Source organism: Methylobacterium sp. Leaf106, assembly GCF_001422895.1.
In the GTDB taxonomy this organism is placed as follows: Bacteria; Pseudomonadota; Alphaproteobacteria; order Rhizobiales; family Beijerinckiaceae; genus Methylobacterium; species Methylobacterium bullatum.
Window position 1 is genome coordinate 564,191 of record NZ_LMNB01000023.1, and the last position, 114,378, is coordinate 678,568.

A 114,378-nucleotide genomic window follows, 5' to 3' on the forward strand; every position below is an offset into this window, starting at 1 on the left:
ACGCTTCGAGACCGCAGACCGGGCGCACGAGGGAGATCGGCGCGGCGCTGGGAAAGCTCGGCGTGCCGCGGTTGCGGCCGATGCGCCATGCGGCGATGGCGATGCTAAGACAATTGACCAGGGTCAGCGCGGCACAGAGCGAGAGCGCGACGATCGCGCCGGTCTCGATGCTGCCGATCATGCCGTGCTCCTCCGGGCATCCGCCGCCTGACGGAACCAGCCCCTGCCCGAGGCCGTAACAGGCAGGCTGTTTCAGTCGTATGACAGCAATGCGGAGTCGATCGGCTCCTCGTCGCAGGGAAGAGGCCGGTGTGACCGAGACGTGGCAGATCGCCGACGCGACATGATTCCACCCATCGTCGTCCACCCCGCCTATCAGGCCGTCCTGCCGGACGGGCACCGGTTCCCGATGCGGAAATACGGTCGCCTTGCCGAAACGCTGGCGGAGCTCGGCCTCGCGCCTTCCGGTTTCGTCAGGCCGGAGCCCGCCGATGCGGCCCTCCTGAAGCGCGCGCACCGCTCGAATTACGTCGATGCGGTCCTGTCCTGTTCGGTATCGCGGGAGATCGAGCGCGAGATCGGCCTTCCGGTGGATGAGAGCGTCGTCGCCCGCTCCTGTGCCTCCGCCGGCGGCACCCTCGCGGCGGCGCGGCTCGCGCTGGTCCATGGCCTCGCCGGCAGCGCCGCCGGCGGCAGCCACCATGCGCGGCGGGAGACCGGCGCAGGCTTCTGCGTGTTCAACGACGTCGCGGTCGCCGCCCTGGCGCTCCAGGACGAGGGCACGATCCGCCGGGCGCTGGTGGTCGATTGCGACGTGCATCAGGGCGACGGCACCGCCGATTGCCTCGCCGGCTCGCCGGACCTGTTCACCTTCTCGATCCACGCCGAGAAGAACTATCCGACACGCAAGATCCCCGGCGACCTCGATGTGGGCCTCGTCGACGGCGTCGACGACGCGGCCTACGCCGCCGTCCTCGGCGCGTATCTGCCGGGCCTCCTCGACGGGCTCTCGCCGGACATCGTGTTCTACAATGCCGGGGTCGATCCGCACGTGGACGACAGGCTCGGTCGCTTGGCCCTCACCGATGCGGGCCTCGCCGCACGGGATCGCTTCGTCGTGGGAGAAGCGCGCCGGCGCCGCATTCCCCTCGTGGCGGTGATCGGCGGCGGCTATGCCACCGATATCGACGCCCTGGCCGCCCGCCACGCCCTCGTCTTCCAGGCCATGGCCGCCCTCGCGTGAACCCCCGGTTGCAATCGGTTGTCGATAAGGCGGCCGCCCTTGGCGAGTCTGCCTATCTTGAGCATTTGCCCTCTGCCATGCTGCCGGGGGTATCCATACGCGCGATCGGTATGGATTAAGCATCGGCGAATGAACATGCGCATCATCTATTGCTCGGTTGTATTAATTGCGTCCCTTGCGCTTGGCGGCTGCAATCAAGGATTTAGCGATGCAGATATTGTTGCTGCAAAGAAAAATATTAAAGAAGAATTTGAGAAAAATGCCGGCTTAACCGTATCTGATGTCACATTGATAAAAGAAAGCAGCAACAAACTGACGGGATTTATGAAGGCAAGGTATATGGGTCATGAAATTATGAAGTCATGCTCAGCCACCATGGCTGAAAAGGGCGGCACATATCTTTGGAAATGCGAATAGAAAGGTATTTATATTCCGTAGCGCGCTGCGCGACGTTTCTTCGCACTACTTCGCACTATTATGTGCGAGGTGCATAAAAGCTGGTGTCTGAATGGGTATGCCCTCGCGGATCAAGGCGTCCCGCACGCTTCCGGCGGGATCTCGCCTTCGGTCACGCAGCGTGCCACCTTTTCGAGACCGTCGAAGAGCCGCTCCAACTGCGCGCCCTCCATGGAATGGAAGCCCAGCGTCCGGGAGATCAGCAGCCCCAGCGTCGAGAAAACCAATGCCGCACCGATTCCCGGACAGGTCTCGATCTTTTCCAGGGCGGCGAGCCGCTCGCTGAGGAAGGCGTTGAATCCGGCGAAGGCCTCGGGATTCTCCGCCGAGGCCAGGAGGAAGGCCCGCGGGAACCCCTCTTCCTCCGCATAGACCTGCCTCGCATGGGCGATCAGCGCGAGGGGGAGGGCCGAGGGGCCCGGCACCTGCTCCGCTTCGAGCTTGGCAATGCCCTCCTTGACCTCCTTCAGCTTGCGCTCGGCCATGGCCGTGATGAGCGCTTCCTTCGAGGAGAAATGGTGGAGGACCCCGCCCTTGCTCAGGCCCGCCTCGGCCGCCACCGCGTCGATGGTCAGGGTGCGCGTGCCCGCGCGACGGATCAGGCTTTCGGCCGCATCGAGGATGACGCTCGGCCGATCCTCCCGCCGTGTGCGCGGCTTCGCCATGTTCACACCCTAAAAACCGTCTGGACGGTCGGTAAGATAACCGATAGACAGGCGCTTCGATAGAGCTTTTGCGGGATGGGGTCACAGTGTCTGGTCCGACCATGTCCATTCGACGGTACCGAGGCGCCCGGACGGTGGCCTGCCTCGGCTTCGCCGCCCTGGCCTGCTTCCCGGCGCAGGCGAAGGACGAAACTGCCCAACCCGGCCCGACTTCCTCGAAAAAGAACCTCGCCACCGTCCGCACGGCGAAGGCCGAGCGCAGCACCATCGCGGCCGATCTCGTCTTCACCGGCGACATCCAGGCCCAGTCGCAGGTGAACGTGGCCTTCCGCAACAACGGCAAAATCGCCGTGCGTCTGGTGGAAGTGGGCGATCACGTCACCGCCGACCAAGTTCTGGCCAAGCTCGATCCGCAGGAGCAGCGGGCCAACCTCAACAACGCGCAGGCCGCGCTGACCTCCGCCGAGGCGCTGCTGACCCAGGCCAAGGTCAATTTCAAGCGCCAGGAGATGCTGCTCTCCAGCGGATACACCACGCGGCCGAGCTATGACGACGCCGAGCAGCAGCTCCGCACGACCCAGGCCTCGGTGGAATCCGCCAAGGCGGCCCTGGGCACGGCGCAGGAGCAGTTCTCCTATACCGACCTGAAGGCGGGCGTGGACGGCATCGTGCTCAGCCGCAGCTTCGAGGTGGGCCAGGTGGTCCAGGCCGGACAGACCGTTCTCACCATGGCCGAGGACGGGCCGCGCGACGCGGTGTTCAACGTGTTCGAGGCGGTGCTGGCGACCCCGCCCGAGAGCAAGCAGGTGGAGATCACCCTCCAGGCGGACCCGAAGGTGCGGACCGTCGGCACGGTGCGGGAAATCTCGCCGAGCGTGGACGCCGCCTCCGGCACCGTGCGGGTCAAGGTCGGCTTGAAGGACACGCCCGCCGCCATGTCCCTCGGGGCCATCGTCATCGGCACCGGCAAGTTCAGGCCGCAGACGGCCATCGTCCTGCCCTGGTCCTCGCTCTACCGCTGGGAGAACGGCCCCGCCGTGTGGGTGCGCGATCCGGCCAGCGGCAAGGTCGCCCCGCGCAACGTGACCATCGACCGGTATTCGCCCAACACCATCGCCCTGTCCGGCGGTGTCGAGCCGGGCGAGGAGGTGGTCGTCGCCGGCATCCAGTTCCTCCGGCCGGGCCAGACCGTCGCCGTCGCCGAGGAGATCGCCCGATGATCCGCTCCGGCATCCGCCTCGCCCTGATCGGGGTGGCCCTGTCCGGCCTCGGCGCCTGCCATGGCGCGGAGGAAGAGGCCGGACCGCCGCCGGTGCGGCCCGTGCTCTATACGGAGGCCAAGCCCGTCGACACCATCGTGTTCGGGCCCTTCGCCGGGTTCGTGGCCCCCCGATATCAATCGGAGATCGGGTTCCAGATCGCGGGCCGTATGATCGCCCGCGACGTGACGATGGGGGACGTCGTCAAGAAGGGCCAGCGCATCGCCGCCCTCGACCCCATCGTCACCCGCTTCGCTCTCACCCGCGCCGAGGCGGAGCTCGCCGATGCCACGGCGCAGGCGGAGAATGCCAACGCCACGGAGCTGCGGCAGCGGCGGTTGATCGCCAACGGCAATGTCAGCCAGGCACGGCTCGACAGCGCCGTTGCGAGCCGCGACACCGCCCAAGCCCGTCTCGCCCAGGCCCAGGCCAACCTGCAGAAGGCCCGTGACCAGATGGGCTATACCGAGCTGCATGCGGATTTCGACGGCGTCGTCACCGTCCGCAGCGCGGAGGTGGGGCAGGTCCTCTCGGCCGGGCAGGCGGTGGCGACCCTGGCCCGGCCCGAGGAGCGCGAGGCGGTGGTCGACATCCCCGAGGATCTCGTGGGCGCCATGCCGAAGGACGCGGTCTTCACCGTGGCGCTCCAGAGCGCCCCCGACGTGACGGCGACGGGCAAAGTCCGCGAGATCTCGCCCTTCGCCGACCAGAAGACCCGCACCCGGCGCATTCGGATGACGCTGCTCAACCCGCCGGAGGCGTTCCGCCTCGGCTCCACCATCACGGTCGGGCTCTCGCGCCACATGAAAGCGCGGTTCCAGCTGCCGGCGACGGCGGTGTTCGAGGCCGATGGTCGAAGCGCGGTCTGGATCGTGAACGAGGCCGGGGATTCCGTGTCCCGCCGCGACGTCACCCTGGCGGAACGAAACGACCAGCGCGTGTCCGTCACCGAGGGACTGAAACCGGGGGACCGTGTCGTCCTCGCGGGCGCACGCAGTCTCGGCGAAGGCCAGCGCGTCCGCCTGTCCGACAAGCCGCAATAGCTGCCGCCCCGCGCCAGGTTTAGAGCCGCGCCGACCCGAACAGCCTCACGCGAGAGCCGCCCGTGAAGAACTTCAACCTGTCCGAATGGGCGCTCGAGCATCGCTCCTTCGTCTGGTTCCTGATGCTGATCTCGATGCTAGCGGGCTTCCTCGCCTACGAGAAGCTCGGCCGCGAGGAAGACCCGCCCTTCGCCATCAAGACCATGATCGTGCAGGCGCGCTGGCCCGGCGCCACGATCAGCGACACGCTGGATCAGGTCACCGAGCGGATCGAGAAGGAATTGCAGCAGATCGACGCCGTCGATTTCAGCCGCAGCTACACCACGCCCGGCCAGACCACGGTCTTCGTCCAGTTGCGCGAGACGACGCCGCCGAAGACGATTCCGGGCATCTTCTATCAGGTGCGCAAGCGCATCGGCGATATCGGCAGCACCTTCCCGCAGGGGATCCAGGGGCCGTTCTTCAACGATGAGTTCGGTGACGTCTTCGGCAACGTCTATGCGTTCACCGCCGACGGTGTCTCGATGCGCCAATTGCGCGACTACGTGGAGCGGGTGCGGGCCGACCTGAAGAAGGTCAACAATGCCGGTAAGATGCAGCTCCTCGGCGCGCAGGACGAGGTCATCTACCTCGACTTCTCCACCCGCAAGCTCGCCGGGCTCGGCGTCGACCAGGCCGCCGTCATCGCGACCCTGCAGGCACAGAACGCCATCGCCCCCTCCGGCGTGATCCAGGCCGGCCCCGAGCGCGTCTCCGTGCGGGTCGGCGGCCAGTTCGTTTCCGAGGACAGCCTCAGGACCATCAACCTGCGGGTGAACGACCGCTTCTTCCGCCTGTCCGATGTGGCCGAGATCTCGCGCGGCTTCACCGATCCGCCCACCGCCCTGTTCCGGTTCGACGGCCAGCCGGCGATCGGCCTCGCCATCGCCATGCAGCCCTCGGGCAACCTGCTGACCTTCGGTCACGACCTCAAGGCGCGGATGAAGAAGCTCGAAGGCGAGCTGCCTTATGGCGTCGGCATCCACCTCGTCTCCGACCAGCCGAAGATCGTCGAGGAGGCTGTGGGCGGCTTCACCAAGGCGCTGATCGAGGCCGTGGTCATCGTGCTGGGCGTCAGCTTCATCAGCCTCGGCTGGCGGGCGGGGCTCGTGGTCTCGTTCTCGATCCCCCTCGTCCTCGCCGTGGTCTTCGTGGTGATGCAGGTGATGGGCGTCACGCTGCAGCGCATCTCGCTGGGCGCCCTCATCATCTCGCTCGGCCTCCTCGTTGACGACGCCATGATCACCGTCGAGATGATGGTCGCACGGCTGGAGGTGGGCGACACCCTGAAGAAGGCGGCGACCTTCGCCTACACCTCCACCGCCTTCCCGATGCTCACCGGCACCCTCGTCACGGTGGCGGGCTTCCTGCCCATCGGCTTCAACGGCTCGGCGGCCGGCGAATACACCTACAGCCTGTTCGTGGTCATCGCGGCCTCTCTCCTGATTTCGTGGGTCGTGGCCGTGCTGTTCGCGCCGCTCATCGGCGTGAAGCTCCTGCCGAAGACCATCAAGAAGCACCACGACAAGCCGAGCTTCCTGCTCCGCACCTTCCGCGGGTTGCTGCTGCCGGCCATGCGGTTCCGCTGGATCACCGTGGCCTTCTGCGTCGGCCTCCTCGGCCTGTCGCTCTACGGCATCCAGTTCGTGCAGCAGCAGTTCTTCCCGGCCTCCGACCGTCCCGAGATCCTCGTGGACATGACCCTGCCGCAGAATGCCAGCATCGCCGAGACCAAGGCGCAGATGGACCGGTTCGAGGCGACGCTGAAGGGCGATCCCGAGATCCTGCGCTGGAGCTCCTATGTCGGGCAGGGCGCGGTGCGCTTCTATCTTCCGCTGGACCAGCAGCTCGGTAACGCGTTCTTCGGCCAGATCATCGTGGTGACCTCCTCGCTCGAGGCGCGGGACAAGATGATCCAGAAATTTGAGGCGCTGGCGGCCAAGGAATTCGTCGGCACCGACGTCTTCGTCCACTCCCTCGACCTCGGCCCCCCGGTGGGCCGGCCGATCCAGTACCGGCTGAGCGGACCCGATCTCCAGAAGGTGCGCGGCCTCGCGCTCCAGCTCAGCAACATCGTGGCCTCGAGCCCGAATGTCGGCCTGCCGAACCTCGATTGGAACGAGCCCGGCAAGGTGCTGAAGGTCGACATCATCCAGGACAAGGCGCGCCAGCTGGGCGTCACCTCAGAGGATATCGCCGGGCTCCTCAACGGCATCGTCGGCGGTCGCTCGATCACGCAGGTGCGTGATTCGATCTACCTCGTGGACGTGGTCGGCCGCGCCCAGGCGGCGGAACGTAACTCCGTCGAGACGCTGCAAAGCCTGCAGGTGCCGCTGTCGAACGGGAGCGTCGTGCCCCTGCTGGCCTTCGCCACGGTGAGCTACGAACTCGAACAGCCCATCGTCTGGCGCCGCGACCGCCTGCCCACCATCACGGTGCGGGCGGCGATCGTCGACGACACCCAGGCGCCCACCATCGTCAACGCCCTCGATCCGGCCATCAAGGCGTTCGAGAAGACCTTGCCGGACGGCTACACCCTCGCGGTCGGCGGTGCGGTGGAGGAGAGCGCCAAGGGCAGCGGACCCATCGCGGCGGTGGCGCCGGTGATGCTGCTCGCCATGGCGATGTTCCTGATGATCCAGCTCCAGAGCTTCCAGAAGCTGTTCCTGGTGGCGAGCGTGGCGCCCCTCGGCCTCATCGGCGTGGTGGCGATCCTGCTGCCCTTCGGCAAGCCGCTGGGCTTCGTCGCCATCCTCGGCGTGCTGGCGCTCATCGGGATCATCATCCGCAACTCGGTGATCCTGGTGATGCAGATCGACGAGTACGACCGCGAGGGCTACGCCCCATGGGACGCGGTGGTGGAGGCGACCTGCCACCGGATGCGGCCGATCCTGCTCACGGCCGGCGCGGCGAGCCTCGCCCTGATCCCCATCGCGCGGGAGGTCTTCTGGGGGCCGATGGCCTACGCCATGATCGGCGGCATCATCGCCGCCACCTTCCTGACCCTGTTCTTCCTGCCCGCGCTCTATGTCGGCTGGTACCGCATCAAGGCTCCGAAGGGGGACCGCCCCGCGGGCGGCGCATCGACGGCCCCGGCGGCGGGCCATCACGCCGAGGCCTGATCAGGGCGCTGCGGCGCAGAGTACGGGCTCCAATGCCCGCATGACGCGGCGATAATCGGTGATGTGCAGAGCGTCGCGCAAGGCGCCGGGCAGGGCGAACCCGGTGTCGCCGTCGCGCAGATCCGCGTAGGGGTCCACGTACCGGCAGGAGAGGCGCCGGCACAGAGCCTCGATCCGCGCGGAGTACGCGACGACCGCCGCCGGTTCGAGGCGCTTTTCCACCGAACGGGAGATGGGCGGAACGGCGGCGACCACGACACGGTCGCTGCCGGCCTGCAGCCGCGTCACGATCCGCTCAACCGCGTCGTCGAAGCCCTGGGCGGTCCTGTCGGACAACGGCTCCTTCTTCCGCTGCAGGTCGTTGGTTCCGATGAAGACCACCACCGCGCGGGCGCGGGTCTTCACCGACAGCTTGGCCACGAGATCGGCATAGACCGAAGCCGATGCGCCGCTGATGCCGCCATTGACGATCTCCGTGCCGCAGACCCGCTGGGCCGGGCTCTGCAACTCGGCCTGCGAATCGCCGGCGAGGAGGATGTAGCCGTTCGGTGCATCGTCGAGATGGGCCTGGATCGAAGGCAGCCGGTCCGTGGCGTAGAGCCGGGCGTTGAGACGCGAGGGCTTCTCGACCCATCCGACGGTGAAGCCCACACCGAGGACGGCCAGCCCGGCAATGCCCAGACGCAGGGCCTTCATCGGGTTGCTCCCGGCACGTCCGATGTCTTCGATACCTCCGATGTCTTCGCCGTGCCGGCCCTGTCGACGGTGGCGCCCGGCCGCGAATCCGTCGTGGCGTAATAGGGCTTGATGTCGAGGAGCGGCGTGCCGTCGAGGCAGTCGAGCCCCCGGACGCTCAGGGTCGCTCCGTCGATGCCGAGGAGTTCCACCACCGAGAGCGCGATGGGGTTCGGGCGCGCCGGCGAGCGCAGGGAGAACGTGCCCCGGCTGCCCTCCGCATGGCGCGGCCTCTGGCGCACGATGTCCCGGGCGGCCCGGTCCATCCAGTAAAGCACGATGAGGTGGCTCGCCCCCTCCACGTTCTGCAAGCCGGGGGCGAAGGTGGCATCGACCTCCAGCGTGCAGATGGCGTCGGTCTGAAGCCCGTTCTTGGGGCATTCCGCGCGAGTCGCCCACGGGGTCCGGACACGGCCGATGAAGTAGAGCCCGGCATCGTGGGAGGCGGGCAGCGTGACGGTCTCTTCGCCGGGCCGCCGGTCGATCGGGTCGCTCATCAGACGCATCGGATTTGGAGAGGCGGTGCCCGGAAGACCCCCGAGCCGTTCGAAGCGACCATGTCGGACAACTCGCCCGCGTGCGCAAGCCGGTCGACAGCGAGCCGCCATGCGGGCCGCATCGTTCCATCGGGCGCCGGTGCGGTATAGATTCTTGCATATGGCCGTCGGCGGCACCGCTGGCCTTCGGGCCGAAGCCTTCCCAAGGAGAGAGCGTGACCACCAGCGAATGGCGCCCGATGGAATCCGTGGGCGATGCCGAGACCGCCGTCGACCGCCTCGCCGCTCTCTACGCGGGTGCGATCCAGTCGCTCCAGACCGCCCTGACCCGCTATCTCGACGGAGGCGCCGCGCCCGACCATGCCGAGCGGCTTCAGTTCCGCTATCCCGAGTTGCGGATCACCTATCACCCGTCCGGGCCGATCCCGCGTTTTTCCCGCGCGACGGCGAAGTTCCAGTCTCCCGGCACCTACGCCACCACGGTGACGCAGCCGGCGCATTTCCGGCCGTACCTGCTGGAGCAGCTGACGCCCCTGATCCGGGATTACGGTGCGACCCTCGAAGTCGGATTGAGCGCGCAGGAGATTCCCTATCCCTATGTGCTGGAGCCGGGCGCCAACCTCTCGGGCAGCGGGATCACGCCGCGCGATCTGGCCACCTACTTCCCCGTCCCGCTGCTCTCGGTGGTGGGAGACGAGATCGCCGACGGCCTCTGGGTTGCGCCGGCCGAAGAGCCCAAGCCCCTGGCGCTGTTCGACGCGATCCGGGTCGATTACTCCCTGCGCCGTCTCGTCCATTACACCGGCTGCGACTGGCGCGACGTCCAGCCGTGGATCCTGCTCACGAACTACCATCGCTACGTCGACGGCTTCATCCGGCACGGCTTGGAGCAGCTGGCCAGCGGCAGGGACGGCTACGAGCGCATGATCCTGCCCGGCGGCATCACCGTCTCGCGGGAGGAGGCGGCGGGCATCGATCCGGCGGCCCTCGTCGCCGCCTCGCCCTGGCACAAGTTCCAGATGCCGGCCTATCACCTCGTCGCGCGCGGCCCCGACGGGTCGATGCAGGGCACGACGCTGGTCAACATCGGCGTCGGCCCCTCCAACGCCAAGACGATCACCGACCATCTGGCGGTCCTGCGTCCGCATTGCTGGCTCATGGTCGGCCATTGTGGCGGGTTGCGGCAGTCGCAGACCATCGGCGACTACGTCCTCGCCCATGGCTACCTGCGCCGGGATCGTATCCTCGACGAGCTGGTTCCGCCGGACGTGCCGGTGCCGGCCCTGGCCGAAGTCCAGCTCGCGCTGCAGGCCGCGGCCGCCAGCGTCACCGGCGAGACCAGCGACGACCTGAAGCGGCGCCTGCGCACGGGCACGGTGGTGACCTACGACGACCGCAACTGGGAGCTCCGCTTCAGCCAGGAGCGGTGGCGGATCAACCTCTCCCGCGCCATCGGCGTCGACATGGAGAGCGGCACCATCGCGGCACAAGGCTACCGCCTGCGGGTTCCCTACGGCACGCTCCTCTGCGTCTCCGACAAGCCGCTCCATGGCGAGATCAAGCTGCCGGGCGCGGCCAACGCCTTCTACGAGCGGGCAGTGGCCGAGCACCTGCTCATCGGCCTGTCCGCCCTCGATATCCTCCGCGCCGACCGGAACGGCCTGCATTCGCGCAAGCTGCGCAGCTTCGACGAACCGCCGTTCCGGTAGGCCGCTCTATGCCGCGTTCAGTATTCTGGAGAGACCGACGATGAAGTCCCGGCCCGGATTGGTCCCGAGCTCGAACCGCTCCTGGTAGACAGCGAACATCAGGTCCCGCCGCCTGCGCGAGCGGGCCAGATCGGCGGCTGCCAGTGCTTCGGGCAGGTCTGCCAGCGTCACCTCGGTGCAGTAGCAGGGTGAGCCGGTCTGTTGCCGCCAGGAATCCGCGAGTGTGCCTGCATCATAGGCGTCGAAGCCCGAGTCTTCGACGAGCGCCATCGTCACCTCCCGGTCCCGGTCGCGGTCGGCTGCCACGGGGGCGGCGATGCGCTCCGGGTGGCCGGCGGGACGGCCCATCTCCTTCAAGGTCACGGAGTAGATCGAGTTCCACGCCTTCGCGATGGGACGACCGAGGCGCTCGGCGACCCAGGCGCTGTCCGCCTGACCGTTCTCGATCGCCTCGATCCGCTCGTCGCGCGCGGGAATGTAGTTCGAGGTATCGATCACCACGGACTCGGCGGGCAGTCCGGCGAGCAACGGCGCGAGGGCGGTGATGCCGCAGAAGGGGATCGAGAGGATGACCACGTCGGCATCCGCGACCGCATCCTCCTTCGTCACCGCCTGCGCTCCGGTGGACAGCACGTCGGCATCGATGGTGCGCGGATCACGCGAATTCGCGACCTTTACGCGATGCCCAGCGGCGCTGAGTGTCTTGGCCAGGGTACCGCCGATGAACCCGCTGCCGAGTATACCAATCTTCATATCGAACTATCCTAGGTTTCGCGTTGTCAGCTCTCAATTGCCGGAATGCACCGAACGGTTCATGGCGATGATGTCGGCATGGCTGGGGTTGGGACCGAGCTTTCCCATGAGGCCGTAGACCCGGATCAAGGTCTTTTGCGCCTCTCCCTTCACTGCGGCGAGCAGGGCCTTGTGCATCGTCTCCGCGTCGTAGTCGCAGCAATAACTCGGGGTGGCGGGCTGCTGACGCCAGGATTCCGCCAGCGACCCCCCATCCACCGGATCGAAGCCGACCTGGTCCACGATGCCCATCACGGTCCGCTTCGCCGCATCGTCATCGCCCGCCACGGCGACGGCGATCCGATCGGGCGCTCCCGCGGGACGACCGAGTTCGGCGAGCGAGTCGGCGAGGATGTTGTTGAACGCCTTGATGATCGGACGGCCGATCTGTTCCGACACCCAGACGCTCTCCGTCTTCCCGGCGTCGAGTTCCGCGATCTGCGGATCGCGCAGGCCGGGATAGTAGTTGCCCGTGTCGACGATGGGGGTCGCCTCGGGCAGGCCGTCGAACAGGTCCTTCGGCAGCTGCGCCACGGCGGGGAACGGAATCGACAGGATCACGAGGTCCGCGCCCGCGATGGCACCGTGGGCATCGGCGGGAGTCGCGCCGATCTCCTCGGCGAAGGCGCGCACGCCGTCGGGGCCCTTCGAATTCGCGACGCGGACCTCGTGCCCTGCCGCGCTGAGCTTGCGGGCGAGCGTGCCGCCGATGTTGCCGGTGCCGATGACGCCGATCTTCATGTCTGGTTCCTTTGCAGTTGGATGGATGGCCCCTCAGGGGGCGGTGATCGGGCGCGCGAGTCCGTCGAGCGTGCGCCGAAGCGCTTCGAGGCCGTCAGGGGTCAGCTGGCACGCCGTCCGGATCTTGTCGGGGATGCCGCGAAGCGCGTCTTCCATGGCCCGGCCATGCGGGGTGAGATCGATCAGAACCCGGCGTTCGTCGGACGCGTCACGCGTCCGCGTCACCACGCCGGCGGCCTCCAGCCGCTTGAGCAGAGGCGTCAGGGTGCCCGTCTCCATGTCGAGGCGGACACATAACTCGCCCACGGACAGCGGCGAGCCGTTCATCAATTCGAGGGCGACGAGGTACTGCGAGAATGTCAGCCCAAGCGGCTCGAGGAACGGCTTGTGCAGCCGCACCATGCGGTTGGCGGCGGCGTTGAGCGCGAAGGAAAACTCCGTCGCGATCCTCTGTCGATCACGGGTCATTTGTGCAGCTTGCTATCATGTAGTGTGCTGCACAAATGGGTGAGGCATGGTCGCTTGTCAATGGCGGGCGAACGAACCTACCGCTCGCGCCGCCACAAACCGGCCCGCTCGGAACGGGCCTGCTCCTCCGCCGCCAGAAGGTCCGACGGGGCATCCTCCGACGCGCGGGCACCGCCGGCAGTGAGGATGAGGGAGGCCAGATCGTCGCCGTCGATCTGGCAGCGCAGGCCCGCAGGCTGAGCCTCGTCGACCGTGCCGTTGGCCGCCGGCTCGCAGACGACTTCGCGCCGGCGCAGATAGCGGGCGAGTTGGCGCGCCAGGGCGCCGCGCTCGCCATCGACGCCCAGCAGGCGCACCGTCCGGCCTCGGAACGAGAGAGTGCCGGTATCGATCACCTCCGGCACGCCGCGCAACGCCCCGGCCGCACTGGTCTCTTTGGCGGCGGGGGCCGGCTCGGCGCGGGCGGCCGAGGGGCGCTTGCGCCGTGACGCCATCTGCACGGTGGCGCGCTGGGTAAAATCCTTGAAGATCGCCGCCGGCAGGTCGCCGCCGCCGACCTTGTTCATGGAGGAATTGTCGTCGTTGCCGACCCAGACGCCGACGACGAGGTCCGGGGTCACGCCGACGAACCAGGCATCGCGGTAATCCTGCGTCGTCCCGGTCTTGCCGCCCACCGCGAGGTTGGTGATCCGCGCCGCGCGCCCGGTTCCGCTATCCACCACGGCCTGAAGCGAATCGAGCATCATCGCGCGGCTCTCGCCCGGCAGCGGCGTCGTCGGTTTGGCGTCGGGGCGCAGGTAGAGCGGGTCTGGGCCGGGGCCGCGAATGGCATGGACGCCGTAGGTGTCGAGGGGCTGGGCGCTCGCCAGCACGCCGGCATAGGCCCGTGTCATCTCCAGCAGGGAGACTTCGGCCGAGCCGAGGGCGAGGCTCGGGACGTTGGGAAGGTCGGAGGTGACGCCGAGCTTGCGCGCGGTCTCGATCACGGAGGCCATGCCGATCTCGTCGGCCAGTTGCGCGGCGATGGTGTTGATCGATTGCGCGAAGGCGGTGCGGAGGGGGACCGCGCCCCGGAAACGGCCGCTTGCATTCTGCGGCTCCCAATCGCCGATCTGGATCGGCCGGTCCACCAGCACCGTCTCCGGCGAGAGGCCCTTCTCATAGGCGGTGAGGTAGACGAACAGCTTGAACAGCGACCCGGCCTGGCGCTTGGCCTGGGTCGCCCGGTTGAACTGGCTGTCCTCGTAATCGCGCCCGCCCACCATGGCGAGGATCGCGCCCTCCTTGTTCAGGACGACCATGGCGCCCTGGCTCGCCTTCTTCTTGGCCCCTTCCGCATCGAGCCGCCGGGCGATGACGCCCTCCGCCAGGCTCTGCAAATCGAGGTTGAGGGTCGTGCGCAGCGTGACGTCGCCGGCCGTGTCGGAGAGGCGCTTGGCGTCCGCCGACACCATGTCGAGGAAGTAGTTGGTGCCCGGCGGCGTCTCCGGCGGGGTGCGCAGGGTGATCGTCTCGGCGCGTGCCTTGTCGGCCTCGGCGGCGGTGATCGCGCCGGTCTCGACCATGGTCTGCAGCACGATGTCGGCGCGCTCCTTGGCGCCGCCGAAGTTGCGCGTCGGCGCCAATTGCGACGGCGCCCGGACGAGGCCCGCCAGCATCGCCGCCTCGGGCAGCGTCAGCGCCTTCGCGCCCTTGCCGAAATAGCGCCGGGACGCGGCGTCGATCCCATAGGCGCCGGCCCCGAAATAGGCGGTGTTGAGATAGCCGAGAAGGATCTCCTCCTTCGACATCGTGCTCTCCACGCGCAGGGCCAGGAACGCCTCCTGGATCTTTCGGCGCAGCGTCTTCTCCTGGGTGAGGGAGGTGAGCCGCACATATTGCTGCGTGATGGTGGACGCGCCCTCGCGCACGCCGCCGCTCACGGTGTTGCGCCAGAGCGCCCGCACCAGCCCGCGCGGGTCGACCCCCCAATGCGAGTAGAACCGCCGGTCCTCGATGGAGACCACGGCCTGGGCGAGATGAGCGGGCATGTCCGCCGCCGTGAGCTTCTGGCCCTGGAAGGCGCCGCGCGTGGCGAAGACCCTTCCGTCATCCGCCTCCACCGTGAGGGCGCGCTGGCCGCCTTCCGGCACCACCCCGCCGAGCGGGGGCAGGGTCGCGAAACTGTAGAGGACGAGGCAAGCGACGAAGACCAGCGGCAGGGCGAGGGCCGCGAGACCGGCGGCGAGGTAGGGCCGTTGCCGCAGACGGCCGCGCCAGCCCGATTGTGGCGTCTGCGCCGCCGGAGCGATCCCTGCCGCAGGCGGAGTGCCCGTGTCGCTCGTCCGCGCGGAGGCGGCGCGCGCACTGAGCCTCGAACCGAGGGTGCCGAGCATCCGCCTCGCAGCGCGCCCCGTCGAAAGCGAGCCCCGCGCGAGGCCGCGTAAGGCCGTGGCGAGGAGGAAGCCGAGATGCCTGAACAGGACACGTGCCGCCTGCCCGGCTTCGCGGGCGGCGGTTCGGGCATCCGGCACGTCAGGGGCCTTCGGCCGTTCCGGTTCTTGATCTGTCATCGGCCGCCGGTCGTCATCCAGGAGTGCAGGTCCCGTCGGCTTACCGTCGGCGCTGATTTGGCGGTTCTAGACCGGAAAGAACCGTGGACGCCATGCCGGAAGCGGCATCGTCACGCCCTTTGGTCCCGTGCAGCCCGAGCGCCGAATCTCCTCCGAAGCTCTACTCTCTCGGCAAAGCCTCGGTCACCTGCATCCGCTGGGTCGGGGCCGAAACGCGCAGGCTGGCATCGAGGAGGGCCGAGGCCTGGCTCGGATCGCTGTTCGTCCCCGGGTTGACGTCCTGGGTGCCGACCAGGGCGGTGACGCCTTCATATTGGTCGAGCCGGCGGTCGATCATGTCGCCGAGGCGCTCGCGGACTTCCGCGACGGTGAGGCTGCGGCGGTGCTTGCCGGTCTTCGCGGTGAAGAGGCTGCGGTTGGCGCGGGCTGCGGCGCGGAAAGCCTGCTTGGCCACGAGGTCCGGGTTGTCGTCGCTCAGCGTCAGGAACTTGCCGGCGCTCGACGTCCCGAGGAAATGGGCGAGATAGAGTTCGGAGGTCTTCAGTTCGCGGCCGATGCGCTGCTCGATGCGGGCGCGGTCGCGCTTGATCAGTTCGCCGGCCATGAGGGCTGCCACATAGGGGTCCTGCCGAAGGCGCAGCACGCGGGTGCGGGTGGCTTCGTCCTGAATCGTGATGGCGCTGCCGCGGCCGGTGATGGCGTTGGCCTCGGTCTCATAGCCGTAGCGGGCGCCATAGGTCCGCACCAGTTCGAGCCAGGTGGCGGAGAGGAACTGGAACAGGCCCTCGGCCGAAGAGGTCGAGGCCTTCACGGTGGTCGAGAAGCTCGATTCCTTGTCGGCCAGCGCCATCATGTAGACCGGATCGACCCCGGTTTCGGACGACGCCTTCAGGATCGTCTCGACGATGTCGCGCGGGACATTCATGTCGCCGAACCGAAGCACGTCCCGGCCGTCGCTCTCGCGGCTCTGGGGAAGAGAGGCGAGGTCGTTCTCGATCAGGCTGGCCGTCGCAGGTTCCTGGTCGAGGAGGGGAACCCCATCCCAATCCGTGGGTTTGTCGATGGTGGTTGCCGCGAAATCGTTGGCGACGTAGGCGCGGATGTCGATGCGGTCATGGGCGGTCGCTGCCGGCGCCAGTGCGCTCTGTGGCAAACCTGAGCCGAGCAGCAGGCCGATTGCGATCTTCGCGACAGTGAGTTTGGCCGATACCGTGGTGCATGCCTTTTTCCTGCCGTGAAGGGAACCGGGCTTCAGCCAAGCCACCGTCTCGTCACGATCCAGGGTCTCGTCAGGCACGAGACAGCACGCGTCGTCGGCGCGGTGCGCCGGCTCCGGGAAAAGCCCCATCATTGTTCCTTGTTCGTGCCGCGGCGTTCTAGGACGCGGCTTCGATCAGTTCAGCGAGCGGACATCTCGCTGGGAGCTGTGACCACATTGGGACAGCTCCGTGATTCAAGCGTGGCACGCTTAAGGAACGGTTAAGGCTATGATTTAACGATATTTTAAGTAATCGTTCGGACGCGGTTCAGAGAGGCCGCGTCAAAAAGGCATTCTGGCCGGGGTTGGAACGAAGGCTCCGTAGCCCAGTTACGATGGTCCCAGAGGGCGATTTCGAAACATCGACGAGACGCGCCCCGATGGACCCATTGAAGGAAGCCTTTTTCCAATGAGCATGCAGACCGGTCGCCGCGTCGGCGTTGCCTTCGTCGGTATGGGTGGCGCTGTCGCCACCACCGCCATCGCCGGCATCGAGATGATCAAATCCGGATCGAACCGCCTCGACGGGTTGCCTCTCGCAGGCCTCTCGGTTGCCGGATTGGCCGATTACAAGGATCTCGTTTTCGGCGGCTGGGATCTCAACGACGACGATCTCGCCTCGGCCGCCACCGGCCACGGCGTGCTCACCAAGCAGGATATCGAGAACGGCGCCCAGGTACTCAAGGGCATCAAGCCCTGGCCGGCTGTCGGCAGCGCCAAGTTCTGCAAGAACATCGAGGGTGCCAACCGCATCGTCGCCGCCGATCACCGCGAGGCCGTCTCCGTCATCGCGAACGACCTTCGTCGTTTTCGCCTGGAGAGCAATCTCGACGAGGTCGTCGTGATCAACCTCGCCTCCACGGAACGTTGGCCCAACCTGGACGCGCCCGCACTGAACTCCCGCGACGCTTTCGAGAAGGGTCTCGATTCCAGCGACGAGGCGATCAGCCCGGCGATGCTCTACGCCTATGCGGCGATCCAGAGCGGCGTGCCCTATGCCAACTTCACCCCGAGCGTGGCCGCCGACATTCCGGCCCTGCTCGAACTCGCCCGCGAGAACGGCGTGCCGTTGGCGGGCAAGGACGGCAAGACCGGCCAGACCATGATGAAGACCGTCCTGGCGCCGGCCCTCAAGGCCCGCGCCCTGCACGTGGATGGTTGGTTCTCCACCAACATCCTCGGCAACCGCGACGGTCTCGCCCTGAACGACAAGGATTCGCTCCAGTCGAAGCTCAACACCAAGGGTACGGTGCTGGATTCGATCCTCGGCTATCCGGTCGAGGACCATCTGGTCCACATCCACTATTACCGTCCGCGTGGCGACGACAAGGAAGCCTGGGACAATATCGACGTCACCGGCTTTCTCGGTCAGCGGATGCAGATCAAGGTCAACTTCCTCTGCAAGGATTCCATCCTGGCCGCACCCCTTGTGATCGAGATCGCCCGCGTTCTCGACCTCGCCAAGAAGCGCGGCGAGAGCGGCCCCCAGGAGCAACTGTCCTCGTTCTTCAAGGCGCCGATGGTCGCCAACGGCCATGGGCCGGAGCACGATTTCGGCAAGCAGCAGCACATGCTGCTCGAGTGGCTCGGCGGCCAGCAATGACCTCGTCCGATACGGGGGGCGGCATGGCCGCCCCCTTCGCCTTGCGCGAGTTGTTCGTCGAACTCAACGACCTCAAGCGCGTGCATTCGGCCGGGCGCATCGGCTCCATCGCCGAGCGGCTGTTCGCGCAAGGCTGGTCGGCCCTGACCGGTGGCGCCGATCCCGAGACGGTCGCCATCGACATCACCGCCAAGGCGCTCGCGGCCTCCCGGCTCTGCGACCTCGACGCCGCTTTCCTCGCCTCCACCGGTCTCGGCGAGGCGGAGATCGGCGACGTTCTGACATCCGGACTCGACGCCGTCACCGCCACGGTCGACCCCGAGCTGAAACGGCGTATGGCCGTCGCGTTGCGCACGAACGGGGTGGTTCATGGCGGTCCTTTACCGGGTTTCGTGGCGGCACTGAGCCACCAGCCGAGGGCCGGCGTGACCTGTCCCGGCAAGCCTCGCATCCTGCTGGAGCCGCCCGAGAACCATGCCGAACATTGCCTGATGGTGGCGGTCTACGGGGTCGTGCTGAGCCCGTTCTACCGGGCCGACCCTACTTTGGTTTTCCTGGCGGCCATGAGCCACCACTTCCACAACGCGGCGATGCCCGATGCCGGTTTCACCGGCGAAATGCTGCTCGGCGACCACCTCGCTCCGATCATGGCGCGGACGACGCAATGGGCTCTCGACGAGTTGGACGCCCCCTTGCGCGAGACCGTTGAGCGGGCGCGCGCCGTCCTGCCCGACGATGCGACGGCCGAGGGTCGCGCCTTCCACGCGGCCGATTGCATCGACCGGGTTCTCCAGATTTCCCAGCACCTTAAGGCCGCGTCCCTCACCATGACGACCGTGCTCGACGACATGGAGCTGGTCCATGCCGGCCCGGTGAAGGGCTTCCACGACCGTGTCCTCAGGGACATGCGAATCCCGTGATGGTTTGCAGCGGCAGGATGGGCCGCGTGTCATGATTCCATTCGACCTCCTCTCCCCTCACACGGGGCACGCGCTCAAAGCCGACACGCCGCATTCCCTCCGCGATGTGGAGACGAATGCGCGCTGGCCCGTCGTGGACGGCATTCCCTACCTCCGGACCGGGCGCGACGACCTCGTCGAATCCACGCTCGCCTTGCTCGACAACGGTCAGGACGATCTCGCCCTGGAAGGTCTGCTTGCCGACCAGGACGATTGGTGGACCGGCCCGCCGGCCGATCCCCTGGACCTCCATGCCCTCGTCCGCGACCGCAGCAAGGCCAGTCTGCGGGACGCCGTGCGTCTTCTCGGCTGGGGTCGGGTCGGCGATTACTTCCTGCATCGCTGGAGCGACCCGACCTACCTCGCCGGGCTGACGCTCCTCGAGGCGCATTGGAACGACCCCCTCTGCGTCTTCGAATTCGCCTGCGGCATCGGCCATTATCTGCGCGAGATCCAGGCGCGCGGCGTCAAAGTAGCGGGCGCCGACGTCGTCTTCGCCAAGCTTTGGGTGGCGCGCCATTGGGTCGTCGGCAAGACGGCGCAGTTCGTTTGTTTCGATGCCGGCTCGCCGCATTGGCCGATCCCGGGTGCGCCGGTGGATCTCGTCGTCTGCAACGACGCGTTCTACTTCCTCGACGACAAGCCTGCCGTGCTCGAATGCCTCCGCCAGAATGCCGGCGACGATGGCTGGCTCGTTCTCAGCCACATCCACAATTCCGAGCGGCCGGGCTTCTCGGCCGGTCGGGCGGTCTCGGCGGACGAGATCGAGGAGCTGTTTCCGGACGCTCTCGTCTATGACGACGACGAACTCACCCGCGCCCTCGTCGAGAAGCGCGCGCCGTCGCCACGGCGCCCGGCCGACCTGCGACATGTGGAGGCGTTCTCCGTGGTCGCCGGCGCCGGAATGAGGCCAGCCCCGCGCGCCATCCTCGATGGTCTGACCTGGCCGACCGAGGGAACGTCGCTTCGCCTTAACCCGCTCTATGAGCCCGACCCGGCAGGCGGCTACACCGTCGCTTGGCCCTCCGAACGCTACGAGTCGGAATACGCGTCCCGGGTGACCTATCCGTTGCATTCGGACGGACCCGAGTTCCTCGATTGGGTCGGCGGCGAGCAATCGCCCCACGAGGACCGTGTCCGTCGCCGCGAGTTCGTCGACCTGCCGGAGCGCTGGTGATGGGCGATTCCATCGGTTGGGGCATCGTCGGCTACGGCTGGGTCGCGCGTGATTACATGGCGCCCGGCATCCGCGCGGCGGGGCATCGGCTCGTTGCCGTGTCTGATCCCGGAGAGGCATCGCGCGCTGCCGCGGAGGCGGAAGGCGCTCGCGCTCATGCCGACATCGCCGGTCTGCTCTCGGAGCCGGAGGTCGAGGCGGTCTACGTGGCGACCCCGAACCACCTCCACCGAGAGGCGGTGGAGGCCCTCGCCGCATCGGGCAAGGCGGTGCTCTGCGAAAAGCCGATGGCGGCCTCGCTCTCCGACGCCGAGGCGATGGTCGCCGCGGTTGGCAAAGGCGGCATCTTCTACGGCACCGCCTTCGACCAGCGCCATCACCCGGCGCACCGGGCCATGCGCGACGCGATCCGCCAGGGCCGCATCGGCGCCGTCACCACCATCCGCGTCGTCTATGCCTGTTGGCTCGACCGCGCCTGGACCTCCTTCGCCGGCCAGGACAATTGGCGCATCGACCCGCTGAAGGCAGGCGGCGGAGCGCTGATGGATCTGGCACCCCACGGCATCGACCTCGTTGATTTCCTCCTCGACGAGTCCATCGAGGACATCGCCGCTCTGACCCAGGCGAGGGCGCAGGATTACGCCGTCGACGACGGCGCGCTTCTCATCGGCCGTACCGGCTCCGGCATCCTCGCCAACCTTCACGTCGCCTACAATTGCCCTGATGCGCTGCCGCGCCGCCGCCTCGAAGTGATCGGCACCAAGGGGGCCCTCACCGCCATCGACACGATGGGGCAGGTGGCGGGCGGCACGCTCAGCCTCACCGACGGTGTCAGCGGGCAGGCGCAAGCCCTCTCCTTCGACGCAGAGGCCTCGCCCTTCCTCGAACAGGTCCGCGCCTTCGGCTGCGCCCTGCGCCGGCCCGCCGAGCGCGACGCCTACAGTGCCGAGCGCGACCTTCACACGATGCGGCTCCTGGCGCGGGCTTACGAAGGTTGCCGGACCGCTCGGGTCAATGGGGACTAGAATGCGGACCGCGACGCCTACTTGCTTCCCACCCCGGATCTCATCCTGAGGTGCTGCGAAGCAGCCTCGAAAGAGACTTCCAGCGATCGCTCTCGGTCCCGGAGGCCTCCTTCGAGGCCGCAGCGACGCTGCGGCACCTCAGGATGAGGTCGATGGGTGGGACTATCCTGAACTGAGGGACGACCGACATGAGCGAACACGATCAGGACGCCCGGGCGCGCGACCCGCGCATCAAGTCTCCCCGGCCCTACACCTATGGCAGCCCGCGGGTCATCGAGGGGCTGCCCGCGTCGCTGCCCGAGCCCGTGCGCGCCTATCTCGACATCCTGCCGAAGGGGCGCATCGTCGGCTTCCCCCTGGCCCCTCTCGACCGGACCGGCATCCCTGTCTGGTTCGTCTCGCTATTCCTCGACGATCCGTTCTTCGTCGGCGCCATGCCGAGCGGTATCGGCTACGGCGCCACCGACGACGAGGCGCTGATCGGCGCGGTCGCCGAAATCGCCGAGAACCTGATGCCATCGCTGGCGGTCATGCCGCGCAAGAAGGAGCGAGGCTCCTACCACGACCTGACCAAGGTCTTCGGCATTGGTTCAGTCGCCGATCCGCTCACCCTGTGTCTGCCCGCCGGCTCCTCGGTTGGCCGCGACACGGTGCTCGAATGGACACCGAGCGTCCGGGCGCGCACGGGCGAGACCGTTCTGATGCCCCTCGACATCGCGGCCACGGACTATTTCGAACTGTCGGAGGGCTACAAGCCCTTCACCAACCTCATCACCAACGGCCTCGGCGCCGGGCCGGATGTGGAGTTCGCCCTCGGCCACGGCCTGCTCGAACTGCTCCAGCGCGACGGTAACGGCCTCCTGTTCCGCGCCCTCGACCAGGGCGTGATGCTCGATCTCGACGGGATCGGCCCGGAAAACAGGGCTATGCTCGCTCGTCTCGACGATCTCGGCATCCGGGCGCTGCCGAAATTCGCCACCGACCAGTTCGGTCTCACCAACATCTACGTCGTCGGTCACGACCGGAACCCCGCCGACGCTCCGGTCCCCGTGGCCCTCTCCGCCTGCGGCGAGGCCTGTGATCCGGACCGCGAGCGGGCTCTGCGCAAGGCGCTCCTCGAATTTCAGGCGGCCCGCGTGCGCAAGGCCTTCGGCCACGGCCCACTTTCCTTCGCCGAACGGGTGACGCCGCTGGGCTACGTCAACGCCTTCATCCAGAAGGCTCTGCCGAGCCTCGATCTGGAGGAGAGCCGCGCCCTGAAAGCCATGCTCGAATGGATCGTCCTGCCGCCGGAGGGGCTGCGCGACGTTCTGAAGGACACGGTCTATTCCGAGCGCAGCACCAAGGCGTTCACGGACCTGCCGACGACGGAGGCCCCCGATGGCCATGCCCGTGGACGGATCGCCCGCGAGCGCCTCGAAGAGGCCGGGTTCGACGTTCTCTACGTGGATTGCTCTCCGCCAGGCGGCAGCGTCGGTGTGGTCAAGGCGATCGTACCGGGGCTGGAAGTCGAGACGATGAGCTATCACCGCATCGGCGAGCGCAACGCCGCCAAACTGATCGAGCGGGACCATCCGCTGATCACGTTCGGTGAGGCCAGCGAGACGAAGCTCCCCGTGCGTCTCACCCCCGAATCGCTCGATCGTCTCGGTGGCCAGCCGCTCTTCGACGTGGCCCTGGCAGACGAGATCGTCGGGCGGCATTACCCGCTTTACCGCGAGCCGGAATCGCATCACGCGCCGTTCCGCCTCGAACAGCAGGGGAGGGCGGCATGACCCTTCGTTTCGCCTACAACACCAACGGCACGGCCAACCATCGCCTGGACGACGCCATCGATCTCATCGCCGATGCCGGCTACCAGGGCGTGGCACTGACCCTCGACATCCACCATCTCGATCCGTTCGCCGAGAACTGGGCCCAGGAGGCCCAGCGCGTGTCGAGCCGGCTGCAACGGCTCGGCCTCGGCAGCGTCATCGAGACCGGTGCCCGCTTCCTCCTCGACCCAAGGGCAAAGCACGAGCCGACCCTCGTGAGCGCGGACGCTTCCGGGCGCGCCCGGCGCATCGGGTTCCTCAAGCGGGCGGTGGACATCGCCGTAATCCTGCATTCGGAGGCGGTGTCGTTTTGGGCCGGCGTTCCGAGATCCGGCATCGACCGGGACGAGGCCCGCCTCTGGCTCGGCGATGGCGTCGCCGAGATCGTGGCTTATGCCCGTGAGCAGGGCATCGTCGCCTGCCTCGAGCCGGAACCCGGCATGCTGGTGGAGACCCTGGACGATTTCGCCGCCTTGAACATCGAAGGCTTGAGGCTCGCCCTCGATACCGGCCATTGCCTCGTGACCGGCGAGCGCGATCCGGCGTTGGCCGTGGCGGAATTCGCCGACGTCATCGGCACCGTCGCCATCGAGGACATGGCGCGGGGCGAGCATATCCACCTGCCCTTCGGTGAGGGCGACATGGAGGTCGCCGGTGTGCTCGATGCCCTCGACGCCATCGGCTTCCAGCGCCTCGTCTGCGTCGAACTCTCCCGCGAGAGCCACCGCGCCGACGTCATGGTGCCGAGATCGCTGGATTATCTGCGGACCTGCCGCAACCACAAGGCAGAGGTGAACGCGTGAGGATCTGCTTCGTCAGCCGCCGCTACTTTCCGGCGATTTCCGGCATGAGCGTGTACGCGCAGAACCTGCTGCGCGAACTGGTTGATGCCGGCCACGACGTGACGATGATCAGCCAGTACCGGGGCGATGCATTCGGCACCCGCGTCTATGGCGGTGGCCCGCCGCCCTCAGTACCGGGTGTGCGCGTCATCGGCCTCGAACAGGTCGGCGAGCAGACGAACGGCGATTTCGAGCGCGACATCGAGACGATGGTGGAGACCGTCGTGGCCGAACACGCGCTTCAGCCCTTCGATCTTCTCCACGCCCAATACGGCTATCCAACCGGCTGGGCGACGCTGCTCGCCTCGAAGCGGATCGGCGTTCCCAACGTCGTCTCGATCCAGGGCGGTGACGGCCATTGGGTCGGGTCCTGCTGCGAGACCCATCGCGTCGCCATGTGCGAGGTGCTGGCCCATGCCAACGCCCTCCTCATCGGCGGCCGCTCCTTCGTGGAGGAGGTCTGCGACCGGCTGGGCTCCGACCCGGACCGCTTCACCATCGTGCCCGGCGCCGTCGACACGGCGCGCTTCACGCCCGGTGTCGCCGGGCATGCGGGGCCGGTGCGGCTGTTCTATCACGGCCGGGTCGACCGCCGGAAAGGTGTCCTCGACTTCATCGACGCGCTCGGCCTGCTGCGTTCGCGCGGGGTCCCGTTCGAGACGATCGTCTCCGGCATCGGGCCCGACGTGGATTCCTCGAAGGCCCGTGCCGCCGAGCTGAACTTTTCCGAGGCCGAGATCCGCTTCACCGGCTACGCGGATTACCACACCGTGCCCGACCTCTACCGGCAGGCGGACGTCTTCGTTTCGCCGACCTATGCCGAGGGCTTTTCCAACACCATCCTGGAGGCCATGGCTGCGGGGCTTGCCGTGGTCTCGACCCATGCGGTGGGCGTGTCCGACTGCTTGCGCGACGGTGAGAACGGATTGCTGGTCCAGCCCGGCGACGTGGAAGCCCTCGCCGATGCGCTCCAGCGCGTCATCGAGGACGAGCCTTTGCGCCGGCGTCTCGCCCGGGATGGGCTCGACGAGTGCCGCCGCGTCTATTCCTGGACGGCGGTCGGCCGCCAGATCATGGACGTCTATGCCGAGGTCGCAGGCGAGCGGCCCCGGACTGACTTCGTGGACACCCTTCCGCATGATCCCGCCTGCCGGTTCCGCGCCGAGCCCCACCTGCTCTGACCATGCCCGTCGCCCTCGCGCTCTCACCCCATCTCGACGATGCCGCCTTCTCATGCGGCGGAACCCTGGCGACCTTGGCCGAATCGGGCTGGAAGGTGGTGATGGCGACGATCTTCACCGCCACCGTCGCCGATCCGAAGGGTTTTGCCCTCGCCTGCCAGACCGACAAGGGACTGGGGCCGGAGATCGACTACATGGCCCTCCGGCGGGACGAGGACCGGCGCGCGGCCGAAGCGCTCGGGATCGCGCCGCCCCTGCACCTGCCGTTTCGGGAAGCGCCGCATCGCGGCTACGGCACCGCACCGGAGCTCTTCGCCGAACCTCGCGGCGACGACGACATCGTCGATACCCTCGGCGATGCGGTCTCGCGCCTCGTCGGCGACGTCTCTCCCGATCTCGTCTTCGCCCCGCAGGCCGTCGGCGGCCATGTCGATCACGTCCAGCTGGTCCGCGCCATGAGCCAAGCGCGATGGACCGTTCCGATTCTGTGGTGGCGTGATTTTCCCTATACCGTTCGCGACGCTGCACCGAAGGAGCCGTTCAAGCGAGATTTTCATGCGTTGCCGGAGCGCGCGTGTCGCTATTCGGCGATGGCCGAGGCGCGGAAGGGTGCCTCCTGCTCGGCCTATGCGACCCAGCTCGCGTTCCAGTTCGGTGGAGTGGAAGGGTTGATGGGTCGTCTGGCGGGCGAGGCGAGGACTGAGCGGTTCCGTCTCGCCGGGACATTGTCCGCCGATGTTGCCGCCCTGTTCGAGGACCATGCCGCCCGAGGCTGACGCGATCCGGCCAAGGAGCCTCGCCGATCCGGAGCAGCTCGCTGTCCGTCGCGCACGCCAAAATGCGGCGCATGTGGCGCCCTTGCACGCGCTGGCGCGACGGATCGCGGCGGAACGGTCCGCGGAGGTACCGGACCCCGATCCGCAGGATGGGGGGATCGGCGCACGGCTTCTCCTGCTGCTGGAGACACCGGGTCCGTGCATCGGCCGCACCGGTATCGTCTCGCGCGACAACCCCACCGGTACCGCCGCCAACCTGTTCCGCTTCATGGCGGAGGCCGGTATCGCACGGCGCGACAGCCTCATCTGGAACGCCGTTCCCTGGGTCATCCACGCGCCCGGCGCGCTCAATCGGGCACCGAGGAAAGCCGAGATCGCGTCCGCCGCCGTCTACCTCGCGCCGCTCATCGATCTGCTTCCGTCCCTCGCCGTCGTGGTGCTTGCCGGGCGCGTGGCTGGCCTGTCGCGCGAACCACTCTCACGGCTCCGGCCGGGGATACCGGTTCTCGCCATTCCACATCCGAGTCCGACCTTCGTTTGCACCTCCCCCCTGGTGGCTCAGCGGATCGTCGAGGGGCTGGCCCAAGCCGCGGCGACGCTACTCTCATACCGGACTTCACCAGCGGAAGGGCCGAGGTGACTGGCCATCCGGACGCAAAGACCCTAAATGCCGGGGCACGGGCCGCGGTCCGGCAAAAGCTCGGTCCCAATCCACGCCGCCGTCGAGGTTGGGCGGGAAGGCCGGCGGAGGCGGACGCCGACGACATGAACTTTGCGGGAGACCATCATCGGCGGGCCGACGTGAAGCCGGCCGACGCCGTGACGACGGCCGAAACGGAGGATTGCGCTCCGCCAGCGCCGAAGCGCTCCTACAGGAATCGCTACGCCTGGCTCGGCACCGCCGCCAGCATCGTCATCTTCGCGGTGTCACTCGGCGTGTTGTGGAAGCTGTCGCAGCAGGTCACCTGGGCCGAGCTGCATGCGGCACTGACGGCGGCCACCGGCGAACAGCTCGGCTTCGCCTTCCTGTTCGTCGGCGTGAGCTATCTGTTCCTTACCTGCTACGACGCCCTCGCCCTGCGACAGCTCAAGATCAAAGTCCCCTACAGGACGACGGCGCTCGCCTCGTTCACCAGCTACGCGGTTAGCTTTACCCTCGGCTTCCCGCTCCTGACGGCGGGAACGATCCGCTACTGGATCTACTCGAAGAAAGGTCTGAGCGCGGCGAAGATCGCGGCGCTCACCGTCATCGCCGGCTTCACATTCTGGCTCGGCATGGGGGTCGTCCTCGGTCTCAGCCTCGTGGTCGAGGCTGGGCAACTGGCGGCGCTCACCTTCACCAGCATCCGTCTGAACCAAGGCGTGGGCTTTGCGGCCCTACTCATGGTGTTCGGCTATCTCGGTTGGGTCTCGCTGAAGCGCCGCCATGTCAGGGTCAAGGGCTGGTCGCTCGAACTGCCTGGCGCCACGGTGTCGATGAGCCAGATGGTGGTGGGCATCGGTGACGTCTGCGCTGCGGCGGCGACGCTCTATGTCCTGCTCCCCGCTGGTTCTACCATCGGATTCACCACCTTCGTCGGCGTCTACGTCCTGGCGGCCATGCTCGGCATCGCCTCCAACGCACCGGGCGGGCTCGGGGTCTTCGAGGCGACGATCCTGCTCGCCCTATCGAGCCTGCCGCGAGATCAGGTCCTCGGCTCGCTGCTGCTGTTCCGGGTCTGCTACTACCTCGTTCCCTTCGTGGTCGCCCTGGCGATGCTCGGCGTCTATGAGATCGTCCGGCGCCTACGCGGGGCTTCGCCATCCGCGTCAAGCGGCTCCTGAGCGGTGTTTTCGGCCAGGGAACGGTGAGCGATGGCCCGTGGCGCGCGAAGATCGGCCTGGATCGGCGCAGGCATCGCTGCCACGATCACGGTTGTCGCCTCGAGCGTGAGAGGTGACCTTGCCGCCGTCGTCGCCGCGGGCGCGGTGGCAATCGTCATTGGTGGCCTCGTCGGCAGCCTGAGCCGGCCGAGGAGGGTGGCCCCGCCCGAGGCCGCCGCCCGCACGCGCCACTCCATCGCCGAGGCCCTTCTGGCCAACATCCCCGATCCGGTGATCCTGGTGGATCGGCGCAGCGTGGTCATTGAGGTCAACCCGGCCGCGCGCACGCTCCTACCGGCCCTCAAGCTCAAGCACCCGCTCTCCTTTGCCTTACGGGCACCCGACGTTCTCGACGGGATCGAGGAGGTGCTCCGCACCGGTGCCCCACTGAAGACCCTCTACACGACACGTGTGCCGACCGAGCGTGCGTTCGAGGTGCAGATCGGCGCATTGCCGATGCCGGACGGCCCGGGGGGCGGACAGCCCAACGTCGTCTTGTTCCTGCGCGATCTCACGGCGGCGCGTCGCCTCGAGGCGATGCGGGTCGATTTCGTCGCCAATGCCAGCCACGAGCTTCGCACGCCGCTCGCCTCCCTCCTCGGCTTCATCGAGACCCTGCAGGGGCCGGCCAAGGCCGATGCGCCGGCCAGGGAGAAGTTCCTCGGCATCATGAAGACCCAGGCGCAGCGCATGACGCGCCTCATCGACGACCTGCTCTCGCTCTCGCGCATCGAGCTGCGCGAGCACGTCCCGCCGACGCAGGTCGTCGATCTCGGTCAGATCGCGCGGCAGATGGTGGACATGCAGGGGCCGCTGGCCCGCGAGCGCGGCGTGAGCATCACCCTCGACGCGCCGGATGCCACCTATCCGGTGCTCGGCGAGCGCGACGAGCTCGCCCGCGTGGTCGAGAATCTCGTGGAGAATGCGGTGAAGTACGGGGGCGGCAACGTCGTCGTCGGTCTGGAACGGACCCTTCGCCCGGCGTCGGGAAAGCCGCAGATCGCGCTCAGCGTGCGGGACGACGGGCCGGGTATCGCGCCCGAACACATTCCCCGTCTGACGGAGCGGTTCTACCGGGTGGATGTGGCCTCGAGCCGGCAGAAGGGCGGGACGGGCCTCGGCCTCGCCATCGTCAAACACATCGTCAACCGCCACCGTGGCAAGCTCGTCATCGAGAGCGAGCCGGACCGGGGCACCACCGTCCGCGCGCTGCTACCGGAACGGCAGGCTGGCGACGAAACGTCTACGACCCTCTGACCGTGGCCCTGGCCGTTCAGTTCCGGCTGGTACCGAGGCGCCGGTACTGCGCCTCGATGATCGCCTTCAGCACTGGCAGGAAGGGGGAGGGGCTCAAGCGCTGGTCGACCGCATGGTCGAGCATGCTCAGGGCCGCCACCTGCTTCGCCGGACCGGGAAACGTCGCAAGATAGGTCTCGATGCAGGCATTGGCCTCGGCCTCACCCGCCGGGACGTCGGAGGTGATCAGCGCGCTCAAGGTTCGCATGCAGGTGTCGAGAGGCTGTATCATCGCCTTCCTATGACGCGGAAAAGCCTCGGACGCCATGCGCACGCGACGCGATGAGCCATGCGTCGCAGCCTTGACCTTCCCACGATGGGAAGCCCCACATAGGCTCGTATGGATACCGTGATCGCTTCCCCCAAGCAGCGCCCCGTCAGGGGACGTCGTCTCGACCTTCCAGTCGTCGGCATGAGCTGCGCGTCCTGCGTCGGTCGCGTCGAGCGCGCTCTTGCCGCTCTTCCCGGTGCATCTGACGTTGCCGTCAATCTCGCCACCGGGCGGGTCAGCCTGACACTGAACGACGACCCGGCAAGCGTCGTCGCCGCTATTCGCAGAGTTGGCTATGAGGTGCCCGAGACCGTCACGGAGCTGTCCGTCGACGGCTTGTCCTGCGCGTCCTGCGTCGGCCGCGTGGAGCGCGCGCTTCTCGCCCTCGACGGGATAAGCACAGCCAATGTGAACCTCGCCACCGGGCGCGCCACGCTGCGCCATGCGGAAGGGGCGGTCGACGTTGCGGATCTCGTAAAGGCTGTCGAGACCGCTGGCTACGAGGCCACTCCCGTTGGCGAGGTGAAGGGAGGAGTGCCCGCGGATCGGCACGAGCGCGAGGCTTCGGAGCTCCGGCGCGATGCCGTCATCTCCGCCGCCCTGTCGGCCCCGATTGTCGTCCTCGACATGGGGGGGCATCTCGTCCCCGGATTTGGTGAGGCGGTCCAGGCCCATCTCGGCACGGCGGCCGGCCTGTTTCAGGCCGTTCTCGCCACTCTCGTCCTCGCTTGGCCCGGACGGCGCTTCTTCCGGCAGGGTTTTCCGGCCCTGGTGAAGGGGCATCCGGACATGAACGCCCTCGTCGCCCTCGGCGCGGGGGCGGCGTATTCGTATTCCCTCGTCTCGACCCTCGCGCCGCAGGTTCTGCCGCCCGGAACGGCCCATCTCTATTTCGAGGCCGCCGTCCTCATCGTCACGCTGATTCTCCTCGGCCGCATGCTGGAGGCTCGGGCCAAAGGGCGTACCGGCGCGGCCATTGCGCGCCTCGTCGGACTCGCGCCGGCGACCGCACGCGTCATGCGGGAGGGTCGCGAAAGCGACATTCCCCTCGCGTCCCTTCGGCTCGGCGATATCGTCCGCATCCGCCCCGGCGAGCGCATCGCCGCCGACGGCGTGGTCGTTGCGGGGGAGAGCTTCGTCGACGAAAGCATGGTCACCGGCGAACCTTTGCCCGTGCGGAAGCGCGAGGGCGACCGCACGGTCGGCGGCACGCTGAACACCAATGGCGGCTTCGATCTGCGCGTGGACACGATCGGCGCGCGTACGGTGCTGGCGCAGATCGTGGGGATGGTCCAGGCGGCGCAGGGCGCCAAGCTGCCGATCCAGGCCCTGATCGATCGGGTCACCGGCTGGTTCGTGCCGGCCGTCATCGCCGCATCCCTGATGACTTTCGTCGGATGCCTCGCCTTCGGTCCGAGTCCCGCAATGGGCTTCGCCCTCGTCAACGCCATCGCCGTCCTCATCATCGCCTGCCCCTGCGCCATGGGGCTGGCGACGCCGACCTCGATCATGGTCGGCACGGGGCGCGCGGCGGAGCTCGGCGTGCTCTTCCGCAACGGCGCGGCGCTACAGGCCCTGCGCGACGCCAAGGTCGTTGCCTTCGACAAGACCGGAACCCTCACCGAGGGCAGGCCCACCCTCACCGACTTCGTCACCGCGGCCGGCTTCGAGCCGGACGCGGTGCTGAGGCTCGCGGCCTCGGTGGAAGCACGGTCCGAACATCCTATCGCGCGCAGCATCGTCGAGGCGGCCGGTGAACGGGGCGTTTCCCTGCTTCCCGTAGACCGTTTCGAGGCCGTGCCGGGCCACGGCGTCGAGGGCAGTGTCGGGGGGCAGACGATCATCGTCGGCGCACGGCGCCATCTGGACAGGTACGGCATCGCCGTGGCCGGCCTCGCCGAGGCGGCATCCCGATTGGAGGGTGAGGGAAAGAGCCCCCTTTACGTCGCCATCGACGGTCGCCTCGCCGCCCTCGTGGCCGTATCGGACCCGATCAAGGCGGGTGCGGCCGAGGCCGTCTCGGCCCTGAAGGCACAGGGTCTCGTCGTGGCCATGGTCACTGGGGATGCCAGGGGAGCGGCCTCCGGAGTCGCGGCCCGGCTGGGGATCCCCGAGATCGTCGCCGAAGTGCTTCCCGGCGGCAAGGTCGAGGCCGTGCGGGACTTGCGCGCCCGGTTCGGTCCCGTGGCCTTCGTCGGGGACGGTATCAACGATGCTCCGGCCCTCGCGGAGGCCGAAATCGGCCTCGCCATCGGGACGGGTACGGACATCGCCGTGGAGAGCGCGGACGTGGTGCTGATGTCGGGGGCACTGTCCGGCATCGTCTCTGCCATCGGCCTGTCGCGCGCGGTGATGCGGAACATCACGCAAAACCTGTTCTGGGCTTTCGCCTACAACGTCGCGCTGATTCCCGTGGCGGCGGGGCTGCTCCATGCGTTCGGCGGTCCGTCGCTCTCGCCGGTCCTCGCCGCGGGCGCCATGGCTCTGTCGAGCGTGTTCGTGCTCGCCAATGCCCTCCGCCTCCGTAATGCGGGACGCCGCGTGGGAGGCCTGGGATGAGCGGTGCCGTCACCATCGGCGTGGCGGCAAAGGCCACCGGCGTCTCGGCCAAGATGATCCGGTACTACGAGGAGATCGGCCTGTTGCCGCCAGCGGGCAGGACGACGTCCGGCTACCGGCTGTATGGCGAGGAGGATCTGCACGCCTTGCGTTTCGTGCGCCGCTCCCGCGATCTCGGCTTCTCCGTCGAGGACATCGCCGGCCTTCTCGCCCTCTGGCAGGATCGCAGCCGCGCCAGCGCCCAGGTGAAGGCTTTGGCACTGCATCACGTTGCGGACTTGCGCCGCCGCATCGCCGAGCTCGAGGCCATGGCCCGAACTCTGGCGTCGCTCGCGGACCATTGCAGCGGCGATGCCCGCCCCGATTGCCCGATCCTCGACGATCTCGCCGCCGCTCATGCGCCGGCTCCACGACGGCCCGTGCGGGCAAGGCCGCCCTCCCGCTAGCACCGGCCATCACGTTCTGCACATGATCCGTCATCCGCGCCCTTTGAAATCGATCTGAATGGCCTCGCCTTTGCTGGTATGCGCTATGGTCGACGGGCTCGGACCGAGACGAGCCAAGACGCGCAAGAGACGTGAACCATGCCCATCGTCGACCGGATCGCAGCCCTGGCGGATGAGATCACCGCATGGCGGCACGACCTCCACGCCCATCCGGAGCTGCAATACGACGTCCATCGCACGGCGGGCTTCGTCGCCGAAAAGCTTCGGGATTTCGGTTGCGACGAGGTCGCCACGGGGATCGGCCGGACGGGAGTCGTCGGGATCATTCGCGGGCGCTCGCACGGTTCGAACCGTGCCATCGGGCTGCGCGCGGACATGGACGCGCTGCCGATCCAGGAGGTGCGCGATCTCGCCTATCGCTCCACCGTGCCGGGGCGGATGCATGCCTGTGGCCATGACGGTCATACCGCGATGCTTCTCGGTGCCGCGAAGTACCTCGCCGAGACACGCGATTTCGACGGCACGGCGGTGATGATCTTCCAGCCAGCCGAAGAAGGCGGCGGTGGCGGCGAGGCGATGGTCCGCGATGGCATGATGGAACGGTTCGGCGTCGAGACCGTCTACGGGCTGCACAACATCCCAGGATTGGAACTCGGCCGTTTCGCAATCCGTCCCGGCCCGATCATGGCCTCCACAGACCGCTTCACCATCACGATCGAAGGGCGCGGCGGCCACGCGGCGCAGCCGCATCTCGCCATCGACAGCGTGCTGGTGGCGAGCCACATCGTCGTCGCGCTGCAATCGGTCGTGGCGCGCAGCGTGAACCCCCTCGAAAGCGGTGTCGTGTCGGTCTGTGCCCTCGAGGCCGGAGACGCCTTCAACGTCCTGCCCCAGCAGGTGACCATGCGGGGCACCATGCGCGCGCTCTCGAAGACGGTACGCGCCACCATGCTGGAGCGCATCGATGCCATCGTCACGAACACGGCCGCCGCCTACGGGGCCATCGCCCGTGTGGATTACAGCGGCGGATATCCGGTGACGGAGAACCACCCGGCCGAGGCGGAATTCATCGCAGACGTGGCGGCAGGGATGGTCGGAGACAGCCATGTGGAGCGGGATGTGGCGCCGATGATGGCGGCAGAGGATTTCTCCTACATGCTGGCCCACCGGCCCGGTGCCTACATCTTCATGGGGAACGGGGACAGCGCCGGGCTCCACCATCCGCATTACGATTTCAACGATGCCGCCATTCCCTACGGGGCTTCGCTGTGGGCGAGGGTGATCGAGACGGCTCTGCCGGCTCGCTGACCGTCAATCCGGGCGGGTCCCTGAATCCGCCATGTCCCCGAATCCGCCATGCCCTTCGCGAATCATGTCGCCGGGCAGGCCACGCCGCCGGGCAGGATGATCGGCTTTCCGTTCATCGCTCGGACGGGCCAAGTCACTTCCTTCTCGAACGAGAAGGAGGTGAGCGCCGGGAAGATGTCGAAGATGGGCCTATATTCGATCGTCATCTTGGCGATGACGTAGCGGGCCTTGTCGACCGCCTCCGACGGTGGCGGTGCTCCAAGGTCCGTGGAAGCCGCGTATTTCTGGGCATTCACCGCCGTGCTGGAGCAGACCTTGGCTTTGAACGAACCGTCTTTCTGCTGATAGACGCCCGCCGCCGTCAGGACGATCTTCGCGTCGGTGGCATCGTACGGCGCCATCATGTTGCGGCCCGTGTTGTAGACGCCGTCCACCTCCTGAGCGGTCAGGGTCTTGCGTGAGATCAGATCCGCCATCGAGCGAGCGGCGCGGTTGGCATGTTGCCCGGTCGTGTAGGCACGGGGCAGTTCGATCGTTCCCATGAACAGCAGGATCATCACTGGCGCGACGAGTGCGAATTCCACGGCGGAAACACCCGAGCGCTCGGTGACGAACCGACGGCAGAGAATGACGGCCCGCATCAATTCGCCTGACATTTTCCCTGCGCGTATGGCTCCGCACGAAAGACGACCATCGACCGAATCATCTGCTCGTTGTTCGGGAGGGGCGGCAAGGTCAGTTTGGATGTCGGGAAATAGCGCGGGATCGCAGCCATGGCACAGATCGTGACGATATCGTCGCCATTGGGGCACTGGAACTTGGTCCCGAAACCCGCCGAGATCGACTGGCTCGTGCTGTCGTAGGGAGAGCAGGTCACAGGCGCGTCGTCAGCATCCGCGGTGGTGACCTCGATCTTGATCTTCTCCGCGTTGCACGTGAACAGCGTGGCGTCCTTGCACATCTCCTGGATGAGGCGGGCCGCCGGGTCGCTGCCGTTGGACCCCTGTTGGAACGTACCGGTGAAGACGGCTCGCGCGGCCCGGTCCAGGGCGTTGTCGAAGGAGACCTGGGCGACCATGAACATGAAGCCTTCCAGCATCGCGCCGAGCAGCACGAAGAAGGGGATACCGACGAGCCCGAACTCGACGGCTGTCGCACCGCTTCGGTCACCTGGGAGTTCCCGCAGCGTGCGGACGATCAGGCGAGTGCGTCCCCGGACGTTCATCGGGAAATCCGCAACTCGCTCATCTGTGATCCGATCGCCTTGAAGGCATCGGTGAGTGTTGCCGAGTTCTGGACGTCGTAGAACTTGTCCGTGCTGGTGGCGCAGTTGCGCAGGATGTCGCTGGTTCCCTCGGTCACCTCGACGCGAACCGTGAAGATGGTGATGCCGGCATTCTTCATGTTGGAGCAGAGCGTCGACAGCCGGGCATTCATGGCGTTCGTGCGGGTGGTCGTATTCGTCGACGTGGTCCCGATCCGGTTCTGCCAGATGAAGCCGAGGCCGGAATAGATCGATGCGTTCGCGGACGATCCGACATAGGAGGTGTTCTGCCCGTCCGTCATCAGGACGACGAACTTCCGGGTGTTGTTGTCGTCATAGGGCACACCCTCAGCAAAGGGGGCGTTCGGAGACAGCAGGTGCCATCCCCAGACCAACCCCATGGCGATGTTCGTGTCGCCGACCACGGTCATCGCGTTGATCGCGTTCGTGAGCGTCGATTGCGATGTGGTCAGGCGCGTGATGGGCTGGAGTTCGCAGCCGGAATTGGGCCCGTAGAGATAGGGGATGTTGCTGCTGATCCGGCCTTTTTGTAAGATGGCGTTCTTTGAATATTTTGTGATCTGGCCCTGTCGCGTGCGGTAGTCGGTCACCGACGACGTGGTGACGTAATCGTTCATATAATCGTTGATGGCATTATTGTCCTTGTCGGACTCGTCGGGCGCGAAGAAGGGGACGAACAGAGTGTTGGGAGTGGCGATCGACGGTGGCGTGTCCTGAACGTCGTAGGGCGCGGGCCGGCTCTCGACGCACCCGCCCCACGCGACCTTCATCTGGCTGAACAGGGTAAGGCGGTTCGCCGGCGAGACGAAGATGTCCGAGTGATAGGAGGCCTTCGCATCCTTATCGAGCCACGACTGGGTCGCATTCGAAGGCCCGACATTGACGGTCATCGAGAACGGGACAATTCCGATCTTGAGGGCGCTGGGCTTGGTGGTGTCGGCCTCTTTGAACAGCGACGTGACGAGGTCGTTGGCGGCTGCTTTCAGGTTGGTGATCTTCGTGCCGCTCATCGATCCGGTATTGTCGAGTACGAGGGCGATCTCGAGATTACCGGATCCGCGCGTGCCGGCGGCTGTGACCGAGACGGGAAAGGCATCGTAGCCGGCGATCTTGGACACGCTGGTCGGGCTCTTGCCGACCACCTTCACGGTGATCGTATTGTCCACGCGCGTGGCGGTGACCGTCGTGCCTGCGTCCACCAGTTTGGGAACGGCGGCCCTGATCTGTTTGTCCGCCTTCGCCTGGAGCTCGGCATCCGTGGTGGAGAGCGGCAACTTCAGCAATGAGATGACGGTGGAATCCGCAGCATCCTGGAGGCCTTGCTGGGCCATGGAGTTCACGCTGTAATCGATCGCTAGCCCCGACAGCATCAACAGGGGAATCGAGAGCAGGGCGAACAGAATGGCGATGGCGCCGTCGGTCTCCTTGCGAAACCGACCGAGTAGATTCATCGCCGACTGTCTGATGCGGGTGGTCATGCACCGAGGCGTAGGATGAACCTTCTAACGGAACACTAAATCCCGCCGGCCCTCGGCAGTCGGCGGGAGACAATGTTGATGAATGTCAACAACCGGTAAACCAAACGGAAGACATTCGTCGTGTTCCCGCAGACCAGAACCAGCAAGGTATCGCTGCTGCCGGCAAGCGACGATCCCCTCAACCCTGGCGTGCCGTTCCGCCGAGGTGGAATACGCGATGCGGAACCAATTCGCCGCGCTCGACGTCGCCCACGGCCACGAGGATACCGCCGCAGGTGGCAAAAGCCTTGCCCTCCGTGGGGGCGTCCTGCCCCCGGAGGAGAACCGGCTGGCCCCGCATCAGACGAAGCGCCATGTCGCGCGAGACGGCCACCGAGACGACTGCGTCGAGCGCCGTTTCGACGGGCCTAAGATGAGCGGCGTTGCCGTCCGGACCGCCCTCTTCGAGAGTGGCCACGAGGCAGGATTCGGCTTCCGCGAAGGGGCCGACGCGGGTGCGGCGAAGCGCCGAGACGTGCCCGTAACATCCGAGCACGCGGCCGAGATCACGGGCGATGGCGCGCACATAGGTGCCCTTGCCGCATTCGGCCGAAATGACGGTGCGATCGGGTGTGTGTTCCACCACCGCGAGATGGTCGATCTGGACCGGGCGCGCGACCAGCTCCACCACTTCGCCGTCGCGGGCAAGATCGTAGGCGCGCTCGCCGGCGATCTTGATCGCCGAGTAGCGCGGCGGCACCTGCTCGATAGCGCCGATGAAGGCGGGGAGGGCTGCCTCCACGAGGGCGCGATCCGGACGCGTGTCGCTGGTAGCAACCGGACGGCCTTCCGCATCGTCGGTATCCGTCTCGATGCCCCAGGTCACGGTGAAGATGTAGGCCTTTCGCCCATCCATGACGAAGGGAACGGTCTTGGTCGCTTCTCCGAGGGCGATCGGGAGGATGCCGGAGGCCAGCGGATCGAGCGTGCCGGCATGACCCGCCTTTTTGGCGTTGAAGGCACGCTTCACCACGGCAACCGCATGGGTCGACGTCATGCCGACCCCCTTGTCGAGGATCACCCACCCGTTCACGTCGCGGCGCTTGGGCCGATCGGAGCCTTGACCCCGCTGCTGGCGGCGGCCTTTGGAGGGGCTTTCCTCGCCGGAACGGTGGGGCGGCGGGGAGGCGACGTCGGAATGCTCGATCGTCGGATCGTTGATCATGATGTCCTCGTCGGCGGCGAGATGGAAGCAACGGCCTCTGCAGCCGGAAAATCCTTAATCTACGCCAGGGTCAGTTCGTGATGGGGTGTAATGCAGGGGGCGGATCGCTGGGGCCGATCTGTATCGCCGCGGTGGTCAGTTCTGAGTGCCGCCGTCCTGATCGTCCGAATCCTGGGGTTGGGATTCGAGATCGCGCCGGACCTTCTCGCTCCTGAGAAGGGCGTCGATGCGGTCCGCCTCGTCGAACGTCTCGTCACGGAGGAAGCGGAGATCGGGGGCGAATTTTAGATTCACGCGCCTGGCGACTTCCTGGCGCAGCGCCTTCTTGTTGCGCTCCAGGGCCGCGATGACAGGTTTCTCGTCGAGCCCGCCGAGCGGCATGATGTAGGCCGTGGCGATCTTGAGATCCGGGGACATCCGCACTTCCGGCACGGTGATGACGTGCGAGCCGAGGACGGGATCCTGGATGTCACCGCGTTGAAGCACCTCGGCGATGGCGTGCCGGACGAGCTCGGCCACGCGCTGCTGTCGCTGCGAGGGACCGCTGGGGTTGGGTTTCTGAGCCATGATCGCTTGGTCTCGGATCCGGGATCGCCTGGAGGGGGCAGCCCACCTTGCGGGGGCGCATCGACGTGCCGGCCCTCTTCAAAACAAAACGGCGGCTGCAGCGCGCGCTGCAGCCGCCGGGTTCGTCTGGCCGCGTCGCTGCTAGAGCGTGCGGCGGATCTCCTCGACCCGGTAGCACTCGATCGTGTCGCCGGCGCGCATGTCCTGGAAGTTCTCGAAGGACATACCGCACTCGTAACCCGACCCGACTTCCTTGGCGTCGTCCTTGAGGCGCTTCAGCTGGGACAGTTTGCCCTCGTGGATCACCACGCTGTCGCGGATCAGGCGGACGTGAGCACCGCGCTGCACGACACCGTCGGTGACGCGGCAGCCGGCGATCTTGCCGACCTTCGACACGTCGAAGATCTGCAGGATCTGCGCCTCGCCGAGGCGCTCCTCGCGCAGGGTCGGCGGGAGCATGCCCGAGAGAGTCGCTTTGATGTCATCCACGAGGTCGTAGATGATGTTGTAGTAGCGGATCTCGACGCCCTTGTTCTCGGCCGATTCACGCGCTTCCTTGTGGGCTCGCACGTTGAAGCCGATGACGACGGCCTTGGAGGCCTCCGCCAGGGTGACGTCCGACTCGGTGATGCCGCCGACACCCGCGAGCAGGATGCGCGCCGACACCTCGTCGTTGCCGAGCTTCTCCAGTGCGCCGATGATGGCTTCCACCGAGCCCTGCACGTCGCCCTTGACGACGATGGCGAGTTCCTTGCGGCCCAGGCCTTCTTTGAGGTCGCGCATCATGTCGACGAGCGAGCGGTTCGCACCGCCGGTCCGTGCGGCGATGCGCTCGCGCTTCTGACGGGCGCGATACTCGGTGACTTCACGGGCACGGGCTTCGTTCGGCACCACGGCCACGCGGTCACCCGCGTCCGGAGTTCCATTGAAGCCGAGCACCTCCACCGGCACCGACGGGCCGGCATAGGGGATGCTCTCTCCCTTGTCGTCGATGAGGGCGCGGACGCGACCCCATTCGGCGCCGGCGACGACGATGTCGCCGGTGAAGAGCGTTCCGCGCTGCACGAGCACCGTCGCGACGGGACCACGACCGCGATCGAGCTTGGCCTCGATAACCGTACCTTCACCGTCGCGAGCCTCGTTGGCGCGGAGGTTCAGGATCTCGGCCTGGAGCTGCAGGCCTTCGAGAAGGTCCGGCAGACCGTCGCCGGTCTTGGCAGAGACTTCGAATTCCAGGGTCTCACCGCCCATCGATTCGACCTGGATGTCGTGCTGCAGCAACTCGGTGCGGACCCGCTGCGGGTTCGCCTCGGGCTTGTCGATCTTGTTGATCGCCACGATGAGCGGCACTCCGGCCGCCTTCGCATGGCTGATCGCCTCCACCGTCTGGGGCATGACGCCGTCGTCTGCCGCCACCACGAGCACGACGATGTCCGTCACCTTGGCACCACGGGCGCGCATGGAGGTGAAGGCCGCGTGGCCGGGGGTGTCGATGAAGGTGACCATGTCACCGGATGGCGAGGCCACTTGGTAAGCGCCGATATGCTGTGTGATGCCGCCGGCCTCACCGGACACCACCGCGGTCTTGCGGATGGCGTCGAGGAGCGAGGTCTTGCCGTGGTCGACGTGGCCCATGATGGTCACGACGGGCGGACGCGGATCGAGATCCTCCTCGAGATCGGGCTCGTCGTTGAACAGGCCTTCCTCGACGTCGGACTCGGCGACGCGGCGCACGGTGTGTCCGAGTTCCTCGGCAATGAGCTGAGCGGAATCCGAGTCGATCACGTCGGTGATCTTGTGGATCTCGCCCTGCTTCATGAGCAGGCGAATCACGTCCACGGCCCGCTCCGACATGCGGTTGGCGAGTTCCTGGATGGTGATCGTCTCGGGGATCGTCACCTCGCGGGAGAGCTTTTCCTTTTGCTCAACCTGCCGGTTGCCGCTCATGCGCTGCTGACGGCGGCGGAACGAGGCAACGGAACGCGTGCGCTCGTCCTCGCCCGACGTGGCGGTAGCGATCGTGAGACGCCCACGGTTGCGGTCGCCGCCCGGCTGCTTGGGGGTCTTGGGCGGCGTGATGATCTTGAGCGGCATGCCGGGACGGCGGATCACGCGCTTCTGCTCGCTCTCCTCCTCGGCAGCCTGTGGCCGACCCGGCGCGCGGGCGGTGGGAGCCGCCGCACCGGCCGGACGTGCGGCCGTGGAAGCGGTCGGAGCCGCCTCTGGCTCAGGCGCGGGCGCCGGCTTGGCCATGAAGTTCAGGTCGCGCGGCTTGCGCACGTCTGCCGTGATGGTCTTGCGCGGCTCGGCCGGTGTCGGGCGTGCCGTGAGGGGCTGACGCACGGCAGGGGCCGCCGGACGAGCCGGGGCCGCAGCCTGCGGAGCGGGAGCAGGTGCTGCCGGGGCAGGCTTCGGGGTGGAGGATATCGGAGCCGAGACGGGCGCCATCGGCACCGTCTTGGAGACGGGCTTCGGCGGCGTTGCCGGAACGGGCGCAGTTGCGGGGGCTGCCGCAGCGGCCTCCTTCGCAGCGGCCTCAGCGGCGCGAGCCGCCTCACGAGCAGCTTCTTCCTCAGCACGCAGGCGAGCCTGCTCCTCGGCGCGAAGGCGCTCCTCTTCCTGGCGGCGACGCTCTTCGGCCTCGCGCTGACGGATTTCCTCGGCTTCGCGAGCACGCTGAGCAGCGGCCTCTTCCTCGACCTTGCGGCGTGCTTCCTGCTCGCGGCGCTGGGCGTCGGCGAGAGCTGCGGCGCGCGCGTCACGCTCCTGCTCGCTCAACGTCCGCAGCACGACGCCACCCGCCGCCCGCTGGGCGGGGCGCGGAGCTGCAGGTGCGGGAGGCGCCACGCGTGACGCCGGGGCGACCGGTTGCGTTTCGCGAACGGGAGCGGCCGGTGCCGCCCCGATGACGCGCCGCTTCACGGTCTCGACCACGACCTGCTTGGAGCGGCCATGGGAGAAGCTCTGACGCACCGTTCCCTGCTCGATCGGGCGCTTCAAGGACAGCGGCTTCGAGGGGGGTCGTGCCTGCGTCTTGTCGCCCGGATTATTCGTATCGCTCATTCAGTCCAAACCCTGAGGGTTTCCATCGTCCCGTGAACCGGCAAACTGCTGTGCGCCGGGTAAATCCGTCTCGTCGTCGTCCTGCAGAGTCGGAGCGGTCTGCCCTGTTCGGGCGTAACCGGCCCCCTCGGCCGTCGTGGGCTTGCCCTCGAAAGAGCGTAGCCGACGCCAACGCGCAAGGCAGCCGGTGCTTCCGACTCCTGCGACAAGCGCCGCATGTATCACATGATCCCGACCCAAGGCCATGTCCAATTCTTCATTGGACAAATCATCGATGACCGGGACACGGGATATGGCATCGCCATGCCTCCGGTGCAATGCCGCAGCGATCTTCCGCCTGCCATCCGCACTGCCATCCGAGGCCTGTATCACGGCGGCTACGCCGGCCTTGTCGCCGATCGCGGATTCGACCTTGGCGAAGCCGGCCACGAGGCAACCTGCCTTGTTGGCGAGCGACAGGGATTGGCGCAGGTCCTCGCGCAGGATCGCGGCGACCCGGTCGCCCAGATCCGCCGGTGCCGCGGCATCCTTGGTCTTGAAGGCACGCTGGAACAGCCGCTTCTTCAAGGCCGCCTCCACGGTGACGCGATCGGCGGTGAGCCATGCACCGCGCCCCGGCAGCTTCGCTTTCAGATCGGTCATCACCTCGCCGTCCGGCGACAGAACGAACCGAATCATCCCATCGGGATTTTGCGAGACCCGGCTGACGAGGCATGTGCGCATTGCATTTCGCCGGCCGCGCCCGAGACCGGGATCGAGCAGCGTGCTCGGCTCAGGCTCGGCGGCATCGTCCGCAATATCTGCGTATTCGCCCGTCATACGGCGGTCGGATCCCTGTTGATCGTCGCATGGACCGCAACAATTCGCGGCCCTCTCGCCCAGCAGCCCACCGGCATCCTCGACGTGAGATGCCGGAATGTCGCTAAGGCACTCCCCGGTCGGCCCTGCGATGCCTAAGCCCCTCGTTAGAGGCCCGCATTAGGCGGATGCCTCAGGGGGGGAGCGCCTGGCTCGCCCGGAACGCCTTGCTCAGACCGCCTCGGGCTCTCCGTCGGTGGTCTCGGCCTCATCCGCCTCGACCGGCGCCTCGATCCATCCGGCCTTCACGCGGGCCGCCATGATCATGGCTTCCGCTTCAGCGCGGGAGATCTCGAACCCGTCGAGATAGCCAGCATGCTTGGTGGCCTCGGGGCCGCGTCCCTCGGTGTAGCCCACGAGATCGTCCGTGGCGCAGCCCGCGAGATCTTCGACCGACTTAACGTCGTTCTCGCCCAACGCCACCAGCATCGGTGTGGTCACGCCGTCGATCTCGCGCAGGTCGTCGGCGACGCCGAGTTCCTGGCGCTTGGCGTCGAACTCCGATTCGACGCGAGCGAGATGATCTTGGGCGCGGGCCTGGATCTCGGTACCGCTTTCCTCGTCGAGGCCCTGGATATTGGCGAGCTCGCCCGGCTCGACATAGGCGATTTCCTCCACGTTCCGGAAACCTTCCGCCGCGAGGAGCTGACCCACCGTCTCGTCGACGTCGAGGGCAGCCATGAAGACAGCGGTGCGTTCGGCGAATTCCTTCTGGCGCCGCTCGGATTCCTCGGCCTCGGTGAGGATGTCGATGTCCCAGCCGGTGAGCTGCGAGGCGAGGCGCACGTTCTGGCCGCGACGGCCGATGGCCAGCGAGAGCTGGTCGTCGGGCACCACCACCTCGATGCGGTCGGCCTCCTCGTCGAGCACCACCTTGACCACCTCTGCGGGCTGGAGCGCGTTGACGATGAAGGTCGCCTGGTCTTCCGACCACGGGATGATGTCGACCTTCTCGCCCTGCAACTCGCCGACCACCGCCTGGACGCGGGAGCCGCGCATGCCGACGCAGGCACCAACGGGGTCGATGGAGCCGTCCCGCGAGATCACGGCGATCTTGGCGCGCGAGCCCGGATCGCGGGCCACCGCCTTCACTTCGACGATGCCGTCGTAGATCTCCGGCACTTCCTGCCCGAAGAGCTTGGCCATGAATTGCGGGTGGGAGCGCGACAGGAAGATCTGTGGACCACGCACTTCGCGGCGCACGTCGAACAGATAGGAACGGATACGGTCGCCGGGGCGGAAGGTCTCGCGCGGGATCATCTCGTCGCGGCGCACGATGCCCTCGCCGCGTCCCAGATCGACGATGACGTTGCCGTACTCGACCCGCTTGACCAGGCCGTTGACGATCTCGCCTATGCGGTCCTTGTACTCGTCGAACTGGCGGTCGCGCTCGGCGTCGCGCACCTTCTGGACGATGACCTGCTTGGCCGACTGGGCTGCGACGCGGCCGAAATCGAAGGGCGGCAGGGTGTCGGAGATCACGTCTCCCACCAGCGCGCCGGGATTGTAACGGCGGGCCTGGTCGAGGGTGACCTCGCGGGCGTCGTTCTCGACCTCGTCCACCACCACGAGGTGGCGCGACAGGCGGAGCGCCCCGGTCTTGGGGTCGATCTCGGCATGGACGTCCGTCTCGGCGCCGTAGCGCGAGCGGGCGGCCTTGGCGATGGCCTCCTCCATGGCGTCGATGACGATGGAGCGGTCGATCACCTTCTCACGGGCGACCGCTTCGGCGATCTGCAGGAGTTCGAGCCTATTGGCGCTGACGACAGCCATCGGATTTCGTCCCTCTCTTCGTCGTGTGTTTTTTTCGGAAACCCCGGCGTGCCATCGGGCATCCGCCTGGGCTCCGGGCCGATGTTCTAGTGAAGCTTGCCGTCGTCCTTGACCCGCACCGCCTTGGTGCGGACCGGCTTGGCCTTGTTGGCCCGGCTCGCCTCGGTTTCGATCTTTTCGGGCTTGGGCTTGGCCGAAGCCTTGGGCTTCAGCGGCCGCTCGACCTTCTTCTTGAGAGGGGCGGGGGGCTCGATCTCGGCCTCGGCGCCCTCTTCGATCTCGGTGTCGTCCTCATCGTCCAGCATCGGCGGTGGCCCGCCGCCGCGTCGCAGCGATTCACGCACGAGATCGTCGGTGAGGACGAGGTAGGCGTCGCCGAGATCGCGAAGTGGCAGGTCGATGCGGCTCGGCAGACCCTCCTTCACGTCGGGAAGATCGATCGGCACCGTGAGGCCATCCGCGTTAGGAGCTCGGATGATCCCGCGAAAACGCTTCCGGCCGTCGAGGGGTATCGCCAGCTCGATCTTGGCTTCGTAGCCGGCCCAACGCTCGAAATCGACGGCTCGTACCAGCGGCCGGTCGATGCCGGGGGAAGAGATCTCCAGATAATAGGCCTTGCCCACCGGGTCGTCGAGATCGAGCAGAGGCGAGATCGCCCGGCTCACGGTCTCGCAATCGTCCACCGTCATGGTGCCGTCCGGCCGCTCGGCCATGATCTGCACGGTGCAGCCATTGGCGCTCGACACCCGCACCCGGACCACGCGATAGCCGAGGCCCTCGATCGAAGCCTCGATGACCTGCACGACCCGCGCGGCGACGCCGGTCTCGGTGATCAGACGTTTTTCGGAAGTGTCCGCCATGCTGCGCTGTACGTCCGGCCTTGCGTGAAGCGATCCGGTGGGAGAGGCGTTGCGGCAATAAAAAAGAGCGGACCCGGTGGGGCCCACTCCCGAACCGCAGCCTCAAGACTGCAACCAGAACTGATGTGCTATGAGTAGTCCCATCGTCGGATCGTTTCAAGCGATTTCGCGAACCGTTCCCCGGCGGAGCGCATCCCGGTCGCTCCGTCGCCGTCAACTCGTTCCAGGAAGCCTCGGCCATGACCGCCGGTTCGTCATTCGGCCCCGACCCGGATTGCCTTCACCCGGTTACGGGCCACAGCCGCATCACCTTCATCCGCAATCTCCCCCTGCCGCCGAATGTCGAAATCGGCGCCTACACTTACTATGACGACCCTGCCGGCCCGGAGGCCTTCCTCGACAACATCCTCTACCACTTCGCCTTCCTGGGCGACCGTTTGCGAATCGGTCGCTTCTGCGCGTTTGCGGCGGGCACGCGCTTCCTCATGAACGGGGGCAACCACCGACTCGACGCGCCCTCCACCTACCCGTTCCTCATCTTCGGCGGCGCTTGGGCCGGACGCTTCCCCGAAGAGATGGCCTTTCCCAACCGGGGCGACACGGTGATCGGCAACGATGTCTGGCTCGGCTACGACAGCACGATCCTACCGGGAATCCGCATCGGCGATGGCGCTGTGGTCGCCGCCAAATCCGTGGTCACCTGCGACGTACCTCCCTACGCCATCGTCGCCGGCAACCCGGCCACGCTCGTGCGGATGCGCGTACCGTCCGATATCGCCGCGCGACTTCAGGCCGTGGCGTGGTGGGACTGGGATGCCGAGCGGATCACCCGGTGCCTGTCGGCAATCAGTGGTGGGGATGTGGCGGCGTTGGAGGCCGAGGCGGCCGCAGACCTGACCGGCGGATGAGCCGCCATGGACGTCAGAACGGGTATTGTCCGGGAGACCAGTAGGGCTCCAACGGCGATCCGACGATGGTCTCCGCCTCCCAGCGGCGTAGAATCTCGAAGAGCGCGTCCCGGTCAGCTGCTCGCAAGGGTTCATCGAGCAGGCGAAGCCGGTCGTGCATCTGCTGTTCGAATGCGTTTTCCGGGATGTAACCGTTGAAATAGAACGGTCGCATCGAAGCCCAGATCTCTTGGGCTTTCTCGATCTCGTCGAGCGCGATGCAGGCGGCGAGGTGCCAGTCCTTGTTGAGAAAACAGGCGCAGTCCCGGTGAGTCCGTAAGAATTCCAGGCACTTGCGGCCGGTATCCAGGGGACGGAGGGCCGAGAAGGCCACCGCATCGATCTGAAACACGAAGTCCTCGTAGATGGTGGGATCGGACCAGAACCAACCATAGCCTCCAGGAAAGCGACCGGATCGCTGGATTTCATCGCCGCCTCGTCCCAGGTCCTGCCAGGACCGCGTTTCGTGCATGAAGAAGCGTACGAGGTGCCAACTCACCACGCAGACGGCAGGGTTCGAGATCCGATCGACGAAGATCATCCGTCCCACGGGCCCCACGGGCTTCAGCCAAACCCTGTTCCTGCCGGCAGGGAGCAGATCCGGGTTGGCTTGGAGCAGTGGCGCGTAGAGGCCCTTGATTTGCTGCTTCGTCGTCATCAGTTCGGCCTTACCTGGACAATGACGACGCCTTTGGCGTTCGGGAAATGCATCCGCGCAGTCCTGGCCAGAAGGAGTGCCCGCGTTGCGCTGAGTCCCTTTCTGCCCGTCTTATAGTCATAGACGCAAACCATCTGGCTTGGGGTATATTCATACAAGTCCAAGCGAACAGAATTTTTCTAACCATAATCAGCTCTCGTTCCCGTAGTTTTATCGATTGAATATTCGACGAGAACGTTGGGATATTTCCGCGATTTAAATGTCTCGTCGATATCGTGATGAATTACGGTGCCGAGCACCGGCTCGCTCAGATGGAAATTCAAGGCTGTCAACCGTTGCGTCGCCTCGTTCGTTGCGGCCCGCGCTTCGGCGGTGCGTGGATAATCAGCGCCCAAGCGTTGCCCAGGTAATATATTATAGTGTGCAATTAATAACGGAATATTCACTATTATAGTTATATAACGTTCATCTGTCTAGAATACTTTTCTCAGGACGGCCAATCTTGAAGATTTTTACTAGACGATCCAAGAAGGTTAATTCGCGAGTACTTCCGCACAATGTGTGTGCGCAGTTCCTCGACCGCATGTCTCATGCGATTTACGTCGTCGATGATGATTCGCCGGTTTTCAATGTTGTATACGTGAACAACAAATTCATGACGACAATGCGCGCCAGCTCTATAGAGGAAATTACAAACATTTCAGTGATGTCATATCATACATTTGAACAGGGGAATGGACTCACGATAAACGATGTGGCCGGCCCTTTCATAGAAAGTATCAAGCGAGATGGGCACGCTACAGCAACTATGAGATTTTTACGATTAGACAAAACGGAATTTATGGTCGACATTCACTGTGAGTCTATTAATATAGAGGGAAAAAATTTCACAGTAACGTTTGTAGAGGACGCAAAACATATCGAGATACAAAATGAAAAGAAGATGTATATGAATACATTGACAGAAGAATTTGAGCAATCAGTTGGAAAAGTTTCTGGATCAGTCAATTCGTTTTCGGATGACCTGCAAGTATCTGCGAAACTTATGACCAAGACAGCGATGGAAACAGCTGAATTATCATCCCTTATGCTATCGGCTGCCGAACATGCGGCTGCAAATGTCAGCATGGTGGCTGCCGCAGCCGAAGAGCTCGGCAGTTCCGTCCATGAAATCGCCCGCCAGGTTCAAGGCTCGGCGGGACTGGCTCAGGCGGCCGTGGGCGAAGCCAACCGCACCGTGGCCTTCGTCGGGGCGTTGCGCCAGACCTCGTCCCGGATCGGTGACATGGTCGGGATGATTTCCAGCATCGCCGGCCAGACCAATCTGCTTGCCCTCAATGCCACGATCGAGGCGGCGCGTGCCGGTGATGCAGGCCGCGGCTTCGCGGTCGTCGCCGCCGAAGTGAAGGAGCTGGCGAGACAGACGGCGGACGCGACGAAGGAGATCGCTGCGCAGATCGGCGAAATTCAAAGCGTGACAGATCAGGCCGTGTCGGCCATCGACTCCATCACCGACCGAATCCGCGAGATCAATGACGTGGCCGCCAGCATCGCTGCGGCCGTCGAGCAACAGGGAACCGCAACCCAGGAGATCGTGCGCAATGTGGCGCAAGCCTCGAGCGGCACCGCCGAAGTGACGGGCAACCTTGCTGGCGTCGCTCATGCCTCGAAGGATACCGGGGCCGCCGCTCAACAGGTGCTCCTTGTCTCGGATCAGTTATCCTCCCAGTCCGAACACCTCTCGGAGGAGATCCACCGCTTCCTGAGCACGTTGCGAGCCGCCTAATCAGCGAGACCCAATGCAGGCTTCCGCGCGAATCCAGGGTCATTGAGGTAAGCGAGGTCGACAATTTCGCGAAGGTGATCTGCGGCACCTTGTAAGTTCCTACCTCGCTGACGACCCGGCCAAGGCCAAAACCTTTTCGCTAGCCTGGCTATCGAGATCCTGCGGGTGAGCTTGACGCTTGCCCCCTCCAGTTCGCGATTTACGATGGGACCCGGGGGCAGCCATCATCAGGGGGCAACTAAGGGTGCCTCACGGAACGGCTCCGAGCCGGATATCGAGCGTTGGTTTGGCATGGTCAGACCACTTCTCCCCGATGATCTGTGGGATGACATCGCTCCGCTCGGCGATTTTCTCCCTGTAAGCTTGCCAACCCTGACAGCCCGATCATCCCGGTCCAAGCCGTTCATCGCGGTGACGTCAGCGAGCTACACCACGTCGAGGGACCCGACCGACGCGAAGAGCGATGTTATCCGGAAGGAGATGCTTGCCCGTTTACGGGATGAGCATGATCTTACGGTCGGAACCTCTACACGCTGGGGGGGCCTCGCCGCGCAGGGCCTATTCTGGAAAAAACGCCGCCCCGTGAACGGGACGGCGTCGATGGTAATGGCCGGTCGGTGGGTGCCGGTCCGAGGACCGGAAGTGGAGTGATCAGGCCGCAGCCCGCTCCTTCAGGAGCTTCCGGTTGATCAGCATCTCGGCGATCTGCACCGTGTTCAGGGCCGCGCCCTTACGCAGGTTGTCGGCGACGCACCAGAACGAGAGGCCGTTATCGACCGTGGAATCCGCGCGGATGCGCGAGACATAGGTCGCATCCTCGCCGGCCGCCTCGTGCGGAGTCATGTAGCCGCCGGGCTCACGCTTATCGACGACCAGGATGCCCGGCGCCGAGCGCAGGAGGGCGGTGGCCTCCTCGGGCGAGATCGGGTGCTCGAACTCGACGTTCACCGCTTCGGCATGGCCGATGAACACCGGCACGCGTACGCAGGTCGCCGTCAGCTTGATCTTGGGATCGAGCATCTTCTTGGTCTCGGCGACCATCTTCCACTCTTCCTTGGTGGAGCCGTCGTCGAGGAACACGTCGATCTGCGGAATGACGTTGAAGGCGATGCGCTTGGGGAACTTCTCCATGGTCATCTGACCGGCGGTGAAGACCGAACGGGTCTGCTGGAACAGCTCGTCCATGGCCTCCTTGCCGGCGCCGGAGACCGACTGATAGGTCGCCACCACCACGCGGGTGATCTTGGCCACGTCGTGCAGGGGCTTCAGCGCGACGACGAGCTGCGCCGTGGAGCAGTTCGGGTTGGCGATGATGTTCATCTTCGAGAAGCCGGTGATCGCCTCCGGATTCACTTCCGGCACGATCAGCGGCACGTCGGGATGGTAGCGGAAGGCCGACGAATTATCGATGACGACGCAACCGGTCTGGCCGATGCGCGGCGACCATTCCTTCGAGGTCTCGCCGCCGGCGGACATCAGGCAGATGTCGGTGTCGGAGAAATCGTAGGTGTCGAGCGCCTTCACCTTCAGGATCTTGTCACCGAAGGAAACTTCCTGCCCGGCGCTGCGGCGCGAGGCGATAGCCACGACCTCGTCGGCGGGGAATGCCCGCTCCGACAGAATGTCCAGCATCTCGCGTCCGACATTGCCCGTGGCACCGACGACGGCGACCTTGTAACCCATCTCTCCAACTCCGCTTCGTGATGCCCTGGCTCGCCGCCGTGGCCGGGCTCTTCGCCTCGGCTCCGCCGACAGGATTTCCGGGCACGTATCCGTGTACCGTTGCCAGTGGGGCTCGCAGAGGTTCCCGGTCTCGACCGGACCGACCGGCTGCGAAAACGCGCCGTACCGCAGACATGCCGGCACGCCCCGTCTCGTCCGGCCCGTCAAGGAGACCGGATATCCCGTAAGCGGCGGAGCAAGACGCTTCGTCTTCGTGGCTGTCAAGGGTTGCGCTGCACGCGAGACTTTCGCGCCGTCACAAACGGATCACGACGGCAGGCGCGCCGAGCCTTCGGCAAGGATTGATTCACCGCGAATTCCGAAACCTCGAACCGGACACCCGGCGGGAAACCCGATCTGCGCACCCTCGACGGCATGGTCGCCACCCGAGCGGCGCGAGCCGCGAGAAATGCCGCCGGTTTCAGGGTTACATGCATCGCATCGCTGTTCAGGACGAGATCCAGGAATTGCCGGCCAGGCGCGCCCGCCGCCCGCTGGTGCGGTTCGCCGTGCCCTGTCTCACGGTCCTGATCTGCTTAGCCGCCGTCGGACGATTCGTCGGCGGTGAGCCGACGCCCCGCGATCCGAAAGCGGGCCTGGCCGGGGCGGTGGACGCGAACCCTCCGGCATATGGTGCGTCCACCGCCTCGAACGTACGTCAGGCCCTTCCCATGGCCGCGTCGGCGCCGCGATACCGGCTCGACGACCCCGATGCCCTCGACCCGGCGAAGATCGAGCCCGCGCGCATCAACCCGGCGACGGGGCTCCGCGAGGACAGCCTCTCACAGGGCCGCTTCGACGCCAGCGAGGCGCCCTATCTCAGACTGACCATCGGCGAGGGCCCGAATCCTCCGGTCAGCCTGTTCGTCACCATCGCCCGGCGTGCCGCCGAGGGGCAGGGCCTCGCCGTGGTGCGAACCGGCGAGCGCGGCTCGATCGTGACCAAGTTCGGTCCGTTCGAGACCCTGGAAGCCACGTTGAGCGGTCCGGTGACGCGGGTCTGCACCGGCTTCTCCAATGCGGGGCAAAACGGGCCCGTGCCGGTCGCTCCGCGCATCGACGGTTGGCTCTGCGCGCCCTTGAGCCAGCCTCCCGAGCCGCGCGCCATCGTCTGCGCCCTGGACAAGATCGTTCTGAATGGCCAAGCTTTCCCGGACCTCGAAGCGGCGTATCGCGTGTTCGAGGCGAGGCGGGTGGACGGGTGCGCACCGCCGGTCGCAGCCGCACCCAATCGAGAGGCCGCCGGGGAAACCGGTTCGATCTCGAAGCGCCGAATTCGACATAATGAGGCGAAACTGCGGCGTACCGAACAAGCGCGGCCTTAAGCCGGGAACAACGGCGCCGCTGGCACGTCTACTCACCATGAATGGCCGAGTTTCTTAAGGAAATTAGGTCTACCCTCACACAGGTTCAACGAAGGTCCGTCATGCGCACTGCCACGATTGCCCTGATGGGCGCGCTCACCCTCACCGCCGTCGCTGCGAACACCGCCGCCGAGGCGCAGGGTCGCTACGCCCCCGGTATCCGCGTCAGCCAGCCGCTGCCGATCCGTATCCGTCCGCGCAGCTGGCTCGATGCCGGAAACGTCGTCGAGGCGAATAACGGTTCGATCAGCAACCCGGCGACCAACCCGCACTTCATCACGGCGAGCTACCTGAACTCGCCGCCCTACGGCCGCAACGATCGCTTCGGCGGTGCGATCCTGCCCGATCCGATCACCAACGGCCCGTTCGTCGGCGCCCGGTCGAGCGCGATCCACAATATCGACTTCTCCGGCGTCGATGCGATCGACCCGACCTCCTACGTCTCGCGCAACGGCAGCCCCTACTAAGGGCAGCTGTCGGACGATGGACCGAAAAAGGCGCCGACCCGGTTGGGTCGGCGCCTTTTTCATGTCCAGACGAGACCGCGGTTCGCGCTTCAGCGCACCCGCGACTTGAGAGCCGCCACGACTGCCTCTCCCATCCCGGCGGTCCCCAGCGGCGTCACGCCCTCTCCGGCGATATCCTTTGTGCGGGCACCCGCCGCGAGTGCATCGGTGATTGCGCCGTCGAGAAGGTCCGCCGCCTCGCCGAGGCCGAACGAGTAGCGGAGCGCCATGGCGAGCGAGCCGATCATGGCCAATGGGTTGGCGAGATCCTGGCCGGCGATGTCCGGGGCCGAGCCGTGAACGGGCTCGTAGAGCGCCTTGCGGCTGCCTTTCTCATCCACCGCGCCGAGGGAGGCAGAGGGCAGCATGCCGAGGGATCCCGTGAGCATGGCCGCCACGTCCGACAGCACGTCGCCGAACAGGTTGTCGGTGACGAGGACGTCGAACTGCTTGGGGCGGCGCACCAGCTGCATGGCGCAATTGTCGGCGAGCACATGCTCCAACTCGACATCGCTGTAATGCTCGGCATGGACCTTTGTGACGACCTCCTTCCACAGGACGCCGGACTTCATCACGTTGTGCTTCTCGGCCGAGGCCACGCGTCCCGAGCGCTTGCGCGCCAGATCGAAGGCCACATGGGCGATCCGCTCGATCTCGCCCGTGGTGTAGACCTGGGTATCCACGGCGCGCTTGGTGCCGTCGGGCAGGGTGGTGATCTCCTTCGGCTCGCCGAAATAGACGCCGCCCGTGAGCTCGCGCACGATCATGATGTCGAGGCCCTCCACCAGCTCGCGCTTGAGGGCCGAGGCGTCGGCGAGTGCGGGGTAGCAGATCGCCGGGCGCAGGTTGGCGAACAGGCCGAGATCTTTGCGGAGCCGCAGGAGCCCCGCCTCGGGGCGGATGTCGTAGGCGACACCGGACCATTTCGGGCCGCCCACCGCCCCGAGCAGGATCGCATCGGCCGCGTCCGCCCGTGCCAGGGCCGCATCTGTGAGCGGAACGCCGTGGGCGTCGATGGACGACCCGCCGACGAGGTCGGTCTCGGTCTCGAAACTTGCGAGGCCGGTCTCCGCCAGCGCCCCGATCACGGTCGTCACCTGGGCCATGACTTCCGGGCCGATGCCGTCGCCAGGGAGGAGGAGGAGCTTGTAGGCGGTCATGGGAGCACTCGCGGCCAGGGGTGATGCGTCGGGCGGCTGTAGCGAGGGGCTCGGGCGCTTGGCAAGTGTTCGCGGTAGGGACCGGCAGTGCCCGCGAGGTCGTCCGCGGCCTGAGCACCTTGCTCGGTCTCACGCCCGACGAAGCAATCGCTTCAGGTCTTTTGGGGCTCCATCTCTCGAGGGGATGGAGCTGTGGGCTGCCGGGATCATCAGAATGGGCACGGCTCGCACGACACTGCGATTTGCTCGGTCGCGGCCAGAATCGGCTGTTCGCGCCAGACGACGGGCGACGGGATCGCGAGATCCAACCGAAGCCTGTGGGCCAGCCGGGACGACGATCACCGCCCCGGCACCTGCTTGCATCCTCGACCGGGTGGCCGGCCGAAAGACATCGATGCGGCCTCTCACCCGTTCGGGTGGATCAGGCTGCTCTCACGGTGGTGAGGAAGCGTGCCACTTCGGCGTTGAGATGCTCGGATTGGCGAGATAGTTCGGAGGCCGAGGACAGCACCTGGGTCGCCGCCGCACCCGTATCCTCGGCCGCGCCGGCCACACCGGCGATGTTGCGGGTCACCTCGCCGGTGCCCGTCGCCGCCTGGGCGACGTTGCGAACGATCTCCTGCGTCGCCGCTCCCTGTTCCTCCACAGCGGCTGCAATGGCGGTGGCCACGACATCGATCTCGCGGATACGGTTCGTGATGCCGGCGATCGCCGCTACCGCTTGACCTGTCGCCTCTTGAATCTGCGCGATCTGGCTGGAAATCTCCTCGGTGGCTCGCGCTGTCTGGCTCGCCAGTTCCTTGACCTCGGTGGCGACCACCGCGAAGCCGCGTCCCGCCTCGCCTGCACGGGCCGCCTCGATGGTCGCGTTGAGGGCCAGCAAGTTGGTCTGCCCGGCGATGTTGGCGATCAAACCGACGACCTGGCCGACATGGGTCGCCGCTTGTGACAAAGTATGAACGAAGGCGGCGGTCTGGTCCGCTTCGGCGACCGCTCTCTGGGCCAGCGTGGCCGAACCGGTGACTTGACGGCCGATCTCCTGGACGGAAACGCCCAGTTCTTCGGCGGCGGCCGCCACCGTTCCGACATTCGTCGCTGCTTCCTCCGCGGCGGCTGCCACGGTGGTGGACTGGTTCGCGGTCTCCGCGGCAGTGGCGGTCATGGTCTGGGCGGTGGTCTGAAGCTCCGTGGACGACGATGACAGCATGCCGATGATGCCGCCCACCGCGCCTTCGAAGGTATCGGCGAGTTCGACCATCGTCCGGCGGCGCTCGGTCGCCGCGGCCTCGTCCGCGACGCGTCGGATCTCGGCCTGCTCGGCCGCCTTCTGCGCGACCATGGCCTTGATGCCTTCCACGGCCTTGCCGATCATGCCGATCTCGTCGCGGCGGCGGGTTTCGGCGATTTCGGCGTCGACCTCTCCCCGGGCCATGCGCTGCAGCACATCGGTCAGTCTGCGGAGCGGTCGTGTGATGCCGAAGATGACGACGAAGATCGCGGCGAGCACGCCCGTGGCCACGCCCGCGGTGGAAAGGATCATGGTGAAACGGCGGGTCGTCGTGGTCTGAACGGTCAGATCGTTGGAGCCCTTCTGGATCATCGCGTCGATGTCCTCCACCAACTGCCGACACGCGGTGAACAGCTTCTGCTGCACCGGATCGACTTTCGTATGGGCCACAGCCAGCGCCGCCTCGCCCATGTCCTTGTCGGCGAGTCCGCGCATTTCCTCGATGCTCCGGATGAACTCACCGAGGAGCGCCGCTACTATGTCGGTCTGAGCTTTGAACGTTGGTGCCGTTTCCCGAATGTTTTCGATCAACTGTGCCGCATTGGCGGGAAGCCCCTCAAAGGTGGCGCTGACACGCTTTCTGTCGCCAAGGTTGGGCTCCGCGAGGATGCGAAATGCAATATAGCTCATCTGAAAAACGGTACGATTGAGCCGGACGCCCGCAGTCGCTCCCTTTGCATTTTTGTCGAGATAGAAAGTATAAGAATCGTCGATGGCCGTCATCTGTGATGTTGCGTACCAAATGCAACCTCCGATGATTGTCGCCATCAATGAAATCACAAGCATAAGCTTATTAATTATTTTTAAGTTCGCCAACATGGCCGATGCTCTTCCGCTGTGCCCGACTTCGTACTTATCATCCGATAATTAAGTTTCTGTTTTTTTAATATAGAGCGCGAAGCGGCGCGGCGTTACAGCGATTGTCCACCACAGGTGGGACATGGACGGAACATCGGGGAGTCGAACGGACTTGCCCCATACCGGACCGAGGCGTTCACGGCATGTCGGAGCTGAGGCTTCAGGCCGCGTTCCCGGGGCTGCGGCACCGGGGACGGCTCAGTGCGGTCCTGCAAATCAGTCGGTGGTTCTCCGGCTCGACCGGATCGTGACGCTCAATGTCCCGAGCCGGCGAGCGCGGCACCCGGCTTCTGATGTGTGCCGACCTGGTCCAAGAGCATTGCCGTCGCTTCGTTCATTCCGGAGATCTCGACCGGAACGCCGTGATGGCGAAATTTCAGCACCACTCGGTCCAATGCGTTGATGCTGGTGATGTCCCAGAAATGCGATGCAGCAAGATCGATGATGACGGAATCCAGGTCGTCCTCGCGGAAATCGAAGGCGGAGTGAAAGGCCTCGGCCGTGGCGAAAAAGATCTGCCCGCTCACCCGGTAGGTCCGCACCCGGCTCCCCTCGTCCCGCACTGAAGACACGCGGAAGAACCGGGTCACCTTATGGGCGAAGAACAGGCCCGAGAGGATGACGCCGAAGAGGACGCCCTTGGCGAGGTCGTGGGTGGTGACGACGACGGCCACCGTGCCCAGCATGACAGCGCTCGAACTCTTCGGATGGGTCAGCAGCGTGCGGACGGAGTTCCACTGGAAGGTATTGATCGACACCATGATCATCACTGCCACCAGGGCCGCCATGGGAATTCGTGCCACGTAGGGGCCGAGCACGACGATGAGGAACAACAGGAACGCGCCGGCCCACAGCGTCGAGAGGCGGCCCCGACCACCGGACGAGACGTTGATGACCGATTGCCCGATCATGGCGCAGCCGGCCATGCCGCCGAACAGGCCGGAGGTGACGTTGGCGAGGCCCTGGCCGGCGCATTCGCGATTCTTGTCGGAGGTCGTGTCGGTCATCTCGTCGAGGATGGCCGCCGTCATCATGCTCTCCAGCAGCCCGACCATTGCCAGGGTGAGCGCATAGGGCAGGATGATCCGCAGGGTCTCCAGGGTGAACGGGACCTGGGGCAGGGCGAAGACGGGCAATTCGCTCGGCAGGGCGCCCATATCGCCCACGGTCCGGATATCGAACCCGAACCAGACCGAGATTCCGGTGAGGACGAGGATCGTGATCAGCGGGGAGGGGACTGCCTTCGTCAGGTAGGGCAGGCCGTAGATCATCGCGAGGCCGATGGCGGTCATCGCGTAGACGACCGGCCCTCGCCCGATGAGCTCCGGCATCTGCGCGAGGAAGATCAGGATCGCCAGGGCGTTGACGAAGCCGGTGACCACCGAGCGCGAGACAAAGCGCATCAGGTTGCCGAGGCGCATCAGGCTCGCCGCGAGCTGCAGGAGGCCGGTGAGGATGGTCGCGGCGAACAGGTAGCCGAGCCCGTGTTCCTTCACGAGGGTCACCATGACCAGGGACATGGCGCCGGTGGCCGCCGAGATCATGGCCGGGCGTCCGCCGGCGAAAGCCGAGATCACCGCGATGCAGAACGATGCGTAGAGACCGACCTTGGGGTCCACGCCCGCGATGATCGAGAAGGCGATGGCCTCGGGAATCAGCGCGAGGGCGACCACCGTTCCGGCCAGGAGTTCACGCGTGACGTCGGGAGCCCACTCGCTCCGGAGGTGCTGACGGTTCATGGATAAAGCTTTCGAGGGTCCCCGTGCGCGAAGCGTCGGCAGGGACAGGCATCTGGAGGCCCGGGCGCTTCAGCGCTCATCGGGCATGGACGGAACACGATCTGCTCAGCCTCCGCCTACGGCGGAGTCAGGCCAAGAAAATCGATGAACCGCTTGAGATGCATGGACGCTTGATAGCATGGACCCGCCGCGATGCAACATCGCGGCGGGTCGGGGCACGGCTTACATTTGCGCCGCTGCCGGTCCCGCACGACGCCCGGGGTATCACGCCGTCATTCCGAGCGCGGCTACGCAGACCCCGAATGACGACGGATGTCTTGGAGCCGGCCCAACCCCTCACACCAAGGAGATCCCGCGACCCGGAGTTTCGAGGCCCGCGGGCGTGGCGGGATTGTTTCTAGACCTTACGCGCCACCGTGAACCGCGCCGCTTCCCGCAGAGTCTGGGCCTTGTCGCCCCAGGCGGAGACAGCCTCCTCGCAGATGCCGACGAGGCGGTCGCATTCGGCGCGGGCTCCGTCGATGCCGAGCCGGTCGACGAGGGTCGCCTTGCCGGCATCCTTGTCCTTGCCGGTGGCCTTGCCCATGGCTTCCGGCGAGGCCTCGCGGTCGAGGATGTCGTCGGCGATCTGGAAGGCCTGGCCGAGGGCGAGCCCGTAGCGCCACAGGGCGGCGCGCTGGTCGGGTGTCGCTCCGCCCACGAGGGCTCCCGCATCCACCGAAAAGGCGAGAATGGCGCCGGTCTTCATCGCCTGGAGTTGGAGCGTGTCCTCGACGTCCAGGGAGACGGCGCCGAAGCGTCCTTCCGCGCCCAGATCGAGGATCTGCCCACCGACCATGCCGCCGAGGCCCGAGGCCTTGGCGAGGCCCAGTACGAGGTCCGCGCGGATCGACGGGTCCGGCTGCCATGCGGAATCGGCCAGGATTTCGAAGGCGAGGGTCTGGAGGGCATCGCCGACGAGGATGGCGGTGGCTTCGTCATAGGCCTTATGGACGGTGGGCTTGCCGCGCCGCATGTCGTCGTCGTCCATGGCCGGCATGTCGTCGTGGACGAGGGAGTAGCAATGGACGAGCTCGATGGCCGAACCGGCGGCCAGCGCCCCGGCCTCGGAGCCGCCCAGCATCCGGGCGGTCTCCACCGCCAGGAACGGGCGCAGACGCTTGCCGCCGCCGAGAACGGCGTGGCGCATGGCCTCCATCAGGCGAACGGGCCGCGTGATCTCGCCCGCCTGCGTCTCGGGACCGAGTCGTTCGGCCAGAAACGCCTCGACGGCGTCGGCCACGCTCGAAAGCTTGTGGGAAAACGCCTGGGAAGCGTCCGCCTTGACCGAAGCGTGGGATGCTTTTGGTGAGGTCATCGTAAGAAGGGCCTTGGTCAAGAATGGGCGCGTCGTTGTGCGGGAGGTACGGATTCAGGAACGGCGCGACGGCGCGGCGGAAGACAGCGATTCGCGATCACGCCATGCGCGCGATCTCGATTTCATCCGCCAAGGACGAAGGAAGCATTGGGTGAGGCGGTTCGTTGGCCTCGTCATGCTGCTCCCCGTCATGTTGCTGGCCCTGATTCTTGTTCTGGGGCTCGTCTATAGTGCGCTGACGCCGCCCTCAACCCTGATGCTGGCGCGATGGGTCAGCGGTAAGCCCGTCAGCCGGGAGGCCGTCCCCCTCGATGCGATCTCGCCGTTTCTCGTCCAGGCCGTCATCGCGTCCGAGGACCAGCGCTTCTGCCTTCACAACGGCGTCGATTGGGGCGCCCTGCGCGACGTAGTGGATGATGACGAGGGGCCGAGCCGCGGGGCTTCGACAATCTCCATGCAGGCCGTGAAGAACGTGTTTCTCTGGCCGGGCCGTTCCTTCATCCGGAAAGGCCTCGAAATTCCCCTCGCGGTCATGGCCGACGCCCTGTGGGGCAAGCGGCGGATGATGGAGGTCTATCTCAACATCGCCGAATGGGGGGACGGTGTGTACGGCGCCGAGGCGGCGGCGCAGCGCTGGTTCGGAAAGAGCGCGCGGAACCTCAACCGCAGCGAGGCGAGCCTGCTCGCCGCCGTTCTGCCGAACCCGATCCAACGCAATGCGGCTCTGCCGTCTCGCGGCGTGCGTGCGGTCGCCACCCGAATCCAGGGGCGGATGAATGGGGTCGGTGGATTGATGGGCTGCCTTCGCTGAATCCACACACGTGGAGGCTTGCCGCAACACGTGTCATAGAGCCGTCCATTCTCCGGCAGGCGGCCGGGGCCGGCCCGTGACGGGGCGGATGCGAGACACGACGAACATAACACCGATAGCGGACGCGACATGGCCGACAGCACAACCTTCGACCTCACCCTCGAGCGGATCGCCCTGATCCGTCGGATGGTGGTGGCCTGGAACCCGGCCGGGCAGGGCGCGCCCATCGTGCATCCCGACGCACCCTATGGCAGCACCGACCGTGACGGCGACATCTTCAACGTCACCGGCGACGATGATGGGGCGGACGAGGAACACCGGGCGCTCGGCGACGCGCTCGCGGTGTTCATCCACAATGCCGTGTTGAAACCGGGCCGCTACGCGTATCACAACACCCTGGCCAAGCTTTCGTCGGACGATGTCAGCGACGTGTTTCGCGACGAAGGGACGGGCGAGACGCCCGAGCACGTCACCTTCGATGTGACGGCCGAGCATCTGGCGCTGGTGAGGAAGCTGAACATCGTCTGGGACGACGGCCGCGACGTGCCGGCCTTCGACACGGCCGAGCCCTATGGAGCGGGGACCGAAATACCGCCGGTGCATCACGAGATGCAGCCGGCCCTGCAGATCTTCCTGCGCTACGGCGATCTCGGCCCCGGCCCCTTCGGTAAGGCGGGTAACCGCTGGGCTGCCGTCTGAGCACTGCGTAAACCCCTCCCCGCGACGGGGGAGGGGTGGATCCCGAGGCCTATGCCCCGAGCTTCTTCTTGCGCTGCGCCAGAGTGCGCAGGCGCAGCGCGTTGAGCTTGATGAAGCCCGCCGCGTCGCGATGGTCGTAGGCCACCGCGCCCTCCTCGAAGGTAACGAGATCCTGATCGTAGAGGGAGTTCGGGCTGGTGCGGCCGATGACGTGGATGCCGCCCTTGTAGAGCTTCAGCCGGACCTCGCCGGTGACCATTTCCTGGCTCTTGTCGATGAGAGCCTGAAGCATCTCGCGCTCAGGCGAGAACCAGAAGCCGTTATAGATCAGCTCCGCATATTGCGGCATGATCTGATCCTTGAGATGGGCCGCACCACGGTCGAGCGTGATCGACTCGATGGCGCGGTGGGCCGGCAGCAGGATCGTGCCGCCCGGCGTCTCGTACATGCCCCGGCTCTTCATGCCGACGAAGCGGTTCTCCACGAGATCGAGACGGCCAATGCCGTTGTCATGGCCGAGCTGGTTGAGCTTGGCCAGAAGAGTGGCAGGGGAGAGGCGCTCGCCGTCGATGGAGACCGCGTCACCCTTCTCGAAGCCGATCGTGACGATGGTCGGGGTGTCGGGGGCCTCTTCCGGCGAGAGGGTCCGCGAGTAGACGTAATCCGGCACCTCATCGGCCGGATCTTCCAGGACCTTACCCTCGGAGGAGGCGTGGAGAAGGTTCGCGTCCACTGAGAACGGACTCTCGCCGCGCTTGTCCTTGGAGATCGGGATCTGGTGCTGCTCGGCGAAGGCGATGAGCTGCTCACGGCTCTTGAGGTCCCATTCGCGCCAGGGGGCGATGACGGTCACATCGGGCTTCAAGGCATAATAGCCGAGCTCGAACCGGACCTGATCGTTGCCCTTGCCGGTGGCGCCGTGACAGACCGCATCGGCGCCGAGACGTTCGGCGATCTCGATCTGCTTCTTGGCGATGAGCGGGCGGGCGATGGAGGTGCCGAGGAGATAGACGCCCTCGTAGACCGCGTTGGCGCGGAACATCGGGAAGACGTAGTCGCGCACGAACTCCTCGCGCAGGTCTTCGATGAAGATGTTTTCCGGCTTGATGCCGAGCAGTTCGGCCTTCTTTCGCGCGGGCTCGAGTTCCTCGCCCTGGCCCAGATCGGCCGTGAACGTGATGACCTCGCAGCCATAGGTGGTCTGCAGCCATTTCAGGATGATCGAGGTGTCGAGGCCACCGGAATAGGCGAGCACGACCTTGTTGACGGGCTTCGGATTCGCGTCTGACATGGGGCTCGCTTCGGTTCTCGTGACGTGGGGGCGACTTATCAGCCGAGAGCCGCGTCGTGCAACCGGCATGCCGCAGGAGACGTTGCAGAGGTATCGGCCCCGCTTTCCACGGCCGCGGCAGCGGACCCTGTTGCCGCCCTGGCCGCGACAGCCGAAACTGCGTAATCGGACCCCACTCTTGATCCCACGCCGGAGATTCGACGAATGCCGAGACGGCCGACCCTCGAATTCTGGTACGAGTTCTCCTCCACCTACTCCTACCTGGCGGCCATGCGGATCGATGCGATGGCGCAAGCCGCCGGCGTCGACCTGCGATGGCGGCCGTTTCTCCTGGGGCCTATTTTCGCCAGCCAGGGCTGGAATTCCTCGCCGTTCAATCTCTTCCCCGCCAAGGGACGGCATATGTGGCGGGACGTGGAGCGCGAGGCGGCGCGGCAAGGCCTGCCGCCGCTGAAACGGCCCGACCCGTTCCCGCAGAACAGCCTGAGCGCCACGCGCGCAGCCACCTACGGCATGGATCACGACTGGCTCGTTCCCTTCTCGAAAGCCGTCTACGAAACCCAGTTCGCCGTCGGGCACTCCATCGCCGAACCCCAGGCCGTGGCCGGAATCCTCAACCGGCTCGGTCTCGACGGCACCGTGATCCTCAAGGCCGCGGCTCTGGAGGGCAACAAAGGGCGTCTGCGCGTCAACGGAGAGGAGGCGCGCTCGCGCGGCATCTTCGGCGCCCCGACCTTTTTGACCGGCGACGGCGAATTGTTCTGGGGCAACGACCGGCTTGAGCAGGCTCTCGCCTGGGCGACCGGGGACCGGCCGGGGGCGATGCGATAGGCGCCACTGATCCCTCACCGAAACGGCCGGGTTAATTCGAGGCCGCGAGGCGGCGTCATGAAAAGAGATCGGTCGCGAGCCTTGTCGGGCCGCGACCGCATTTCTCGCCTCGATAGAATCAGGACCGGTGAAGCTTCAGGCAGCCTCTTGTGAGGCGGTTCTGACTTTCTGCGTGGCCTCGTCGACCTCTTCGGTGGAGCGGGCGATTTCGCTGAGGCTACCGGTGATGAGGGTGACGCCGTTCGAGGCGGTCTGCATGCTGGCCGACATCTCACGGGTGACGGCGCTCTGCTCCTCCACCGCGGCCGAGATCGCGCTCGCGACCTCGTTCAGAGTCATGATCGTGTCCTGGATCGAGGTGATGGCCCCCACCGCGTCCTGCGTCGCCTGCTGGGTCGACGCGATCTGAGCGGTGATCTGTTCGGTGGCCTTGGAAGTCTGGGCGGCCAGTGCCTTCACCTCGGTGGCGACCACGGCGAAGCCCCGCCCCGCCTCACCGGCCCGTGCCGCCTCGATCGTGGCATTGAGAGCGAGAAGGTTGGTCTGTGCCGCGATGCCCTGGATCAGGGCGACGACCTCGCCGATTCGGGTCGCCGCACCGGACAGGCCGGCGATGATGGTGCTGGTTTCCTGAGCCTGCCTCACCGCCTGACCGGAAATCTCGGACGCGTGAGTGACCTGCATGCTGATCTCGGACACCGACGCAGCAAGCTCCTCGGCGCCGGACGCCACGGTCTGGATGTCGGCGGAGACCTGCGTCGAAGCCAGCGCGGCCTGACCGGCCTGCTGCGACGCACCGGAGGCGGATCCCGCGATGGCGTTGAGGTCGGTGGCGATCGAGATCTGGATGTCGGCGCGCCGCTTTCGCTCCAGAACCTGACGCGTCACGTCGATGCAGAATTTGACGACCTTCAGCGGGCGTCCTGCACGGTCGAGGATCGGGTTGTAGGTGCCCTGGATGAAGACCTCGTGTCCGCCCTTGGCGATCCGCCGGTACTCGTCGGCCTGATACTCGCCGCGCCCGAGCTCGTCCCAGAAGCTCTTGTATTCGGCGCCGGCGCGCAGAGCGGGATCGACGAACAGGCTGTGATGCTTCCCCTGAATCTCGGACAGGTCGTAGCCCATCACGTCGAGGAAGTTCCGGTTGGCGGTGAGGATGGTGCCGTCGAGGGCGAACTCGATCACCGCCTGAGAGCGGTGGAGGGCCTTGATCTGACCCTCGTCGTTGATCGACTGCATCACCCGTTCGGTGATGTCGGACGAGAACTTGACGATCTTGGTGGTCTTGCCGTCGCGTCCGAGGATGGGATTGTAGGTGGCCTGCAGCCAGATCTCGCGCCCGCCCTTGCCGATGCGCTTGAACTCGCCGGATTGGAAGGTGCCGGCGGCCAAGGCGGTCCAGAAGGCACGGTAATCCTGGCTCTCCCGGAACGCCGGTTCGACGAACAGGCTGTGGTGCTTGCCCTGGATCTCGGACAGTTCGTAGCCGATTGCAGCAAGAAAATTCCCGTTGGCCGTCAGTACCTTGCCATCGGTATCGAATTCGATGACCGCTTGAGAGCGATCCAGTGCGTCGATCTTGGACCGGAGATCGCTGTTCGTGAAGAAGTTCATCACCCTATTTGACGCGTAAGGGTTGGGGGTGGATCGCCGCGCTCGACCCTGCAATCTTTGATACGCTCGCGTTTCTATCTGCCAAGTTAACGAGATCCTCACTGGATCGCAAAAATCAGAAATCGCCCATCACGATAACGTTATAAAAAGTGAAAAAAATGTGTTTGTATTTCAAATTAGGTGAGTGCACTCACCATTGATTTTGGTTTTTCTCAAATATAAATATATATTCCTGTATAAATCTATGTCGGTTCTGCCTTTAGAATTATACAATGTCGACTGTTTCTCTGATTATTTTGATATTTGGTAAGACGAAGCGGAGGCCCTTTTAGGTGCCCGGTTCTGGGACATGGAACGATATCTCATTGACGGACGGACTGGCTGTGCCGGAACGATCCCCGTTGCGGGCACCGGCGGACTGGATACGGTCACGAACCGGGATTATGAGGCGCGACCTGCGGTGCCGAATGATTGGAAACCGCGCACATTCGAGGCTTGGTTCCCATGACCATCGACCGTCGAACTTTCCTAACCGGGGCCGTGAGCCTGGCCTCTCTCGTCTCCTCCTCCGGCGCGAGTGTGGCCCAGGGATACGGCCAGACCTTCAAGGTCGATAACGACGACGGCCGACCCATCGCGAACACGCGGCTCCCGGGCGAGATCGTCGGAGAAATCCCCGCGTTGAAGGGTGTCACATACGTGGGCGCCCGCGAGGCGGAAATCACGCTCTACGAGTTCTTCGACTATAATTGCCCGTATTGCCGGAAGGCGGCGGTCGACATGGTGTCGCTCGCCGCAAGCGATGCCGCTTTGCGGATCGGGCTCGTCAACAACCCGATTCTCTCGCCGCAATCGGCGCAGGCGGCGAAGGTCGCCTTGGCGATCCAGCGCAAGCTGGGCTCAGCCGCAGCCTGGACGCTCTACCAGAGGCTCCTCGCCAAGCCGGGCAAGATCGACGGCAGCGGCGCGCTTCAGGTTGCCGCCACCCTGGGTGTTTCCGCTTCCGAGATCGAGACGATCGCCGACAGCGACGAGGTGCGACTCGCCCTGAGGGCGCAGATGCGGATGGCCGCCGACCTCGGCCTCGTGGCGACTCCCTCCTACGTCCTCGGCAATACCGGCCTGCTCGGGCATCCGGGAGCGAAATCCCTCGCCCGGATGATCGGCGCCATGCGCCGTTGCGACCAGATCGCCTGTTGACGGTCCTCGTCGTAGGCCCCGACCGATGCCACCCGGTCCGCGCCTCACCTTCGCCATCGTTTGCGCGGATTGGGGATGATCGCATGACCGTGCGCCGCACAAGCTTATGCAGAGCCGTCTTCGTCTTGCGCCTCCCCAACACGCATGCTAGGCCCTCGCCGCGCCGGGAGGACGGGTTTCAGACCTGTATTTCGAGGCGGTTCCCATTCCTGACGGTTTCAGAGCCGACGCCGAGAACGGTGTCACGGGCCGGAACCTCGGGCCGGATTAAAAGAGAGAGTGGCGCGTGGCGCAGACCAGTTCCGAGGCGGGTTCCCCGGTTGCAGGCGTAGCAGGTCGCTATGCCTCCGCACTGTTCGAGCTGGCCCGCGACGAGCGCCAGATCGATGCGGTGGCCGCGAGCCTTCAGCAATTCGACGGCCTTTTGAACGAGAGCGCCGACCTGATGCGCCTCGTGCGCAGCCCGGTCTTCACCGGCGAGCAGCAGGAAGCCGCCATCGGCGCCATCCTCGACAAGGCCGGGATCACCGGGCTCGGCGCCAACTTCATTCGTCTCGCCGCCGCAAACCGGCGCCTGTTCGTGCTGCCGGACATGATCCGCTGCTTCAATCGGCTCGTGGCTGCTTCGAAGGGCATCGTGCGGGCCGAAGTCACGGTGGCCGAGCGCCCCTCCGACGCCGTCCTTGAAGAGATCAAGGCTTCCTTGCGCGATGTCGCCCGGTCTGAGATCGATCTCGACCTGCGGGTGGATCCGGCCCTGATCGGCGGAATCATCGTCAAGATCGGAAGCAGGATGGTGGATGCGTCCCTGCGGACCAAGCTCAACGGTATTCGACTCGCGATGCGGGAAGCCTGAGGTCGGCGCCCCGGCGCACGACCGCTCCCGTTTTCTCCACAGCAACTTCGTTCCGAATTTAAAGAGGCCAGACGATGGACATCCGCGCTGCCGAGATCTCCGCGATCCTGAAAGAGCAGATCAAGAATTTCGGCCAGGACGCCGAAGTCACCGAGGTAGGCCAAGTGCTCTCCGTAGGTGACGGCATCGCCCGCGCCTACGGCCTCGACAGCGTCCAGGCCGGCGAGATGGTCGAGTTCGAGTCGGGCGTGCGCGGCATGGCCCTCAACCTCGAGCAGGACAACGTCGGCATCGTGATCTTCGGGTCCGATCGCGACATCAAGGAAGGTCAGACCGTCAAGCGCACCGGCGCCATCGTGGACGTTCCGGTCGGCAAGGCACTCCTCGGCCGCGTCGTTGACGCGCTGGGCAACCCCATCGACGGCAAGGGCCCCATCGCCACCACCGAGCGTCGCCGCGTCGACGTGAAGGCGCCCGGCATCATCCCGCGCAAGTCGGTGCATGAGCCGATGGCCACCGGCCTCAAGGCCATCGACGCGCTGATCCCCGTCGGCCGCGGCCAGCGCGAGCTCATCATCGGCGATCGCCAGACCGGCAAGACCGCCATCGCCCTCGATACGATCCTCAACCAGAAGCCGGCCCATGCGGGCACCGACGAGAACGCCAAGCTCTACTGCGTCTACGTCGCCATCGGCCAGAAGCGCTCGACCGTCGCGCAGTTCGTGAAGTCGCTCGAAGACAACGGAGCGCTGGAATATTCCATCGTCATCGCCGCCACCGCTTCGGACGCTGCTCCGATGCAGTTCATCGCACCCTTCGCCGGCTGCGCCATGGGCGAGTATTTCCGCGACAACGCCATGCACGCCGTGATCGTGTACGACGATCTCTCCAAGCAGGCCGTGGCCTACCGCCAGATGTCGCTGCTGCTGCGCCGCCCACCGGGCCGCGAAGCTTATCCCGGCGACGTGTTCTATCTTCACTCGCGCCTGCTCGAGCGCGCCGCCAAGATGGGCGATGCCGCCGGCAACGGCTCACTGACCGCGCTTCCGGTCATCGAGACCCAGGCCAACGACGTCTCTGCCTACATCCCGACCAACGTGATCTCGATCACCGACGGCCAGATCTTCCTCGAGACCGACCTGTTCTACCAGGGCATCCGTCCTGCGGTGAACGTCGGCCTCTCGGTCTCCCGAGTGGGCTCTTCGGCCCAGACGAAGGCGATGAAGAAGGTCGCCGGCAAGATCAAGGGCGAGCTCGCCCAGTACCGCGAGATGGCTGCCTTCGCGCAGTTCGGCTCGGATCTCGACGCCTCGACCCAGAAGCTCCTGAACCGTGGCTCGCGCCTCACCGAGCTCCTGAAGCAGCCGCAATTCTCGCCGCTGAAGATGGAAGAGCAGGTTGCGGTGATTTATGCCGGCGTGAACGGCTATCTCGACGCTCTTCCCGTGTCGAAGGTCCGTCCCTTCGAGGACGCGCTGCTCTCGACCCTGCGCACCAAGCACGCCGACCTGCTCACCAAGATCCGTGACTCGAAGGATCTGTCCGACGACAGCGCGAAGACGCTGAAGGGCGTCGTCGAGAGCGTCGCCAAGTCGCTGGCCTAAAGCCAGTCGATGATCCCCTCCCTTAGCGGGGAGGGGACTGGGGTGGAGGTGTGCCGGACCGGCCGAGACCTCTTCGACACCACCCCCAACTCCGGCTCTTCCTCACGCGAGGGGAAGAGAGATGGCGTCGAACCGCACCGAACGGATCTGGAAGTCACCCCATGGCGAGTTTGAAGGATCTGCGTAACCGCATCGCTTCGGTGAAGGGCACGCAGAAGATTACCAAGGCGATGCAGATGGTCGCCGCGGCAAAGCTGCGGCGGGCGCAGAATGCCGCCGAGAACGCACGCCCTTATGCCGAGAAGATGTCCCAGGTGCTCGGCAACCTCGCCGCGAACCTCGTCGGTGGCGTCCAGGGTCCGAAGCTTCTGTCCGGCACGGGAGCCGACAAGGTTCACCTGCTGGTCGTCTGCACGGCTGACCGCGGCCTCTGCGGCGGCTTCAACTCGTCGATCGTGCGTTTGGCCCGCGAGCACATCCGCACGCTGACGGCCGAGGGCAAGACGGTGAAGATCGTCACGGTCGGCAAGAAAGGCTACGACCTCCTGCGTCGCCAGTACCGCGACCAGATCATCGAAAGCCGTGACCTGCGCGGCAACAAGCCGGTGGATTATGAGTTCGCCGCCGAGATCGCGCAGAGCATCATCTCGCGTTTCGACGACGGCGAGTTCGACGTGGCGACGCTGTTCTATTCGCGCTTTCGCTCCGTCATCGCCCAGGTGCCGACCGCCCAGAAGCTCATCCCGGCCGAGCTGCCCGCAGCCGGCGGTACCGCTCCGGATGCCGCTCTGGAGTTCGAGCCGAGCGAGGAAGCGATCCTCGACACGCTGCTGCCGCGCAACCTCACCGTCCAGGTGTTCCGCGCTCTCCTGGAGAACGCGGCCTCCGAGCAGGGCGCACGCACGGGCGCCATGGATTCCGCCACGCGCAACGCGGGCGAGATGATCAAGAAGCAGACGCAGATCTACAACCGTACGCGTCAGGCCATGATCACCAAGGAACTCATCGAAATCATCTCGGGTGCCGAAGCGCTCTAAGCGCTCCCCGTCGCCCTGACCGCAACATATTCGAAGGACCCGTAACATGGCGAACACCGCTCTCCCCGGCGCTGGCTCCAACAAGGTCGGCAAGATCACCCAGGTCATCGGCCCCGTGGTCGACGTTCACTTCGACGGCCACCTGCCGGAGATCCTCAACGCCCTCGAGACCAAGAACAACGGCAACCGCCTCGTTCTCGAAGTGGCCATGCAGCTCGGTGAGAGCACCGTGCGCTGCGTCGCCATGGACACGTCGGAAGGCCTCGTTCGTGGCCAGGAAGTCACCGACACCGGCGAAGCCATCAAGGTACCGGTCGGCTTCAACACCCTCGGCCGAATCATGAACGTCATCGGCGAGCCGATCGACGAGGCCGGCCCGATCCAGTCGGACACCCTGCGCGCCATCCACCAGCCCGCGCCGTCCTACGCAGAGCAGTCCACTGAGTCGCAGATCCTCGTCACCGGCATCAAGGTGGTCGATCTCCTCGCCCCTTACGCCAAGGGCGGCAAGATCGGCCTGTTCGGCGGCGCCGGCGTCGGCAAGACCGTGCTGATCATGGAGCTCATCAACAACATCGCCAAGGTGCACTCCGGCTACTCGGTATTCGCCGGCGTCGGTGAGCGCACCCGCGAGGGTAACGATCTCTACCACGAGATGATCGAGTCCAAGGTCAACATGGACCCGAAGGAGAACAACGGCTCGGCCGAAGGCTCCAAGTGTGCGCTCGTCTACGGCCAGATGAACGAGTCCCCCGGCGCCCGCTCTCGTGTCGCGCTGACCGGCCTCACCATCGCCGAGGATTTCCGCGACCAGGGCCAGGACGTGCTGTTCTTCGTGGACAACATCTTCCGCTTCACCCAGGCCGGCTCGGAAGTGTCGGCTCTCCTCGGCCGCATCCCCTCCGCCGTGGGTTACCAGCCGACGCTGGCCACCGACATGGGCGCCCTGCAGGAGCGCATCACCACCACCACCAAGGGCTCGATCACCTCCGTGCAGGCCATCTACGTGCCGGCCGACGATCTGACCGATCCGGCGCCCGCCGCGTCGTTCGCCCACTTGGACGCCACCACCGTGCTCTCGCGGTCCATCGCCGAGAAGGGCATCTACCCGGCCGTGGATCCGCTGGACTCGACCTCGCGCATGCTCAACCCCGCCGTTCTCGGTGAGGAGCATTACGACGTCGCCCGCCGCGTCCAGCAGACCCTGCAGCGCTACAAGGCCCTGCAGGACATCATCGCGATCCTGGGCATGGATGAGCTCTCGGAAGAGGACAAGCTCACCGTTGCCCGCGCCCGCAAGATCGAGCGCTTCTTCTCGCAGCCCTTCTCGGTGGCCGAGATCTTCACCGGCTCGCCCGGTATCCAGGTCCCCCTGGCCGACACGATCAAGGGCTTCAAGGGCCTGGTGAACGGCGATTACGACGACCTGCCGGAGGCGGCGTTCTACATGGTCGGCACGATTGAGGACGCCAAGGAAAAGGCGAAGAAGATCGCCGCCGCGGCCTGAGCGCATGAACGCCAAGATTGGCCTTCTCCTCGTCGGACTCGTGGTCGGCGCCCTGGCCGGGTATCTTACCCGGCCTCAGGCTGCCGAGATCAGGATCGGCGACTTCAGCCTCGAGGTTCAGGGCGACAAACCGGCAGGTACCAGCGGCGGCTCATTGACCACCGGCCAGATGCAGCACATCGGCATCTTCGCCGTGATCGGTGCGGCCCTTGGCCTCGGGGTTGGCTTCGTCGCCGGTCGGGCACGCGCCTGAAACACATTATGGCGCAGGGCTCAGGCCGCTGCGCCATCGGTTCTAAATGACAACCCGAATCGGGACTCGCGACGTCATGGCCACTTTCCAGTTCGATTTCGTCGGCCCCGAGCGGACGGTCTATTCCGGTCAAATCGAGGCCGTGCAGCTTCCCGGCGTCGAGGGCGAGATGACCGTGCTGCCGGGTCATGCTCCGGTTCTCACCGCCCTCAAGGTCGGCGTCATCGTCATCAACGAGGCGGGGCATGCCGGCAAGCGCGTGCTGGTGCGCGGCGGATTCGCCGATATCGGTCCGACGATGGTCACCGTGATCGCCGAGCGAGCCAACCCGTTCGAGGAAATCACGCCTGATTCCCTCGACAAGGATATCGCCGCCCTCGAATTACAGCGCGATGCCACCGAAGATTTCGCCAAGAAGGACGAGATCAGCGGTCAGATCGTCCAGCTTCAGGATGCCAAGGTCGCTCTCAACTTCTGATTTCTTCGCCGCGCTCAGGCTTTCGAGCGGGCGGTGGCGACGGCATGATCGAGGAGGAGGGTGCGCTCCTCCTTCCCGGAGGGACATCCCCGTTCGAGCCAGAAAGCATGGCTGGCTGCGAGTCCCTTCCCGATCAAACGGCCCGGTGGGACGCCCGCCGCAATGAGGTCGCCCCCGCTTAGGGGAAAGACGGGTACGGGTTGGGTGCCGTCGAGGAACCGCTCGAAGGCCAAGCGAGCCTCCACGCTCATCTCACTCATTCGCTGGTCGCCCATCACGGCGACGACAAGGGCCAAGCCGCCCAGGTCCTGCGTCGCGACGAGGCGCCATACATCTGCCGCCGCAATGACGGGTAGACGCTTTATCGCCCCCCTCGCCGCCGCATACGCCTGAAGGCAGGCCTGTTCCTCGTTCGATAGGCGCAGCGTTTGTCTCAGTCGCTCGGCATCGGTGCCGGAATCGACGGCCAGGGCGGCGAGCCGTGCGACAGCGCTCTGCGGCGCGCCCTGATTCGTACTCGCCGAAACGGCCCGTTCCAGGCGGTCGAGATGACCTTCGGTGCCGACAATGCGTGCTAGCAGCCCGGCTCCCCTCATTTCTGCGACGGCTTGGACGGCGCCCGGCGCTTCCAGGAGCTTCAGGAGTTCCGAACGAACCCGCTCGCGCGACAGGCCGTCGAGGGCCTCCGCCGCGTCGGCCGCTGCCCGTAACCCCTCCTCGTCGGGTGCTCCGATGCCGTAGCGGGCATGGAAGCGGAAGAAGCGCAGGATGCGCAGAGCGTCTTCGCGGATTCGGGTCGCCGCATCCCCGATGAAACGGACGCGGCCCGCGTGAAGATCCGCTTCGCCTCCCGTCGTGTCGTGCAAGGCGCCGTTCCCGCTCAGGGACAGGGCGTTGATCGTGAAGTCGCGGCGCTCGGCATCGCGGGCGAAATCGCGCCCGAACCTCACCACCGCATGCCGCCCGTCGGTCTCGACATCCTCTCGCAGGGTCGTCACCTCGAAGGCCCGGCCGTCGAACAGGATCGTCACCGTTCCATGCGCGATCCCGGTGGGGAGTGCCTTCAAGGAGGCGGCCGTTGCCCGCCGCATCACATCCTCGGGCAGTAGAGTGGTGGCGAGATCGATGTCGGACCCGACCCGCCCGAGCAGGGCATCGCGGACGACCCCTCCGACGATCCGGGTTTCCTCTCCTGGCGCCTTCAGCACGGAAAGCACGTGCGAGATGGCCTGATCCGCAAGAAGGGCGTTCAGCCCGTCCCGCTGAAGATCGCGGCTCGTCACTGGAAATGGCCGGGCACGACCTGGCCGTTCTCGATGCTCGGCGGGACATAGCCGCCGCGATGCTTCTCGCCGGTCAACCCCACGACGACGAGAGACAGGATCACCAGAACGAGCCCTCCCATGGTCAGGCGGAACACCGACCCTTCCCAATGGGTGCCATGACGCGGGTTGCGGCCCCTGATCGCGAGATAGAGGCCGAACAGCACGAAGGGCAGCAGGAAGATGAGGGCTTCTTCGAAAAGGCGACGGATCATGTGGCTTTCACGGGGTGGTGGAAGCCCGTCATGTCACGGAAACAGGCGTTCGTGGAGATTGTTCACGATCCCTGCCGTCACACCCCAGATCATGCGGTCCCCGAAAGGGATCGCGTAGTAGCGGCGCGGGCGATCCTGCCAGACCCCGACGCCGAGCCGGCGGCGAACCGGGTCCATCAGGCGAGCGAGTGGGACTTCGAAGACGTCCGCCACCTCGGCCGGATCGAGATCGAGCCGTGCCCCTCCCGCGCAGAGCCCCACCACCGGCACCACGAGGAAGCCCGTGGCCGACAGATAGGGGTCGAGATAGCCGAGGATCCGGATGTCGTCGGGGCGAAGGCCGATCTCCTCCCGGGCTTCGCGAAGGGCGGCATCGGCCGGGCTCCTGTCGGAGGGTTCGATCTTGCCGCCGGGAAAGGCGATCTGGCCGGAATGGTCCCGCAGGTGCGAGGCCCTGACGGTGAAGAGCACGGAGAGCTCCGCGTCCCTGACGATGACGGGGACCAGCACCGCCGCTGGCCGATGCGGTCTGCCCGGAGGGATCGCGATACCGATGGGATCGAGGTCGTGGTCTCCGCGTGGGTTCGATATCGGGTCACCGGCCTTGGGCGGAGTTGGCAAGAGGCCCCGCCCGGCCCTGTCGAGCAGGTCGGACAGCGCGTCGAAGCTCATGCGCCTTCGCTGCGCGCGACGGTGTGAAAGCTGCCGCCGCCGGCGATGCCGAACCACGAGACGCCATCGATCAGGCGTTCCTCTCCCAGCGCCAGGAGGTCGTAGGTCGTGGCGCGGGTGAGGAGCGCCCAGAGGTCGCGGCGGACATGGACATAGGGGCGCAAGCCTCCGTCGCCGCCTTCCTCGAAGCGAAGGGCATGGTTGGCGTCGACGGTGACGAGATCGTCGACATTGGTGCGGAACGCGATGCGCCGGGCCTCGCCTTCCCCCTCCGCCGCCATCTCCACGGCAGCGAAGGGCGCATCGTCCACGACGATGCCCACGCTCTCCACCGGCGTCACCAGGACGATGCGGCCATCGGGCTCCCGCCGCAGGATGGAGGAGAACAGCTTGACGAGGGCCGGGCGGCGGATCGGCGAGCCGTTGTGGAACCAGGTTCCGTCCGCGGCGATCCGCATGTCGATCTCGCCGCAATAGGGCGGATGCCAGCGCTCCACCGGCGGCAACCCGCGTTGGGGTATCCCGTCGAGCGCCAGGCTCAGCCTGGCGAGAGCCGGGTCCGGTGTCTGCTGTTCCGCCTGAGTCATGGTCTCAGGAGATACCGCGTTTCCGAGATTTTGAAACTGCCCTCGATTTGGGAATCGATGCCGAAGCGAGTGTTGGCACTCAAAGTTTCGCTGCGTTGCATCCTGCTCCAGGCCCAATGCGAGCACATGCGAATACGAACGAGTTCAATCAAACGCTTAGCGATTTGTGCAATGCAAAAATATTCGCTGCGAAAATAGCTAGACAGCATTTGCTCTTGTCTCGGAAGTTTGGCACTCAGAGCAGGCATCCCAGGGAGGGAATGCCTAAAACGCATCAAGCGCCTCGTCCCACGGCCAGCCAGCCGAGCTTCGTCATCACGATAACAACGCAAGGACGGTAGAATGACCGCATTGTTGCTTATCATCCTGGGCGGGCTGTGCGCCGTCGCCTACGGTATCGTCACGATCAACGACGTGATGAAACGCGACGCCGGCACCCAGCGGATGCAGGAGATCGCCGGGGCGATCGCGGAAGGGGCACAGGCCTATCTGCGCCGGCAATACGCCACCATCGGCATCGTCGGCGTGGTCCTGTTCGTGGCGCTCGCCTATTTCCTGGGGCTCAAGGTCGCCATCGGCTTCCTCATCGGCGCCGTACTCTCGGGAGCCGCCGGCTTCATCGGGATGAACGTGTCGGTTCGCGCCAATGTCCGCACGGCGCAGGCGGCCTCGACCTCCCTCGGAGCGGGGCTCGACGTCGCGTTCAAGTCCGGCGCCGTCACCGGCATGTTCGTGGCCGGTCTCGCGCTCCTCGGAGTCGCTCTGTACTACACCTTCCTCACCCGCGTTTCGGGCCTCGCGCCGGCCAGCCGCGAAGTCATCGATTCCCTGGTGGCGCTCGGCTTCGGCGCATCCTTGATCTCGATCTTCGCCCGCCTCGGCGGCGGCATCTTCACCAAGGGCGCGGATGTCGGCGGCGATCTCGTCGGCAAGGTCGAGGCCGGGATTCCGGAAGACGATCCGCGCAACCCCGCCACCATCGCCGACAATGTGGGTGACAATGTCGGCGACTGCGCCGGCATGGCGGCCGATCTGTTCGAGACTTACGCGGTGACCGTCGTCGCCACCATGGTGCTCGCGGCGATCTTCTTCGCCGGCCAGACCGATGTCGGCGGCCGCAACGTGCTGGAGGCGATGCTGCTCTATCCGCTGGCCATCGGCTCGGCCTGCATCCTCACCTCCATCGCCGGCACCTATGCCGTGCGGCTCGGGGCCAACCAGTCGATCATGGGAGCGCTCTACAAGGGCCTCGTCACTGCAGGCGCGCTCTCCATCGTCGCCATCGCGCTGGTCAATTTTGCGCTGTTCGGCGGTTTCGCCACCGAGTTCACGACCAATGCCGGAGTCACCTTCACCTCCGGCGGCCTGTTCGGCTGCGCCGTGATCGGCCTCGTCATCACCGCGCTCATCGTGGTGATCACCGAATACTATACTGGCACCAACTTCCGCCCGGTGAAGTCCATCGCCGACGCCTCCGTCACCGGCCACGGCACCAACGTGATCCAGGGCCTGGCGATCTCGCTGGAATCGACGGCCCTGCCGGCGCTCGTCATCGTGGCGGGCATCATCTCCACCTACTCGCTGGCGGGCCTGTTCGGCATCGCCATCGCCGTTTCCGCCATGCTGGCGCTCGCCGGCTTCATCGTCGCCCTCGACGCGTTCGGCCCCGTCACCGACAATGCCGGCGGCATCGCGGAGATGGCCGGCTTGCCACCGGAAGTCCGCAAGTCCACCGACGCGCTCGATGCCGTCGGCAACACCACCAAGGCCGTCACCAAGGGCTACGCCATCGGCTCGGCCGGTCTCGGTGCCTTGGTCCTGTTTGCCGCCTATACCAGCGACCTGGACTACTTCATCGCCAATGCAAGCCCGACCCAGTACCGCTTCTTCCAGGGCGTCACCGTCGATTTCTCCCTGTCGAACCCCTACGTCGTCGTTGGCCTGCTTCTCGGCGGTCTGATCCCGTTCCTGTTCGGCGGCATGGCGATGACGGCGGTGGGCCGTGCTGCCGGTGCCGTGGTGGAGGAGGTGCGGCGGCAGTTCCGCGAGAAGCCCGGTATCATGGCGGGCACCGACCGTCCGGATTACGGGCGGGCCGTCGATATGCTCACCCGTGCGGCGATCAAGGAAATGATCCTGCCTTCGCTCCTGCCGGTCCTGTCGCCCATCGTGCTGTTCTTCGCGATCCAGGCGATCGCCGGGAAGAACCAGGCCTTCGCCACGGTTGGCGCGTCCCTGCTCGGCGTGATCCTCACTGGCCTCTACGTGGCGATCTCGATGACGTCCGGCGGCGGGGCGTGGGACAATGCGAAGAAGTACATCGAAGACGGTCACCACGGCGGCAAGGGCTCCGACGCTCACAAGGCGGCGGTGACCGGTGACACCGTCGGCGACCCCTACAAGGATACGGCCGGCCCGGCCGTGAATCCCGCGATCAAGATCACCAACATCATCGCTCTGCTTCTGCTGGCGGTGCTCGCGCATCTCTGAAGCTCGGCTCCGATGGACGGTCGCAGAGATGAAGCCTCGGCAGGTGCCGGAAAGGTGATTGCAGGGGCGATGTTGTGGGTACGCTGGCGTGCGGCGGCGCACAGGTGGCGCCGCCCGACCCAGCCGTCCCCCTGACGGTCTCTCGTCAGCGCCATACCTACGGTCTCAGCGGACGCACCCGAAACGGTCGTGCTCCCTTTGCCGTAGTTTGACGAGAGATCTTCATGCCTTCACTGAACGACCCGATCCGCATCGGCGCGATCGATGCGAAGAACCGCATCTTCATGGCGCCTCTCACCCGTGGCCGCGCCACCAGGGAGCATGTGCCGACCCCGATCATGATCGAGTATTACACCCAGCGCGCTGGCGCGGGCGTGATCCTCACCGAGGCGACGGGCATCAGCCAGGAAGGGCTCGGCTGGCCCTATGCGCCGGGTATCTGGTCGGACGAGCAGGTCGAAGCCTGGAAGCCCGTGGTGAAGGCGGTCCATGAGTCCGGGGGCAGGATCGTCTGCCAGCTCTGGCATATGGGGCGCGTGGTGCATCCGAGCTTCAATGACGGCAAGGCGCCGATCTCGTCCTCCGCCACCACGGCGCCCGATGAGGCCCATACCTACGAGGGCAAGCAGCCCTATGCCGAGGCCCGCGCCTTGCCGGTCGACGAGATTCCGCGCCTCCTGGCGGATTACGACCGCGCCGCGCGCAACGCGATCGCCGCCGGGTTCGACGGCGTGCAGATCCACGCGGCGAATGGCTATCTCATCGACCAGTTCCTGCGCGACAACACCAATCACCGCGACGACCGCTACGGTGGCTCCATCGAAAATCGCATCCGCCTGCTGACGGAGGTCACGCAGACCGTGGCCGACGCCATCGGGAAGGACCGCACCGGCGTGCGCCTGTCGCCGAACGGCCAGATTCAGGGCGTGGACGATTCGAACCCGGACGCCCTGTTCGGTGCCGCCGCCGCCGCTCTCTCGAAGATCGGCATCGCCTTTCTCGAACTGCGCGAACCCGGTCCGAACGGTACCTTCGGCAAGCCGAACCACCCGCCGGTGGCGCCCGTGATCAGACAGGCTTTCGACGGGCCGCTGATCCTAAATTCGGATTACGATCCCGCCGCCGCCGAGGCCGCCCTCGCCGATGGTAAGGCCGACGCCATCGCCTTCGGCCGGCCCTTCATCGCCAATCCCGATCTCGTTGAGCGGATTGCGACGCATGCTCCGCTGCAGAAGGACGTGCAGGCGACGTGGTATAGCCAGGGACCTGAGGGCTATATCGACTACCCGACGCTCACCGAGTCGCAAGCGGCCTGACTTCCCAAGACCGCTTCGTTTGCGAGACAATCGGCTCGGAGGAGATAACCCATCCTTCGGGCCGATGCCGTTCGTCGGTCCTTCCTCGATGGAGTGGAATGACCGCATGGATCAAGTGACCCATCGCCGGTTTCGGTGTCGAAGCCGTGGCGCGGGCGCATCGGCAACTCCGACTGCCGGTGGGGTGAGGCGGTGCCGGAATGGCGATCGCCGACTTCGTCTGCGGGCGTGGCCAGGGCAATGGCTGCTTTCGCACGAAATGCCTGCGTGATGGGCAAACCCTATGGACTCGTCGTCTTCGATTTCGACGGAACGCTCGCCGATACCTTCCCGTGGTTCTGCAGCGTCATCAACGGTGTCGCCCGTCGCTACCGTTTCCGACACATCGACCCCGCCGAGACGGAGGCGCTTCGCGGCCTTTCCGCCCGTGCCCTCATTCGCGAACTCGGCGTGCCTGCATGGAAGCTGCCTTTCATCACCCGGCACATGCACGGCCTCGCGGCCCGCGATATCGAGGCGATCTCGCTGTTTCCCGGCATTCGCGACATGCTTCGCGATCTCGATGAGGCCGGCATCATCCTCGCGATCGTCAACTCGAACAGCGAGGCCAATATCCGGCACGTCCTTGGGCCCTGTGCCGCTCGTTTCCGCCACTATGCCTGCGGCGCATCGATGTTCGGCAAGGCCAAACGCCTGACGGCGGTCATGCGAAAGGCCGGAGCGCGCGGAAGCGTCATCTACATCGGCGACGAATTGCGCGACCACGATGCGGCCAAGGCGGCCGGTTGCGATTTCGGAGCCGTATCATGGGGATATACGCGAAGCGATGCTTTGGCTGCCGGGCGGCCGAATGTTCTCTTCGAGCATCCCGGCCATGTCGCGGAGGCGATCTGCTCGACGGAGCTTCGAGGATCTCACCCGGCGGCATCGATATTGTATGGTGTTCCGTCATGAACAGGGAGGTCGGGCTCGATGCAGTGCCCAGGACCGGCGCGACGCGCAAACCTCCGATACCGTCTACGGCAACGGGTATACGCGATGTCAGTTCAGTGCTCCTCCGGCGGCTCGGATGAAAATGGTCGCGGTGCGGCCAGCCACATTGCGGCGCGGCGTCGCTCACCCGGAAAACGGACGGTGGAGAGCCTGATCGGCGGGCTGCGGTCAGCCTATCCACTCGACGACCAAGCCACGACCTCGGAGGTTTTCGCCGAAATCATCGGTCGCCTTCGCCGGGGCGATGACCAACCGCAGTAAGAGATCCGACACCATCGGAACGATAGTTCCGCTCGACCGTGGGCCGTTCAATCTTCCATCATACGGAGAACACGTTCGCCAAAGAGGCGGATCAAGCACAGCACGAGCACCGGAACCAGCGCGATGACCCCAATATTGGGTCCGAGAAGAAACGAAAGGCCGACTCCGAGGCCGGCGGTGAAAGCGGCTGGCACCATGGCGAACTCACATATCGTTATCGTTGGCTGGCGAAACATCGCGACGGTATCTGCTTTATAATGCCCAACCAAGCAGAAAAATTCTGATTTTAATCTGGATCAATAAGTTCCTTCGCCTCATAGGGTTTATTTTGCCACACCCTCAAGGGGGTGAATCATCGGCGCAATGATAAGTGAAATTTGCTTCATTAGAACATGAGAAATATAATTTTTACTATAACAATTTCTTATATTGTAGATTTATAAATATATGGATTAAATTTACTTTGCCGATATTCGATTGAAGCATATTTTTATAAATAAACAATCTATTATTATTGTAATCTTCCGTAAAATTGCACCTGTATTGAACTAGAAATTTAATATGGGAATTTACCAAGGTTGTTTGAGAACAACCAGACTCTTCGATCTGTTCGAATTCCAAAAGATCAGTCAGCGGGGATTGTCGCGGCTGATATTCCGCACACAAGTGACGACAGACAATCTTGTGCGCCCGGCGAGCCGGCCCGTTTGCGTAGATGGCTGGGGCGGGAGGATTCGAACCTCCGAATGGCGGTACCAAAAACCGCTGCCTTACCACTTGGCGACGCCCCATCGACGCAAGGCCGCGCGTTGTCTAGACGCCGCGTCGGCCCGTTGCAACAGCCTGTTCGCTCCGGCCGACCAGGAAATGGAGAGCGCGCATGTCGAAGCGGATCGCGATCGTCACCGGGGCGGGGTCCGGGATTGGCCGGGCGGTGTCGCTCGGGCTCGCGCGAGCCGGGTTCGATCTGGCTCTGGCAGGGCGTCGACGGGGACCTCTCGATGAGGTCGCGGATGACGTGCGTGCGCTCGGGGTCGAGGCCTTGCCGGTGGAGACTGATGTCGGCGATGCCGCCTCTGTCGAGCATCTCTTCGCGGAGGTGAAGGCCCGGTTCGGTCGCCTCGACCTCCTTTTCAACAATGCCGGCCTGTTCGCCCCGTCCGTGCCGCTGGACGAACTCACCCTGGCGCAATGGCAGGCCGTGGTGAATGCCAACCTCACCGGCGCGTTCCTGTGCACGCAGGGCGCCTTCCGGATGATGAAGGCGCAGAACCCGCGCGGCGGCCGTATCATCAACAACGGGTCGATCTCGGCCCAGGTACCGCGTCCGAATTCGGCGCCCTATACGGCGACGAAACACGCGATCACCGGCCTGACCCGATCCACCTCCCTCGACGGACGCGATCACGACATCGCCTGCGGGCAGATCGATATCGGCAATGCCGAGACCGACATGACCAAGCCGATGGCCGCCGGCATTCGGCAGCCCGACGGATCGCTGAAGGTCGAGCCGGTGATGGACGCCCGTCACGTGGCGGATGCGGTGGTCTACATGGCCGGATTGCCCCTCGACGCCAACGTGCAGTTCATGACCGTGATGGCGACGAAGATGCCCTATATCGGGAGGGGCTGAGGCCCCGCGCTTTCGCCCGGTCCCCGTTCGCACTACAGACGGGGCACGCACCCGACCTTGTACAGACAAGCCCGCCCCGGCGGACGAGAGAAGCAACCGCCCGCGATGTTGATGCAGACAGAACCCAAGGACGCGACCGGCAAGGATGCCGACAGGGCCAAGGATCCCGTCGCCCGCCGCCGCACCTTCGCGATCATCTCCCACCCGGATGCGGGCAAGACCACGCTCACCGAGAAGCTGCTCCTGTTCGGCGGCGCGATCCAGCTCGCCGGCGAGGTCAAGGCCAAGCGCAACCGCGTCTCGACCCGGTCCGATTGGATGGGCATCGAGAAGGAGCGCGGCATCTCGGTCGTCACCTCCGTGATGACTTTCGAGTACGGCGACTGCGTCTTCAATCTCCTCGACACTCCGGGCCACGAGGACTTCTCGGAGGATACCTACCGCACCCTGACGGCCGTCGATTCTGCGGTCATGGTGATCGACGCCGCCAAGGGCATCGAGGCGCGGACGCGCAAGCTGTTCGAAGTCTGCCGCCTGCGCGACATTCCCATCGTCACCTTCATCAACAAGCTCGACCGTGAGGCGCGCGACCCGTTCGAACTGCTCGACGAGATCGAGAAGACCCTGGCGCTGGATGTGGCGCCGGTCACCTGGCCTATCGGCCGGGGGCGGAGTTTTGCCGGCACTTACGATCTCGGCAATGGTCGTGTGCGCCGGCTCGATGCGGCGGACGATGCCGGCACCGTAGCGGTGTCCGGTGTGGACGATCCGCTCTTCGACCAGTTGCTCACCGAGGAGGGCGAGGTGGCCACGTGGCGGGAGGAGGCGGAGCTCGCCGAATCCGGCCTGAAGCGGTTCGATCTCGAGGCGTTTCGCGAGGGGCATCTCACGCCGGTCTTCTTCGGCTCGGCCCTGCGCAATTTCGGCGTGCGCGATCTCATCGACGGGCTCGCCCGTTTCGCACCGCCCCCGCGCGGGCAGGATTGCGACAAGCGCTTGGTGGAGCCCACCGAGCCGAAGATGACGGGCTTCGTGTTCAAGATCCAGGCGAACATGGATCCCAACCACCGCGACCGCATCGCCTTCATGCGGGTCTGCTCGGGCAGGCTCAGCCGCGGGATGAAGGCGAAGCTCGTGCGCACCGGCAAGCCGATGTCGCTCTCCGCGCCGCAATTCTTCTTCGCGCAGGACCGCGCCATCGCCGACGAGGCCTTTGCCGGCGACGTGGTCGGCATCCCCAACCACGGCACCCTGCGCATCGGCGACACGCTCACCGAGGGCGAGGAGATCGTGTTCCGCGGCGTGCCGAGCTTTGCCCCGGAAATCCTGCGCCGCATCAAGCTCACCGACGCGATGAAGGCCAAGAAGCTGCGGGAAGCGCTCCAGCAGATGGGCGAGGAGGGCGTCGTCCAGGTGTTCCGCCCGCATGACGGCTCGCAGGCGATCGTCGGTGTCGTCGGCGCGCTGCAGCTCGACGTGCTGAAGGAGCGGCTCCAGGCCGAGTATGGCCTGCCCATCGATTACGAGCCGACGCGCTTCTCGATCTGCCGCTGGATCGAATCGGATGTGGAAACCGACCTCGATTCCTTCATCGGCACCCATGGCTCGGCCATGGCGAGCGATCTCGACGGCGCGCCCGTCTTCATGGCGACCACCGCCTTCTCCCTCCGCTATGAGGAGGAGCGCGCGCAGAAGGTACGGTTCACCGACATCAAGGATTACCAGAAGCGCGCCGTCTGAATCTCGGCGGTGCCTGAATGGAAAAGGGCCGCGCGGTTTGCACCGCGCGGCCCTTTCCTGGTTTCAACCGATGCCGTTGAGGCGGTCAGCGGCCCTGCTGGATCGCCGAGAGGATCCAGCGCCCGCCGCGCTCGCGCACGAAGGTCCAGAGCTCCAGTGCCTCCGGCTCGCCGGTCTCGACGGTCTGGTTGGTCCGAAGGTCGATCGTCACGTCGGTGATGGCGTAGCGCATCGCCACCGTGGCGTATTCCATCCGGCCTTCGCTCCAGGCTTCCGACAGGTCGCCCTGCAGCAGCTTCACGTTCGAGATCCGGTTGACGACCCCACGGGATTCGTTGCCGCGGAGTTCTTCGGCGAAGTAGCCCGCCATTTCGGGCGTCGCGAGGTTGCGCAGAGCGGCGACGTCGCCACGGCCATAAGCCGCCTGCACGTCGTTGAGGGCGATCTCGAAGCTCTGGAAATCGCCGGGGCCGATATCGATCTTGCCCACGGTCGGCTGAGGAGCGCCGCGCGGGGTCGCCCCCATCGCCGGCCCAGGACCGGTGGCCGAGCCCGGAGCGGAGCGGTAGTTGCCCGGGGTGGAGTCGCCCTGGAGAGCGGACCGGGACATGCCGGCGGGAGCCGGATTGCCCTGGCGACGGCGGAACCAGCGCACGGCGAAGGCGACGACCATCACGATGAGGCCGACCTGCAGGAGGAGGCCGATCATCGAGGCGATGCCGCCGAGTCCACCGAAGAAGCCGCCGCCGAGGAGCGCGCCGAGCAGGCCCGCACCGAGCAGGCCTGCCATGAAGCCGCCGCCGAAGCGGGGACGCTGCGTGGCGGCGCTGGTCATGCCGGGATTGCCCATGGTCGAGCCGGGCTGCGTCTGCGAACGCTGGATCGGCGCCGCGCCCGGTGCCGTGGCCGTGGAGGAGGGGGCGTTGTACGTCTTCGAGCCGCGCGAGCCCATGCCGCCGCCGCCGCCCGGACGGGCCTCGGCAACGGGCGCTGCGACGGCCAGCACCGCGGCGAGCGCGAAGATGGTCGCGGCGCGGGTGCGACGCGTGGAGGAGATGAACATGAATACGCCTCTGAACGAAGTCTGAGAGAGTCCCGGCGGGAATGCCGGACCTTATATGGTGACGTCCGGCGACAAGTTTTAGTCCGTCTTCGGCGCCGCTTTTGTTCCGTGGACGACGATGGGAAGAGCCGTGACGCCTCAGCCGGCGGCGGGGAAGATCATTCGCACCGTTGTTCCCTCGCCGGGCTTGCTGTCGAGGGAGACGGTGCCGTTCTGGCGCTTCACCAGGCCGTGGACGATGGCGAGCCCGGTGCCGCGCCCGGCCTCGCGCGTGGTGATGAAGGGAGCCAGCGCTCTCGCTGCCATCTCCGGCGACATCCCATGCCCGCTATCCCGCACCGCGATGCCGATGGCGCCGTCTCCCTGCCGGCGGATCGCTGGGTCGCTCGACGGCACCAGGAAGCTCGTGATCTCGACGCTGCCGCCGGCCGGCATCGCCTCGCAGGCATTGGCGACGATGTGAGAGAGGGCGAGATCCACCTGGGTCGGGTTGGTGAGGCCGTTGGGTAGATCCGGCGCGGTGTGGACCGTCAGTGTCACTCCGGGCGGAAGCGTCCCGCGCATGCGCGTGCCGAAAGCGGTGATGAGGGCGTTCATGTCGACGGGGCGGACATCCGGCGCGATCCGGCGCGAGAAAGTCAGCAAATGCCGCGTCAGAATCGTGGCTCGCTCCACGGCATCGGTGGACCGGGTCACGGCCCGCTGGATGAAGGGTTCTTCCCGGTCGCCGAGACGCCGCTTCAGCCCGTCGATATAGCCGATGAGGATCTGCAGGAAGTTGTTGAACTCGTGGGCGACGCTGTTGGTGAGCAACCCGAGGGCCTCGCGTTGCCGGGACAAGGCGAGCGCCCCTTCCGCGTCCCTGCGCCGGGTCACGTCGACCAGTTGCGCGAGGAGAAGACCGGTATCCGGCAGGGGCACCGCGAAGATCTCGGCCCAGAAGGTCGAGCCGTTTCGGCGCCAGGCCAGTACCTCGATCCCTTCCGGCCGCGTCCCAGCCAAGGCCGCGGCGAAAGCGTTTCGGGCGTCCTTATCGGTATTGGCGCCGAGAAGGAGATGGACGTCGCGTCCGGCGAGATCGCCGGTCTCATGGCCGGTGAGCCGCGCGAAGGCGGGATTGGCCGAGACGATCCTCGCCGTCGCTGGGTCGATCAACAGGGCCGGTACGGCGCTGGCCTCGAGGCCCGAGCGAAAATCGATGCGCGGGTCCGGAGGATCGCCTGGTTCGCCGTCCTGATCATCCAACGCCATGCTCTATCCAGGCCTGTCGGAGCGAAACGGGCTCCAGCGTGAGTCGCATCGGGTGCGGGTGCCAGGATCGATCGGCACGGCGGCTCCCGGCGATGGCTATTGCCGCACCCACATCACCCGGGCGATCCAGGCGATCTCGGCCACCTGGACGATGCGTTCGGGGTGGTTCGGGTTGAGAGAGAGCAGCTCGATGGTCCGGGCGGTCTTGCGGCGCAGTTCCTTGGCCAGCACTTCGCCGCTCGCCAGACGCACCACCACGCGGTCGCCCTTGCGGACACTGGCGGTGGGAGAGACGATCAGCACGTCACCGTCGCGATAGAGCGGCTCCATGGAATCGCCCTGCACTTCGAGGGCGAAGGCGCGATCCTCGCCGAGATCGGGAAACTCGATCTCCTCCCAGCCCGGGCCGCCCGTGGGCATGCCTTCCTCGGTGAAGAGCCGGCCGGCGCCGGCCTGCGTCATGCCGATCAGCGGCACCATGGCGCGCGGCATGCCTTCCCGTGGCTCGATGAGGCGAAGGAAATCGTCGAGCGTCGCGTTGGTGGCCGCGAGCACCTTCGACACGGATTCGGTGGAGGGCCAGCGCTTGCGCCCATCCGGCCCGATCCGTTTCGAGCGATTGAAGCTCGTGGCGTCGAGGCCCGCACGGCGTGCGAGACCGGAGGCCGAGAAACCGTGGCGTTCCGCGAGGCGGTCGATCGCGGTCCAGATCTGCTCGTGGGACAGCATGGCGAGACTCGATCAGAATGGCTAAGACATCCAGCCTAGCTTTAGGAAAGTAGAACTAAACTACGCCGGAAGCAACGGCACGCCGCCATTATCCAGAAGGTGTAGGAACTCGGAAAGGACGACTTGAGGTAGCGACCCATCGTGGTTGCGACGGATGCCGACCCGTTCTATCGCGTGGACCGTCGAACCGGAAGGCAACGCGCGATGCCCGTGATCTACAAGATTTGCCCGCGCGCCCTCTGGCGCGAGGCGGAGGAAGCGGGGCGGTTCGCGGGTGCGCCCGTCGACAAGGCCGACGGGTTCATCCATTTCTCCACCGCCGACCAGGTGGCTGAAACGGCCGCCCGGCACTTCGCGGGTGTCCCCGATCTCCTCCTCATCGGCATCGAGGCCGAGGCGCTGGGCGAGGCCCTACGCTACGAGCCCTCCCGTGGCGGGGCGCTGTTCCCCCATCTCTACGGCGATCTGCCCCTCGACGCCGTCATATCCGTGACCGAGCTTCCGATCGGGCCGGACGGACGGCATGTGTTTCAAGCCGATCTTATCTCGTCCGCCAGCCCCGCAACCGGAGCATCGGTATGATCGGCGCTCTCTTTCCCCTCGCAAAGCCGATCCTGCACGGTCTCGACGCCGAGACGGCGCACAACCTCACCTTGCGCGGGCTGGGGCTTCTGCCTCCGCGAAAGCCCACCCCGGATGATCCGAAGCTCGCGGTCACCGCCTTCGGCCGCCGGTTCCCCAATCCGGTCGGCCTGGCGGCGGGGTTCGACAAGGGCGCGCAGGTGCCCGATACCCTGCTCGGCCTGGGCTTCGGCTTCGTGGAAGTCGGCGGGGTGGTGCCGAAGCCGCAGGGCGGTAATCCTCGCCCGCGCGTGTTCCGCCTGAGCGCCGACGGTGCCGTCATCAACCGCTTCGGTCTCAACAGCGAAGGGCTCGACGTCGTGCGTGGCCGCCTCGCGGCCAGAAGTGGCCGGACCGGTCTGGTGGGCATCAACATCGGGGCCAACAAGGATTCCACCGACAGGATCGCCGATTACGTGGCCTGCACCACGGCGCTGGCGCCCCATGTCGCCTTCGTCACGGTCAATGTTTCTTCGCCGAACACCCCCGGACTGCGCGACCTCCAGGGCGAAGCCTTCCTCGACGATCTGTTGGGACGCGTGGTCGAGGCCCGCGACAAGGCCTCGCCCGAGACCGCGATCCTGCTCAAGATCGCCCCCGATATCTCGCTCGAAGCCCTCGATTCCATCGTCGCCACCGCATTGCGCCGCAAGGTGCAGGGCCTCGTCGTCTCCAACACCACCATCGCGCGGCCGACCAGTCTCACCGAAGCCTCCCTGGCGACGGAGACCGGGGGCCTGTCCGGCCGCCCGCTTTTCGAACCGGCGACCCGCCTTCTGGCGGAGGCCTACCTGCGTGTCGGCGGTACCATCCCGCTCATCGGCGTCGGCGGGATCGACTCCGCCGAGGCGGCTTGGACCAAGATCCGTGCCGGAGCGAGCCTGCTGCAGCTCTACTCGGCCCTGGTCTATGCCGGCCCCGGCCTCGTGAGCACGATCAAATCCGGCCTGCTGCGCAAGCTCGGCACGGAGGGTGCGCGCGACCTGTCCGCCATCGTCGGCCGCGATGCCGCGGCTCTGTCCAGGCTCGGCCTCGACGCCAGGTAAGCGAAGGGCGGGCCGAGGGACATGGCGTGACCTGCTCCCGCATCGCGGTGGAAGTCTCGGCAAGGCCGGTTTCGGATCGGGCCGGCAGGTCCGATCCCGGCGCCATTCGCATGCGTCTCCTGCGCTGGGATCGGGGGTGAGTTTAGAACTCCGTAAGACTGCTCGGTTTCATGCCATGACATGTCCACAGGCGCATGACTGGCCCGCGTTTACCCCTGATTGAGTGACCCTTGTGCGGTGCGATATCGCTGGTGGAATCGACGGTGGCCTCGCCCTGCGACGGCACTGTCCCATCCGTTATTTGCCGAACCAGGATCGTCCATGGATCACCCGGTCGCGTCCCCCAAGCGTTCCTCCGCCGCCGGCGGGTGGGGCGCGCTGAAGAGCTGCGGCAAGCACCTGCTGAGCAGCCGCGCCCCGCTCTCCGGGGCCCGCGCCATGCTCAAGGCCAACCAGCCCGACGGGTTCGATTGTCCCGGCTGCGCCTGGGGTGATCCGGCGCACGGCTCGTCGTTCGAGTTCTGCGAGAATGGCGTGAAGGCCGTCTCCTGGGAGGCGACCGACAAGCGCACGCCGCCGAAGTTCTTCGCCAAGCATACCGTCTCGGAGCTGCGTGGCTGGACCGACTACGCGCTGGAAGGCGAGGGACGCCTGACGCACCCCATGCGCTACGACGCAGGCAGCGACCGCTACCTGCCCGTCAGCTGGGACGACGCCTTCGCCGAGATCGGCGCCACCCTGCGCGGCCTCGACAGCCCGGACCGTGCCGAGTTCTACACCTCCGGTCGCGCCTCCAACGAGGCGGCTTACATCTACCAGCTGTTCGCCCGGCTCTACGGCACCAACAACTTCCCCGACTGCTCCAACATGTGCCACGAGGCCAGCGGCATCGCCCTCCAGGCGGCCATCGGCATCGGCAAGGGCACCGTGCTGCTCGAGGATTTCGAGAAGGCGGACGCGATCTTCGTGGTTGGCCAGAACCCCGGCACCAACCATCCCCGCATGCTCGGCGACCTGCGCAAGGCGGCGACCCGCGGCGCCCGCGTTGTGGTGTTCAACCCCGTGCGCGAGCGCGGGCTCGAACGCTTCGCCGACCCGCAGAACACGGTGGAGATGCTGCGCGGTGCCAGCGCCCCGGTGGCGAGCCACTATTACCAGCCCCGTCCGGGCGGCGACATGGCGGCGTTCCGCGGCATCGCCAAGGCGGTCTTCGCGGCGGACGACGCGGCTCGCGCCGCCGGCCGTCCATCCGTCCTGGATCGCGCCTTCCTCAGCCACCACGCCGAGGGCCACGAGGCCTATCGCGCCGTCGTGGAGGCGACGAGCTGGGAGGCGATCGAGGACCAGTCCGGCCTCTCCCGCGCCGATATCGAGGTGGCTGCCGACGTCTATCTCGGCGCCGACAAGGTGATCTGCACCTGGGCCATGGGCGTCACCCAGCACAAGCACTCGGTGGCCACCATCCGCGAGATGACGAATGTCATGCTCCTGCGCGGCAATATCGGCCGTCCCGGCGCGGGCCTCTGCCCAGTGCGCGGACATTCCAACGTGCAGGGCGACCGTACGGTGGGCATCAACGAGAAGCCGCCTGCCGCGCTGCTCGACGCCCTCGAGCGCGAGATCGGCTTCGTCGCCCCGCGCAAGCACGGTCACAACGTCATCGGCGCCATCGGCGCCATGCTCGACGGTTCGTCGAAGGCCTTCATCGGGCTCGGCGGCAACTTCGCCCGCGCCACGCCCGATACCGCGCTGGTGGCCAAGGCGCTCGCCTCCTGCGAACTCACCGTCCACATCGCGACGAAGCTCAATCACTCGCATCTCGTGCCCGGCCGCGTCGCCTACCTGCTGCCCTGTATCGGCCGCACCGAAATCGACCGGAACTCGAAGGGCAAGATCCAGATCGTCACGGTCGAGGATTCCATGAGCATGGTCCACGGCTCGGGCGGCATCAACAAGCCCGCCTCGCCGGAACTGCGCTCCGAGATCGCGATCATCGCCGGCATGGCAGCCGCCACCGTCGGCTCGGACAAGGTCGATTGGGCGGCCCTCGCCGACGATTACGACGGCATCCGTGCGCTGATCGAGCGGACCATTCCGGGGTTCGCCGGTTACAACGCCCGCGTCCGCCGTCCGCGCGGCTTCATGCTGCGCAACCTCGCCGCCGAGCGCAACTTCGAGACGGTGAACGGAAAAGCGAACTTCTCCGCCGATGCCCTGCCGGAGGCGACCGAGCATCAGCAGGCGAGGGCGATGGGCGACACCTTCGTGCTCCAGACCTTCCGCAGCCACGATCAGTACAACACCACCGTCTACGGCCTCGACGACCGCTATCGCGGTGTCTACGGCGAGCGTCAGGTGTTGTTCGCCCATCCCGACGACCTGGCCGAGATCCGTGCCGTCGCCGGCGACCGGGTGGACATCGTCGGCACCCACGACGACGGCGTGGTGCGCGTGGCCGAAGGTTTCCGCCTCGTGCCCTTCGACATGCCGCGCGGCAGTCTCGCCGGCTACTACCCGGAGCTCAACGTCCTCGTTCCCCTGTCGTCCTTCGGCAAGGAGAGCGACACGCCGACCTCGAAATCGGTGATGGTCTCGATCCGTCGCCCGGCGCAAGCCGCGTGAGCGAGCCGCCCGCCGACGCCGAGACCTTCCTCGCCGTCACCGATTCCATCGCCGATCTCCAGCCCGGCCTCTCCACCCTGGAGGCCGGTTTGCTGGCGGGGCTCCACCTGAAGCTCGCCGCCGACAGCCGCAGCTTCGCGCGGGTGTTCGGCGTGGAGCATGCCCTCGTCCTGCGCGCCGTGGAGACCCTGTCGGGGGAAGCGGAGCTTCTGGCGATCACCGAGCGCAACCAGCGCACCCAGCGGACTCGCTACGAGGCGACGCCGGCGGGGCTCGCCATCCTGGACCACCTGCACGGCTGATCCCGCATTCAGCTTCCGTAGCTCTGGATCAGCGAGCCCGCGACCAGGGTCCAGCCGTCCACCAGCACGAAGAAGATCAGCTTGAACGGCAGTGCCACCGTCGCCGGCGGCACCATCATCATGCCCACCGCCATCAGGATCGAGGCGACGACGAGGTCGATGATGAGGAAGGGGATGAAGAGGAGGAAGCCGATCTCGAAGGCCCGCCTCAGCTCCGAGATCATGAAGGCCGGCGTGACGATCTCGAGGCCGATGGCTTCCGGCCCGGCAGGGGCGGGCGCCTTCGCCATGTCGAGAAACAGCTTCAGGTCCTTCTCGCGCACGTTGCGCAGCATGAAGGTCTTGAACGGGGCCGAGGCCCGCTCGAACGCCACGCCCTGCGTGATCTGCCCGGCGATCAGCGGTTCGATGCCGGTCCGGTAAGCCTCCCGCGCCGTCGGCGCCATGACGAAGGCGGTGAGGAACAGGGCGAGGCTGGTGATCACGGCATTGGGCGGCGCGCTCTGCGTGCCGAGGGCCGAGCGCAGGATCGACAGGACCACCACGATCCGCGTGAACGAAGTCGCCATCACGAGCACGGACGGCGCCAGCGCGAGGACGGTGATGAGGGCGACGAGTTGGAGCGCCCGCTCCGTCACCCCGCCCTGGCCGAGATCGACCGAGAGGCTCTGAGCCATGGCCGAACCGATGCCGGCGGCCAGGAAACCGCTCGCCGCCAGGACGAGGCGGGCGGTGCGGATCGGGACGGTGACGGATCGGAGGGAGGGTGTCATGGCGGCGGCAACCTGCGTCGAGCCGTGCGCGGGCGCAAGCGATGATGTCCCGCAGATGCCGTCCACAGGCGTACGCATGTCACCGCAAAACCACGCGGGGGCTTTGCGCTCGTTCCCTCCGATGGCTACGTTCCGGCCGAGCCAGCGGCGCACGATTTCGAAGGACGACCATGACGAGCACCACCATCCGGGACATCGGACCGTTCGCTGAGCCTGTATGGGACACGCCGTTCGGCCTGCCGCCCTTCGACAGGATCCGGCCGGAGCATTTCCTACCCGCCTTCGAGACGGCCCTGGATTCGCACGATGCCGAGATCGCGGCCATCGCCGAGTCTTCGGAGCCGGCGACCTTCGCCAACACGGTGGAGGCGATGGAGCGCGCGGGCCTCGATCTCGACCGCGTCGCTTCCGTCTTCTTCAACCTGAGCGGCAGCAACACCAGCCCGGACCTCCAGGCCGTCGAGCGGGCGATCACGCCGCGTCTCGCCCGCCACGGCAGCGCCATCTACCTCAATCCCCGGCTCTGGGCGCGCATCGCCGCCGTCGACGCGGATGCGGAGACGCTCGGCTCGGAAGAGCGGCGCGTCCTCGACCGCTACCGCACACGCTTTCGCCGCGCCGGTGCCGATCTCGCTCCCGAGGCGAAGACGCGGATGGCCGAGATCGCCGGGCGGATGGCCGAGCTCGGGACGACGTTCAGCCAGAACCTGCTGGCCGATGAGAGCGCCTTCATCCTCCCCCTCGAGGGTGAGGCGGACCTCGCCGGCCTGCCCGAGTTCCTGAGGGCGGCCGCCGCCAGCGCGGCCAAGGACCGGGGCGGCGAGCACGGTCACGTCATCACCCTGTCGCGCTCGCTGATCGAGCCGTTCCTGGTCTTCTCCACCCGGCGTGACCTGCGCGAGAAGGCCTACGAGGCCTGGACCCGCCGTGGCGAGAGCGGGGGCGCCACGGACAACAAGGGGATCATCGCCGAGATCGTCGCCCTCCGCGCGGAGCGGGCACGGCTCCTCGGCTTCGACAGCTTCGCTCATTTCAAGCTCTCCGACACCATGGCCGGCTCGCCGGACGCGGCGATGGAACTCCTGCGCAACGTCTGGACGCCGGCCCATGCCCGTGCGGGCGCGGAACGCGACCGGCTCCAGGCGCTGGCGACGGCGGAAGGGGCCGACTTCGCCATCCGCGCCCACGATTGGCGCCACTATGCGGAGAAGCTCCGGCGGTCCGAGCACGATCTCGACGAGGGCGAGATCAAGCCCTACCTGCCCCTGGACGGCGTCATCGCGGCCTCCTTCGACACGGCCTCGCGCCTGTTCCACCTGCGCTTCGAGGAACTCACCGACTTCCCCCGCTACCATCCCGACGTGCGGGCCTGGACGGTACGCAATGCCGACGGATCGGAGGTCGGGATCTTCCTCGGCGATTACTTCGCCCGGTCGTCGAAGCGCAGCGGCGCCTGGATGAGTGCCTTCCGCTCACAGGAGCGGCTCAACGGCCCGATCACGCCGATCATCGTCAACGTGATGAACTTCGCCAAGGCGCCGGCGGGCGAGACGCCGCTTCTGTCCTTCGACGACGCGCGCACCCTGTTTCACGAGTTCGGCCATGCCCTGCACGGCCTCCTCTCCGACGTGAAATACCCGCTTCTCGCGGGCACGGCGGTGGCGGGCGATTTCGTCGAACTGCCCTCGCAGCTCTACGAGCACTGGCTCGAACAGCCGGAAGTGCTGCGCGCCCATGCACGCCATTACCGCACCGGCGAGCCGATGCCGGAAGACCTGCTCACGCGCATGCTCGCGGCGCGTGCCTTCAATCAGGGCTTCGCCACCATCGAGTACACCGCCTCGGCGATCGTCGACATGACGCTGCATCTGTCGAGCGGCGGCGAGGACGGGCTCGACGTCCTGGCCTTCGAGGCCGACGCCCTGCAGCGCATCGGCATGCCGGCGGAGATCTCCATGCGGCACCGCTCGCCGCATTTCGCGCATATCTTTTCCGGCGATAGCTATGCGGCCGGCTATTACAGCTACCTCTGGTCCGAGGTGCTGGATGCCGATGCGTTCGACGCGTTCCGCGAGGCCGGCGACATCTTCCACCCCGAGACGGCCGCGCGCCTGCGCAAATTCGTCTACGGGGCCGGAAACCTGCGCGACCCCGGCGAGGCCTACACCGCCTTCCGCGGCCGCCTGCCGAGCATCGATCCGCTGCTGCGCCAGCGCGGCCTGGCGGCGGCCTGATTCAGGAGAGGTAGTTCGTCAGCGTCAGCTTCGAGAGCATCGAGGTCACCTGGTAGCTCGCCTGAAGCTGGTTCTGGAGCGCCAGGAGCTTCGCTGTCACTTCCTCGAGGGAGACCGTATCGACGCCGTCGAGACTGTCCTGAAGCGTGGCCCTGGCGGCGCGGTTGTCAGCCTTCGTCTCCGTCATGGTCTTGGCCGCGAGGCCGAGATCGCTGGCGATGGCCTGTAATCCCTCGCGCCCGTTGGTGGAGGTGAGAACCGAGCGTGAGCGTTCCGCGACGGCGAGGTAGCGTGCCGCCTCCGACGTTCCGGTCTGCGTGGTGGTGAAACTCTGCACCGCGACCTGCGCGATCCCGGCGAGGACCGCGCGGATCGGCGCCTCGTTGGCCTGGGCTCCGATGCCGATCTTTCGGTCCGAGCCGATCTGCACCGATGCCGTCGCCCGTGGATCGGTGGAGGTATCGTCGCCGGTGTACCAAATGACGGTCGTGGCGCTGGCCCCTTCCGCATAGCCGTTCCCGTCCGCCGATACGCGGCGCGGCGCAAGACCCTCGGTCTTCGACCCGGCGAAGAAATCCTGGGTGGCGCGCGACGCCGAACTCGCCGAGAGGGTCGTCCCCGCCGTCTCCTTCAGCGCGTTCGACAGGGCGGTGGAGATGTTGGCGGCGACGTCACCGGTCAGCGAGAACTCGGTGGTGGACTTCGCATCCGCATTCGCCTTCGCGGTCAGCGTGATCGTCTGCGTGGTGCCGTCGCGAAGCGCGAGCTTGAAGGTCAGCGTGTCCCCCGCCGCCGGAGGGGTCTTCACGTTGAGCTCCACCGAAGCCGGCGTGCCGGCGCCGAAATTCGCGGCGAGCCCGAGGGATGCCTTGCCCTGGATGCTGGCAACGGGCTGGTTCTCGAATCTCTTGGTGAGGGCGGCGGCGGTCTCGGCGGCCGTACCGAGCGGGATCGTGTTGGTGGAATCCGCCGGAGGATTGGCGGTGACGATCAGGTCGGTGAAACTCTGGGTTCCGTCGGGCTGGTTGATCGCCACGCGTATGCGGTCGCCTTCCGCCGGCGCATTGGCCACGGAGAAGGTGACGTCCGGGTTCGTGCGCGCCGTCATCGGCCCCGCCGTGATGGCCGCCGGGTTCGAACTCGCCGCAGAGACGAGGCTGAAGCCGAAATTCGCACGCGCCTCCGTGCCTCCGGCTCCGGTACCCTCTTCGCTGACCGTCACAGTGGAGCCCGACACGCTCGTGGCGATGCGGCCATTGCCGTTCGGGCCGAGATCGGCGGCGATCTGCTCGCTCACCACGGTCTTGAGGCCGTCGAGGTTGCGGCTGGGCACGCCGTTGAGGATCGCATCCGACGAGGCGACGGGCGGGGCGTCGGAATCGCGACCGCCGAAGATGTAATTACCGGCGACGTCCTGGTTCAAGGCGTCCACGGCGGCGTCCAGGCTGTTCCTGGCTACCTGCACGGCGTTCGAACCGGACGCGATCGACCCGCTATTCAACGAACCCTGGACGATACCGCTGAGGTTGGAGAGCTGTGTCACCGCCGAACTGGCGACCGTCACCCGCGTGGTGTTCGCGTTGATCGCGGCATCGTAGCCATCGAGCGCGCTGAGCGAGGCGTGGGCAGAGAGGCTGGTGGTTCGCGCAGAGCCGATGCCGCCATACGTCTCCGCATTGCGTCCGGTGCTGAGCTGGGTCGTCAACGCATCGAGGCGCGCCTTCTGGCTGACCAGATTCGCTGTGTTGCGATCCTGAAAATAGGTGCCTGCCGTGAAGGCGCTGATCGTCATCGTGACCTCGGCGAAAGGGTCTTCACGGGTATGACCGTTGGAAGACGCCGGACAAGTGACCCGAACCGTGGAGCCCACGTTTCGGAAGAACGAAATGCGGAGAGAAGACCTGAAGCAACCTCACGGACAGGAAGTCCGTGAGGAATCTCTAGATCCGGAGAAGCGTGTCCAGCATGTCGCGCGCGGCCGTGAGGACGCGGGCATTGGCGGTATAAGCCGTCTGCAACCCGACGAGCTTCGACATCTCCTCGTCGATCTTGACGCCGGATGTGCCCGCGAACCGACTCTGCGCCGTCGCCAGAGCGATGCTCTGCCCTTCGTCGAGAAACTGTGCGGTCGCGGTGGCGGCGCCCTGGGCGTCAATGATCTTCTGGGTGAAGTCCTGAACCGAGGTCGTGAAGGGGGCGCTGATGCCGCCGATTCCGCTCGCCGCCGAGAAGGTCCGGTTGGCGGTCGTGAGGGCGTTGTGGAGGTATTGCGGCCGCGATACGTCGTTGGCCGGAGTGGATGACGACATCTTCACCAGCGATTCGGTCTTCGCCGCCACCGCCGGGTTCACGGCGATGCGTTGAGCAAAGCCCGTCAGCTGCGAGCCGCCATCGAACGAGCCGGTGAAGAGACGGGCTTGGCCGCCGCCATCGACGAAGAGCGGGACCTGCGGCTTGCCGTTCGTCACGTCGTCGGCCGTTTTCGACTGGGTGACGCTGGCGCTGATCCCTTGGATCGTCGTGGTCCCGTTCGCCGGGGTCAGGATTCTGACCGCGCCTTCTTTGCCGACAGTGCCGTTGGACGTCACGGTGAATGACGAGCCGAGGGCAGCGGCGATCGAGGCGGCGAGCTTGGCCGGGTCGCTCTCAAGCGTGAACGGCACAATGGTCGCCAGCGGGTCGGCGACATCGGTCCGGTTCACGGCGGCGGGCGGATTCAGTTTGGACGGAACCAGGATCAGGTTGCGCTGGGCGCCCTTGTCATCCTTGAGGCTGATCGTAATGGCGTTGCCGGCGCTGAGGCCGGTCAGGTCGATGTCAAAACCCGCTCCGGTCGTCGTGGAGGCGGGCGTGCCCACCGCCGAGCTATCGGACAGCGACCGCGACAGGCCCGCCGCGAGATCGTCGAGCTGGCGCTGGGCCTGGGGCAGAACCGTGTCGCGCAGCTCGATTCCGGCGGCCAGCGAGCCCGAGCGGATCGCGTTCGAGGCCACCAGATCGATCGTTCCGCCGCCCGGCGTGGTCGCCGTGATGGTTCCGACGCCGCGCTGGGCCGGGTCCGCGGAGTAGCTGTCCTCGGGACCGAGCGTGCCGCGGCCGTCGAAGCTCAAACTCGCCGCGCTGGCCCGGTCCACCAGGGTCATGCCGGAATTGGTCATGACCGTGACGGTCCCGTCGCGCTGCACCGAGGCCTGCACGTCGAGATAGCCGGAGAGGGAATTGAGGGCCTGGTCGCGCTGGTCGAGCAGGGCGACCTTGGACCCATCGTCGCTGGTGGCCGCGATCTTGACGTTGAGTTGGGCGATGGACGAGAGCAGGCCGCTCGCCGCCGACGTATCGTTGGAGAGCTGGCTCTCGGTCGCGGTGCGCAGGGATTGGACCCCCTCCGCGATGCTTCCGATCTTCGTCGCGAGGTTCGATGCCGCCGCGACCACGGCGGAGCGGGCGGGCGCGGAGTCCGGGGCAGCGCCGAGGGTCTGGAGCGCCAGGGTGAAGCTGTTCATCACCCCGTCGAGGGCGCTCGTCGTGCCGGGCGTGCCGTAGAGCTTGTCGAGCTGGGTTCGGACGTCCGCCATCATGCCCGTATAGGACGCGCCGGACGTCTCGAGCCGCAGCTGCTTCACCGAATTCTCGTCGAAGACCCGGTCGATCGTGCCGAGGGCGACGCCGGAATTGCCGGGCCCCTGCGCGACGGTGTCGAGCGAGCGCTTGACATAGCCTGTGGTGCCGACATTCGCGATGTTCTGCGAGACGATGCCGATGGCGGCCTGAGTGGTCTTCAGGCCGGCCGCGGCCGTGTTCAGGGCTGAGAACGACACGCTTGCCCTCCTTCTACATCACTGGAAACCTCGGAACTCAGCGGATGATGTTGATCAACGAGGACATCATGTCCTGCGCGGTCGAGATGACCTTCGTGTTCGCAGAATAGGCCTGTTGGGTTACGATCATCTTAGAAAATTCGCTCGCAATGTCCGTATTCGACTGCTCGATGTTCTGGCCTTCGATCGTCGTGCCGTTGAGGCCAACCAGGGGATTTCCTGAATCGAGCGTCTGCCGATAATTTCCTGATGAGTCTGCCTTCAACCCGTCGGGGTTTGTGAACTGCACCACCTTGACCTTGGCGACGGTGACAGAGTTTCCGTTGCTGTAGTTAGCAACGACATCTCCATCTTCGCTGATATAGCTGTCTTTGAATGAGCCTGATGTAAATCCGTCCTGATTAAGCGTCGATGTTGCAACTTCCCCTTTTCCGAAAGCCGTTAATCCCTTGCCATAATTGATGGTGATCGGTCCGAGAGCCACACCGTCGATCGTCGGCGCGGCGAGCGTGATGGATCCCCCATCTGGCTTCACGAGCGTGCCGCCCGCGTCGAATTCGAAGGCTGTTCCCGCGTTCTTCCATGAAGAATCCGCACCGCTCACCGTAGTGTCGTTGGCGTAGAATAAATTCCATACGGCATTCTTTGCGGGAACTGCAGTTGTAGTGCCATCATCGTTCGTAATCGTTGTGGCTGCAGCTGCGTCTTGAACTTTTGTCCATACTGTTTTCAGGTCTACAGGTGCTCCGATGGCGGAGTATGTCGTCAGCATTGGACCTGCCATACTGCCGTCCATGAGTTTTTTTGCCTCAACTCCCGAGGCAACGGTTCCGCCTCCCACTCCCGTCAGTACGATCGGATTAGGGTTGCCAGCAAGGCCCGTTCCAATCAGATCTTTAGAGGGGGCTTGTGGAAGCTCCGCCGCATAGTTGATCGCGCTCGTTGCCTTGCCGGGGATAGGCAATTTCGAGATCTGGATAGGACCTTGGCTTGTGGCGTTGCCCGTGATGGGGTTGAGATTGGTCCCAGTCAGATAAGCGCCGCCACCGTTGCGGAGATAGCCTTCGTCGTCCGGCTTAAAGTCGCCTCGGCGTGTGTAAAGATTTTCCGGTGAGAACGAGGTCTGGCCGTTGACGTCACTGGTCTTCGTCTGCACGGCGAAGAAGCCCGGTCCATTCAAGGCAATGTTGGTCGGTGTCTCGGTCGCGATGATGTTGCCCTGGATCGAGTTGGTGAGGACGGAATTCGCCCTGACGCTGCCGGAGACCTGACGGCTGGGCGCCTGCTCGGCGACGAGGTCGACGAAGCTGGTATCGACCCGCTTGAAGCCCGTGGTCTGCGAGTTGGCGATGTTGCCGGAGATGTTCTCGAGGGAGAAGCCCTGGGCCTTCATGCCCGAGACCGCCGTCTGTAACGCGGAAAACACATCCATGACCGGCAACCTTTGTTGAAAATGATGTGGACCGAAATCGGTTCATGCCATCATCCGCAAGCGAGGTGCCAAATCTAACTCATTGAAAATACAAGATTAGTTCTTTAGATGGCCGGCAAGAACCGACATTTGCCCGGAATGCCCCGGCAGCTTTTGCCGGTTTCGTGATAGAGTGCCGGCGTCGTTTACCCAGCGTTATGCCCAGGTCGGTTATCGTCGGGCCGTTGGCGCAACGGAGAGGGATCATGAAGAGCAAGCGGACGACCCTCGTCCATCTCATCTATTTCTCGCGCCTCAATCTGGCCGCCGATGCGGCGGGCCGGACTCGCCAACTCGGCGAGATCACGCGGCAGGCACAGAAGAAGAACGAATTCTCCGTCATCACGAGCTTCCTGCTGGTGGAGCAGAATTTCGCCGCCCAGATCATCGAGGGCGAGCGCACCTCCGTGAACGACACGTTCGGACGGATCAGCAACGATACCCGGCATCGCGACGTGCAGATCGTCGAGTGGCGCGAGATCGTGAAGCGGGAATTCGTCAATTCGTTCGTGACCGTCATCCGCAACCCCGCGAACGACGCGATCTTCCAGAAGGCCGGCCTGCTGCCGATGTTTCAGCGCGGCACTCCGAAAGGCGGGGTGATCCATTCCCTCGCCGTTGCCCTGCAGGCCGAATCGCTGGCCAAACAGGGCATCGACCATCTCTTCGTCTGATGCTTCGTCCCAGCCTTCCTGATGTCGGATATCCGACTTTGAGCTTCGAAAGCCCATGAGTGAGACCCCACCGATCCTGATCGTCGACGATCAGGAGAAACTGCTGAAGCTGGTCATCCTGCTGATGACGCGGATCGGTTTCCCCGATGTCGACGGCGTGACCAGCGGTCCCGAAGCGCTGGAGCGTTTGCGCGAGCGCAAATACGCCCTCGTGATCTCGGACCTGATGATGGAGCCGATGGACGGACTGACGCTCCTGCGCGAGATCCGCGGCGACGACGCGCTCATGAACACGCCCTTCATCCTCACCGAGGCGTCGTTCGATTTCGAGGACATCAACCTCGCGCACCAGGCCGGTGCCGATGCCTTCATCCTGAAGCCGTTCGACATGTCCGTGCTGAAATCGAAGCTGAAACAGGTGATCAACCGCAAGCCACGCCGCCGCGAGGCGCCGCTGGCCGCCGAATCCGCCCTCAGCGTCGATTTCCCGATGCTCGGCAAGTTCTGAACGATTCCGGCCGTCGACCCTGCGGCGGCCCCGCCCGGATAACCACACGGCGGCGGCGTCCGGGCGGGATTCAGTCCAGCGCCCGTGCCATCGCGACGAAGCCCGAGACCGGCACCTCTTCCGCCCTGGCCGTCTCGGGGATCCCCGCCGCGTCGAGCAGGCGCGCCGGGTCGGGCGTTGCCGCTTTCAGGCTCTGGCGCAACATTTTGCGGCGCTGGCCGAACGCTGCCCGCGTCACCCGTTCGAGTGCCGTCACCGAACAGGGCAGGGGGGCAAGCCTCGGCCGCAGGTGGACGACGCTCGATGTCACCTTGGGTGGCGGCACGAAAGCCGAGGGCGCCACGTCGAACAGGATGTTCGCCTCGGTGCGCCAGCCGCACAGGACGCCCAAGCGCCCGTAATTCGCCCGGTCGGATTCGTCCGCGACGATCCGCTCGGCGACCTCGCGCTGGAACATCAGCGTGAGGGAGTCCCACCATGGCGGCCAGGCCGATTCGGTGAGCCACCCCGTCAGCAGCGGTGTTCCGACATTGTAGGGAAGGTTGGCGACGATCCGCACCTTTCCGTCACCGATGAGGGGGCGCGGATCGAATTTCAGCGCGTCGGCATCGACCACGTCGAGGCGGCCCGGATAATGCGCGGCGATCTCGGCCAGCGCCGGCAGGGCGCGGGGGTCGCGCTCGATGGCGACCACGCGTGCGGCGCCGGCAGAGAGGAGGGCGCGGGTCAGGCCGCCGGGGCCCGGCCCCACCTCAACCACGGTGACCCCTTCCAGCGGGCCGGCGGCGCGGGCGATCCGCCCGGTGAGATTGAGGTCGAACAGGAAGTTCTGCCCCAGCGCCTTCTTCGGCGCGAGATCGTGCTTCAGCACGACCTCGCGCAGGGGGGGAAGTCCGTCCTCGCTCATGCCTGTTGCCCCGCGAGCCTGGCGGCGAGCCGAAGGGCGCCCATCAGACTGTCCGGCCGCGCCACGCCCTTGCCCGCGATGTCGAAGGCGGTGCCGTGATCGGGCGAGGTCCGGATGAAGGGCAGACCCAGCGTGACGTTGACGCCATCGTCGAAGGCGATGGTCTTGATCGGGATCAGTGCCTGGTCGTGGGTCGGCGTCAGCGCGACGTCGTAGGCCGCCCGGGCGCGGGGGTGGAACAGCGTATCCGCCGGAAGCGGGCCTCTGATGTCAATCCCTTCGTCCTGGAGCTGCGCCACGGCCGGTTCCAGAACGTCGCGGTCTTCCGTCCCCATCGTGCCGGCCTCGCCCGCATGGGGGTTCAGCCCCGACAGGACGAGGCGGGGATGGGGGATGCCGAAGCGTTCCGTCAGGTCCCGCGCCACGATGCGTGCCGTCCGGACCACGAGGTCCTGCGTCAACAGATCGGGCACGCGGCGCAAGGCGACGTGGATCGTCACCGGCACCACGGCCAGGGTCTCGCTCCACAGCATCATCACCGGGAGCGGCGCGGCCTTGCCGGGCTCTGCGGCCAGGGCCGCGAGGAACTCGGTATGGCCGGGATAGGCGAATCCGACGCTGGTCAGGACGTATTTCGCGATCGGATTGGTGACGAGGGCGATCGCCTCGCCCGAGCGGACCAGACCGACCGCCGTCATGATCGATTCGAGGGTCGCGCCGGCATCGGCCGCGCTCGGCCGTCCCGCCACGGCGCCGACACGCGTACCGCTCGGCAGGGGCATGACCGGGAGCGCGCGGGGAAAGACCTCGACCGCGAGATCGGGTCCGACCTCCGCCACCGGCACCTGAAAGCCGAGGCTGCTCGCCCGCGCCTCGATGAAATCGGGATCGCCGATGAGGAAGAACGGCGGAAGCCCGGCCCCTTCGTCCCGGGCCAGCCAGGCCATGAGGGCGATCTCCGGCCCGATACCGGCGGGATCGCCCATCGTGAGCGCAATGGGTCTGTGCACCGTCATGGCCTGCTGTCGTCGCCGGAAGAAGGCGAGGCCGGGTTCTCGCCCGATCTCACCGGGTCGCCGCGATGCCGTCGGCCGTGCTCGCGATGTTGACGTTCTGGCGCAGGTCGACTTCGCCGAGGGTCTTCAACTCGACGCGCAGCAGCACGGTGCGGTTGCGCTCCGTGACGCCGAGGGCCGCGGCCGTCGGTGAGACGATGTAGTTGAGCGAGAAGGTGGTGCACTCGTCCTGATAACCGCCGCCAATGCTCAATCCGGCGAGGTTGGCGCGGCCGGGATTGGTATAGACCGGCGCCGCGCCTACGGGATTGGCGAGATAGGAGGTGTAGGCGTTGGCGAAATTATCGCGCACGTCGAGATAGTGCGTGAGATCGACGAGGGCCGAGCCGGTGACGAACCAGTTCGGGGTGATGTGGTAGGTCGCCGAGGCGGTCAGGCCCTCTCTGCGGTTGTTGAAGCCGAGCATGGGCTGGGCGGCGTAGTAGGAATAGAACATCGACAGGTCGATGGGCGCGAAGGGGTTGAGGCGCGCGATGACGCCCGTCTCCAGGCGGTTGACGGTGAAGTCCCGCTGCTCGAACCGCGCACGTGTGACGAAGCTGATATTCTGGTTGGGCGAGAGCTGGAAGCGTCCGACATAATCGGATTCCCGACGCTCCAGGCCGGAATCGAGGCCGACATTGGCGAGATCGCCCCGACGGAACGAGTTGACCCCGGCGACCTGGATGGATTCGCCGAACATCACGTTCGCGTACCAGCCCGACGGCGTCACCACCGAGTATTGCGCGCCGAGATTGGTGCGGACGCCGCCTTCGACACGGTCGTAGCCGGAGAACTTGTCCCACTCGAACAGCGACGTGTCGTCGAAGACCAAGCTCTGCGCGTCCTCGTTGGGCAGGCGGCCGATATGCGTTTCGCTCGGACGGATCACGACCTGCGCGATGGGTTCGAGGGTGTGGACGCCGAGGGGGCCGAAATTGCTCACGAAGGGATAGCGGTAATCGAGACCCACCGCCGGCATCACCCGCCCTGAGAAATCTGAATCCGTGGTGCTGATCGTCTGCGCGAGGGCGTTCTGATAGCCGGAATTGCGCGGATCGACGAAGAAGGCGTCCGTGCGCAGATAGGCGAAGGGAGTGAAGACCTGGCCGGCATCGTCGATGAAGGTCCGGCGCCATGACAGCTGCGCGGATGCGCGGGTGTTGCTCCCCGACAGGCCGCGGATGATGCAGGTGCTGCGCGTGAAGGTGGTGCAGGTCTCGTAGAGCGAGTAGGTCGTCCCGTTGACCGTGGGATTGAAGTAGTAGGAGCCCGTGCGCGGAATCGCCTGGAAATCCGTGGCTTCACGGTCGAGATGGGTGATGTTGGCCTCGAAACGCACTTCGCCGCCGAGGAAGCCCGGACCGTTGATGCGCTTGTCGTAATCGATCACCGGCGCGACGACCGGCTGCTCCTTCTGCCAATCGTAGCTCGACAGACCCTTGAAATAGTAGGCGCGCGCCTCGAACCAGGAGCGGTCGCCCTGGCCGATCAGGTAGGCCGTCGAGACCGCCTCACGGAAGTAATCCGTGGTGATGCTCGAATTGCGGACGCGGTAATTGTCGAGGAACCACTTGTCGGTGACGCCGACCACGTCCCAGCCCGTGCGCCACCGGTCGTTGATGTAGAACTGGCCCGTGGTCTCGATCGAACCACGGAAGTCGCGGTCTCCCGCGCCGAGCGGGCCGGGGAGGAAGGCGCTGGGCGTCGTCTGGAAGATGCCGCTGGCGCGGATGGTGTAAGTTCCGGTGTCGAGCCGGTGACGCAGCTCACCCTGGCCGAGGATACCCTGCTCGCTCAGGAAGGACGGCGTCAGGGTGATGTCGAAATTCGGCGCGACGTTGATGAAGAACGGCGTCGAGATGCCACTGCCGAGGGCGGTGGAGGTGATGAAGCGCGGCGTGAGGAAGCCGGTCTTGCGCTTCACCGTCGGGTCCGGCGCCTCGAAATAGGGCAGGTAACCGACGGGGATACCGGCGATCTCGAGGGTCGATTCCTCGAACCCGATGATGTGGGTCTCGTTGTTGTGGATGATCTTGGCGGCGCGCACCTGCCACAGGGGCGGCGTCTCCGGATTGTTCTTGCACGGCTCGCAGGCGGTGTAGGTGCCGGATTCGAAGGTCGTCTGTTCGCCGTCCACCCGCTCGCCGCGCGGCGCGGAGAAGCGCGTGCGCACCGGCTGGCCCCGCATTTCCACGGTTTGCTGGATGCGCAGGGCGTCGACGAACCCGTTCCGGAAATCGTCCGTCAGTTCCATCGTGTCGCCGGTCACGACGGCGCCGGTCTCGTCGGTGAGACGGACGTTGCCCTCGGCGAAGACGCGGCTGCTGGCCCTGTCATAACGCACGCGGTCGGCCTGCAGGGTGCGCGGGCCGTAATGCAGCTCGGCATTGCCGCGCGCCGTGACGGTGTTGTTGTCGTTGTCGTAGATCAGCTCGGCGGCCTCGACGAGGAGCCGCTCGGCCGGCTTACCCGTGGGGGCAGGAGCGGGCTGCGCGGCGGCCTTGGGTGCCACAGCGGATTTGGGCGCCGCAGCCTTGCGGGCCTGGCCCCTGTCACTCTGGCCGGCAGCCTGCGCGCTCGCACCATCGGAGCCGAGCGTGAGCGCGGCGCCGGAGACGAACGCCAGCAACCCGGCGAGCTTCGCGATGTCGGAGACTGTACGCAACCCGTGTCCCAACCTCTGCCTCGGCCTCGTTTCGCGTCCCGTCACCGACAACGGCATCAGCCGTCCTCCTGATAGAGAAGCGTGAGCGTACCGAGAAGACTCCCTACCACGGCCGGGAACCATGCCGCCACCGGGGGCGACACGATGCCTGATGCGCCGAGGCCTTCCATGACCTGCCGCGCGACGTAGAGGACGAACCCCGCCGCCACACCGCCAAGCACAAGCTTGCCCACTCCACCAAAGCGGAAGAACCTTAAGGAAACGCTGGCTGCCACGAGCACCATGGCAACGAAGAGAACGGGCCTCGCCATGAGGACATCATACTGGAGTCGGTAGCGCGTCGCATCCAACCCCGCCCTCTCCGTGCGTGCGATGGTCTCGTTCAGTTGCCAGAAAGGCACAGATTCCGGGGGTGTGAAGCGCTGTTTCACCTGTCCGGCATCGAGGTTCGAGGCGAGAATGTAGGTGTCGTAACTCTCGGGAGGCTGGCCCTTGGTGAGGAGCCGCGCGTCCTGAAGGGTCCAGTATCCGTCATGCAGTGTCGCGCGCGCGGCCTCGATCTGCGACACGAAGACCCCGGCCTCGTCGAACGTATAGACCGACACGCCGGCCAGGGTGGTCGTGCCCTCGATCGCCGTCCCGGCACGCAGGATCGCCTGGCCGTCGAGGCTGTTCTGGCGAATCCACAGGTCCTTGCCGGAATTCGCCTTCGTGGATTTCGCGAAGATCCTCGCCTCGATTTCGGTGGATCGCTGCTTCATCGCGGCGGAGACCGGATTGTAGATCCCCACCGTGAAGGCGCCGATGGCCAGCGCCACCAGGATGCCGGGCTGGAGGAACTGCCAGGCCGAGATGCCCGCGGCCCGCGCCACCACGAGTTCGAGCTTGCGCGACAGCTGGAGCAGCGCCGCCATGGAGCCGAACAGGATCGCGAAGGGCAGCACGCCCTCGGCCACCGCCGGGGTGCGATAGAGCGAGAGCTGCGCCATCAAACTTGTGGACGCGCCCTCCGTGTCGCCCGCCCGGCGCAGCAATTCGACGAAATCCAGCGTGTAGACCAGGGCGAAGACGGTGATGAACACGCCGAGCACCGTGCGCAGGAAGCGCAGGGCGAAGTAGCGTCCGAGGGTGAAGCCGATCATCATGGCGGCAGCCTCACCCGTCGCCGAGGCGCGGTCGACGCATCACGGCGCGGCCGAGATTCGAGAGGGTCCTGGAGACGCGCGCGTTCCAGTCCCGCACCGCGGCACCGTTGAAGACGATCAGGCAGGAAATCGCCAGCGCCAGGGCGGGGGCGGCGTAGATCGCGACGACGGCGCCCTGGCTTCGCACCGCCGCGCTGCTGGCGGCGAAGCCCGCGATGCGCAGGACGATGACGGCGACGACGGCGCCCGCCATGGCGAGGCCGCGCCCCTGGCGCGTGGTGCGCGGGTCGCCGAGTGCCGCGAAAGCGATGAGGGTCAGGGCGAGCGGGTAGAGCCAGGCCGAGAGCCGGTCGTGCACTTCCGCGCGGAAGCGGCCCTTCTGAGACTGGTAATAGGTCTCGGTCGTATCGGGGAAGAGAAGCTGCGCCGTCGACCGTTCGCGCGGCTTGTAGACGGTCTCGCCGTCCGGGGGGGTGAAGGCCGCGAGGTCCACCGTGTAGCGCTCGAAGGTGATGATCGAGGAATCCCGAGAATCCTTCTGCTGCCGGTGGATGCTGCCCTTCTCGAGGGCGAGGTAGCTCTGGCCCTCGTAATCCACAGCCTGACCCTGCTCGGCGAGATAGACCACCGTCTTTCCGGCCTCGCGCTTGTCCTGGATGAAGATGCCCTGCAGCGTTCCGCCCGGGCCGCGCTCGCGGAAATGGAAGGTGATGCCGCTGTCGAGCTCGGTGAACTGGCCCTCCTTCACCACGTTCGCGATGAAGTCGCCGCGCACGCGCGTGAGCACGTCGCGCAGTTCCTGGAACGAGGACGGCATCACCTGGATGGTGAGGAAGGCGACGCCGGCGCTCACGATGAGCCCCAGGGTGAGGAACGGGCGAAGGATGCGCCGCGGCTGCATGCCGGCCGCCGACATGACGATGAGCTCGGAATCGCCGTTCAGCCGGTTCAGGGCGTAGACCACGGCGATGAACAGGGCCACGGGCGCGATCACGGTGATCAGCGTCGGCACCGACAATCCGGTGATCAGGAAGAAGACGATGAGGGTCTGGCCCTTGGCCGTGATCAGGTCGAGTTCGCGCAGGGCCTGTGTCACCCAGATCGTGCCCGTGAGGCCGATCAGGCAAGCGAGGAAGGCCCCGGCCGCGATCCTGAATATGTAGCGCTCGATCTGCGTCATCGGATCTCGTGGCGGGCCTTACGCGCGGCTTGCGTGGGACGCGTCCCACGGGCCTTCCTCATGCCCCCCGGCATCGCACCCGTCCACCGATGTCGATCGTCTTGGGGCGCTTCAAATCAGGCGCTTTCGCGGCGGCCGGATCGCGTTGCGTTCTTCGCATCAACGGGTACACAAGGAGCGTCGCGGCGCCGTGTGTCGGGCCGCACGAACCAATTCAGACCTTCGGAAAGCGTGACTTATGGCGGACGGTATCACGATCGCATTCGGGCCGCTCGGCCCGGTCGGCCACGGCGACATCGTTCTCTTCGTCGGCGATGATCTGGCTCTCTCGCCCGCGGTCACTCAGGCCCTCGGCCGCGGCGCGGCCGACCTGGTGGCGCGCGCCGCCGCGAGCGAGCGGTTCAAGGGCAAGTCGCTGACGTCCCTGGCACTCCCGGCCCCCGCCGGGATCGATGCCGACCGGCTCCTCGTCATCGGCCTCGGTTCGGAGAAGGACCGCGCCAAGATCGATTGGCCGGCTCTGGGCGGCTATGCGGCCAGCAAGGTGAGCGGCCGCCAGGCCCATGTCGCCCTCGATTGGCCAGGCTCCTCGGTGAGCCCCGCGAACGCCGCCGATTTCGCCCTCGGCGCGCGTCTGCGCGTCTACAGCTTCGACCGCTACAAGACGAAGAAGAAGCCGGAGGGCGAGGAAGCTCGCGTCACCGCGCTCACCCTCATGGTCGCCGATCCCTCGGCGGCGGAGGCGGCTTCCAAGGTCTCGGAGGCCGTGGCCGGCGGCGTCCTCCTGGCGCGTGAACTCATCAACGAGCCGCCGAACGTTCTCTATCCCGAGGAATTCGCGCGGCGTGCCGAGGAACTGACCAAGCTCGGCGTCGAGGTCGAGGTTCTCGGTCCCGGCAAGCTCGAGGCCCTCGGCATGGGAGCGCTCCTCGCCGTCGCGCAGGGGTCCACGCGCGAAGCCCGCGTCGTGGTCATGCGCTGGAACGGCGGCGACGATGCGTCGGAAGCGCCGATCGCCTTCATCGGCAAGGGCGTCTGCTTCGATTCCGGCGGCATCTCGATCAAGTCCGCCGGCGGCATGGAAGACATGAAGGGCGATATGGGGGGCGCCGCCTGCGTCGTGGGTACGATGTTCGCGCTCGCCTCGCGCAAGGCGAAGGTCAACGCCATCGGCGCCATCGGCATCGTGGAGAACATGCCGGACGGCAACGCCATGCGCCCGGCCGACATCGTCACCTCCATGTCCGGCCAGACCATCGAGATCATCAACACCGACGCCGAGGGGCGCCTCGTCCTCGCCGACGTGATCTGGCACGTGCAGAGTGCCTACAAGCCGAAATTCATGATCGATCTGGCGACCCTCACCGGGGCGATCATCGTCGCCCTCGGCCAGGACATCGCCGGTATGTTCTCCAACGACGATGCGCTCGCCGCCAAGATCGCCGCCGCCAGCGAGGCCACCGGCGAGGCGGTGTGGCGGATGCCGCTGATCCCGGCCTACGACAAGGCCATCGACTCGAAATTCGCCGACATGAAGAATACCGGCGGGCGCCATGGCGGCGCGGCTACCGCCGCGTCCTTCATCAAGCGCTACGTCAACGACGTGCCGTGGGCGCATCTCGACATCGCCGGCGTCGCGATGTCGTCGAGCCCCAGCGAGATCAACCGGAGCTGGGGCGCCGGCTGGGGCGTGCGTCTCCTCGACCGGCTCGTGCGCGACAATTACGAGGCGTGATGGCATCCGGCGGCGCGTCCGCGGTGCTTGTCCCGGCCGCCGCCTCTCCTCCCGCAGCCGCAGCATTGTCTGTCATGGCTGCGGCACTTCCGATCGTGGCTGCGGTTGTTGCGGTCTGCGCCACGGCCCTCGCCGGCCTGAGCCAGGCCTCGGCGCTGCCGCCCGATCTGGCGGCGCGGTTCTACGGGTTCTTCCTGCTGCAATACCCGCTCTTCACCTTCGCGCTGATCTACGCTCTCGCGCGGATCGTCGCGATGGCGGCGACGGGCACGGCGTCGCTGCCCAGGCGTATCGCCGGGGCCTTGGCAGGGGCCGCGCTGCTCCTCGCCCTCGGCCTCTATCCGACCTTCGGCGGTCTCGTTCTCCGGGCGGGCTTCGCCACCGGCGGCATGACCTTCCTCACCTACCAGCCCATGAATGCCGCCTTTGCCATCGGCGCCGCGGCGTCGGCTTTCGTCTTCGGGTCGGCCTTGGCCGTGAGCCGGATCCTGATCGGCGGTGGTGCGTCCGCCCCGTCATGGGGCCGCCGCCTCGCGATCGGTCTCTTCCGCTGCGGAACGGGCTTTCTCGCCCTGTGGTTCGCCTTCGCGGTGATCGGGCAGGCCCATCCGGCCGGTTTCGGGCCATGGCCCCGCCGCGCAATGTCGGCCGGCGAGGCAGGGATGGGGATGTCTCTGGTTCTCGCCGCGTTTCTGCCTCATGCCATACTGGTCTGGCTGGCGCTTCGTGACAGATCGCGTCGGAAGAAACCCGATACACTCTCCGTTGCGGATTGATCCGGTGACAGAGTCGCCGAAAAGATAGTTTACATATGAACGAACGCGGCACCAAGCCGCTGCGCGGATAACAATCTGCCGCGCACATCAGAGGGAGGATCGAGATGATCCAAGGCACGGCCCCCGGGCCGGTTTCCGTGCGCCCATGGCTCTCCATGTATCCGCCCGGCATACCCGCCGAGATCGACGTCGCGAGCCCGCGCACCCTCGTGGACATCCTGCGCCTCAGCACGACGGAATGTGCCGCCCGCCCGGCGATCCGCTGTTTCGGCAAGTCCATCACCTATGCCGAACTCGGCGCCTCCGCGGACGCGATCGCGGCCTGGCTGGTGGCCGAAGGGTTCGGCAAGGGCGACCGGATCGCCGTCATGATGCCGAACGTGCCGGCCTATCCGGCGGCGATCTACGGGATTCTCCTGGCCGGCTGCGTCGTGGTCAACGTCAACCCGCTCTACACCCCGCGCGAACTGACGGTTCAGATCAACGATTCGGGGGCTCGGGCGCTCTTCGTCCTCGAGAATTTCGCCCATACCGTCGCCAGTGCGGGCGCCGACATCGCCCTCGACCGTATCGTCGTCGCCGGACCGGGCGACGGGCTCGGCCTCAAGGGGCGGATCGTCGATCTCGTCTCGCGCCACATCAAGAAGGCGGTGCCTCCCTATCGTCTGCCCGAGGGCAAGACGCTGCGCTTCGAGACGGTCCTGCGCCGCGGCCGAAGCCTGCCGAAAGCGTCGGTGTCGGTCGGGCCGCAGGATCTCGCGTTCCTGCAATATACCGGGGGGACGACGGGCGCCGCGAAGGCCGCCATGCTGACCCATGCCAACGTCGTCGCCAACGTGGCTCAGTGCCGGGTCTGGTTCTCCGTGTCGGAAACCGACGGGGTCGACCGGGTGATGGTCACGGCCCTGCCGCTCTATCACATCTTCGCCCTCACCGGCTGCTTCTTCCTGTTCATGAGCATCGGCGGATGCTGCCTGCTCATTCCCAATCCCCGCGACGTGGACGGGTTCGTGAAGACCCTGAAGGGCAACCGCTTCACCCATTTCTCCGGGGTGAACACGCTGTTCAACCTGCTCAACAACCATCCGAAGATCGCGGAGGTGGATTTCTCCAGGATCCATTTCGTCATCGCCGGCGGCATGGCCGTGCAGGCTCCCGTGGCGGCCAGGTGGAAGGCGATCACGGGCAAGTCCATCGTCGAGGGCTACGGGCTTTCCGAAACCTCGCCCGTGGTCTGCGTGAACGACCCTCGGGCGGATTGGACCGGCACGATCGGCTTCCCGGTTCCCTCCACCGATGTGGCGATCCGCGATGCCGAGGGCAGGGATGTCCTCCCTGGCGAGCCCGGCGAGCTCTGCGTGCGCGGCCCGCAGGTCATGGCGGGCTACTGGAAGCGGCCGGACGAGACCGCGCGGGCGACGACCGGTGACGGCTATTTCCGCACCGGCGACGTGGCAATCCTCCAGGCGGACGGGCAGGTGCGTATCGTCGACCGGATGAAGGACATGATCCTGGTCTCGGGCTTCAACGTCTATCCGAACGAGGTGGAGGAGATCCTCGTCGGCCATCCCGGCGTGCTCGAATGCGCCGTGGTCGGCACGCCATGCGAGGAGACCGGCGAGATGGTCGTCGCGCATGTGGTGCTCAAGGACAGCAGCGTCGGGGTCGAGGCGCTGCGGACCTACGCGCGTCAGCAGCTCACCGGCTACAAGGTGCCGAGGCGCGTGGTCTTCCACGACGCCCTCCCGAAGACCAACGTCGGCAAGGTGCTGCGCCGGGCCCTGCGCGACGCGGCGCCGCGCCCCTGACGAGCCCGCCGATGTAACCGGGGACGGCGTCTCGCCGAACGGTGACGATAGGCCCCGCTTGCACGGATGGGCGGCGGGGCCGATCTTCGCGGGACAAGGCCGCCCTGTGCGGCCATCCCTATTCTTGTTCGAGGACGCCACATGTACATCAAGCGCCGTAGCGGCTGGGAAATGCCTGAGCGCCTCGCCACGCCCGAGAGCGTGTTCCTGAACCGCCGCGCCTTGCTCGGCGGGGCCGCCGGCCTCGCCGCGACGTCCCTCATGGGCGTCGAGGGCGCTTTCGCCGCCGCCGACCCGACGAGCGGCCTCTACCCGGCCGCGCGCAACGAGGCCTATACGCTGGACCGTCCGCTGACGGCCGAGAAGTTCTCGGCGGATTACAACAACTTCTACGAGTTCGGTACGTCCAAGACCGTGCTGCCGGCTGCCAACGCCCTGAAGACCCGGCCCTGGACCCTCAAGATCGACGGCCTGGTCGAGAAGCCGTTCGAGATCGGGATCGACGATCTCGTCCGCAAGATGACCCTCGAGGAGCGCCTCTACCGCCACCGCTGCGTCGAGGCCTGGTCGATGTCGGTGCCCTGGACGGGCTTCCCGCTCTCGAAGCTCGTGGCCCTGGCGAAGCCCGCATCGGGGGCCAAGTACCTCCGCATGGAAACCTTCATGGACAAGTCCATGGCGCCGGGCCAGCGCTCGTTCCTCTATCCCTGGCCCTATGTGGAAGGACTGACGATGGAGGAGGCCAACAACGACCTCGCCTTCATCGCCACGGGCATCTACGGCAAGCCGCTCGCCAACCAGTTCGGTGCGCCGATCCGCCTCGCGGTGCCGTGGAAGTACGGCTTCAAATCGGTGAAGTCGATCGTGAAGCTGTCCTTCGTCGCCGAGCGGCCGAAGACCTTCTGGGAAGGCCTGCAGGACTCGGAATACGGCTTCTGGGCCAATGTGAACCCGGCGGTCTCGCATCCCCGCTGGAGCCAGGCCTCGGAGCGCGTGCTCGGCACCGACCAGCGAGTGCCCACACTGATCTATAACGGCTACGGCGAGCAGGTGGCCGGGCTCTACAAGGGTCTTGAGAACGAGCGCCTGTTCGTCTGAGCGGGCTGCCGGTCAATAGGTCCAGCGCTGGGCCTTGGCCACGAGGAAGTCGCGGAAAGCCTGCACCCGGGCGACGGAGCGCATCTCCTCGGCATAGACGAGGTAGCTTTCCATATGCGGCATCTCGACGTCGCGCAGGACCTGCATGAGGCCGGTCTGCCCCTCCACGGCGTAGTCGGGGAGGATGCCGATGCCGGCACCGGTCTCCATCGCGTTCTGCAGGGCGGCGATGTTGTTCACCGTGAAGTGGATCGTCCTCCGTTCCTGGCCTTCGCGGCCCACCGTCGAGAGCCAGTGGGTCGCCAGCAGGTAGGACGGCTCGTTGCCGCCGAAGGACACGAGGCGGTGGTTGTCGAGATCCGCGATCGCCTTGGGTTCGCCGAACCGCTTCACGTAATCGGCCGAGGCGAAGGCATGGTAGTGGACCGTGAACAGCCGCCGCTGGATCAGGTCGGGCTGGGCCGGGCGCCGCATCCGGACGGCGACGTCCGCTTCGCGCATGGCGAGATCGAGTTCCTCGTTGGTGAGGATGAGTTCGACGCGCACGTCGGGATAGAGGTCGAGGAATTCGGCGACGCGCTGGGCGAGCCACGAGGTGCCGAGGCCCGTCGTCGTCGTCACCTTGAGGTCGCCGCTCGGCCGCTCGCTCGTCTCCACGAGACGCGCCCTGGTGTTCTCCAGGCGCAGCTTCATGTCCCGCGCCGCCCGGAACAGCAGGTCGCCCTGCTCGGTCAGGATGAGGCCCCGCGCATGGCGGTGGAAGAGAGGGGCCTTCAACTCCCGCTCGAGGGCGCTGATCTGCCGGCTCACCGCCGATTGGCTCAGGCCGATATCGTCGCCGGCACGCGTGAAGCTGCCGGCTTCGGCGACGTTGAGGAAGATCCGGATCTTGTCCCAGTCCACGGCGTCCAACCCCCTCACGCAGCCCCGTGCCGATAGCCGGCCGCCCGATGCCGGACCCTGTACGGTCAGGCATCGGCCCTTGCCGTGTCTCGGCGTGCCCGGCCGCCGTTTCATTCGGTTCGGCCGGGCAACATGGGACGCCGAGCCGATGAAACTCGGCTCGTGCTGGTTTTAGGACAACGATCTTGCGATTAGGTTGATGCCCGACGCAAGGCGCCGAACAAAGATTTCCCTATTCCGCTGCAGCCTGCTGTGGGGTTTCGCCGAGTTCGAGGGCCGCGATGTACTTTTCGGCCTCCAGAGCCGCCATGCAGCCCATTCCTGCCGCGGTGATCGCCTGCCGGTAGACATCGTCAGCAACGTCGCCGGCGGCATAGACGCCGGGGATCGCCGTCTCCGTCGTGCCCGGCTTCGTCTCGATATAGCCGCCATGGCGCATGGCGAGCTGTCCCTCGAAAATCCCCGTCGCCGGCTGATGCCCGATGGCGACGAACACACCGTCCGCCTTGAGCTCCGTGATCGTGCCCGAGCGCACGTCCTTCAGGCGCAGATGCGTGACCGAAGGCGGTGACTGGGTGCCGCAGATCTCCTCGATCGCGTGATGCCAGACCACTTCGACGTTGGGATGCTTGAACAGGCGCTCCTGGAGGATGCGCTCCGCACGGAACTCGCCCCGGCGATGCACCACCGTGACCTTCGCGGCGAGGTTGGCGAGATAGAGCGCCTCCTCCACGGCGGTGTTGCCGCCGCCGACGACCACCACCTCCTTGCCGCGAAAGAAGAATCCGTCGCAGGTGGCGCAGGCCGAGACGCCGAAGCCCTGGAACTTGGCCTCGGAGGGAAGGCCCAGCCACTTCGCCTGCGCGCCGGTGGCGATGATGAGGGCGTCGCAGGTGTAGGTCTCGCCGGAATCCGCCTCCAGATGGAACGGCCGCGCCTGCAGATCGACCTTGGTGATGTACTCGGACACGATCTTGGTGCCCACATGCTCGGCCTGGAGCCGCATCTGCTCCATCAGCCACGGACCCTGGATCGGGTCGGCGAAGCCCGGATAATTCTCGACATCGGTGGTGATCATGAGCTGGCCGCCGGGCTGGAAGCCGGAGATCAGCAGCGGCTCGACCATGGCGCGGGCGGCATAGATCGCGGCGGTGTAGCCGGCGGGGCCTGAGCCGATGATGATGAGCTTGGAATGGTGGGGGGCCATGGTTCGGACGTCTCCTACGGCCGCGGCGCAGGTGCCAGCCCGGCGCGGTGCTCGACAAAGGCACGGGCCAGAGCTTCCGCGATGGCCGGTGTCGCGTCGAGGGGGGTGTAATGCAACTCTTCCAGACGACCGGTGAAGGGCTTCAGGGCGCCCGCCATCGCCAGTCCGGCAAAGAGCCGCCTGTGCCGGATGTAGGTCTTCGGGAGATCGAAGAGAAGCACCGGCGCACCGCTGCTCACCGCTTCTCCCACCATGTTGGCCGAATCCGACGTGACCACGATGGCGTCGGCGAGGGCGAGCAGGGAGACGTAGGGGTTCGCCCCCGAGCCGTCCCAGAAGAAGCCGCCCTTCTCCGCGACGAGGCGCTGGAGCGCCGTCCGCAGGGGCGGCGGCGTCCGGCGGGACACCGTAAGCATGAGCGACGATCCGCCATCGGCGAGTTTCGTCAATTTGGCGAGCAGCCGCTTCATGTCGGCGGAACGATAGCTGAGATGGCGGCTGTCGCCGCCGATCAGCACCGCGACGCGAGGCTTCGGCAGTTGCATCAGGCGCGGATCGGGGGAACGGCGCGCCGCCGCCAGCCGCGCCGCCGTCACCTGATGCGGCGCCGTCAGGGTCGTGAACACGTTCGGCCCGCGAAGGTCGTCGTAATCCGGCACCCAGATGAAATCCGCGGTGTCGTGCCCCGTCCGGGGATCCTTCAGGAAGGCGGTGAAGGTCCGGCCCTTCGACGCCTTGCGGATCGCGCGGAGATAGGGGACCGCGCGGCGTCCCGAGGCGATCACGATCTCGGGAAACGGGCCGGCCAGGGCGCCGCCGCGATGGCCGGGTCGGTCGCGCGGGTCGATCGGTCCCCACGGGGCGAGCCAGCCGAAGGGGGGACGGGGCGTGACGCGGTGGATCTCGAAATCGAGGCCGAGGGTCTCCGCGAGGCCGATACACTGGTTCTCGTCACCGGCTTTGCCATCGGTGACGATCCACGCTCCCACATGAGCGAGATCGGGGGCATGGCCGGTGCCGAGTTTCTCTCCAGCAGATCGCATCACGCCGGACGCTCCCGATATCGACATGGCGGCGTCAGTTCGACGGAAATGCCCGGCGCAGCCAGCCGGCATAATGCTGTGCGATCGCGGCGACGCGGCGACGTTCCGAATCCGGATCGTACCACGCCCCGCCCGAGCTCGACGGCAGCGCGGAGAGCT

General features: G+C 66.1%; 98 protein-coding genes and 1 tRNA gene (2 of these 99 only partly in view). 51 read left to right on the forward strand and 48 right to left on the reverse strand.

The genetic code is table 11. The features are described 5' to 3' along the window. Window positions 1-181 carry the beginning of a ceramide glucosyltransferase gene (locus ASF34_RS14390; RefSeq protein WP_018044972.1) on the reverse strand. Its footprint begins 980 nt before the window's first position, so the window shows 181 of its 1,161 coding nt (coding positions 1-181); it begins with the start codon at window positions 179-181; its stop codon lies beyond the left edge, outside the window. 162 nt (window positions 182-343) lie between these two features. On the opposite strand from ASF34_RS14390, the gene ASF34_RS14395 reads away from it, so the two are divergent. Together ASF34_RS14395 and ASF34_RS22810 are read left to right on the forward strand one after the other, a co-directional pair. Next, entirely contained in the window at window positions 344-1,243 is a 900-nt protein-coding gene (locus ASF34_RS14395) for a histone deacetylase family protein (RefSeq protein WP_200913286.1), read from the forward strand. A 135-nt stretch (window positions 1,244-1,378) separates the two neighbouring features. Next, the gene (locus ASF34_RS22810; RefSeq protein WP_156465722.1) at window positions 1,379-1,660 is read left to right on the forward strand and encodes a hypothetical protein; all 282 of its coding nucleotides are present in this window, start codon (window positions 1,379-1,381) and stop codon (window positions 1,658-1,660) included. A gap of 110 nt (window positions 1,661-1,770) precedes the next feature. Here ASF34_RS22810 and ASF34_RS14400 read toward each other — a convergent pair whose 3' ends face one another. After that, the gene (locus ASF34_RS14400; protein ID WP_018044970.1) at window positions 1,771-2,364 is read right to left on the reverse strand and encodes a TetR/AcrR family transcriptional regulator; all 594 of its coding nucleotides are present in this window, start codon (window positions 2,362-2,364) and stop codon (window positions 1,771-1,773) included. Window positions 2,365-2,465: 101 nt separating this feature from the next. Between ASF34_RS14400 and ASF34_RS14405 the strand changes: the two genes are divergently transcribed. From ASF34_RS14405 to ASF34_RS14415, 3 genes are all read left to right on the forward strand, one after another. Further along, a complete protein-coding gene (locus tag ASF34_RS14405) occupies window positions 2,466-3,584 on the forward strand; it encodes an efflux RND transporter periplasmic adaptor subunit (RefSeq protein ID WP_056161811.1) in 1,119 nt (372 codons plus the stop codon). After that, on the forward strand, window positions 3,581-4,666 hold the full coding sequence (locus tag ASF34_RS14410; protein ID WP_056161812.1) for an efflux RND transporter periplasmic adaptor subunit: 1,086 nt from the start codon (window positions 3,581-3,583) through the stop codon (window positions 4,664-4,666). Before ASF34_RS14405 ends, ASF34_RS14410 begins: the two co-directional genes overlap by 4 nt. A gap of 62 nt (window positions 4,667-4,728) precedes the next feature. Next, window positions 4,729-7,827: an efflux RND transporter permease subunit gene (locus ASF34_RS14415; protein ID WP_056161814.1), complete on the forward strand. Its 3,099-nt coding sequence runs from the start codon at window positions 4,729-4,731 to the stop codon at window positions 7,825-7,827. Here ASF34_RS14415 and ASF34_RS14420 read toward each other — a convergent pair whose 3' ends face one another. Further along, the gene (locus tag ASF34_RS14420; RefSeq protein WP_056161816.1) at window positions 7,828-8,523 is read right to left on the reverse strand and encodes an SGNH/GDSL hydrolase family protein; all 696 of its coding nucleotides are present in this window, start codon (window positions 8,521-8,523) and stop codon (window positions 7,828-7,830) included. Then, window positions 8,520-9,059: a tRNA (N6-threonylcarbamoyladenosine(37)-N6)-methyltransferase TrmO gene (tsaA, locus tag ASF34_RS14425; RefSeq protein WP_018044965.1), complete on the reverse strand. Its 540-nt coding sequence runs from the start codon at window positions 9,057-9,059 to the stop codon at window positions 8,520-8,522. Before tsaA ends, ASF34_RS14420 begins: the two co-directional genes overlap by 4 nt. A gap of 239 nt (window positions 9,060-9,298) precedes the next feature. Between tsaA and ASF34_RS14430 the strand changes: the two genes are divergently transcribed. Beyond that, window positions 9,299-10,768, forward strand: coding sequence for an AMP nucleosidase (locus ASF34_RS14430; protein ID WP_056161819.1), 1,470 nt, complete (start codon window positions 9,299-9,301; stop codon window positions 10,766-10,768). A 6-nt stretch (window positions 10,769-10,774) separates the two neighbouring features. Here ASF34_RS14430 and ASF34_RS14435 read toward each other — a convergent pair whose 3' ends face one another. The 5 genes from ASF34_RS14435 to ASF34_RS14455 form a co-directional block, all read right to left on the reverse strand. Continuing rightward, window positions 10,775-11,521, reverse strand: a complete 747-nt coding sequence (locus ASF34_RS14435; protein ID WP_056161821.1) for an NADPH-dependent F420 reductase — start codon at window positions 11,519-11,521, stop codon at window positions 10,775-10,777. Between the two features lie 33 nt (window positions 11,522-11,554). After that, window positions 11,555-12,301, reverse strand: coding sequence for an NADPH-dependent F420 reductase (locus tag ASF34_RS14440; RefSeq protein ID WP_018044962.1), 747 nt, complete (start codon window positions 12,299-12,301; stop codon window positions 11,555-11,557). A gap of 33 nt (window positions 12,302-12,334) precedes the next feature. Continuing rightward, window positions 12,335-12,769, reverse strand: coding sequence for a MarR family winged helix-turn-helix transcriptional regulator (locus ASF34_RS14445; protein WP_018044961.1), 435 nt, complete (start codon window positions 12,767-12,769; stop codon window positions 12,335-12,337). A 77-nt stretch (window positions 12,770-12,846) separates the two neighbouring features. Then, window positions 12,847-15,321, reverse strand: coding sequence for a PBP1A family penicillin-binding protein (locus tag ASF34_RS14450; RefSeq protein WP_056161823.1), 2,475 nt, complete (start codon window positions 15,319-15,321; stop codon window positions 12,847-12,849). Window positions 15,322-15,481: 160 nt separating this feature from the next. Continuing rightward, a complete protein-coding gene (locus tag ASF34_RS14455) occupies window positions 15,482-16,672 on the reverse strand; it encodes a transglycosylase SLT domain-containing protein (protein ID WP_082494176.1) in 1,191 nt (396 codons plus the stop codon). A 316-nt stretch (window positions 16,673-16,988) separates the two neighbouring features. Between ASF34_RS14455 and ASF34_RS14460 the strand changes: the two genes are divergently transcribed. The 11 genes from ASF34_RS14460 to ASF34_RS14510 all read left to right on the forward strand — a co-directional run bounded on the left by ASF34_RS14460 (window position 16,989) and on the right by ASF34_RS14510 (window position 29,076). Next, window positions 16,989-18,182 (forward strand): inositol-3-phosphate synthase, encoded by a 1,194-nt coding sequence (locus ASF34_RS14460; RefSeq protein WP_018044958.1) that lies wholly within the window; start codon window positions 16,989-16,991, stop codon window positions 18,180-18,182. Window positions 18,183-18,205: 23 nt separating this feature from the next. Then, window positions 18,206-19,102, forward strand: coding sequence for a hypothetical protein (locus ASF34_RS14465; RefSeq protein ID WP_056161825.1), 897 nt, complete (start codon window positions 18,206-18,208; stop codon window positions 19,100-19,102). 31 nt (window positions 19,103-19,133) lie between these two features. Next, complete coding sequence (locus ASF34_RS14470; RefSeq protein ID WP_056161826.1) at window positions 19,134-20,318, forward strand: class I SAM-dependent methyltransferase; 1,185 nt, start codon at window positions 19,134-19,136, stop codon at window positions 20,316-20,318. Then, complete coding sequence (locus ASF34_RS14475; RefSeq protein WP_056161829.1) at window positions 20,318-21,343, forward strand: Gfo/Idh/MocA family protein; 1,026 nt, start codon at window positions 20,318-20,320, stop codon at window positions 21,341-21,343. Before ASF34_RS14470 ends, ASF34_RS14475 begins: the two co-directional genes overlap by 1 nt. Before the next feature lie 188 nt (window positions 21,344-21,531). Then, window positions 21,532-23,118, forward strand: coding sequence for a YcaO-like family protein (locus ASF34_RS14480; protein ID WP_056161831.1), 1,587 nt, complete (start codon window positions 21,532-21,534; stop codon window positions 23,116-23,118). Then, window positions 23,115-23,960, forward strand: coding sequence for a sugar phosphate isomerase/epimerase family protein (locus ASF34_RS14485; RefSeq protein WP_056161833.1), 846 nt, complete (start codon window positions 23,115-23,117; stop codon window positions 23,958-23,960). The genes ASF34_RS14480 and ASF34_RS14485 overlap by 4 nt, the downstream gene beginning before the upstream one ends. Next, on the forward strand, window positions 23,957-25,180 hold the full coding sequence (locus ASF34_RS14490) for a glycosyltransferase family 4 protein (protein ID WP_056161835.1): 1,224 nt from the start codon (window positions 23,957-23,959) through the stop codon (window positions 25,178-25,180). The genes ASF34_RS14485 and ASF34_RS14490 overlap by 4 nt, the downstream gene beginning before the upstream one ends. 2 nt (window positions 25,181-25,182) lie before the next feature. Continuing rightward, the gene (locus ASF34_RS14495) at window positions 25,183-25,956 is read left to right on the forward strand and encodes a PIG-L deacetylase family protein (RefSeq protein WP_056161837.1); all 774 of its coding nucleotides are present in this window, start codon (window positions 25,183-25,185) and stop codon (window positions 25,954-25,956) included. Further along, window positions 25,940-26,596: a uracil-DNA glycosylase gene (locus tag ASF34_RS14500; protein ID WP_056161839.1), complete on the forward strand. Its 657-nt coding sequence runs from the start codon at window positions 25,940-25,942 to the stop codon at window positions 26,594-26,596. The genes ASF34_RS14495 and ASF34_RS14500 overlap by 17 nt, the downstream gene beginning before the upstream one ends. 125 nt (window positions 26,597-26,721) lie before the next feature. Further along, the gene (locus tag ASF34_RS14505; RefSeq protein ID WP_056161841.1) at window positions 26,722-27,780 is read left to right on the forward strand and encodes a lysylphosphatidylglycerol synthase domain-containing protein; all 1,059 of its coding nucleotides are present in this window, start codon (window positions 26,722-26,724) and stop codon (window positions 27,778-27,780) included. 30 nt (window positions 27,781-27,810) lie between these two features. After that, window positions 27,811-29,076 (forward strand): ATP-binding protein, encoded by a 1,266-nt coding sequence (locus ASF34_RS14510; RefSeq protein ID WP_056161843.1) that lies wholly within the window; start codon window positions 27,811-27,813, stop codon window positions 29,074-29,076. A gap of 16 nt (window positions 29,077-29,092) precedes the next feature. On the opposite strand, the gene ASF34_RS14515 is transcribed toward ASF34_RS14510, so the two are convergent. Further along, window positions 29,093-29,347 (reverse strand): hypothetical protein, encoded by a 255-nt coding sequence (locus ASF34_RS14515; protein ID WP_056161845.1) that lies wholly within the window; start codon window positions 29,345-29,347, stop codon window positions 29,093-29,095. A 108-nt stretch (window positions 29,348-29,455) separates the two neighbouring features. Here ASF34_RS14515 and ASF34_RS14520 point away from each other — a divergent pair, with 108 nt between their 5' ends. The 3 genes from ASF34_RS14520 to ASF34_RS14530 all read left to right on the forward strand — a co-directional run bounded on the left by ASF34_RS14520 (window position 29,456) and on the right by ASF34_RS14530 (window position 33,699). After that, the gene (locus ASF34_RS14520; protein WP_018044945.1) at window positions 29,456-31,945 is read left to right on the forward strand and encodes a heavy metal translocating P-type ATPase; all 2,490 of its coding nucleotides are present in this window, start codon (window positions 29,456-29,458) and stop codon (window positions 31,943-31,945) included. Beyond that, entirely contained in the window at window positions 31,942-32,391 is a 450-nt protein-coding gene (gene cueR / locus ASF34_RS14525) for a Cu(I)-responsive transcriptional regulator (protein ID WP_018044944.1), read from the forward strand. The genes ASF34_RS14520 and cueR overlap by 4 nt, the downstream gene beginning before the upstream one ends. Before the next feature lie 138 nt (window positions 32,392-32,529). Then, on the forward strand, window positions 32,530-33,699 hold the full coding sequence (locus ASF34_RS14530) for a M20 aminoacylase family protein (protein WP_018044943.1): 1,170 nt from the start codon (window positions 32,530-32,532) through the stop codon (window positions 33,697-33,699). Between the two features lie 62 nt (window positions 33,700-33,761). Here ASF34_RS14530 and ASF34_RS14535 read toward each other — a convergent pair whose 3' ends face one another. The 9 genes from ASF34_RS14535 to rimP form a co-directional block, all read right to left on the reverse strand. Continuing rightward, window positions 33,762-34,340 carry a TadE/TadG family type IV pilus assembly protein gene (locus tag ASF34_RS14535; protein ID WP_018044942.1) on the reverse strand — a complete coding sequence of 193 codons (579 nt, stop codon included), beginning with the start codon at window positions 34,338-34,340 and terminating at the stop codon, window positions 33,762-33,764. After that, on the reverse strand, window positions 34,340-34,924 hold the full coding sequence (locus ASF34_RS14540; RefSeq protein ID WP_018044941.1) for a TadE/TadG family type IV pilus assembly protein: 585 nt from the start codon (window positions 34,922-34,924) through the stop codon (window positions 34,340-34,342). The genes ASF34_RS14535 and ASF34_RS14540 overlap by 1 nt, the downstream gene beginning before the upstream one ends. Continuing rightward, complete coding sequence (locus tag ASF34_RS14545; RefSeq protein ID WP_056161847.1) at window positions 34,921-36,435, reverse strand: TadE/TadG family type IV pilus assembly protein; 1,515 nt, start codon at window positions 36,433-36,435, stop codon at window positions 34,921-34,923. Before ASF34_RS14545 ends, ASF34_RS14540 begins: the two co-directional genes overlap by 4 nt. Window positions 36,436-36,640: 205 nt before the next feature. Then, window positions 36,641-37,666 (reverse strand): tRNA pseudouridine(55) synthase TruB, encoded by a 1,026-nt coding sequence (gene truB, locus ASF34_RS14550; RefSeq protein WP_018044939.1) that lies wholly within the window; start codon window positions 37,664-37,666, stop codon window positions 36,641-36,643. A gap of 135 nt (window positions 37,667-37,801) precedes the next feature. After that, window positions 37,802-38,233, reverse strand: coding sequence for a 30S ribosome-binding factor RbfA (gene rbfA, locus ASF34_RS14555; protein ID WP_018044938.1), 432 nt, complete (start codon window positions 38,231-38,233; stop codon window positions 37,802-37,804). Between the two features lie 141 nt (window positions 38,234-38,374). Further along, the gene (gene infB / locus ASF34_RS14560) at window positions 38,375-41,296 is read right to left on the reverse strand and encodes a translation initiation factor IF-2 (RefSeq protein ID WP_056161849.1); all 2,922 of its coding nucleotides are present in this window, start codon (window positions 41,294-41,296) and stop codon (window positions 38,375-38,377) included. Beyond that, complete coding sequence (locus ASF34_RS14565; protein WP_056161850.1) at window positions 41,297-42,115, reverse strand: RNA-binding protein; 819 nt, start codon at window positions 42,113-42,115, stop codon at window positions 41,297-41,299. Between the two features lie 210 nt (window positions 42,116-42,325). Then, window positions 42,326-43,927, reverse strand: a complete 1,602-nt coding sequence (gene nusA / locus ASF34_RS14570; protein ID WP_056161852.1) for a transcription termination factor NusA — start codon at window positions 43,925-43,927, stop codon at window positions 42,326-42,328. An 86-nt stretch (window positions 43,928-44,013) separates the two neighbouring features. After that, the gene (gene rimP, locus ASF34_RS14575; protein ID WP_018044934.1) at window positions 44,014-44,787 is read right to left on the reverse strand and encodes a ribosome maturation factor RimP; all 774 of its coding nucleotides are present in this window, start codon (window positions 44,785-44,787) and stop codon (window positions 44,014-44,016) included. Window positions 44,788-45,026: 239 nt separating this feature from the next. Between rimP and ASF34_RS14580 the strand changes: the two genes are divergently transcribed. After that, window positions 45,027-45,695 (forward strand): CatB-related O-acetyltransferase, encoded by a 669-nt coding sequence (locus ASF34_RS14580; RefSeq protein ID WP_056161854.1) that lies wholly within the window; start codon window positions 45,027-45,029, stop codon window positions 45,693-45,695. 13 nt (window positions 45,696-45,708) lie between these two features. On the opposite strand, the gene ASF34_RS14585 is transcribed toward ASF34_RS14580, so the two are convergent. Next, entirely contained in the window at window positions 45,709-46,392 is a 684-nt protein-coding gene (locus ASF34_RS14585; RefSeq protein ID WP_056161856.1) for a hypothetical protein, read from the reverse strand. Between the two features lie 502 nt (window positions 46,393-46,894). On the opposite strand from ASF34_RS14585, the gene ASF34_RS22355 reads away from it, so the two are divergent. Further along, window positions 46,895-48,178: a methyl-accepting chemotaxis protein gene (locus ASF34_RS22355; RefSeq protein WP_244478998.1), complete on the forward strand. Its 1,284-nt coding sequence runs from the start codon at window positions 46,895-46,897 to the stop codon at window positions 48,176-48,178. A gap of 651 nt (window positions 48,179-48,829) precedes the next feature. Here the strand turns inward: ASF34_RS22355 and ASF34_RS14600 are convergent. Further along, entirely contained in the window at window positions 48,830-49,861 is a 1,032-nt protein-coding gene (locus ASF34_RS14600) for an aspartate-semialdehyde dehydrogenase (RefSeq protein WP_018044930.1), read from the reverse strand. 470 nt (window positions 49,862-50,331) lie between these two features. On the opposite strand from ASF34_RS14600, the gene ASF34_RS14605 reads away from it, so the two are divergent. After that, window positions 50,332-51,225, forward strand: coding sequence for a hypothetical protein (locus ASF34_RS14605; protein WP_056161859.1), 894 nt, complete (start codon window positions 50,332-50,334; stop codon window positions 51,223-51,225). A 101-nt stretch (window positions 51,226-51,326) separates the two neighbouring features. Continuing rightward, a complete protein-coding gene (locus ASF34_RS14610) occupies window positions 51,327-51,731 on the forward strand; it encodes a hypothetical protein (RefSeq protein WP_018044928.1) in 405 nt (134 codons plus the stop codon). Between the two features lie 89 nt (window positions 51,732-51,820). Here ASF34_RS14610 and leuB read toward each other — a convergent pair whose 3' ends face one another. From leuB to ASF34_RS14630, 4 genes are all read right to left on the reverse strand, one after another. Next, on the reverse strand, window positions 51,821-52,930 hold the full coding sequence (leuB, locus tag ASF34_RS14615; protein ID WP_056161861.1) for a 3-isopropylmalate dehydrogenase: 1,110 nt from the start codon (window positions 52,928-52,930) through the stop codon (window positions 51,821-51,823). Window positions 52,931-53,351: 421 nt separating this feature from the next. Then, window positions 53,352-54,941, reverse strand: coding sequence for a methyl-accepting chemotaxis protein (locus ASF34_RS14620; protein ID WP_244478999.1), 1,590 nt, complete (start codon window positions 54,939-54,941; stop codon window positions 53,352-53,354). Between the two features lie 389 nt (window positions 54,942-55,330). Continuing rightward, window positions 55,331-56,815 carry a SulP family inorganic anion transporter gene (locus ASF34_RS14625; protein ID WP_056161866.1) on the reverse strand — a complete coding sequence of 495 codons (1,485 nt, stop codon included), beginning with the start codon at window positions 56,813-56,815 and terminating at the stop codon, window positions 55,331-55,333. A 397-nt stretch (window positions 56,816-57,212) separates the two neighbouring features. Continuing rightward, complete coding sequence (locus tag ASF34_RS14630; protein ID WP_026176129.1) at window positions 57,213-58,172, reverse strand: polyprenyl synthetase family protein; 960 nt, start codon at window positions 58,170-58,172, stop codon at window positions 57,213-57,215. Window positions 58,173-58,185: 13 nt separating this feature from the next. Here ASF34_RS14630 and mtgA point away from each other — a divergent pair, with 13 nt between their 5' ends. Further along, on the forward strand, window positions 58,186-58,983 hold the full coding sequence (gene mtgA / locus ASF34_RS14635; protein WP_082494178.1) for a monofunctional biosynthetic peptidoglycan transglycosylase: 798 nt from the start codon (window positions 58,186-58,188) through the stop codon (window positions 58,981-58,983). A 129-nt stretch (window positions 58,984-59,112) separates the two neighbouring features. Further along, entirely contained in the window at window positions 59,113-59,682 is a 570-nt protein-coding gene (locus ASF34_RS14640) for a hypothetical protein (RefSeq protein WP_056161868.1), read from the forward strand. Between the two features lie 49 nt (window positions 59,683-59,731). Here the strand turns inward: ASF34_RS14640 and ASF34_RS14645 are convergent, their stop codons facing one another. After that, window positions 59,732-60,973: an argininosuccinate synthase gene (locus tag ASF34_RS14645; RefSeq protein ID WP_018044921.1), complete on the reverse strand. Its 1,242-nt coding sequence runs from the start codon at window positions 60,971-60,973 to the stop codon at window positions 59,732-59,734. A 204-nt stretch (window positions 60,974-61,177) separates the two neighbouring features. On the opposite strand from ASF34_RS14645, the gene ASF34_RS14650 reads away from it, so the two are divergent. Beyond that, window positions 61,178-61,804 (forward strand): 2-hydroxychromene-2-carboxylate isomerase, encoded by a 627-nt coding sequence (locus ASF34_RS14650; RefSeq protein WP_018044920.1) that lies wholly within the window; start codon window positions 61,178-61,180, stop codon window positions 61,802-61,804. A gap of 135 nt (window positions 61,805-61,939) precedes the next feature. On the opposite strand, the gene ASF34_RS14655 is transcribed toward ASF34_RS14650, so the two are convergent. Then, window positions 61,940-63,418, reverse strand: a complete 1,479-nt coding sequence (locus ASF34_RS14655) for a methyl-accepting chemotaxis protein (RefSeq protein WP_056161870.1) — start codon at window positions 63,416-63,418, stop codon at window positions 61,940-61,942. A 504-nt stretch (window positions 63,419-63,922) separates the two neighbouring features. Here ASF34_RS14655 and ASF34_RS14660 point away from each other — a divergent pair. From ASF34_RS14660 to atpC, 7 genes are all read left to right on the forward strand, one after another. Further along, a complete protein-coding gene (locus tag ASF34_RS14660) occupies window positions 63,923-64,618 on the forward strand; it encodes a DsbA family protein (protein WP_056161872.1) in 696 nt (231 codons plus the stop codon). Window positions 64,619-64,904: 286 nt separating this feature from the next. Beyond that, complete coding sequence (locus ASF34_RS14665) at window positions 64,905-65,474, forward strand: F0F1 ATP synthase subunit delta (RefSeq protein ID WP_056161874.1); 570 nt, start codon at window positions 64,905-64,907, stop codon at window positions 65,472-65,474. A gap of 74 nt (window positions 65,475-65,548) precedes the next feature. Continuing rightward, complete coding sequence (gene atpA / locus ASF34_RS14670) at window positions 65,549-67,078, forward strand: F0F1 ATP synthase subunit alpha (RefSeq protein ID WP_018044916.1); 1,530 nt, start codon at window positions 65,549-65,551, stop codon at window positions 67,076-67,078. 161 nt (window positions 67,079-67,239) lie between these two features. Further along, entirely contained in the window at window positions 67,240-68,115 is an 876-nt protein-coding gene (locus ASF34_RS14675; RefSeq protein ID WP_018044915.1) for a F0F1 ATP synthase subunit gamma, read from the forward strand. A gap of 46 nt (window positions 68,116-68,161) precedes the next feature. Beyond that, the gene (gene atpD / locus ASF34_RS14680; RefSeq protein ID WP_018044914.1) at window positions 68,162-69,622 is read left to right on the forward strand and encodes a F0F1 ATP synthase subunit beta; all 1,461 of its coding nucleotides are present in this window, start codon (window positions 68,162-68,164) and stop codon (window positions 69,620-69,622) included. 4 nt (window positions 69,623-69,626) lie between these two features. Further along, on the forward strand, window positions 69,627-69,875 hold the full coding sequence (locus tag ASF34_RS14685; RefSeq protein ID WP_018044913.1) for a hypothetical protein: 249 nt from the start codon (window positions 69,627-69,629) through the stop codon (window positions 69,873-69,875). A gap of 76 nt (window positions 69,876-69,951) precedes the next feature. Next, complete coding sequence (atpC, locus tag ASF34_RS14690) at window positions 69,952-70,353, forward strand: ATP synthase F1 subunit epsilon (protein WP_056161877.1); 402 nt, start codon at window positions 69,952-69,954, stop codon at window positions 70,351-70,353. Window positions 70,354-70,367: 14 nt separating this feature from the next. On the opposite strand, the gene ASF34_RS14695 is transcribed toward atpC, so the two are convergent. Genes ASF34_RS14695 through ASF34_RS14710 form a run of 4 tightly spaced genes read right to left on the reverse strand, consistent with a single transcriptional unit; the run spans window position 70,368 to window position 73,149 of the window. Continuing rightward, window positions 70,368-71,636, reverse strand: coding sequence for a CCA tRNA nucleotidyltransferase (locus tag ASF34_RS14695; protein WP_056161879.1), 1,269 nt, complete (start codon window positions 71,634-71,636; stop codon window positions 70,368-70,370). Next, window positions 71,633-71,890, reverse strand: a complete 258-nt coding sequence (locus ASF34_RS14700; RefSeq protein WP_018044910.1) for a DUF6111 family protein — start codon at window positions 71,888-71,890, stop codon at window positions 71,633-71,635. The genes ASF34_RS14695 and ASF34_RS14700 overlap by 4 nt, the downstream gene beginning before the upstream one ends. Before the next feature lie 33 nt (window positions 71,891-71,923). Beyond that, entirely contained in the window at window positions 71,924-72,562 is a 639-nt protein-coding gene (locus ASF34_RS14705) for a CoA pyrophosphatase (protein ID WP_056148023.1), read from the reverse strand. Then, on the reverse strand, window positions 72,559-73,149 hold the full coding sequence (locus ASF34_RS14710; protein ID WP_056148026.1) for a DUF1285 domain-containing protein: 591 nt from the start codon (window positions 73,147-73,149) through the stop codon (window positions 72,559-72,561). Before ASF34_RS14710 ends, ASF34_RS14705 begins: the two co-directional genes overlap by 4 nt. A gap of 342 nt (window positions 73,150-73,491) precedes the next feature. Between ASF34_RS14710 and ASF34_RS14715 the strand changes: the two genes are divergently transcribed. From ASF34_RS14715 to ASF34_RS22815, 4 genes are all read left to right on the forward strand, one after another. Next, window positions 73,492-75,639 (forward strand): sodium-translocating pyrophosphatase, encoded by a 2,148-nt coding sequence (locus tag ASF34_RS14715; protein ID WP_056161881.1) that lies wholly within the window; start codon window positions 73,492-73,494, stop codon window positions 75,637-75,639. Between the two features lie 224 nt (window positions 75,640-75,863). Next, a complete protein-coding gene (locus tag ASF34_RS14720) occupies window positions 75,864-76,955 on the forward strand; it encodes an alkene reductase (RefSeq protein WP_018044906.1) in 1,092 nt (363 codons plus the stop codon). Between the two features lie 270 nt (window positions 76,956-77,225). Then, a complete protein-coding gene (locus tag ASF34_RS14725) occupies window positions 77,226-77,909 on the forward strand; it encodes an HAD hydrolase-like protein (RefSeq protein ID WP_082494179.1) in 684 nt (227 codons plus the stop codon). A 338-nt stretch (window positions 77,910-78,247) separates the two neighbouring features. Continuing rightward, window positions 78,248-78,493, forward strand: coding sequence for a hypothetical protein (locus tag ASF34_RS22815; protein ID WP_156465724.1), 246 nt, complete (start codon window positions 78,248-78,250; stop codon window positions 78,491-78,493). Between the two features lie 432 nt (window positions 78,494-78,925). Here ASF34_RS22815 and ASF34_RS14730 read toward each other — a convergent pair. Continuing rightward, window positions 78,926-79,000 (reverse strand) — tRNA-Gln (locus tag ASF34_RS14730). 89 nt (window positions 79,001-79,089) lie between these two features. Here ASF34_RS14730 and ASF34_RS14735 point away from each other — a divergent pair. Together ASF34_RS14735 and ASF34_RS14740 are read left to right on the forward strand one after the other, a co-directional pair. Beyond that, a complete protein-coding gene (locus ASF34_RS14735; protein ID WP_056161886.1) occupies window positions 79,090-79,842 on the forward strand; it encodes an SDR family oxidoreductase in 753 nt (250 codons plus the stop codon). Between the two features lie 105 nt (window positions 79,843-79,947). After that, window positions 79,948-81,582 carry a peptide chain release factor 3 gene (locus ASF34_RS14740; protein WP_056161887.1) on the forward strand — a complete coding sequence of 545 codons (1,635 nt, stop codon included), beginning with the start codon at window positions 79,948-79,950 and terminating at the stop codon, window positions 81,580-81,582. Window positions 81,583-81,667: 85 nt separating this feature from the next. Here the strand turns inward: ASF34_RS14740 and ASF34_RS14745 are convergent, their stop codons facing one another. The 3 genes from ASF34_RS14745 to ASF34_RS14755 all read right to left on the reverse strand — a co-directional run bounded on the left by ASF34_RS14745 (window position 81,668) and on the right by ASF34_RS14755 (window position 84,625). Next, a complete protein-coding gene (locus ASF34_RS14745) occupies window positions 81,668-82,645 on the reverse strand; it encodes a TIM44-like domain-containing protein (protein ID WP_018044882.1) in 978 nt (325 codons plus the stop codon). A 138-nt stretch (window positions 82,646-82,783) separates the two neighbouring features. Next, complete coding sequence (locus tag ASF34_RS14750) at window positions 82,784-83,896, reverse strand: ATP-binding protein (RefSeq protein ID WP_056161889.1); 1,113 nt, start codon at window positions 83,894-83,896, stop codon at window positions 82,784-82,786. 96 nt (window positions 83,897-83,992) lie between these two features. Beyond that, window positions 83,993-84,625, reverse strand: a complete 633-nt coding sequence (locus ASF34_RS14755) for a S24 family peptidase (protein ID WP_056148049.1) — start codon at window positions 84,623-84,625, stop codon at window positions 83,993-83,995. 204 nt (window positions 84,626-84,829) lie between these two features. Between ASF34_RS14755 and ASF34_RS14760 the strand changes: the two genes are divergently transcribed. The 4 genes from ASF34_RS14760 (at window position 84,830) to ASF34_RS14775 (ending at window position 89,216) form a co-directional block, all read left to right on the forward strand. Further along, window positions 84,830-85,207 (forward strand): DUF952 domain-containing protein, encoded by a 378-nt coding sequence (locus ASF34_RS14760; protein ID WP_018044879.1) that lies wholly within the window; start codon window positions 84,830-84,832, stop codon window positions 85,205-85,207. After that, window positions 85,204-86,292, forward strand: coding sequence for a quinone-dependent dihydroorotate dehydrogenase (locus ASF34_RS14765; RefSeq protein WP_056161890.1), 1,089 nt, complete (start codon window positions 85,204-85,206; stop codon window positions 86,290-86,292). Before ASF34_RS14760 ends, ASF34_RS14765 begins: the two co-directional genes overlap by 4 nt. Before the next feature lie 321 nt (window positions 86,293-86,613). Next, on the forward strand, window positions 86,614-88,914 hold the full coding sequence (locus ASF34_RS14770; protein WP_056161893.1) for an FdhF/YdeP family oxidoreductase: 2,301 nt from the start codon (window positions 86,614-86,616) through the stop codon (window positions 88,912-88,914). Further along, a complete protein-coding gene (locus tag ASF34_RS14775; RefSeq protein WP_018044876.1) occupies window positions 88,911-89,216 on the forward strand; it encodes a hypothetical protein in 306 nt (101 codons plus the stop codon). The genes ASF34_RS14770 and ASF34_RS14775 overlap by 4 nt, the downstream gene beginning before the upstream one ends. A gap of 8 nt (window positions 89,217-89,224) precedes the next feature. Here the strand turns inward: ASF34_RS14775 and fliP are convergent, their stop codons facing one another. After that, on the reverse strand, window positions 89,225-89,989 hold the full coding sequence (gene fliP, locus ASF34_RS14780) for a flagellar type III secretion system pore protein FliP (RefSeq protein WP_056161895.1): 765 nt from the start codon (window positions 89,987-89,989) through the stop codon (window positions 89,225-89,227). 170 nt (window positions 89,990-90,159) lie between these two features. Here fliP and ASF34_RS14785 point away from each other — a divergent pair, with 170 nt between their 5' ends. After that, a complete protein-coding gene (locus ASF34_RS14785; protein WP_056161897.1) occupies window positions 90,160-92,223 on the forward strand; it encodes a M3 family metallopeptidase in 2,064 nt (687 codons plus the stop codon). Window position 92,224: 1 nt separating this feature from the next. Here ASF34_RS14785 and ASF34_RS14790 read toward each other — a convergent pair whose 3' ends face one another. The 3 genes from ASF34_RS14790 to ASF34_RS14800 all read right to left on the reverse strand — a co-directional run bounded on the left by ASF34_RS14790 (window position 92,225) and on the right by ASF34_RS14800 (window position 97,473). Continuing rightward, complete coding sequence (locus ASF34_RS14790; protein WP_056161898.1) at window positions 92,225-94,015, reverse strand: hypothetical protein; 1,791 nt, start codon at window positions 94,013-94,015, stop codon at window positions 92,225-92,227. Between the two features lie 148 nt (window positions 94,016-94,163). Further along, entirely contained in the window at window positions 94,164-96,041 is a 1,878-nt protein-coding gene (gene flgK, locus ASF34_RS14795; RefSeq protein WP_056161900.1) for a flagellar hook-associated protein FlgK, read from the reverse strand. A gap of 37 nt (window positions 96,042-96,078) precedes the next feature. Beyond that, window positions 96,079-97,473 (reverse strand): flagellar hook protein FlgE, encoded by a 1,395-nt coding sequence (locus tag ASF34_RS14800; protein ID WP_056162121.1) that lies wholly within the window; start codon window positions 97,471-97,473, stop codon window positions 96,079-96,081. A 245-nt stretch (window positions 97,474-97,718) separates the two neighbouring features. On the opposite strand from ASF34_RS14800, the gene ASF34_RS14805 reads away from it, so the two are divergent. Together ASF34_RS14805 and ASF34_RS14810 are read left to right on the forward strand one after the other, a co-directional pair. Beyond that, window positions 97,719-98,186, forward strand: coding sequence for a BLUF domain-containing protein (locus ASF34_RS14805; RefSeq protein WP_018044868.1), 468 nt, complete (start codon window positions 97,719-97,721; stop codon window positions 98,184-98,186). 55 nt (window positions 98,187-98,241) lie between these two features. After that, on the forward strand, window positions 98,242-98,694 hold the full coding sequence (locus tag ASF34_RS14810; protein WP_018044867.1) for a response regulator: 453 nt from the start codon (window positions 98,242-98,244) through the stop codon (window positions 98,692-98,694). A 70-nt stretch (window positions 98,695-98,764) separates the two neighbouring features. Here the strand turns inward: ASF34_RS14810 and rsmA are convergent, their stop codons facing one another. Genes rsmA through lptF form a run of 5 tightly spaced genes read right to left on the reverse strand, consistent with a single transcriptional unit; the run spans window position 98,765 to window position 105,649 of the window. Continuing rightward, window positions 98,765-99,601, reverse strand: coding sequence for a 16S rRNA (adenine(1518)-N(6)/adenine(1519)-N(6))-dimethyltransferase RsmA (gene rsmA, locus ASF34_RS14815; RefSeq protein WP_056161902.1), 837 nt, complete (start codon window positions 99,599-99,601; stop codon window positions 98,765-98,767). After that, window positions 99,598-100,617 (reverse strand): 4-hydroxythreonine-4-phosphate dehydrogenase PdxA, encoded by a 1,020-nt coding sequence (gene pdxA / locus ASF34_RS14820; protein ID WP_056148083.1) that lies wholly within the window; start codon window positions 100,615-100,617, stop codon window positions 99,598-99,600. Before pdxA ends, rsmA begins: the two co-directional genes overlap by 4 nt. A gap of 49 nt (window positions 100,618-100,666) precedes the next feature. Further along, window positions 100,667-103,324 carry an LPS-assembly protein LptD gene (locus ASF34_RS14825; protein ID WP_056161904.1) on the reverse strand — a complete coding sequence of 886 codons (2,658 nt, stop codon included), beginning with the start codon at window positions 103,322-103,324 and terminating at the stop codon, window positions 100,667-100,669. 56 nt (window positions 103,325-103,380) lie between these two features. Further along, window positions 103,381-104,469: an LPS export ABC transporter permease LptG gene (gene lptG / locus ASF34_RS14830; RefSeq protein WP_056161906.1), complete on the reverse strand. Its 1,089-nt coding sequence runs from the start codon at window positions 104,467-104,469 to the stop codon at window positions 103,381-103,383. A gap of 10 nt (window positions 104,470-104,479) precedes the next feature. Beyond that, a complete protein-coding gene (lptF, locus tag ASF34_RS14835) occupies window positions 104,480-105,649 on the reverse strand; it encodes an LPS export ABC transporter permease LptF (protein ID WP_056148089.1) in 1,170 nt (389 codons plus the stop codon). Between the two features lie 238 nt (window positions 105,650-105,887). Here lptF and ASF34_RS14840 point away from each other — a divergent pair, with 238 nt between their 5' ends. From ASF34_RS14840 to msrP, 4 genes are all read left to right on the forward strand, one after another. Next, window positions 105,888-107,384 carry a leucyl aminopeptidase gene (locus ASF34_RS14840; RefSeq protein ID WP_056161908.1) on the forward strand — a complete coding sequence of 499 codons (1,497 nt, stop codon included), beginning with the start codon at window positions 105,888-105,890 and terminating at the stop codon, window positions 107,382-107,384. 95 nt (window positions 107,385-107,479) lie between these two features. After that, complete coding sequence (locus tag ASF34_RS14845; protein ID WP_244479000.1) at window positions 107,480-108,160, forward strand: hypothetical protein; 681 nt, start codon at window positions 107,480-107,482, stop codon at window positions 108,158-108,160. A 104-nt stretch (window positions 108,161-108,264) separates the two neighbouring features. Next, window positions 108,265-109,968 (forward strand): AMP-binding protein, encoded by a 1,704-nt coding sequence (locus ASF34_RS14850; RefSeq protein WP_056161910.1) that lies wholly within the window; start codon window positions 108,265-108,267, stop codon window positions 109,966-109,968. A gap of 141 nt (window positions 109,969-110,109) precedes the next feature. Then, window positions 110,110-111,066: a protein-methionine-sulfoxide reductase catalytic subunit MsrP gene (gene msrP, locus ASF34_RS14855; RefSeq protein WP_056161911.1), complete on the forward strand. Its 957-nt coding sequence runs from the start codon at window positions 110,110-110,112 to the stop codon at window positions 111,064-111,066. A 12-nt stretch (window positions 111,067-111,078) separates the two neighbouring features. Here the strand turns inward: msrP and ASF34_RS14860 are convergent, their stop codons facing one another. From ASF34_RS14860 to ASF34_RS14875, 4 genes are all read right to left on the reverse strand, one after another. Beyond that, window positions 111,079-111,969 (reverse strand): LysR family transcriptional regulator, encoded by an 891-nt coding sequence (locus ASF34_RS14860; protein WP_026176123.1) that lies wholly within the window; start codon window positions 111,967-111,969, stop codon window positions 111,079-111,081. A gap of 232 nt (window positions 111,970-112,201) precedes the next feature. Continuing rightward, window positions 112,202-113,176, reverse strand: a complete 975-nt coding sequence (gene trxB, locus ASF34_RS14865; RefSeq protein ID WP_018044856.1) for a thioredoxin-disulfide reductase — start codon at window positions 113,174-113,176, stop codon at window positions 112,202-112,204. 14 nt (window positions 113,177-113,190) lie between these two features. Continuing rightward, a complete protein-coding gene (locus tag ASF34_RS14870) occupies window positions 113,191-114,219 on the reverse strand; it encodes a mitochondrial fission ELM1 family protein (protein WP_018044855.1) in 1,029 nt (342 codons plus the stop codon). 34 nt (window positions 114,220-114,253) lie between these two features. Beyond that, window positions 114,254-114,378: the 3' portion of a hypothetical protein gene (locus ASF34_RS14875; protein WP_018044854.1), read on the reverse strand. It continues 412 nt past the right edge of the window; the window shows 125 of its 537 coding nt (coding positions 413-537); its start codon lies off the right edge, out of view — the gene reads right to left on this strand; it ends in the stop codon at window positions 114,254-114,256.

Excerpts from the sequence above, each read along its gene's own strand:
- ASF34_RS14650 (WP_018044920.1), top strand. The coding sequence starts at position 61,178 with ATGCCGAGACGGCCGACCCTCGAATTCTGGTACGAGTTCTCCTCCACC.
- ASF34_RS14510 (WP_056161843.1), top strand. The coding sequence starts at position 27,811 with ATGGCCCGTGGCGCGCGAAGATCGGCCTGGATCGGCGCAGGCATCGCT.
- ASF34_RS14500 (WP_056161839.1), top strand. The coding sequence starts at position 25,940 with ATGCCGCCCGAGGCTGACGCGATCCGGCCAAGGAGCCTCGCCGATCCG.
- ASF34_RS14660 (WP_056161872.1), top strand. The coding sequence starts at position 63,923 with ATGACCATCGACCGTCGAACTTTCCTAACCGGGGCCGTGAGCCTGGCC.
- atpA (WP_018044916.1), top strand. The coding sequence starts at position 65,549 with ATGGACATCCGCGCTGCCGAGATCTCCGCGATCCTGAAAGAGCAGATC.
- ASF34_RS14580 (WP_056161854.1), top strand. The coding sequence starts at position 45,027 with ATGACCGCCGGTTCGTCATTCGGCCCCGACCCGGATTGCCTTCACCCG.
- ASF34_RS14395 (WP_200913286.1), top strand. The coding sequence starts at position 344 with ATGATTCCACCCATCGTCGTCCACCCCGCCTATCAGGCCGTCCTGCCG.
- ASF34_RS14790 (WP_056161898.1), bottom strand. The coding sequence starts at position 94,015 with ATGACGATCAGCGCCTTCACGGCAGGCACCTATTTTCAGGATCGCAAC.
- ASF34_RS14745 (WP_018044882.1), bottom strand. The coding sequence starts at position 82,645 with ATGTTCATCTCCTCCACGCGTCGCACCCGCGCCGCGACCATCTTCGCG.
- ASF34_RS14715 (WP_056161881.1), top strand. The coding sequence starts at position 73,492 with ATGACCGCATTGTTGCTTATCATCCTGGGCGGGCTGTGCGCCGTCGCC.
- pdxA (WP_056148083.1), bottom strand. The coding sequence starts at position 100,617 with ATGACGGTGCACAGACCCATTGCGCTCACGATGGGCGATCCCGCCGGT.
- ASF34_RS14645 (WP_018044921.1), bottom strand. The coding sequence starts at position 60,973 with ATGTCAGACGCGAATCCGAAGCCCGTCAACAAGGTCGTGCTCGCCTAT.
- lptF (WP_056148089.1), bottom strand. The coding sequence starts at position 105,649 with ATGACGCAGATCGAGCGCTACATATTCAGGATCGCGGCCGGGGCCTTC.
- atpC (WP_056161877.1), top strand. The coding sequence starts at position 69,952 with ATGGCCACTTTCCAGTTCGATTTCGTCGGCCCCGAGCGGACGGTCTAT.
- ASF34_RS14420 (WP_056161816.1), bottom strand. The coding sequence starts at position 8,523 with ATGAAGGCCCTGCGTCTGGGCATTGCCGGGCTGGCCGTCCTCGGTGTG.
- ASF34_RS14760 (WP_018044879.1), top strand. The coding sequence starts at position 84,830 with ATGCCCGTGATCTACAAGATTTGCCCGCGCGCCCTCTGGCGCGAGGCG.
- ASF34_RS14485 (WP_056161833.1), top strand. The coding sequence starts at position 23,115 with ATGACCCTTCGTTTCGCCTACAACACCAACGGCACGGCCAACCATCGC.
- ASF34_RS14805 (WP_018044868.1), top strand. The coding sequence starts at position 97,719 with ATGAAGAGCAAGCGGACGACCCTCGTCCATCTCATCTATTTCTCGCGC.
- fliP (WP_056161895.1), bottom strand. The coding sequence starts at position 89,989 with ATGACACCCTCCCTCCGATCCGTCACCGTCCCGATCCGCACCGCCCGC.
- tsaA (WP_018044965.1), bottom strand. The coding sequence starts at position 9,059 with ATGAGCGACCCGATCGACCGGCGGCCCGGCGAAGAGACCGTCACGCTG.
- ASF34_RS14810 (WP_018044867.1), top strand. The coding sequence starts at position 98,242 with ATGAGTGAGACCCCACCGATCCTGATCGTCGACGATCAGGAGAAACTG.
- truB (WP_018044939.1), bottom strand. The coding sequence starts at position 37,666 with ATGATCAACGATCCGACGATCGAGCATTCCGACGTCGCCTCCCCGCCG.
- ASF34_RS14475 (WP_056161829.1), top strand. The coding sequence starts at position 20,318 with ATGGGCGATTCCATCGGTTGGGGCATCGTCGGCTACGGCTGGGTCGCG.
- ASF34_RS14770 (WP_056161893.1), top strand. The coding sequence starts at position 86,614 with ATGGATCACCCGGTCGCGTCCCCCAAGCGTTCCTCCGCCGCCGGCGGG.
- ASF34_RS14625 (WP_056161866.1), bottom strand. The coding sequence starts at position 56,815 with ATGAACCGTCAGCACCTCCGGAGCGAGTGGGCTCCCGACGTCACGCGT.
- rbfA (WP_018044938.1), bottom strand. The coding sequence starts at position 38,233 with ATGGCTCAGAAACCCAACCCCAGCGGTCCCTCGCAGCGACAGCAGCGC.
- nusA (WP_056161852.1), bottom strand. The coding sequence starts at position 43,927 with ATGGCTGTCGTCAGCGCCAATAGGCTCGAACTCCTGCAGATCGCCGAA.
- ASF34_RS14465 (WP_056161825.1), top strand. The coding sequence starts at position 18,206 with ATGGCCGCCCCCTTCGCCTTGCGCGAGTTGTTCGTCGAACTCAACGAC.
- ASF34_RS14495 (WP_056161837.1), top strand. The coding sequence starts at position 25,183 with ATGCCCGTCGCCCTCGCGCTCTCACCCCATCTCGACGATGCCGCCTTC.
- ASF34_RS14410 (WP_056161812.1), top strand. The coding sequence starts at position 3,581 with ATGATCCGCTCCGGCATCCGCCTCGCCCTGATCGGGGTGGCCCTGTCC.
- ASF34_RS14620 (WP_244478999.1), bottom strand. The coding sequence starts at position 54,941 with ATGACGGCCATCGACGATTCTTATACTTTCTATCTCGACAAAAATGCA.
- ASF34_RS14405 (WP_056161811.1), top strand. The coding sequence starts at position 2,466 with ATGTCCATTCGACGGTACCGAGGCGCCCGGACGGTGGCCTGCCTCGGC.
- ASF34_RS14720 (WP_018044906.1), top strand. The coding sequence starts at position 75,864 with ATGCCTTCACTGAACGACCCGATCCGCATCGGCGCGATCGATGCGAAG.
- ASF34_RS14505 (WP_056161841.1), top strand. The coding sequence starts at position 26,722 with ATGAACTTTGCGGGAGACCATCATCGGCGGGCCGACGTGAAGCCGGCC.
- ASF34_RS14785 (WP_056161897.1), top strand. The coding sequence starts at position 90,160 with ATGACGAGCACCACCATCCGGGACATCGGACCGTTCGCTGAGCCTGTA.
- ASF34_RS14705 (WP_056148023.1), bottom strand. The coding sequence starts at position 72,562 with ATGAGCTTCGACGCGCTGTCCGACCTGCTCGACAGGGCCGGGCGGGGC.
- ASF34_RS14535 (WP_018044942.1), bottom strand. The coding sequence starts at position 34,340 with ATGCGGGCCGTCATTCTCTGCCGTCGGTTCGTCACCGAGCGCTCGGGT.
- ASF34_RS14515 (WP_056161845.1), bottom strand. The coding sequence starts at position 29,347 with ATGATACAGCCTCTCGACACCTGCATGCGAACCTTGAGCGCGCTGATC.
- ASF34_RS14460 (WP_018044958.1), top strand. The coding sequence starts at position 16,989 with ATGAGCATGCAGACCGGTCGCCGCGTCGGCGTTGCCTTCGTCGGTATG.
- ASF34_RS14735 (WP_056161886.1), top strand. The coding sequence starts at position 79,090 with ATGTCGAAGCGGATCGCGATCGTCACCGGGGCGGGGTCCGGGATTGGC.
- trxB (WP_018044856.1), bottom strand. The coding sequence starts at position 113,176 with ATGGCCCCCCACCATTCCAAGCTCATCATCATCGGCTCAGGCCCCGCC.
- ASF34_RS14530 (WP_018044943.1), top strand. The coding sequence starts at position 32,530 with ATGCCCATCGTCGACCGGATCGCAGCCCTGGCGGATGAGATCACCGCA.
- cueR (WP_018044944.1), top strand. The coding sequence starts at position 31,942 with ATGAGCGGTGCCGTCACCATCGGCGTGGCGGCAAAGGCCACCGGCGTC.
- ASF34_RS14600 (WP_018044930.1), bottom strand. The coding sequence starts at position 49,861 with ATGGGTTACAAGGTCGCCGTCGTCGGTGCCACGGGCAATGTCGGACGC.
- ASF34_RS14675 (WP_018044915.1), top strand. The coding sequence starts at position 67,240 with ATGGCGAGTTTGAAGGATCTGCGTAACCGCATCGCTTCGGTGAAGGGC.
- infB (WP_056161849.1), bottom strand. The coding sequence starts at position 41,296 with ATGAGCGATACGAATAATCCGGGCGACAAGACGCAGGCACGACCCCCC.
- ASF34_RS14655 (WP_056161870.1), bottom strand. The coding sequence starts at position 63,418 with ATGAACTTCTTCACGAACAGCGATCTCCGGTCCAAGATCGACGCACTG.
- ASF34_RS14400 (WP_018044970.1), bottom strand. The coding sequence starts at position 2,364 with ATGGCGAAGCCGCGCACACGGCGGGAGGATCGGCCGAGCGTCATCCTC.
- ASF34_RS14630 (WP_026176129.1), bottom strand. The coding sequence starts at position 58,172 with ATGACCTCACCAAAAGCATCCCACGCTTCGGTCAAGGCGGACGCTTCC.
- ASF34_RS14755 (WP_056148049.1), bottom strand. The coding sequence starts at position 84,625 with ATGCTGTCCCACGAGCAGATCTGGACCGCGATCGACCGCCTCGCGGAA.
- rsmA (WP_056161902.1), bottom strand. The coding sequence starts at position 99,601 with ATGAGCGAGGACGGACTTCCCCCCCTGCGCGAGGTCGTGCTGAAGCAC.
- ASF34_RS14710 (WP_056148026.1), bottom strand. The coding sequence starts at position 73,149 with ATGACTCAGGCGGAACAGCAGACACCGGACCCGGCTCTCGCCAGGCTG.
- ASF34_RS14605 (WP_056161859.1), top strand. The coding sequence starts at position 50,332 with ATGCATCGCATCGCTGTTCAGGACGAGATCCAGGAATTGCCGGCCAGG.
- ASF34_RS14585 (WP_056161856.1), bottom strand. The coding sequence starts at position 46,392 with ATGACGACGAAGCAGCAAATCAAGGGCCTCTACGCGCCACTGCTCCAA.
- ASF34_RS14610 (WP_018044928.1), top strand. The coding sequence starts at position 51,327 with ATGCGCACTGCCACGATTGCCCTGATGGGCGCGCTCACCCTCACCGCC.
- ASF34_RS14740 (WP_056161887.1), top strand. The coding sequence starts at position 79,948 with ATGTTGATGCAGACAGAACCCAAGGACGCGACCGGCAAGGATGCCGAC.
- atpD (WP_018044914.1), top strand. The coding sequence starts at position 68,162 with ATGGCGAACACCGCTCTCCCCGGCGCTGGCTCCAACAAGGTCGGCAAG.
- rimP (WP_018044934.1), bottom strand. The coding sequence starts at position 44,787 with ATGGCGGACACTTCCGAAAAACGTCTGATCACCGAGACCGGCGTCGCC.
- ASF34_RS14725 (WP_082494179.1), top strand. The coding sequence starts at position 77,226 with ATGGGCAAACCCTATGGACTCGTCGTCTTCGATTTCGACGGAACGCTC.
- msrP (WP_056161911.1), top strand. The coding sequence starts at position 110,110 with ATGTACATCAAGCGCCGTAGCGGCTGGGAAATGCCTGAGCGCCTCGCC.
- ASF34_RS14685 (WP_018044913.1), top strand. The coding sequence starts at position 69,627 with ATGAACGCCAAGATTGGCCTTCTCCTCGTCGGACTCGTGGTCGGCGCC.
- lptG (WP_056161906.1), bottom strand. The coding sequence starts at position 104,469 with ATGATGATCGGCTTCACCCTCGGACGCTACTTCGCCCTGCGCTTCCTG.
- ASF34_RS14870 (WP_018044855.1), bottom strand. The coding sequence starts at position 114,219 with ATGCGATCTGCTGGAGAGAAACTCGGCACCGGCCATGCCCCCGATCTC.
- ASF34_RS14840 (WP_056161908.1), top strand. The coding sequence starts at position 105,888 with ATGGCGGACGGTATCACGATCGCATTCGGGCCGCTCGGCCCGGTCGGC.
- ASF34_RS14470 (WP_056161826.1), top strand. The coding sequence starts at position 19,134 with ATGATTCCATTCGACCTCCTCTCCCCTCACACGGGGCACGCGCTCAAA.
- ASF34_RS14540 (WP_018044941.1), bottom strand. The coding sequence starts at position 34,924 with ATGAACGTCCGGGGACGCACTCGCCTGATCGTCCGCACGCTGCGGGAA.
- ASF34_RS14455 (WP_082494176.1), bottom strand. The coding sequence starts at position 16,672 with ATGATGGGGCTTTTCCCGGAGCCGGCGCACCGCGCCGACGACGCGTGC.
- ASF34_RS14750 (WP_056161889.1), bottom strand. The coding sequence starts at position 83,896 with ATGGCGTTGGATGATCAGGACGGCGAACCAGGCGATCCTCCGGACCCG.
- ASF34_RS14445 (WP_018044961.1), bottom strand. The coding sequence starts at position 12,769 with ATGACCCGTGATCGACAGAGGATCGCGACGGAGTTTTCCTTCGCGCTC.
- ASF34_RS14850 (WP_056161910.1), top strand. The coding sequence starts at position 108,265 with ATGATCCAAGGCACGGCCCCCGGGCCGGTTTCCGTGCGCCCATGGCTC.
- ASF34_RS14640 (WP_056161868.1), top strand. The coding sequence starts at position 59,113 with ATGGCCGACAGCACAACCTTCGACCTCACCCTCGAGCGGATCGCCCTG.
- ASF34_RS14520 (WP_018044945.1), top strand. The coding sequence starts at position 29,456 with ATGGATACCGTGATCGCTTCCCCCAAGCAGCGCCCCGTCAGGGGACGT.
- ASF34_RS14435 (WP_056161821.1), bottom strand. The coding sequence starts at position 11,521 with ATGAAGATTGGTATACTCGGCAGCGGGTTCATCGGCGGTACCCTGGCC.
- ASF34_RS14765 (WP_056161890.1), top strand. The coding sequence starts at position 85,204 with ATGATCGGCGCTCTCTTTCCCCTCGCAAAGCCGATCCTGCACGGTCTC.
- ASF34_RS14430 (WP_056161819.1), top strand. The coding sequence starts at position 9,299 with ATGGAATCCGTGGGCGATGCCGAGACCGCCGTCGACCGCCTCGCCGCT.
- ASF34_RS14700 (WP_018044910.1), bottom strand. The coding sequence starts at position 71,890 with ATGATCCGTCGCCTTTTCGAAGAAGCCCTCATCTTCCTGCTGCCCTTC.
- ASF34_RS14450 (WP_056161823.1), bottom strand. The coding sequence starts at position 15,321 with ATGACAGATCAAGAACCGGAACGGCCGAAGGCCCCTGACGTGCCGGAT.
- leuB (WP_056161861.1), bottom strand. The coding sequence starts at position 52,930 with ATGACCGCCTACAAGCTCCTCCTCCTCCCTGGCGACGGCATCGGCCCG.
- ASF34_RS14800 (WP_056162121.1), bottom strand. The coding sequence starts at position 97,473 with ATGGATGTGTTTTCCGCGTTACAGACGGCGGTCTCGGGCATGAAGGCC.
- ASF34_RS14545 (WP_056161847.1), bottom strand. The coding sequence starts at position 36,435 with ATGAATCTACTCGGTCGGTTTCGCAAGGAGACCGACGGCGCCATCGCC.
- ASF34_RS22810 (WP_156465722.1), top strand. The coding sequence starts at position 1,379 with ATGCGCATCATCTATTGCTCGGTTGTATTAATTGCGTCCCTTGCGCTT.
- ASF34_RS14440 (WP_018044962.1), bottom strand. The coding sequence starts at position 12,301 with ATGAAGATCGGCGTCATCGGCACCGGCAACATCGGCGGCACGCTCGCC.
- ASF34_RS14565 (WP_056161850.1), bottom strand. The coding sequence starts at position 42,115 with ATGACGGGCGAATACGCAGATATTGCGGACGATGCCGCCGAGCCTGAG.
- ASF34_RS14480 (WP_056161831.1), top strand. The coding sequence starts at position 21,532 with ATGAGCGAACACGATCAGGACGCCCGGGCGCGCGACCCGCGCATCAAG.